The organism is Salmonella sp. 32120201201600049SM, from assembly GCF_017572835.1.
Classification (GTDB): Bacteria; Pseudomonadota; Gammaproteobacteria; order Enterobacterales; family Enterobacteriaceae; genus Salmonella; species Salmonella enterica.
The window spans coordinates 114516-204014 of record NZ_JAGESA010000006.1 but is presented as its reverse complement, the minus strand read 5'-3'; the positions used below and the strand labels follow the sequence as shown (position 1 = coordinate 204014).

At 52.9% G+C, this 89499-nt stretch carries 75 protein-coding genes, 1 tRNA gene, 3 other RNA genes and 4 pseudogenes (1 of these 83 cut by a window edge); 39 read left to right on the top strand and 44 right to left on the bottom strand.

The genetic code is table 11. The annotated features are described in order from the left end of the window. Positions 1-198 precede the first annotated feature (198 nt). Positions 199-306, bottom strand: coding sequence for a type I toxin-antitoxin system toxin Ldr family protein (locus J4650_RS14895; protein ID WP_001537650.1), 108 nt, complete (start codon positions 304-306; stop codon positions 199-201). 372 nt (positions 307-678) lie between these two features. Here J4650_RS14895 and J4650_RS22855 point away from each other — a divergent pair. Then, a pseudogene (locus J4650_RS22855) lies at positions 679-831 on the top strand (PLP-dependent transferase); the annotation flags it as partial. A gap of 117 nt (positions 832-948) precedes the next feature. Next, positions 949-2247, top strand: coding sequence for an aromatic amino acid transport family protein (locus J4650_RS14885; protein ID WP_023993637.1), 1299 nt, complete (start codon positions 949-951; stop codon positions 2245-2247). Positions 2248-2347: 100 nt separating this feature from the next. Here J4650_RS14885 and dppF read toward each other — a convergent pair whose 3' ends face one another. From dppF to J4650_RS14850, 7 genes and pseudogenes are all read right to left on the bottom strand, one after another. After that, positions 2348-3361, bottom strand: coding sequence for a dipeptide ABC transporter ATP-binding subunit DppF (dppF, locus tag J4650_RS14880; RefSeq protein ID WP_000103563.1), 1014 nt, complete (start codon positions 3359-3361; stop codon positions 2348-2350). Next, on the bottom strand, positions 3358-4341 hold the full coding sequence (gene dppD / locus J4650_RS14875) for a dipeptide ABC transporter ATP-binding protein (protein ID WP_001196509.1): 984 nt from the start codon (positions 4339-4341) through the stop codon (positions 3358-3360). Before dppD ends, dppF begins: the two co-directional genes overlap by 4 nt. A 10-nt stretch (positions 4342-4351) precedes the next feature. After that, positions 4352-5254, bottom strand: coding sequence for a dipeptide ABC transporter permease DppC (dppC, locus tag J4650_RS14870; protein ID WP_000084690.1), 903 nt, complete (start codon positions 5252-5254; stop codon positions 4352-4354). A 9-nt stretch (positions 5255-5263) separates the two neighbouring features. Further along, the gene (gene dppB, locus J4650_RS14865; protein ID WP_000938843.1) at positions 5264-6283 is read right to left on the bottom strand and encodes a dipeptide ABC transporter permease DppB; all 1020 of its coding nucleotides are present in this window, start codon (positions 6281-6283) and stop codon (positions 5264-5266) included. Between the two features lie 156 nt (positions 6284-6439). Beyond that, the gene (gene dppA / locus J4650_RS14860; RefSeq protein WP_000028047.1) at positions 6440-8047 is read right to left on the bottom strand and encodes a dipeptide ABC transporter periplasmic-binding protein DppA; all 1608 of its coding nucleotides are present in this window, start codon (positions 8045-8047) and stop codon (positions 6440-6442) included. 554 nt (positions 8048-8601) lie between these two features. After that, positions 8602-9926: pseudogene (locus tag J4650_RS14855) on the bottom strand (uracil-xanthine permease family protein). 57 nt (positions 9927-9983) lie between these two features. Continuing rightward, positions 9984-11108: an aryl-sulfate sulfotransferase gene (locus J4650_RS14850; RefSeq protein WP_000940825.1), complete on the bottom strand. Its 1125-nt coding sequence runs from the start codon at positions 11106-11108 to the stop codon at positions 9984-9986. A 149-nt stretch (positions 11109-11257) separates the two neighbouring features. On the opposite strand from J4650_RS14850, the gene J4650_RS14845 reads away from it, so the two are divergent. Continuing rightward, entirely contained in the window at positions 11258-12265 is a 1008-nt protein-coding gene (locus tag J4650_RS14845) for a substrate-binding domain-containing protein (protein ID WP_023993638.1), read from the top strand. Here J4650_RS14845 and J4650_RS14840 read toward each other — a convergent pair. The 11 genes from J4650_RS14840 to J4650_RS14790 all read right to left on the bottom strand — a co-directional run bounded on the left by J4650_RS14840 (position 12256) and on the right by J4650_RS14790 (position 21532). Further along, a non-coding RNA gene (locus tag J4650_RS14840) (RtT sRNA) lies at positions 12256-12374 on the bottom strand. The genes J4650_RS14845 and J4650_RS14840 overlap by 10 nt on opposite strands. Positions 12375-12408: 34 nt before the next feature. Then, positions 12409-12542: non-coding RNA, RtT sRNA (locus tag J4650_RS14835), on the bottom strand. Positions 12543-12577: 35 nt separating this feature from the next. Continuing rightward, positions 12578-12711, bottom strand: a non-coding RNA gene (locus J4650_RS14830) — RtT sRNA. 34 nt (positions 12712-12745) lie between these two features. After that, positions 12746-12822: transfer RNA gene (locus J4650_RS14825), tRNA-Pro, on the bottom strand. Between the two features lie 90 nt (positions 12823-12912). Beyond that, positions 12913-14604 carry a kdo(2)-lipid A phosphoethanolamine 7''-transferase gene (gene eptB, locus J4650_RS14820; protein WP_001269257.1) on the bottom strand — a complete coding sequence of 564 codons (1692 nt, stop codon included), beginning with the start codon at positions 14602-14604 and terminating at the stop codon, positions 12913-12915. 217 nt (positions 14605-14821) lie between these two features. Then, the gene (gene lpfE, locus J4650_RS14815) at positions 14822-15349 is read right to left on the bottom strand and encodes a long polar fimbrial protein LpfE (protein WP_000792957.1); all 528 of its coding nucleotides are present in this window, start codon (positions 15347-15349) and stop codon (positions 14822-14824) included. Positions 15350-15354: 5 nt separating this feature from the next. Then, complete coding sequence (gene lpfD, locus J4650_RS14810; RefSeq protein ID WP_000914254.1) at positions 15355-16434, bottom strand: long polar fimbrial protein LpfD; 1080 nt, start codon at positions 16432-16434, stop codon at positions 15355-15357. 17 nt (positions 16435-16451) lie between these two features. Further along, positions 16452-18980, bottom strand: a complete 2529-nt coding sequence (gene lpfC / locus J4650_RS14805; RefSeq protein ID WP_000220310.1) for an outer membrane usher protein LpfC — start codon at positions 18978-18980, stop codon at positions 16452-16454. Between the two features lie 22 nt (positions 18981-19002). Then, a complete protein-coding gene (gene lpfB, locus J4650_RS14800) occupies positions 19003-19701 on the bottom strand; it encodes a long polar fimbrial chaperone LpfB (protein ID WP_001082123.1) in 699 nt (232 codons plus the stop codon). A gap of 84 nt (positions 19702-19785) precedes the next feature. Further along, the gene (lpfA, locus tag J4650_RS14795) at positions 19786-20310 is read right to left on the bottom strand and encodes a long polar fimbria major subunit LpfA (protein WP_001519917.1); all 525 of its coding nucleotides are present in this window, start codon (positions 20308-20310) and stop codon (positions 19786-19788) included. A gap of 517 nt (positions 20311-20827) precedes the next feature. Then, entirely contained in the window at positions 20828-21532 is a 705-nt protein-coding gene (locus J4650_RS14790) for an autotransporter outer membrane beta-barrel domain-containing protein (protein ID WP_000637072.1), read from the bottom strand. A 156-nt stretch (positions 21533-21688) separates the two neighbouring features. Between J4650_RS14790 and tag the strand changes: the two genes are divergently transcribed. Together tag and J4650_RS14780 are read left to right on the top strand one after the other, a co-directional pair. Further along, positions 21689-22270, top strand: a complete 582-nt coding sequence (tag, locus tag J4650_RS14785) for a DNA-3-methyladenine glycosylase I (RefSeq protein ID WP_001188418.1) — start codon at positions 21689-21691, stop codon at positions 22268-22270. Next, on the top strand, positions 22248-22688 hold the full coding sequence (locus J4650_RS14780; RefSeq protein WP_000619902.1) for an N-acetyltransferase: 441 nt from the start codon (positions 22248-22250) through the stop codon (positions 22686-22688). The genes tag and J4650_RS14780 overlap by 23 nt, the downstream gene beginning before the upstream one ends. Here J4650_RS14780 and J4650_RS14775 read toward each other — a convergent pair. Further along, complete coding sequence (locus J4650_RS14775; protein WP_023993640.1) at positions 22657-24990, bottom strand: molybdopterin guanine dinucleotide-containing S/N-oxide reductase; 2334 nt, start codon at positions 24988-24990, stop codon at positions 22657-22659. The two genes, J4650_RS14780 and J4650_RS14775, sit on opposite strands and share 32 nt — an antisense overlap. A 152-nt stretch (positions 24991-25142) precedes the next feature. On the opposite strand from J4650_RS14775, the gene J4650_RS14770 reads away from it, so the two are divergent. Both J4650_RS14770 and ghrB read left to right on the top strand, forming a co-directional pair. After that, positions 25143-25805 (top strand): OmpA family lipoprotein, encoded by a 663-nt coding sequence (locus J4650_RS14770; protein WP_000747548.1) that lies wholly within the window; start codon positions 25143-25145, stop codon positions 25803-25805. A gap of 218 nt (positions 25806-26023) precedes the next feature. Further along, a complete protein-coding gene (ghrB, locus tag J4650_RS14765; protein WP_023198076.1) occupies positions 26024-26998 on the top strand; it encodes a glyoxylate/hydroxypyruvate reductase GhrB in 975 nt (324 codons plus the stop codon). A gap of 49 nt (positions 26999-27047) precedes the next feature. Here the strand turns inward: ghrB and J4650_RS14760 are convergent, their stop codons facing one another. Further along, complete coding sequence (locus J4650_RS14760) at positions 27048-27758, bottom strand: DUF3053 domain-containing protein (protein WP_000190524.1); 711 nt, start codon at positions 27756-27758, stop codon at positions 27048-27050. 438 nt (positions 27759-28196) lie between these two features. Here J4650_RS14760 and J4650_RS14755 point away from each other — a divergent pair, with 438 nt between their 5' ends. The 3 genes from J4650_RS14755 to cueP all read left to right on the top strand — a co-directional run bounded on the left by J4650_RS14755 (position 28197) and on the right by cueP (position 29700). Further along, positions 28197-28487 (top strand): HTH-type transcriptional regulator, encoded by a 291-nt coding sequence (locus J4650_RS14755; RefSeq protein WP_000455790.1) that lies wholly within the window; start codon positions 28197-28199, stop codon positions 28485-28487. A gap of 287 nt (positions 28488-28774) precedes the next feature. Then, positions 28775-28987: an RNA chaperone/antiterminator CspA gene (gene cspA, locus J4650_RS14750; protein WP_000014594.1), complete on the top strand. Its 213-nt coding sequence runs from the start codon at positions 28775-28777 to the stop codon at positions 28985-28987. 173 nt (positions 28988-29160) lie between these two features. After that, positions 29161-29700, top strand: coding sequence for a copper-binding periplasmic metallochaperone CueP (gene cueP / locus J4650_RS14745; protein WP_000047148.1), 540 nt, complete (start codon positions 29161-29163; stop codon positions 29698-29700). Between the two features lie 371 nt (positions 29701-30071). Here the strand turns inward: cueP and J4650_RS14740 are convergent, their stop codons facing one another. The 4 genes and pseudogenes from J4650_RS14740 to J4650_RS14725 form a co-directional block, all read right to left on the bottom strand. After that, positions 30072-30557: a GNAT family N-acetyltransferase gene (locus J4650_RS14740; RefSeq protein ID WP_000533909.1), complete on the bottom strand. Its 486-nt coding sequence runs from the start codon at positions 30555-30557 to the stop codon at positions 30072-30074. After that, a complete protein-coding gene (locus tag J4650_RS14735) occupies positions 30545-30832 on the bottom strand; it encodes a DUF1778 domain-containing protein (protein ID WP_000965886.1) in 288 nt (95 codons plus the stop codon). Before J4650_RS14735 ends, J4650_RS14740 begins: the two co-directional genes overlap by 13 nt. 165 nt (positions 30833-30997) lie before the next feature. After that, positions 30998-31556, bottom strand: a pseudogene (locus tag J4650_RS14730) (isochorismatase family cysteine hydrolase). 88 nt (positions 31557-31644) lie between these two features. Further along, the gene (locus J4650_RS14725; RefSeq protein WP_023201740.1) at positions 31645-32847 is read right to left on the bottom strand and encodes an MFS transporter; all 1203 of its coding nucleotides are present in this window, start codon (positions 32845-32847) and stop codon (positions 31645-31647) included. An 84-nt stretch (positions 32848-32931) separates the two neighbouring features. Between J4650_RS14725 and J4650_RS14720 the strand changes: the two genes are divergently transcribed. Then, the gene (locus J4650_RS14720) at positions 32932-33582 is read left to right on the top strand and encodes a GntR family transcriptional regulator (RefSeq protein WP_023993641.1); all 651 of its coding nucleotides are present in this window, start codon (positions 32932-32934) and stop codon (positions 33580-33582) included. 118 nt (positions 33583-33700) lie between these two features. On the opposite strand, the pseudogene J4650_RS14715 reads toward J4650_RS14720, so the two are convergent. From J4650_RS14715 to J4650_RS14700, 4 genes and pseudogenes are all read right to left on the bottom strand, one after another. Then, positions 33701-34129 (bottom strand): annotated as a pseudogene (locus J4650_RS14715) (IS3 family transposase); the annotation flags it as partial. Positions 34130-34595: 466 nt separating this feature from the next. Continuing rightward, a complete protein-coding gene (glyS, locus tag J4650_RS14710) occupies positions 34596-36665 on the bottom strand; it encodes a glycine--tRNA ligase subunit beta (protein WP_001291735.1) in 2070 nt (689 codons plus the stop codon). Positions 36666-36674: 9 nt separating this feature from the next. After that, on the bottom strand, positions 36675-37586 hold the full coding sequence (gene glyQ, locus J4650_RS14705; protein WP_001168551.1) for a glycine--tRNA ligase subunit alpha: 912 nt from the start codon (positions 37584-37586) through the stop codon (positions 36675-36677). Positions 37587-37724: 138 nt separating this feature from the next. Then, positions 37725-38027 carry a YsaB family lipoprotein gene (locus J4650_RS14700; protein ID WP_000605592.1) on the bottom strand — a complete coding sequence of 101 codons (303 nt, stop codon included), beginning with the start codon at positions 38025-38027 and terminating at the stop codon, positions 37725-37727. A gap of 165 nt (positions 38028-38192) precedes the next feature. Between J4650_RS14700 and J4650_RS14695 the strand changes: the two genes are divergently transcribed. Beyond that, complete coding sequence (locus tag J4650_RS14695) at positions 38193-39188, top strand: acyltransferase (protein WP_001182577.1); 996 nt, start codon at positions 38193-38195, stop codon at positions 39186-39188. Positions 39189-39210: 22 nt separating this feature from the next. On the opposite strand, the gene J4650_RS14690 is transcribed toward J4650_RS14695, so the two are convergent. The 3 genes from J4650_RS14690 to xylA form a co-directional block, all read right to left on the bottom strand. Continuing rightward, positions 39211-39564: a YiaA/YiaB family protein gene (locus J4650_RS14690; RefSeq protein WP_000340935.1), complete on the bottom strand. Its 354-nt coding sequence runs from the start codon at positions 39562-39564 to the stop codon at positions 39211-39213. A gap of 174 nt (positions 39565-39738) precedes the next feature. Next, complete coding sequence (xylB, locus tag J4650_RS14685; RefSeq protein ID WP_000275328.1) at positions 39739-41193, bottom strand: xylulokinase; 1455 nt, start codon at positions 41191-41193, stop codon at positions 39739-39741. 99 nt (positions 41194-41292) lie between these two features. Next, the gene (gene xylA / locus J4650_RS14680; protein WP_001149561.1) at positions 41293-42615 is read right to left on the bottom strand and encodes a xylose isomerase; all 1323 of its coding nucleotides are present in this window, start codon (positions 42613-42615) and stop codon (positions 41293-41295) included. A gap of 362 nt (positions 42616-42977) precedes the next feature. Here xylA and xylR point away from each other — a divergent pair, with 362 nt between their 5' ends. Beyond that, the gene (gene xylR / locus J4650_RS14675; RefSeq protein WP_000459824.1) at positions 42978-44156 is read left to right on the top strand and encodes a D-xylose utilization transcriptional activator XylR; all 1179 of its coding nucleotides are present in this window, start codon (positions 42978-42980) and stop codon (positions 44154-44156) included. Between the two features lie 60 nt (positions 44157-44216). Here the strand turns inward: xylR and J4650_RS14670 are convergent, their stop codons facing one another. Then, on the bottom strand, positions 44217-45041 hold the full coding sequence (locus J4650_RS14670; RefSeq protein WP_001575119.1) for a protein bax: 825 nt from the start codon (positions 45039-45041) through the stop codon (positions 44217-44219). A gap of 315 nt (positions 45042-45356) precedes the next feature. On the opposite strand from J4650_RS14670, the gene J4650_RS14665 reads away from it, so the two are divergent. Both J4650_RS14665 and avtA read left to right on the top strand, forming a co-directional pair. Then, complete coding sequence (locus tag J4650_RS14665) at positions 45357-47384, top strand: alpha-amylase (protein ID WP_000761306.1); 2028 nt, start codon at positions 45357-45359, stop codon at positions 47382-47384. Positions 47385-47557: 173 nt separating this feature from the next. Beyond that, complete coding sequence (gene avtA, locus J4650_RS14660; protein WP_000144381.1) at positions 47558-48808, top strand: valine--pyruvate transaminase; 1251 nt, start codon at positions 47558-47560, stop codon at positions 48806-48808. Between the two features lie 36 nt (positions 48809-48844). Here the strand turns inward: avtA and J4650_RS14655 are convergent, their stop codons facing one another. Beyond that, positions 48845-49318, bottom strand: a complete 474-nt coding sequence (locus J4650_RS14655; RefSeq protein WP_001078811.1) for a 4Fe-4S dicluster domain-containing protein — start codon at positions 49316-49318, stop codon at positions 48845-48847. A 116-nt stretch (positions 49319-49434) separates the two neighbouring features. Continuing rightward, positions 49435-50241 (bottom strand): IclR family transcriptional regulator YiaJ, encoded by an 807-nt coding sequence (gene yiaJ / locus J4650_RS14650; protein WP_001748894.1) that lies wholly within the window; start codon positions 50239-50241, stop codon positions 49435-49437. Positions 50242-50470: 229 nt separating this feature from the next. On the opposite strand from yiaJ, the gene yiaK reads away from it, so the two are divergent. From yiaK to araD, 10 genes are all read left to right on the top strand, one after another. After that, on the top strand, positions 50471-51469 hold the full coding sequence (gene yiaK, locus J4650_RS14645; RefSeq protein ID WP_000869012.1) for a 3-dehydro-L-gulonate 2-dehydrogenase: 999 nt from the start codon (positions 50471-50473) through the stop codon (positions 51467-51469). A gap of 11 nt (positions 51470-51480) precedes the next feature. Beyond that, positions 51481-51945, top strand: a complete 465-nt coding sequence (locus J4650_RS14640) for a YhcH/YjgK/YiaL family protein (protein WP_000576102.1) — start codon at positions 51481-51483, stop codon at positions 51943-51945. Between the two features lie 23 nt (positions 51946-51968). After that, a complete protein-coding gene (locus J4650_RS14635; protein WP_001748895.1) occupies positions 51969-52910 on the top strand; it encodes a DUF4862 family protein in 942 nt (313 codons plus the stop codon). Positions 52911-53038: 128 nt separating this feature from the next. Then, entirely contained in the window at positions 53039-53512 is a 474-nt protein-coding gene (gene yiaM, locus J4650_RS14630; RefSeq protein ID WP_000832316.1) for a 2,3-diketo-L-gulonate TRAP transporter small permease YiaM, read from the top strand. A 2-nt stretch (positions 53513-53514) separates the two neighbouring features. After that, the gene (yiaN, locus tag J4650_RS14625) at positions 53515-54792 is read left to right on the top strand and encodes a 2,3-diketo-L-gulonate TRAP transporter large permease YiaN (RefSeq protein ID WP_000301822.1); all 1278 of its coding nucleotides are present in this window, start codon (positions 53515-53517) and stop codon (positions 54790-54792) included. A gap of 11 nt (positions 54793-54803) precedes the next feature. Then, complete coding sequence (gene yiaO, locus J4650_RS14620; protein ID WP_000766337.1) at positions 54804-55790, top strand: 2,3-diketo-L-gulonate TRAP transporter substrate-binding protein YiaO; 987 nt, start codon at positions 54804-54806, stop codon at positions 55788-55790. Between the two features lie 3 nt (positions 55791-55793). Next, positions 55794-57290: an FGGY-family carbohydrate kinase gene (locus J4650_RS14615; RefSeq protein WP_023993479.1), complete on the top strand. Its 1497-nt coding sequence runs from the start codon at positions 55794-55796 to the stop codon at positions 57288-57290. After that, positions 57287-57949, top strand: coding sequence for a 3-keto-L-gulonate-6-phosphate decarboxylase UlaD (gene ulaD / locus J4650_RS14610; protein ID WP_000089527.1), 663 nt, complete (start codon positions 57287-57289; stop codon positions 57947-57949). Before J4650_RS14615 ends, ulaD begins: the two co-directional genes overlap by 4 nt. After that, entirely contained in the window at positions 57942-58802 is an 861-nt protein-coding gene (locus J4650_RS14605; RefSeq protein WP_023993478.1) for an L-ribulose-5-phosphate 3-epimerase, read from the top strand. Before ulaD ends, J4650_RS14605 begins: the two co-directional genes overlap by 8 nt. Continuing rightward, positions 58796-59491, top strand: a complete 696-nt coding sequence (gene araD, locus J4650_RS14600; RefSeq protein ID WP_000893174.1) for an L-ribulose-5-phosphate 4-epimerase — start codon at positions 58796-58798, stop codon at positions 59489-59491. The genes J4650_RS14605 and araD overlap by 7 nt, the downstream gene beginning before the upstream one ends. Positions 59492-59651: 160 nt before the next feature. On the opposite strand, the gene J4650_RS14595 is transcribed toward araD, so the two are convergent. Then, on the bottom strand, positions 59652-60467 hold the full coding sequence (locus J4650_RS14595) for a helix-turn-helix domain-containing protein (protein ID WP_000891808.1): 816 nt from the start codon (positions 60465-60467) through the stop codon (positions 59652-59654). 263 nt (positions 60468-60730) lie between these two features. Here J4650_RS14595 and J4650_RS14590 point away from each other — a divergent pair, with 263 nt between their 5' ends. After that, a complete protein-coding gene (locus tag J4650_RS14590) occupies positions 60731-62686 on the top strand; it encodes a glycoside hydrolase family 127 protein (RefSeq protein ID WP_023993477.1) in 1956 nt (651 codons plus the stop codon). A gap of 117 nt (positions 62687-62803) precedes the next feature. Here J4650_RS14590 and aldB read toward each other — a convergent pair whose 3' ends face one another. Beyond that, positions 62804-64342, bottom strand: coding sequence for an aldehyde dehydrogenase AldB (gene aldB, locus J4650_RS14585; protein ID WP_000183988.1), 1539 nt, complete (start codon positions 64340-64342; stop codon positions 62804-62806). Positions 64343-64510: 168 nt separating this feature from the next. Between aldB and J4650_RS14580 the strand changes: the two genes are divergently transcribed. Further along, positions 64511-65392 carry an ROK family protein gene (locus tag J4650_RS14580; protein ID WP_001188273.1) on the top strand — a complete coding sequence of 294 codons (882 nt, stop codon included), beginning with the start codon at positions 64511-64513 and terminating at the stop codon, positions 65390-65392. Positions 65393-65629: 237 nt separating this feature from the next. Here the strand turns inward: J4650_RS14580 and selB are convergent, their stop codons facing one another. The 5 genes from selB to J4650_RS14555 all read right to left on the bottom strand — a co-directional run bounded on the left by selB (position 65630) and on the right by J4650_RS14555 (position 71174). Further along, positions 65630-67480, bottom strand: coding sequence for a selenocysteine-specific translation elongation factor (gene selB / locus J4650_RS14575; RefSeq protein ID WP_023993476.1), 1851 nt, complete (start codon positions 67478-67480; stop codon positions 65630-65632). Further along, a complete protein-coding gene (gene selA, locus J4650_RS14570; protein ID WP_000200188.1) occupies positions 67477-68868 on the bottom strand; it encodes an L-seryl-tRNA(Sec) selenium transferase in 1392 nt (463 codons plus the stop codon). The genes selB and selA overlap by 4 nt, the downstream gene beginning before the upstream one ends. Positions 68869-68966: 98 nt before the next feature. Next, positions 68967-69575 carry a glutathione S-transferase gene (locus J4650_RS14565; protein ID WP_000766677.1) on the bottom strand — a complete coding sequence of 203 codons (609 nt, stop codon included), beginning with the start codon at positions 69573-69575 and terminating at the stop codon, positions 68967-68969. Positions 69576-69672: 97 nt separating this feature from the next. Further along, positions 69673-70809 (bottom strand): HlyD family secretion protein, encoded by a 1137-nt coding sequence (locus tag J4650_RS14560; RefSeq protein ID WP_000364909.1) that lies wholly within the window; start codon positions 70807-70809, stop codon positions 69673-69675. A gap of 2 nt (positions 70810-70811) precedes the next feature. Continuing rightward, the gene (locus tag J4650_RS14555; RefSeq protein ID WP_000479642.1) at positions 70812-71174 is read right to left on the bottom strand and encodes a DUF3302 domain-containing protein; all 363 of its coding nucleotides are present in this window, start codon (positions 71172-71174) and stop codon (positions 70812-70814) included. A 533-nt stretch (positions 71175-71707) separates the two neighbouring features. Here J4650_RS14555 and mtlA point away from each other — a divergent pair. The 3 genes from mtlA to mtlR all read left to right on the top strand — a co-directional run bounded on the left by mtlA (position 71708) and on the right by mtlR (position 75580). Next, a complete protein-coding gene (mtlA, locus tag J4650_RS14550; RefSeq protein WP_000093287.1) occupies positions 71708-73624 on the top strand; it encodes a PTS mannitol transporter subunit IICBA in 1917 nt (638 codons plus the stop codon). A 220-nt stretch (positions 73625-73844) separates the two neighbouring features. Beyond that, positions 73845-74993 carry a mannitol-1-phosphate 5-dehydrogenase gene (gene mtlD, locus J4650_RS14545; RefSeq protein WP_000645383.1) on the top strand — a complete coding sequence of 383 codons (1149 nt, stop codon included), beginning with the start codon at positions 73845-73847 and terminating at the stop codon, positions 74991-74993. Then, a complete protein-coding gene (mtlR, locus tag J4650_RS14540) occupies positions 74990-75580 on the top strand; it encodes a mannitol operon repressor MtlR (protein ID WP_000193201.1) in 591 nt (196 codons plus the stop codon). Before mtlD ends, mtlR begins: the two co-directional genes overlap by 4 nt. Positions 75581-75589: 9 nt before the next feature. Here the strand turns inward: mtlR and J4650_RS14535 are convergent, their stop codons facing one another. Next, positions 75590-75799, bottom strand: coding sequence for a hypothetical protein (locus J4650_RS14535; protein ID WP_001062558.1), 210 nt, complete (start codon positions 75797-75799; stop codon positions 75590-75592). A 290-nt stretch (positions 75800-76089) separates the two neighbouring features. Here J4650_RS14535 and J4650_RS14530 point away from each other — a divergent pair, with 290 nt between their 5' ends. The 7 genes from J4650_RS14530 (at position 76090) to trmL (ending at position 86505) form a co-directional block, all read left to right on the top strand. Next, positions 76090-76452, top strand: a complete 363-nt coding sequence (locus tag J4650_RS14530; protein WP_000665687.1) for a YibL family ribosome-associated protein — start codon at positions 76090-76092, stop codon at positions 76450-76452. A 488-nt stretch (positions 76453-76940) separates the two neighbouring features. Beyond that, positions 76941-77624, top strand: coding sequence for a DUF3251 domain-containing protein (locus J4650_RS14525; protein ID WP_023993475.1), 684 nt, complete (start codon positions 76941-76943; stop codon positions 77622-77624). A 43-nt stretch (positions 77625-77667) separates the two neighbouring features. Further along, positions 77668-82053, top strand: a complete 4386-nt coding sequence (gene sadA, locus J4650_RS14520) for a trimeric autotransporter adhesin SadA (protein ID WP_023993474.1) — start codon at positions 77668-77670, stop codon at positions 82051-82053. 298 nt (positions 82054-82351) lie between these two features. Continuing rightward, on the top strand, positions 82352-84007 hold the full coding sequence (gene lldP / locus J4650_RS14515; protein ID WP_001055308.1) for an L-lactate permease: 1656 nt from the start codon (positions 82352-82354) through the stop codon (positions 84005-84007). Beyond that, a complete protein-coding gene (gene lldR, locus J4650_RS14510; RefSeq protein WP_000635444.1) occupies positions 84004-84780 on the top strand; it encodes a transcriptional regulator LldR in 777 nt (258 codons plus the stop codon). The genes lldP and lldR overlap by 4 nt, the downstream gene beginning before the upstream one ends. Next, entirely contained in the window at positions 84777-85967 is a 1191-nt protein-coding gene (gene lldD / locus J4650_RS14505) for an FMN-dependent L-lactate dehydrogenase LldD (protein WP_023993473.1), read from the top strand. Before lldR ends, lldD begins: the two co-directional genes overlap by 4 nt. Positions 85968-86031: 64 nt before the next feature. Next, complete coding sequence (gene trmL, locus J4650_RS14500) at positions 86032-86505, top strand: tRNA (uridine(34)/cytosine(34)/5-carboxymethylaminomethyluridine(34)-2'-O)-methyltransferase TrmL (protein ID WP_000932336.1); 474 nt, start codon at positions 86032-86034, stop codon at positions 86503-86505. 67 nt (positions 86506-86572) lie between these two features. On the opposite strand, the gene J4650_RS14495 is transcribed toward trmL, so the two are convergent. Further along, positions 86573-87577, bottom strand: a complete 1005-nt coding sequence (locus tag J4650_RS14495) for a LacI family DNA-binding transcriptional regulator (protein WP_001537635.1) — start codon at positions 87575-87577, stop codon at positions 86573-86575. Between the two features lie 318 nt (positions 87578-87895). Here J4650_RS14495 and J4650_RS14490 point away from each other — a divergent pair, with 318 nt between their 5' ends. Both J4650_RS14490 and J4650_RS14485 read left to right on the top strand, forming a co-directional pair. After that, a complete protein-coding gene (locus tag J4650_RS14490) occupies positions 87896-89092 on the top strand; it encodes an L-talarate/galactarate dehydratase (RefSeq protein ID WP_001218249.1) in 1197 nt (398 codons plus the stop codon). Between the two features lie 73 nt (positions 89093-89165). After that, a protein-coding gene (locus J4650_RS14485) for an MFS transporter (RefSeq protein WP_001092104.1) crosses the window boundary here: on the top strand, positions 89166-89499 show its 5' portion. The gene runs 977 nt beyond the window's last position; only the first 334 of its 1311 coding nucleotides appear in the window; it begins with the start codon at positions 89166-89168; its stop codon lies off the right edge, out of view.

Here is an 89499-nt window from a genome sequence, read left to right as displayed (position 1 = left end):
GTTGAACTTTTGCAGTTGCCAGACCGCAAGATGTTTTAACAAATCAAAAGGGGTTTTAATAACTGGCTTAAAGCTGAAAGCTTTCCGGAACCCCCAGCCTAGCTGGGGGTTTTCCATAGACAAAAAGGCCGCAAGGTTTCCCCTGCGGCCTGGTTCGGGCGCATGTTGCCATTACGGCGGACAAACGCTCAAAACGCGTTACTTCCTGTCACGTAGCCAGTTGACGATCACACTGGCGATAATGCCAGCAATGATCGGTGCCGCCAGATCGTGCCAGAAGGCCACGCCCAACTGCGTAAGCGTCATATAGCCGCCTTGTTGCAATGGCAACCGTTCGCGGCTATCCTTGATGTGTTGAGGTTCAAGTTAGCCCCCGTCAGGTTGCCAGGTTTATACCAGTCAACGTGCGGGGGTTTTCTCTTTCCAGCAACCTATGCCGCCGGGGATCAAGCCCCCGCAACATTGCGCCTCACCGGGTAAACCCGGCTTGCTGCTGATATTACGGCAAAATCCCCGTCCCGGCACGGCGCTAACGTGCAATCTGCGTGACGCTTCGCAGACGACTACTTTTATTTGCCAGAATACATTCAGCATTTCTGAGGCTGGCAGTCAGCCGCTCAATTCTGTAAATTATGCCTCCTCGCGGCCAGTCCCGGTGATACCGAAACCCTCGTTCAGCATCCTGCGTCTATGACATATTCGCCTGTTGCGCCAGAGGAATGGCTAAAAGCAGGTATTACCGACGAACTTATCCGTCTTTCAGCGGGACCTGAAGATCCCGACGATATTATTCATGACCTTGAACGCGCCAGCAGAAAAGCAGCATTCTGACGATTGCTCGGCGAACCGCTGTCACCGGTTTGCCGCATCGGGTATCAAGGCACTATAGCCTGGTTATAGGCAGCATTCTTTATGAGAGAGCTGCCTATATTTTGGGCAGGGGGCTCTATGCAGGACGACACATTACCATTAAATAACAGTAACGCTACGACCACACCGCTTTCAACGAGATTACCGTTTACAAAATATGATTTTGGCTGGGTGCTCTTGTGTATCGGTATGGCGATCGGCGCCGGTACCGTCTTAATGCCAGTGCAAATCGGTCTCAAGGGGATCTGGGTATTTATTACCGCTTTTATCATCGCCTATCCCGCTACCTATATTGTGCAGGATATTTATCTAAAAACGTTATCTGAAAGCGAAACCTGTGACGATTATACGGATATTATCAGTCACTATCTTGGCAAAAACTGGGGCGTTTTTCTCGGTGTAATCTATTTCCTTATGATTATCCACGGGGTGTTTATTTACTCCCTGTCGGTGGTGTTTGATAGCGCCTCCTATATCAAAACCTTCGGCCTTACTGAAGCCGATCTTTCGCAGTCTATTATCTATAAAGTCGTGATTTTCGCCGTGTTGGTGGTGATTGCCTCCGGCGGGGAAAAGTTATTATTTAAAATTTCCGGCCCGATGGTGGTGGTAAAAGTCGGGATCATCCTGATATTCGGTTTTGCGATGATCCCACACTGGAATCTTGATAATATTTCCGCCTTTCCCGCCGCATCGGTTTTCTTTCGCGACGTACTGCTCACTATCCCATTTTGCTTCTTTTCTGCGGTCTTCATTCAGGTGCTAAACCCAATGAATATCGCCTATCGTAAGCGCGAACCTGACCGTGTGCTGGCCACCCGGATGGCGATTCGCACGCATCGCATTAGCTATATTACGCTGATTGCCATTATTCTCTTTTTCTCGTTCTCGTTTACCTTTTCGATTAGCCATGAAGAGGCGGTATCAGCGTTCGAGCAGAATATTTCCGCCCTTGCGCTGGCAGCTCAGGTAATCCCTGGCCATATCATCCACATTACCTCTACCATCCTCAATATTTTTGCCGTACTTACCGCGTTCTTTGGTATTTATTTAGGTTTTCACGAAGCGCTTAAAGGTATTGTGCTGAATGTATTGAGTCGTATTATGGATGTCAAAAACGTCAACCCACTGTTACTGACATCTGGTATCTGTGTCTTTATCGTGGTGACTCTGGTTATCTGGGTTTCGTTTCGCGTCTCAGTATTGGTCTTTTTCCAGTTAGGCAGTCCGCTTTATGGCATTGTCGCGTGTATTATTCCTTTTTTCCTGATTTATAAAGTAGCGCAACTGGAAAAATTACGCGGCCTGAAAACCTGGCTTATTCTGTTATATGGAATATTGTTGTGCCTGTCGCCGTTATTAAAATTGATTGAATAAGTCGTACCGGAGAGCCATGCCCGGTGGCGCTACGCTTACCAGGCCTACAGGTACGGTGTAGGCTTGATAAGGCGCAGCCGCCATCCGGCATAAAACGCAATTAACTCAACGGTTTCTGCGGGTTTTCATCCTGATCGACGGCAAAGCAGGCCACCAACTGGCCGTCGTACTCTTTAAGCTGCGGCTGTAACTGCGTACAGGGTCCGAAGCGACGGCTGCAGCGGGCGTTGAAGGCGCAGCCCGGCGGCGGGTTCAGCGGGCTCGGCAACTCGCCGGTCAGCTTAATCCGCTCACGGCGATCGTCCGGATTCAGCCGTGGCGTGGCGGAGAGCAACGCCTGGGTATAGGGATGACGTGGATTGTTAAAAATCTGCTCTTTGGTCCCTTTCTCCACGCAGCGGCCTAAGTACATGACCATCACTTCATCGGCTATGTGTTCCACCACCGACAGGTCGTGCGAGATAAAGACATAAGACAGCCCCATATCCTGTTGCAAATCCATCATCAGGTTCAGCACCTGGGCGCGCACCGACACGTCGAGCGCGGAGACCGGTTCGTCGGCAATTACTACGTCCGGATCAAGCATCAGACCGCGGGCGATAGCGATACGCTGACGCTGGCCGCCGGAGAACATATGCGGATAGCGGTCGTAGTGCTCGGTTTTCAGCCCCACCTTCGCCATCATCGCCAGCGCTTTTTCACGACGCTGCGCTTTACTCAGGCTGGTATTGATCAGCAACGGCTCTTCCAGAATTTGCCCCACTTTCTTGCGTGGGTTCAGGGAACCGTAGGGGTTCTGAAACACAATCTGAATTTTCTGCCGCCGCAGTTTCTGCGCGTGCGGATCGTGTTTGAGCAGATCCTGCCCCTGGTAATAAAGCTCGCCGCCGGTTGGCGTTTCAATCATCGTCAGCAGGCGACCCAGTGTGGATTTTCCACAACCGGACTCCCCCACTACCGCCAGCGTTTTACCGCGTTCGAGATTAAACGACACGCCATCCAGCGCTTTTACCAGCCGTTCCGGAGAAAAGATCCCCTTCTTCACCGGATAGTGTTTTTTCAGGTCGATAGCCCGCAACAGCGGCTGTTGCAAGGTGGCCTCATGCGTGCTCATAGTGTGGGCCTCCCGGCATCATCGAGTGGGTAATGACATTTTGACTGACGTCCATCGTCCAGTTGGTTGAGAGCAGGTTCTTCCGCACGACATCTGTCCGTGGCGTAGGGGCAACGCGGGTTAAGCAGACAGCCCGTCGGTCGGTCATATTTCCCCGGCACCACGCCCGGCAGCGACGCCAGACGCGCTTTATCTTGCGCAAACTCTGGTAACGCACGTAGCAATGCCTGGGTATACGGATGACGCGGCGCGCGGAAAATATCCTGCGCAGCGCCGGTTTCGACGACCTGCCCGGCGTACATGACGATAATTTTGTGCGCCGCTTCCGCCACCAGCGCCAGGTCATGGGTAATCAGCACCAGCGCCATGTTCTCTTTTTGCTGCAACTCCAGCAGCAGCTCAATGATTTGCGCCTGAATGGTCACATCCAGCGCCGTGGTCGGTTCATCAGCAATTAACAGCTTTGGTCGACAGGCTATGGCCATCGCAATCATCACGCGCTGACTCATGCCGCCAGAAAGCTGGTGCGGATAGACATCCAGACGAGAAGCCGGATCGGGAATACCCACCTGGTTCAACAGGTCAATCGCTCGCTGACGACGGGTTTTCTTGTTCCCGCCCTGATGTACCTTGATGGCTTCCATAATCTGAAAGCCAACGGTATAGCAAGGATTGAGGCTGGTCATCGGGTCCTGGAAAATCATCGCCACTTCAGCGCCCACCAGGTTGCGACGTTCCTTCTCGGAAATGCGCTTCAGATCCTGTCCGTTAAAGAGCAGGTTTTCCGCCATCACGCGGCCTGGGTAATCGATAAGCCCCATAATCGCCAGCGAGCTGACGGATTTGCCGGAACCAGACTCGCCGACAATCCCGACCACCTCACCCTGCTTCACGCTGTAGCTAATGCGGTCGACGGCTTTGAACGGTGTGCCTTCGTCGCCGAAGTGCACCGATAATTGATCTACATTTAATAACGCCATCTCGAACCTCTTACTGCTTCAGTTTGGGATCGAGCGCGTCACGCAGACCGTCACCCATCAGGTTAAATGCCAGTACCGTCAGCAGAATCGCCAGCCCCGGGAAGGTCACGACCCACCAGGCGCTTTGCGCGAACTGCAATACGTCAGAGAGCATGGTGCCCCACTCCGGCGTTGGCGGTTGTGCACCCATGCCAAGAAAGCCGAGGGCAGCCATATCGAGAATGGCGTTAGAGAAACCGAGCGATGCCTGAACAATCAGCGGCGCAAGGCAGTTCGGGAAAATATTGACGAACATCTGACGCATTGCGCCTGCGCCCGCCACGCGGGAGGCAGTCACATAATCGCGGTTCACCTCTACCAGAACCGCCGCGCGGGTTAAGCGGACATAGTGCGGCAGCGCCACAAACGTCAACGCCAGCGCAGCGTTGCCGATGGAGGGGCCGAAGATCGCCACCAGCACCAGCGCCAGCAGCAGGCTCGGCAGGGCCAGCATAATATCGACCACGCGCATGATGATGTTATCGACCAGACCGCCGAAGTAGCCCGCGACCAGGCCGAGAATAATCCCCATTACCAGCGACAGGACGACCACCAGACAGCCGACCAGCAGTGACAAACGCGCGCCATACATCAGGCGCGAGAGGACATCGCGACCAACATCATCCGTTCCCAGAATATGCGCCCAACTGCCGCCTTCCTGCCAGACCGGCGGCGCCAGCAGCGCATCGCGGAACTGCTCTGCCGGGTTGTACGGCGCAATAAAGTTGGCAAACACCGCAATCAGGATCACGATGAGAACATACGCCAGCCCGACGACCGCGCCTTTATTGCGTTTGAAATAGTGCCAGAACTCCCGCAATGGCGTCATGGGCGCCGGTGCGGCATTAACATTATTTTCAGTAACCTGTGACATGATGGCCCCTTACTTCTTATGCCGAATACGCGGGTTCACCACGCCGTACAGCAGGTCTACCAGCAGGTTGACGAGAATAATCATCGTCGCTACCAGTAACACGCCGCCCTGCACTACCGGATAATCGCGGCGTTGCAGCGCATCGATCAGCCAGCGCCCCAGACCGGGCCACGAGAAGATAGTTTCTGTCAGAATCGCGCCCGCCAACAGCGTACCGACCTGCAGGCCGATCACGGTGACGACTGGCAGCATAGCGTTACGCAGAGCATGGACGATAATGACGCGCATCCTGGTCAACCCTTTGGCGCGTGCGGTACGGATGTAATCCTCCCCCAGCACTTCCAGCATCGACGAACGGGTCATACGCACAATGACGGCCAGCGGGATTGTGCCGAGCACCATCGCAGGCAGGATCATATGCGCCAGCGCATCAATAAAGTTACCCTCTTCGCCCCAGATAGCGGTGTCGATCAGCATAAAGCCCGTCAACGGATTGGTATCATCAAGGAACACCATATCGCTCACGCGCCCGGAAACCGGCGTCAGGTTCCAGTGGACGGAGACCAGCATGATCAGCATCATGCCCCACCAGAAGATAGGCATAGAGTAACCGGTCAGCGCCAGGCCAACAGCAGTGTGATCGAAGATAGAACCGCGCTTCACTGCGGCCAGCACGCCCACCGGAATCCCCACGGCGACGGCAAAAATCATGGCGCAGACGCCAAGTTCCAGCGTCGCTTTAAAGCGAGGTACGAACTCGTCCCATACAGGGATTCGGCTTTTCAGCGAGATGCCTAAATCGCCATGCATCACCCCCCAGATATAATGGAGGTACTGCTGCCACATCGGTTTATCAAGACCGAGTTCAGCCAGCAGTTGAGCATGACGCTCAGGGGAAATACCTCGCTCACCCGCCATGATCATCACCGGATCGCCGGGGATCATGTGGACAAAGGCAAAGGTGAGAAGGGTAATACCGATAAACGTCGGGATAACGAGTCCCAAACGTCGGAGAATGAACTGCAACATAACCCGAATTCTCTCTCATGACCCACGGCCTGGAACCGTGAGTCTGTATTGCTCACAAATCTTATCCCACGCAAACTGCATCGCGGATAAAGCATTACGCCGGATGGCGCTGCGCTTATCCGGCCTACACAACACCGGGGCGCAGCGCTCTTTTAATTATTCGACAGAGACGTTTTCGAAGTGATGTTTGCCTAATGGATCAACCACATAGCCTTTAACTTCTTTACGCACTGGCTCATAAACCGTGGAGTGAGCGATGATCAGAGCTGGCGCCTGGTCATGCATCACAACCTGGGCCTGTTTATAGAGCTCAATACGCTTGTTGTGGTCATCGGTCGCACGCGCAGGCTGAATCAGGTCTTCAAACGGCTTGTAGCACCATTTTGAATAGTTGGAGCCTTGCTGGGCGGCATCGCAGCTGAACAGCGTGGCGAAGAAGTTATCCGGATCGCCATTATCGCCGGTCCAGCCCATCATCACCGTCTGGTGCTCGCCATCTTTAGCGCGCTTGAGGTATTCGCCCCATTCATAGGTGACAATTTTGGCCTGAACGCCAATCTTCGCCCAGTCCGCCTGGATCATTTCCGCCATACGACGCGCATTCGGGTTATAGGGACGCTGTACCGGCATCGCCCATAGATCGATGGTGAAGCCTTTTTCCAGACCGGCTTCTTTCAGCAGCGCCTTCGCTTTTTCCGGATCGTAGCCGTAGTCTTTAATATCGTCGTTGTAGCCCCACATTGTCGGCGGGATCAGGTTTTTCGCCGCAACGCCCGCGCCCTGATAAACGGCTTTGATGATGGCCTCTTTATTCACGGCATAGGTCAACGCCTGGCGAACTTTGACATCATCCAGCGGTTTTTTCTGTACGTTATAGGAGAGATAACCCACGTTCAGACCAGCCTGCTCCATCAGGTTGATGTTTTTATCTTCTTTCATGCGCGCAATATCCGCCGGGTTCGGATACGGCATCACCTGACATTCGTTCTTCTGCAGTTTGGCGTAACGCACAGAGGCGTCAGGCGTGATGGAGAAGACCAGACGGTCAATCTGCGGCTTCGTGCCCCAGTAGCCGTCAAAGGCTTTGTAGAGAATGCGGGAGTCTTTCTGATATTGCACCAGTTGGAACGGGCCAGTGCCGACCGGGTTCAGATCCACTTTTTCCGGCGTACCGGCTTTCAGCATGTTGTCAGCATATTCTTTGGAAAGAATAGAGGCGAAGTCCATGGCTAAATCGGCAAGGAACGGCGCTTCCGGACGCGTCAGCACAAACTGCACCGTGTGATCGTCTACCTTCTTCACTTCGCTAATCAGATCCGGCAGCCCCATGCCTTCAAAGTATTCATAGCTGCCGCCAGACACTTTATGGTACGGGTTCTGCTCGTTTTTCTGCCGGTCAAAAGAGAACACGACATCATCGGCGTTCAGCTCGCGCGTGGGTTTGAAATCCTTGCTGGATTGCCATTTCACCCCTTTACGTAGGTGGAACGTATAGGTTTTACCGTCTTCGCTGATATCCCACTTCTCAGCAAGACCCGGGATCACTTCCGTGGTGCCGGTTTTGAATTCAACCAGACGGTTATAGATAGGTACGGAGCTGGCATCATAGGTGGTGCCAGACGTAAAGAGCTGTGGGTTAAAGCCTTCCGGCGAGCCTTCTGAACAATAAACCAGGGTTTTGGCCTGCACGCTTGCTGCAACGGTCATGGCCACCAGGCTCAAACCAAGCTTCAGCATCCCTGACTTCTTCAAGGAAATACTCATTCTTCTGCTCCAATTGTGATGTATGTTGTTTTGCCCTTTGCAAAGGCTTTTACCGCCCGGCCTTTTTTGTTTTTTACCTAGTCAGGTCAGTAGTGAGAGGTGGGGATTCCGTTCGCATAATCGACTGAGTTGCAGTGCGGATTCTCCATAAAATGCCCCTCATTCCCTACAATCTGTCAATAGAATGTCAAAACGTCAATACAGGTAACCAGCTTTTACAACAACGGTGAGAATTAACAAACAAAGATTAAAAAAAGTTCAGAAGGGTATTTTCAGCAGGGAAATTTGTGCTATAGGCAGAAAGGCAGAGTTATTCACTTAATATTTTGCAACAGTTAGTGATTAACAATTAGACATTAATTGAAAAATTTCTTTCGATATGTTGATTATCTGAGCGATTAATACCACTAACGCTAAAACGCACAGGCGAAAATGCTGAGGTTATCCATAAGCCGTGTGCAAAAAAGAGTTATACGGACATTGAAAAACACCATCGAATATGTCACAAAATTGTAAATAAGTAGGCCGTCGTGCGGCCTACCGCGATCACAAAACTAACTTTTGACCCTGGCCTGCGTGCGCTTTTCGCTCCAGTTAAACAACGAGTTCACCAGAATCGCCGTCAACGTCCCCGCTGCCATGCCGTTGCCAAAGACCATCTGTACGCCCGCCGGGAAATTCTGATACAGGCCGGGTACCAGTATAGGTAGCATTCCCATGGCCAGCCCCATCGCCAGCGCATAGGTTTTACCCGGCGTATGCAGTGGCTCACGCGCAATCATATCAATGCCGATGACCCCGATAATGCTGAAGACAATCACCGCCGTACCGCACACCACCGAACCTGGCAGACAGGTCGCCAGACGTACCAGCGGCGCGAATATGGCAATCAGGATTAACAATCCTCCGGCAGCCGCAGTCACGAAACGTGATTTCACATTAGTGGTGCGTACCACCCCAATATTTTCGCCGGAGGTGATAATTAAGGAGGTGCCAAAAATCCCCCCAGCAGCGACATTACCGCATCACCACGAATGGTGCGTGGAATCGCCTGCTGCACATTTTGCGTGGAATTGACTATTTCCGCGGTCGCAATCGTTTGCCCGGTTGCTTCAGCCATAGAGATGACCGCGTAAATCAGTAACGGCAGCGAGGCGGAGAGATCAAAAATCGGCCAGCCGAACGGCAAAAGCTGTGGGAAACTAAACAGCGGCCCGTGACTAACACCGCTAAAATCGGTGCTGCCCAGCGCCATTCCCAGCAGCGTTCCCGCTAAAAGGCCGAACATCACCGCCAGCTGGCGCAAAATACCGCTAAACGCCAGCGCGAAAATCAGCGTTATCAGGATAGTCCCCAGCGATAAAATGATACTGGTTGGATGAGCGAAGTCGGCGCTCCCTGGCTGGCCAATGATCAACCCGCCGTACAGGCGAATAAGGTTAATCGACACCATTAGCAGCATGATGCCGATGATAAAGGGGGGAAAATGGTGCAGGCAGCGGCGGAAAATCGGCAACGCGATAAAGTAGAACAGCGAGGTCAGAATTACGGCGCCAATCGCGGTCTGGATATTGGTCTGTAAAGCGATCGCAACGAAAATCGCAATCGGCGCGCCCCCCGGTACCATAATAAACGGCAAACGCGCGCCCACCCCTTTCACACCCAGGCTTTGCAGAATAGCGCCCAGACCGCACATCAGAAAGGTCGCGCTAAGTACCGAGGCGGTCACCGTATCGGTAAAGTGGAGCGCTTTGGCGATCAGGAAGACGGAGGTAATGGGGGTGGCGGCAACGACCAGCACATGCTGAAGCGCCAAAAGTAAGGTGGTTTGCCAGGGTAATGCATCGTTATCCGGCGTAGTAAGGCCAGGCTGCGGCATGATTAACTCCCATAAAACATCAAAAAAATAACCGCCAGCGCGGGCTGGCGGTCTGCATTATTTCAACCAACTAATGGCATCAGCGGCATAGCGATGCGCACGGAAGGCGCTGTTCTGTTTTCCAGGAATAATGCCTTTACTGAGGTGCTCCGGATATTCATTAAAGAACGGAATGATATATTCCCATACCGTTTCGCCTTCCGGAGTAACTTCAAACAGGCGGCCAAACGCCGATTCACAGATAAAGGTGTTGCCGTTCGCCAGCCGCTGCGCGCTCCCCATATACGGCGAGAAAAACGCCGGCGGGAAGATATCGCGATACTGCCAGGTAATCGCTTTGGTCTGCGGATCGAACTCCAGCACCGTGGAATGCGGCGAGGTGACGCCGGGACGCAGGTTGCCGTTATCGAAAACCAGAATCGACCCGTTCTCCATCTCAACCGGCGTGTGCTGTTGCGCTACCACTTCCGGCCCTGCATGCCAGATAACCTTCCCGCTCTCTTTATCCACGGCAATAACGCCGGAAGTGGTACGCAGGCTCATCAGTACCAGGCCATCGCGGGTGACGGACAGGCCGTTAATCATCGGCCAGTGGCGGCGGTCGAAAATATCATGAATCGGGAAATCTTCCGGATTCAAATGCTCCCAGGCACGCCATTCCCAGACCACTTCACCGTCGCGATTGACCTCTTTGACGACGTCGCTCTGAATCACGCCGTCCGGCGCATCGCGGCGCGGGTCGCCGCCGGTAACACGGGCGGCGATATCGGCAGGTAACGGCGACGCGGCGGTATACAGCAGATTACCGTTCGCCAACCATTGCGCATCATGGTGATGGTAAATATCTTCGTAATGCCAGACGATTTCGTTATCCGGCGTCACTTCGTAGAAGTCGCCGCCGTGCCAGAGATCCCACGCCGGATAGAGGTTCGCTGAAGTGCGGTGGCTGCCGTTATAACCCAGATTACCGTTCGGCAGCAGCACCGCATCACGCCCGGCGCGAACCGGAAGCTGCCACTGATGCGCGACTTCGCCCTGCTCGTCCACCAGGTAAACCCGCCCTTCGGCGGTTTGCGGCGCAAAGAGGGTATAGCCGCCAAAGCTCTTCGCCTTATCAGCGTAGATAAGGCCCGCCGGACGGCGTCCAAGGGTGAAAGTCGAATCCTGAGTTAAGTGTGCCACATCGCCTCCTGAGGAATAAATTTGCGCCAAAATACCCCATTAAAACGTTTTAATGAAGAGTTTTTTACGATCCTCACTGAAAAAAAGCAAACGTTACCGTCTGGTAAATATGCTACCCTGTGCGCAAATTTTCGCAGGTCAGGAAGCAGATGGCTGTTCAAAATAAAAAACGCGCAAAGTTGATTGATGTTGCCCGCCATGCAGGCGTGTCGCCAGGGACGGTATCCAATGCCTTGCACAACACCCGCTTTGTCGAGCCGCAGACGCGACGGCGTATTGAAGAGGCCATTGTTGCGCTCAACTACACGCCGAATATTCGCGCCCGCCAGTTGCGAACCGGCAAAACCAATACCATTGCCTTGCTCTCTTCGGTGCCGCTGGCGATTGCCTCCGGCGCATCACGACTGGGATTTATGATGGAGGTGGCGTTAACGTCCGCGATGATGGCGCTGGAAAAACAGCATGCGCTGATTCTGGTGCCGCCGGGGGCAAATCCACAGGATGCCGTCAGCTTTGACGCGGCGATCCTGATTGAGCCGGCGGAGAATGACCCGCAGCTCCAGGCGCTGGCGCAAGCGGGCATTCCCTGCGTCACCATTGGCCGCACGCCGGGGACCGACACGCCTGTGCCGTGGGTTGAGCTGCACTCGGCGGCAACAGCACAGCTTCTGCTAACGCATCTGGAGGCCTCCGGCGCCAGCAAATGTGCGTTATTTGTCGGTAACACACGGCGAACATCAGTTCTGGAGAGCGAAGCGGCTTACCATCGCTGGTGCGCGGGACGCCAGGCCCCCGTCGTCTACTCTCTCAATGAAAGCGAGGGTGAAAATGCCGGCTACCAGGCCGCGCAGCAGCTATTACAGGCGCATCCCGACGTTGACGGTGTGCTGGTGCTGATCGACACCTTTGCCAGCGGCGCGGTACGCGCTTTCCAGGAACAAGACATCGCCATACCTGAACAAATGCGGGTGGTTACTCGCTATGACGGTATCCGCGCGCGCGAATCGCTGCCGCCGCTGACGGCAGTGAATATGCATCTTGATGAGGTGGCGCGACAGGCAATCACGCTATTATTTGATTTGCTGGCGGGCAAGAAGGTCAACCACAGCGACGGGATCATGCCTGAACTGGTGGTGAGAGCGTCAACCTGCCGGTGATAGAGGGTGGCTCGCCCTGCGGGCCGTTGCTGGCGCAACGTTCTCTCGCTTCGCTCGAGTCGAACCTCTTGCCCCCGGAGGTTCTCATCCTCGTCAGGTTTCAGATACAAAAAACCCTGCTCGTTGAGCAGGGTTTCTGAATTTGGTCGGTGATAGAGGATGACTCGCCACTGCGTGGCTCGCCCTGCGGGCCGTTGCTGACGCAACGTTCTCTCGCTTCGCTCGGGTCGAACCTCTTGCCCCCGGAGGTTCTCATCCTCGTCAGACTTCAGATACAAAAAAACCCTGCTCATTGAGCAGGGTTTCTGAATTTGGTCGGTGATAGAGGATGACTCGCCACTGCGTGGCTCGCCCTGCGGGCCGTTGCTGACGCAACGTTCTCTCGCTTCGCTCGAGTCGAACCTCTTGCCCCCGGAGGTTCTCATCCTCGTCAGACTTCAGATGCAAAAAACCCTGCTCGTTGAGCAGGGTTTCTGAATTTGGTCGGTGATAGAGGATTCGAACCTCCGACCCCTTCGTCCCGAACGAAGTGCGCTACCAGGCTGCGCCAATCACCGAATGCGGGCGCATCTTACTGCTCAGGCGCACGCCCGTCAATCCCTTAGTCGCAAAATACAATTCAATCGGCGAGAAAGTCGGCAGACAGCCTACTTCGCGGCGACTTTCTGCGCATCGGGAATATGGCACCAGTTGTTGTTCTGGTTAATGCCGCCATCCGGCGATGTATACCCCAGGCAGCCCATTATCGTATCGTACAGCTCCACATGACGACGCGGCACTTTGATCTCCGCCTGCTGCTTCAGGTGAGCGAACATCTGCGCATGTTGCGGACTGGCAAGATATTTATCCGACATCCATACCAGCATCGGAACACGGAATTGCTCCGGCGGCGCCATATTGCGCGGCGTACCGTGCAAATGTTCGCGTTCGTTAATCGACTCGCCGTGGTCAGCCGCGTAGAACACAATCGCTTTTTTATCACGTAGCTGATCGAACACACTGGTAATAAAGTGATCAACATAGGTCACGGAGTTATCGTAAGAGTTGATCATCTGCGCTTTCGTGCAGCCGCTATCGACCCCAATACATTCGGGCTTCCACTGAGCGTAGCTGCGCGGATAACGTTGCGTATAGTTAAAATGCGACCCCTTAGTATGCAGGATAATCAGATGCTTACCCTCCGGGTTCTGGGCAAGCGAGTTCTGCATCTCATCAATCAACAGCATGTCATCAACCGTTTTACCACGGTTACGCGGCTCGGCGCCGATCTGCTCGCGGTAGGAGATATTATCCGCCATGGTATTGCTATAGAACCACATCTCGCTCTGCATGGCGTACAGATCGGAACTGAATCCGAGCTGTTTGAGAACGGCAAACACATTCTGCTCTTTTAAGGTACGCTGCGGGTTATTATCCGCCCCGCCTTCCCGTACAAACATACAGCGTAAAGAAAGCTTCGTCGCGGTATCGCAGGAATAGCCGCGGAACGCCGCCAGATTTTTTTCCTGCGCCAGCTTCGGCGTGGTATTACGCTCGTAGCCGAAAATCCCCATGTGATCCCAACGGGTCGTCTCACCGATAATGAAAACGACGTAGGTGTCATCCCCATCCTTCGGCGCAACATAGGTAAATTTCCTGGCCGGGTTTATTAACGAATTATTGTCCGACGATTCATCTACCTGCGCCCAGGCATACAGCCCTAACGCAGATAACCAGTTTGAAGGCAGATAGGAGTTCGCCACCACGCCGCCATAGCTGGGTAAGTCGATGCCTGTCGCCCGTTCAACCTTTTTTTGCTGTATATCCAGCAGGCGGATAGGCGCCCACACCATTACGCCTGCGAGTACCACTACAGCGGCGCTGCGAAAACGCTGCCCCGGCGTACGTAGCTGGCGCAACAACGTGTAGCGACAGTGGTTACTCCAGATAAAGATGAGCGGAAGCACGCTCACGGCAATCAGCCACAATACAAAGTGCAGCCCCACCACCTCTTTCGAGAGATCGATATCGGTGGTCATAACAGACGCAATAATGCCGTAGCCAATCACCACGTTCAGGAAGGTCATGTAATAACTGGCGCCAGCGGAAAACAGCACCACCAGCGTGGCCAGCACACGCCAGACGCGTCGGCCAAACAGTGAAAGAAGACGAAGTAAGAAGAAAGTGACCAGCACCGTGGCGCCCAGTTCGACAACTGCGGAGAGGCCTTTCCAAATGGTAAATTCTTGTGCATAACTGCCGAAACGGCGGTAAAACACGGCGCAATTCATAAACAGACCGATATAGAGCGCAAGCAAGAAACTAAGTTTCTGTTGCGTCATCGATTTAATGTATCTCATGCAAACAAACCCTGGGAATCGGGATAAAAACGACCTGTACAACGATTCTGTAATCAAACAGGTAAATATGCGGCTAACGCAGATGTAAGAAAGTCTACAAGCACGGTTAAGTAGACCACAAGCAGAGGGGAAAGTGGCAACGGAGAGTGTGATCGGAGAAGATTTTTACAAAAAATCACTAAAAATGGAAAAGGGCCAGCGAACTGGCCCTCAGTGATTATTCGTATGTGACGCTAAAATTCACCGTCGCATTCGCTGTGCCAACGGTGGCATCCGGCTTAACAGGCACATAGCTGGCGATATAGTTCAGCTTGTTCGTACCATCAAACCAGACAGTGTGTTCGACAGGCGTAGAGTCGGTACTGGAGGGGTATTGTTGCTCCCCACCAGATGTTTTAATTTTTAACGCCACGCCCGTCGCGCCGCCGCTATCCAGGGCAAAAAGCGAGGGGTCAGTCGGGTCTGGAGAACCGTCCATCGTAACGCTGGCCTTTGTGGCATACGCGCAATCTTTTAAGCCGATGCTAAAGTTTTTCTGGTTCAGCTCTTTACCCACTTTTACCGGGCGCTGAAGCACCACGGTCTCCATATTGACGTCGATACTGTCGTTTTCCAGTTCACAGGTAGCCGCCTTAATAGTAATGGTAAAGTGGATATCACCAGCAGAACCGATATTAGACGGTGCCGCCATCGCGGAAGCGGTAAGCAGTAAACACGCTGGCATCAAAGCATGAAGGTTTTTCATCCTGCTTACTCCACATCAATACGCATGGTGGCAATTCCCTCGAAATCCCCGGCGGCCGGCAATTTGCCGGTGGTACTGATGGGGTAAGCCGAAATGGTCGTTGAGGCGGTACGGTGCGTGTCGTCAACAAGACCCGATACGCTCAGCTCCTGATTAACACTGGCGTCATTTGGCACCAAAATTTTACCGTTAGCGCCCTCAATGACGGCACCGATATCCGGGTTGCCCATGTCGATGGCATTCGAATCATTAGCGTTTGGCATTCCCTCAATACGCAGGAAGATCTTTATGCCATCCGAGATATTGGTGCATTTAAACTGCAGCTCTTTGGTGAATTTCGTGGCGTTCTTTGCAACTTGTCCTTTGCGATCTTTAAAATCAGTGGCCTTAAATTCCCCAAACGGAATTTCCAGCGTGCTGCCGCTGGAGAGTTCACAGCCCTGAGGTACCGTAATTGAACCACTGATATATACAGACGACGCAGGTATACTGCCATATACACTGGGTTTCTTTGTCACAAAAAGGTCCATTATTTTGGTGCTAGGTATAATACTTTCACCCACAAACGGATGGAGAATATAGAGCGATAAGTGACCTTTGCCACCGGATGTCCATATTGCATCTTTACTACTTGCATTTTGCGAACACTGAGAGCGGTTGTTTGTCAGGTTACCTACATTCTCAAACGGTGTGTTAACGTATTCTCCTCGTCCCCCCGAAATCAGTACATCGCTCGCAATGGCAATATTATTATTGATCTGGTAATAGGAGCGACTCTCTATATTCGTAACAAAGGCCAGAGGAACCACAGCCTTAAATAAGGTGTCATTTATAAGAGAGGTATCATCAGGGCATTCACAGGACATCGCATAGGTTCCACCTAAATTCCAGCTATCGAAATCTACGAAGGTCGCACCCGTTGTGTTCTTTGACGTATCTGAAACTGTTTTATTTATGGTGGCACTGAAGATATGTGTTCCACCTTCAGGAGTACATGGTCCAAAATCTGCCGCTGCCAGCGCCTGCCCCGAAAACAGCACCGACCCGCCCAACAGGCCCGTAAACATTATCAACTTTTTCAACATAATCGTTTCCTTCCCTGTTACCGGCAGACGGCATTCGCCATCACCACGCCGGTATTATCCTGTTGTTCCGGCAGCGTAAACGCCACGCGGCATTGCTGTGCCTGGTCTTTACCCCAGTTCACCTGAAGGGCACCTTTCTCCGGCATCCCGCTGATATAAAGCTGACCGTCTTCACCCACAATGCTGCTGGACTCTTTTGTGGTATCCAGCAGCGTGGCGGTAGCACCAAACGGCACCGCTTTGCCATTGGCCTGCGTCAGGTTCATCAGCACGCGATAGCCCACTCGGGTATCGAAGCGGGCACGAACAATCGCGCCGCGCGTCGGCACTACGTTGACGGAGGCGGTATCCAGGTCAACCTGGTTGTTCAGGCTGTCGCTTCGCAGTGAGACTTCCGTTTCACGGTACGGAGTGAGATAAGGCACGACCGCATTACCCATCCAGTCCACTTCCACACCACCGTTGTTGATCACGTGCGCGCCGCGCGCCCCCGGTGCGGAGATAATGGCCATGGATTCACCCAGCGGTTGAGAAAGAGTGATGCCTTCGCTATGGGCTATCACACCGCCGCGCAAACCGTAGTTCACCTGCTGGCCGTCACGGTTGTAGTTGTAACCCAGGCTGGCGCTACCCACGCCGCCCTGGTAATCCAGGTTCACGCTGCCGCTGTTACCCACGCCGTTGCTGCCGTAGCCTTCCTGCACACTATAGTTCAGGTTGTGGTCTTCCAGCGCGGTGCCGCTCACCCCTAACTGCTGGTTGGTTCGGCCATGCTGATCGGTCGTGAGGTGGTAGTTACTCCACACGCGTCCCAGTGGAATCGACATGGAGAATGACAGTAAACGATCGCTCTCATCCCACTCCGGGCTTTTCGTCCAGGTGTAAGCAACGCTGTAGTTCACGCGGCCAATACGGCCGTTATAACCGGCATTCAGCGAACGCTGTTTACCTTCATCGTTCCAGTAGTCCTGCTGCGTGACGTTAAAATAGACCGAGCCCCAGGCGCCCAGTTGCTGCGTCACGTTGCCCTGAATCTGACTACGTTTGTGGTACTGGCTATAAGAGCTGTCCGCATCGCTGCGCACATCCGTCGCTTCCTGGAAGGTGTAATAGCCGCTGGTCGAATACTTGTAACCCAGCAGACGGAAATCTGTACCGCTGTTAAAGCTCTTGGAGTAGAGGAAACGATAAGACTGACCTTCCGAATTATCCTCATTTGCCAGCTTGCTTTTTGCCTGGGTTACATCGATGGAGATCGCGCCGATATAGCCGAAGTTTTTACCTAATCCTCCCGCCAGCGAGTAATAGTCGTCAGAGAAGATCGCACCACCGTAAACGGTAAAGCCATATGGCAGGCCGTACATGGCATCAAGCTGCCCGAATTTCGGCTCGGCGCTGTTATAGTTCCCGGCACGGTATTCCCCGGCGGAAAGGCTGTACTTGAGATGGCCTTCACGCTGGAGGAGCGCCACCGAGGAGAACGGCTGAACGAACTTCTGCTCACTGCCGTCCGATTCTTTAATGGTGACCGTCAGGTCACCGCTGTTTGAGGTTGGATACAGGTCGTTAATTTCAAACGCACCCGGCTGAACAAACGTACGGTAAATAACGTAGTTGTTCTGCTCAACGGTAACTTCGGCGTTACTTTTGGCAATACCCCGGATGACGGGCGCAAACCCGCGCTGGCTGTCAGGCAGCATCTCTTCGTCGGAAGTTAACTGCACACCGCGCATCTGAACGCTGTCAAAAATATCACCGGCAGTGGAGGTATCCCCCAACGTCAGCTGTGATTTCAGCGGTACAATGGCACGGCTTAAGGATGTGCCAATGTTATCCCATGTGTTGTTACCGTCGTTTCGCGTCCAGGTGCTATAGTTACGTAACCGCCATGCCCCCAGGTTCATACCGCTGCGCAGATTCAGATAGTAGCTGTCGCTGTTGTAGCTGGTTTCACTGTCGTGTGCGTCATAGCTGGCGTTGCTGCCGGAAAAGTTATAATCCACCAGCAGGGCATTCACCCCTTCGTCCCACTGCGATTCTGGCACCGTACCGCGCGCTGTCTGCTTCATCGCAGCCTGCGGGAAGCTCATGATCAGGGTCTGGTCTGCAAAGTCGAAATGGCTGGCGGCCTGGGGAATAATGTCGTCAAAAGCAACACAGGCTTCAGGCGGGGCCATTTTCAGCGCCGGGAAGCTATCAATACGCACGCCCATATCTTCAAGCTGCACGCGGCTTAAGCACGGCACCAGGGATTCACCCATTTTTGCGCGCTGCGCCTCTGTCGCTGCCTTAAACTCCAGGGTGCGAGACTCCATTTTTTTTTCGTTGACCACCACCGAGACGCGGTATTTACCAGGCAGGTGTTCAGCTTTATTGGATTCATACATTGAAAGGTCAACGTGCTGATCAATACCCGGCACATCCTCCAGAAAGCGCGGGTTAAATGTTCCCGCATACGCGGGGAGCGTACCCGCTATCATCAGCGCAAGCGCAGACTGCGTGAAACGCGAGGTCTTATTGCCCAGAGGAAGATGCGTCCATGTCATAGTAATAATCCTTTAAAACGTGTTAGTTAACGCGCTGTGTCAACATGTCGCCAGCAGTGCCAAAGTCATTAATAATGTTGTATTTAACTTCGCTTACCTTGCCGGTGCCGGCTGGCAGTTCAATATTCAATGAGCCTTTTGCCGGAACCATTCCCGTTTTTTCAATATCACGGCCGTTGGCATAAAATTTATTAAACGTCAGGTTAAAGGCAGATGGGTTTTCCACTTTGATCTGGTTAGCCCCTGCGCTGGTGAACTGCAGTTTGTTCCAGCCGTCCATGCTATTGCCTTTCAGGCCCGCCGGGCGATAGAACAGTTTTAAGCGGGTACGTACGGCGATCTGCAGTACGTTTTTAGCTTCCGCGTCTTCACTTTTGGCAGGAATAGCTTTTACGTTAATCCAATAAACGGACTCGCGATCCTGCGGTAACGTGTTCGTCGTATTAACAATACGTAAAACGTTATTTTTAGTCGGGCTTAATTTAAATAACGGTGGAGTGATGATAAAGGGCGTCTTTTTATTACCGTTAGCATCATCAATCCATGACTGAATGAGAAATTCATCCGTGGTGCTTTTATTATTTACCGTAAGAGAAGCTTCCTTTCTACTACCGTCATAAATAACACGCGTGCTGCTTAATGCCACGCCTCCGGCAAAACTGTTTTGAGCAATCAACGCCAGCACCAGTGCTGTGCAAGATATCAAACGTGAGCGGTTCATGATTCTCTTCCTGAGCCTCCGCTGGAAAAAATGGCAACGGGATTTCCGTTGCCATTATGATTGTCTGTATTAACGAAAATTCGATTATTCGTAGGACAGGTTGAAGTCCACTTCTGCGTTACCGTAACCAGTGGTTACAGTATCTTTTGTTGCAACGTAGTTAGCGGTGTAGTACAGCACGGTCTGACCAGCAGCCAACGTAGTGGTGGATTTACCGGTGTTCATTTCAACAAGCTTGTTAGCGTTGTCGTAGATACCGATGCCCACGCCAGTTGCCGCACCTGCTTCAGTGTTAACAGAAACCAGTGTCGCATCGTCTGTATCACCAACGCCATTGAAGCTTACGTTAACTTTGGTATTAGAGGTGATGTCACAGTCTTCCAGTTTGATCTGGAAAGGCTTAGAAGAAGACTTGTCGCCAATGGCTTTGAAGATATTTTTCTTAACCTGACCCAGCACAACTTCCTGGTTCTGAGAGTCAGTAGAAACGACGCATGGCGCGTCAACGATTTCACCGGTGAATTTAATGGTGCCGTCACCAGATTCAGCAGCGAAAGCAGAAGTGGAAACTACAGCGAGAGCAGACAGAGCAAAAACAACCTTTTTCATTAAAAACTCCATTTATGACGGTAGATAACAGAACGCATCCTTAGGATTATCTGCATTCTGTGAGGAAATGGAGTGTATAGAGGTGGGTATTGGATACTATAATTAGTATATATAAAAATAATTGTTAGTTAATCTTAAAAAGAATAGAAATCAATATGTTACAAATGCAAGGTACATAAATGTAATTTTTTATTAAGAATAAATTAATATAATTAATATATTATTTCTTCCTATTCATAAATAAGTTAAATGTCTTCCTTATTTATTAGACGTTTTTTTAACTACAATTGATTAGGTATTTGTGCTAAATAAAAAAAAGAGCACCAAATGGGTGCGCTGTACGCCTGGTGTTGCATGTGTTACGCAGACGCTTCGCTAACCCCCTCCCGCTGCGGCTGGCGAATAGTGGTGGAAACTGCCAGCGAGATGATTAACAGCGCAAAGATAACGCAGAAGGTTAGCATCCTACTTCCGCCACAAGAGCTGTTATCACTGCGTTTCGATGGTAATTTTTAAGTTAAAACCTGGCGCTCACCCCCAGGGTATACAAATAATCGCTATCCGTAGCGCTGTTTTCCGCCTGGGAAAACGCCGCATACGCCGCCAGGTGCGGGTTAAGTAACACGTCCGCGCCTACGGTGACATCCAACCAGTTTCCCGCCTGATTTCCTGCGGTCATACGACTCAACCCGGACTGCGCTTTCCAGATATTCTCCCCAAACTGTTGGTTATAGCTGATTTGCGCCCAGGGACGGACATCACCGAACTGCGAGTTTACCCGCCAGCCTAACGTACTGACGCTGGCGTGCCATAACGGATCGGTAAGCGCTAATGTCGTCGCGCTATCGCCATATTCGTTATACATTGATGACGTCGAACCGTCGTAATGCAGCGCCGCGACCGGCCCAGTGGTCACGCGTCGGGAAAGCGGAAAATTCCAGCCCATACTGATACCGCTGGTCGCATCAAGCGGGGTTTCATCCGCCAGGCTAAGCACCGGCCCCACCGTATTTTGCGTAGACTGAATACGTTCGGCCAGTATGTCGTTGTAATTCGGTTGGTGATCGCTGTCCCAGGTATAGCGTTCCGTCGTATGCCCCGGAGCCGCTTCAGCGATATATTCTTGTTGCCAGGCATACGTGGTATTGATAAAAAACGAGCAGGCCATAAGGCCCGCCAGACAACGCAATGTCCGGCGACCACGGCGTTTTCTTACAATCATCAACGCGACTCCAGAGTAGAGCCGAATTCGGCGATATTATTGTCATTGAATGAAGGATGTCGGGCATCAGCCCTGTATTAACTATTGTCCTTTTAGCGGGCCCGTCAAGGCGGGTTGAAGGAAATTTTCGCGGTAACCACAATAACGAGGAAGTCTATGCAGCGTTGCGACTGGGTCAGCCAGGACCCCCTTTATATTGCCTATCATGATAACGAGTGGGGCGTACCGGAGACTGACAGCAGAAAGCTGTTTGAAATGATCTGTCTTGAAGGTCAACAGGCCGGTTTATCCTGGATCACCGTGCTTAAAAAGAGGGAGAACTACCGCGCCTGTTTTCATCAGTTTGACCCGGTACGCATCGCAGCTATGCAGGAGGAGGATGTTGAACGCCTGCTGCAGAACACGGGCATCATACGACATCGCGGTAAAATTCAGGCCATTATCAGTAACGCCCGCGCCTGGCTTGCGATGGAGCAAAACGGCGAGTCTTTCGCCGATTTTGTCTGGTCATTCGTTGATGGCCAGCCGCAGATCACCCAGGCGGCCAGCCTGGATAAGATCCCCACCTCAACACCTGCGTCCGATGCGCTTGCTAAGGCATTGAAAAAACGCGGTTTCAAGTTTGTCGGTACGACTATCTGTTACTCCTTTATGCAGGCGTGCGGACTGGTCAACGACCATATTACCGGCTGTTTTTGCCATCCGGGAGAAAAACATGATTCGCAAATCCCAGAGTGAAGACATGGCGTCTATTCTGGCGCTGTGGATGAAAAGTACCATTTATGCCCATCCCTTTATCGAAGAACGTTACTGGCACGAGAGCGAAGCAATTGTACGCGACGTCTATTTACCCGCCGCGCAAACCTGGGTATGGGAGGAAAATGGACAACTGAAAGGCTTCGTCAGCGTACTGGAAGCCCGTTTTGTCGGGGCGCTGTTTGTCGCCCCCGACGCGTTAAGACACGGCATTGGCAAAGCGCTTCTGGAATATGTCCAGCAACGTTTTCCTCTGCTGAGCCTTGAGGTTTACCAGAAAAATCAATCCGCCGTAAACTTCTACCATGCGCTTGGTTTTCGTATTGAAGATAGCGCCTGGCAGGAGGATACCGCCCACCCCACCTGGATTATGAGTTGGCAGGCGGATCAAACGCCGTAAGCGGTAGCGCCGGGCCGGTATATTTCTCAAACCAGACCAGCGCGGTGTTGCCCGCACAACCGTTCCCCAGCCGGGAACTGGGAAGATCTTTTGTCAGGACGTTTACCGCACCGTTTTTGCATATGCCGCCTGCGGTAGGTTCAGGGTCCGGCCATGCGCCTTCGTGAATACAGATCACGCCAGGCCGAATTCCGTCGGTAACGATCGCGCCCGCCAGAACCTGCCCGCGATGATTCCAGACGCGTACCGTATCGCCATCGACGATTCCGCGCGTTGTCGCATCCTGCGGATGAATCGTCACCGGTTCGCGTCCGGCTACCGCATACCGCTCCCGTAATGAACTGTAGTTGAGCTGGCTATGCAGACGGTGCGCCGGATGCGCGGAAAGTAGCTGAACCTGCCCCGCATCGGCGTTCCCGTGCCACTCATCCGGCACCAGCCACATCGGATGACCGGGACAATCCGCGTAACCATAGCTGGCAATGCGCGCAGAATAGATTTCGATTTTGCCGCTGGCCGTTTTTAGCGGATGGTTATCAGGATCGCGGCGAAAATCCGCAAAGCGCACAAACTGCGCGTTGGCGGGATTTTCCGGCATCTCCAGTAAACGGTTAGCCTGCCAGAATGCGGCAAACGGCGGCAGCATCACCCCCTGGCTGGCGCCACGCTGGGCGGCAATATTGTAGAAAGTCTCCAGCCACGCCAGCTCGCTTTTTCCTTCGGTGAACCGAGCGTAACCGCCGACTTCCCACCGTTCGCTCAGTTCAGCAAAAACGTCAAAATCATTCCGCGCCTCCCACCGGGGCGACACGACCTGCTTCATCGGCGCCAAATGCTGATTGCTATAGTCGCCGGTCATGGTTAAATCGTTACGCTCATAGCCAGTGGTCGCAGGCAGAACAATATCCGCGTGTTTCGCGGCGGCCGTCCAGAAACATTCCGAGATAACGACCAGTTCCGGTTTTTGCCACGCGCGAATCAGACGGTTGGTATCCTGATGATGGGTAAAGTTCGCGCCGCCCGCCCACCAGATAAAACGAATATCCGGGAAGCGGCGATCCATCCCATTGTGTTGGTAAAACCCACCGGGGTTTTCCAGCGCCTCGACAATACGCGCCACCGGTATTTTATCTACCGCATCGACCCCGCCAGGGATGCTCCCCTGCATCGACGCTAACACGGCGGCGCGGCGCGTCGGGTTTCCGCCGTTAGCAAAATGATAAGAAAAACCAAACCCGCCGCCAGGCGTACCAATTTGCCCCAGCATTGCGGCCAGCGTAACGATCATCCAGTGCTTTTGCTCGCCGAACTGCTGACGCTGCATTCCCCAACCAGCCATCAACATGGTGGTGTTATGGTGAAATATTTCCGCCAGTTCGCGGATTTTCACCGCAGAAACGCCGCAAATTTCCGCCGCCCATTCCGCTGTTTTGGCCGTACCGTCGGTCGTGCCCAAAAGATAGTCGGCGAAGCGGTCATAACCCGTTGTGCAGCGGGCAAGGAACGCTTCATCCTGCCAACCGTTTTCCACCAGCGTATGGGCGATTCCCAACATTAACGCCACATCGGTGCCCATATGTAGGGCGATCCACTCCATCTTATCGCCAAAAAAGTCGACGCTTTCCGATCGCATCGGATCGATGCAGATCAGGCGCTTGCCGCTTTGTCGCAACGCCGCAAAATAGTCGAGCCCCTGTTCATCCGAGGCATTCCAGGCAATTTTCAGAGTATTCAGCGGGTTCGCGCTCCAGAGCACCACCACCTCGCTGTGTTCCAGCACCACCGGCCAGCTAGTCTGCTGCTGGTAAACCTCGTTGCCACCCACCACATAAGGCATGATAGCCTGCGCCGCGCCGGTGGAATAATCGCCAAGATGGCCGGTATACCCTCCCGCCAGCGCCATGTAACGCTGCAATAGCGTAGCCGCTTTATGCAATACGCCGTTCGAACGCCAGCCGTAGGAGCCGGCGAAGATGGACGATGGCCCATAACTTTCGCGAATACGTTTGTGCTGAGCGTGGATCAGATCCAGCACGTCATCCCAACTTACGCGAACAAACTCATCCTGCCCGCGTATGCCCTGCGGCTTATCGGGGGAAGCCAGGAACCCTTTACGCACCATCGGGAAGCGAACCCGCGTTTTACTGTGCACCTGGTCATGCACAACGGTTTGCAGGGAATTTTGGTGTGCCGTCGGGAGTTCGCCATACGAGGCAAAAATGCGTTCTCCGTCGGTTTCAACGCGGACTGGCCCCCAGTGTGCGGCGGTCAATACCGAATGACGCGATGGTGCGTGGGTCAAGGTTCGCTCCTGAATTATTGGGATTATTTATTTTGCCGATCAATGTTACTTACAAATTTCAGAGTTTTCCCTGGAATTTTCTTCATGTGCAGACGTCATAATCAACCGCCACGGTCGCTGTGGTAAAAATAAAAAAGTGATAAGGATTTAAGATGAAAAAACGTGTATTTGTGATTGCTGCCATCGTGAGCGGCGCCCTGGCAGTATCTGGCTGCACAACAAACCCTTACACCGGCGAACGCGAAGCAGGTAAATCCGGCATTGGCGCGGGTATTGGATCGCTGGTCGGCGCAGGCATCGGCGCGCTCTCCTCCTCAAAAAAAGATCGCGGTAAAGGCGCGCTGATTGGCGCGGCGGCTGGCGCGGCGCTGGGCGGCGGCGTGGGTTACTACATGGACGTACAGGAAGCGAAACTGCGTGACAAAATGCGGGGCACAGGCGTTAGCGTGACGCGAAGCGGCGATAATATCATTCTGAATATGCCGAATAATGTCACCTTCGACAGCAGCAGCGCGACGCTGAAACCGGCAGGCGCTAACACGCTGACCGGCGTGGCGATGGTGCTGAAAGAGTATCCCAAGACCGCCGTCAATGTGGTGGGCTACACCGACAGCACCGGTAGCCACGATCTGAATATGCGTCTGTCGCAGCAGCGTGCTGACTCCGTCGCCAGTTCGCTGATCACCCAGGGCGTTGACGCCAGCCGTATCCGTACCAGCGGAATGGGTCCGGCGAACCCGATCGCCAGCAACAGTACGGCAGAAGGTAAAGCGCAAAACCGCCGCGTCGAAATTACCTTGAGTCCATTGCAGTAAACTACCGTACCGGGTAAGGCGGCATGCTTTACCCGGCCTGCATTATTCCCTCGCCAGACCGGATACACCTCGCATTATTCGGTATTCATTCACCATTTACCACGATACGGCTGCCGACAACGGGAAAATCGGCTGGTCGATTATTGCTAAGCGGGTTAATAATAAGCCTGTTCCGGTTGGCGCATGCCGCGCTTACCTTTTGATTTACGGAGAGTCGCATGAAGCCGTCCATCATTCTCTACAAAACCCTGCCTGATGATTTGCTGCATCGCCTGGAGGCGCATTTTACCGTCACCCAGGTACCGAACCTGCATCCGGAAACGGTAGCGCGACACGCGCAGGCATTTGCCAGCGCGCAAGGCCTTCTGGGCGCCAGCGAAACCGTTAACCGCGCGCTGCTGGAAAAAATGCCGGCGCTACGCGCGGCGTCAACCATCTCGGTGGGATACGATAATGTCGAGGTGGACGCCCTTACTGCCCGCAAAATAGTCCTGATGCACACGCCTGCCGTTTTGACGGAAACCGTTGCCGATACGGTGATGGCATTGATGCTGGCCACTGCCCGCCGCGTGGTGGACATCGCAGAACGGGTTAAGGCGGGTGAATGGACAGAAAGCATTGGCCCGGCATGGTTTGGCGTCGATGTGCATCACAAAACACTCGGTATCGTTGGGATGGGGCGTATCGGGATGGCGCTGGCGCAGCGAGCGCACTTTGGGTTTACCATGCCGGTTCTCTATCACGCCCGTCGGCGGCATCAGGAGGCAGAAGACCGGTTTAACGCCCGCTACTGCGATCTGGATACGTTGTTGCAGGAGGCTGATTTTGTCTGCGTGATCCTGCCGCTAACGGCAGAAACGCGACATCTGTTTGGCACAACACAGTTTGCCAGAATGAAATCGTCCGCCATTTTTATTAATGCCGGACGCGGCCCGGTGGTCGATGAAAACGCGCTGATTGCCGCGCTGCAAAACGGTGAAATATATGCGGCAGGTCTGGATGTCTTTGAGCATGAACCGCTATCTGTGGATTCCCCCCTGCTGAACATGTCTAATGTCGTCGCGGTGCCGCATATTGGCTCGGCAACGCATGAGACGCGCTACAACATGATGGCCTGTGCGGTGGATAATTTGATTGATGCGCTGCAGGGAAAAATAGAGAAGAACTGCGTCAACCCGCAGGCGGCGGGATAACGCTACAGGCCCGATAAGCGCTGGCTTGCGCTTATCGGGCAGACTGTCATTACTGGGTTGCGTTTACCGCCGCCGTCCAGGCCTGATTAAACGCCTGATGCTGCGAGGCCAACGGCCCAATCAACGCATTATATTGGCTGGCCTGCTGTGAGGTCGGGAACTGAATGCCGTTCGCGACAAAGCTCACCTGCTCGCCCTGTTGCGCAATATAATCGCCCACTTGTACCAACTGCTGCGTAAAGATCTGCGCCGCCGGGATCAGCGGCTGCAAAGCATCTGCCGGCACGGTGACTACTTTTTTGTAGACCTGATCAAACACAGGTTTCAGGTCATCGGCCTGCTTTAACGCGCCATGCGCGGCATCAGCCTGCAGTTTTGCATTCTGCAACTGTTGCGCCAGCACGCCTAACGAACCATTTGCCTGCCGCAGCGGCTCGCGTTGCGTCATATAATCCTGCGGAACGCGGATGGCGTTAACGCTATCGACCACCGGGCGCAGACCGGAATCCATCGCCTGGTTTACCTGCTGCGAGTAGCCATACAGTATCGCGTAATCAGACACGAACGGACCAAACTGTTTTTTCTGATCGGCCGTCAGCGTTGGTAAACGCTCTCCGCTACGCATTGCTGTATTCTGCAGGAAATCGACAAACGCTTTGCGCTGATCGCCTTCTTTATCAAAACACCCGCTCAGGCTAAACACCATTAATAACGCCACAACAGGCGCAAACCAGCGAGAGCAGGACTTACCTGTCGCCATTGTTAATACTCCTTTCACCCAAAAATGCGCACAACGACACCTGCGTGCCTGACGGCTTACAAGGATAGTCCAGGTCAGGCTTGCAGGATACCCTTTCCACGCGATCTTGTAGCGGAAAATTATGTTTATCTGCATCAATGCTTAATTTGTTATTTTATTGTTAATTTTTGACCTAACACTGCGATAAAAAACGCGGCAAGAAAGCTTTCCAGCGGGGGATGTAATATTTTTTTAATCTTTACAATTATTTTCTGAAAGACGGATATACCTTCCTGGATCAAATTGTTAGCGTCCTAAAAGTCGCGTAGCGTAAGGCATCGAAACGAATCGATAGCGCTTCCTGGCGGCGCGTCGCCCCCCACCCGCAAGTTTCCCGACTATTCTTAAGAGGCTTCGATGCACTTCACGATCCCGCTGTGTGATTTACAGGAGTTCTCAATGGAATATAAAGATCCGATGTTTGAGCTGCTGAGCAGCCTGGAACAAATTGTTTTTAAAGATGAAACGCGAAAGATCACCCTGACGCAAAAACCCAATCCTTTTACCGAATTTGAACAGTTACGGAGAGGGACGGGACTAAAAACAGATGAATTCGCCAGAGCGCTGGGCGTAACGGTTGCCATGGTTCAGGAATGGGAATCGAAACGCGAAAAACCCACGCCAGCAGAGCTTAAATTGATGCGCCTGATACAGGCGAACCCACGCTTAAGTAAGCAATTGATGGAGTAATTTTTACCCCTTTCTGTTTTAACGGTCCTGCGCAAGGACCGTTTTCCCCGCCCGATTACTGGCCTGGAGAAATAAAGTAAAATAAAAGTTGCATCGCCCGCCATTACATGAGTTAATGTGCTCAACGGTTTGACGTACAGACCATTAAAGCAGTTTAGTAAGGCAAGTCCCTTCAAGAGTTATCCATTAGATACCCCTCGTAGTGCGCATTTCCTTAACGCTTAAAAAATCTGTAAAGCACGCCATAACGCCGAAAGGCACACTTATTTTTTAAAAGGTAATACACTATGTCCGGTAAAATGACTGGTATCGTAAAATGGTTCAACGCTGATAAAGGCTTCGGCTTTATTACTCCTGATGACGGTTCTAAAGACGTGTTCGTACACTTCTCCGCTATTCAGAACGATGGTTACAAATCTCTGGACGAAGGTCAAAAAGTTTCCTTCACCATCGAAAGCGGCGCTAAAGGCCCGGCAGCTGGCAACGTAACCAGCCTGTAAGCTTAAAAAGCTCAGAATTTTGAATCCCTGCCTGGTGGCGGGGATTTTTTTTATTCCAATTCCCCCTCTCCCCCCAGCATAACTTTGCATTACTTTACCCTGTGTCCCTTTGACCTTTCCCTTAGGGGAACCCCTATAGTAGGCAAGGAGATTGTTCACAAGGAATTGAAGTTATGTCGAAATCATCATGGTTATTACTTTTGGGTTTATGCGCCAGCGGCTCCGCGCTTGCGGCATCCTCAGAATCCGCTTTTCTGGCGCAACATGGGCTGGCGGGAAAAACGGTTGAGCAGATCGTGGATACGATTGATCAGACGCCGCAGAGCCGTCCTTTGCCTTACTCCGCGTCGATTACCAGTACCGAACTCAAATTATCTGACGGGGAGCAGATTTATACGCTGCCGTTAGGCGACAAATTCTATCTCTCTTTTGCGCCCTATGAATGGCGGACACACCCCTGTTTTAACCACAGCCTTTCCGGCTGTCAGGGAGAAATGCCGAATAAACCGTTCACTGTAAAAGTGACAGACAGTAAAGGCGCTGTCATCGTACAAAAAGAGATGCAAAGCTATCGAAACGGATTTATCGGTGTTTGGCTACCGCGCAATATGGAAGGGACGCTCGAAGTAAGCTACAACGGTAAAACGGCGTCACATGCCATTGCCACCAGAGATGACAGCCAGACCTGTCTGACGGAATTACCATTACGTTAAAAAAATGCCCGATAACATAATGGGTTATCGGGCCTATAAAACGCCAACAAGATAAAATTAACAGAGTGCCTTGAGAATGCATAACGCCACAAGAATGGCAGAGGTGGGCTCACTTTGTACTGACCCCAAAAACCTGGACAGATTAACCGAGGCATCAGCGAAAGAGTCCATTTAATACATGGGCTCTTTTTTGTTTCTGGCTATAACTAAATAACATTGTCCGCAATCGGATTATCCATTCCGTTGCTTTCTTGCATCACGCGGATTCCTGTCTCATCAATATTTTGTTCGTCGTATTCTTCCTGAATTTAACCTTAGACGTTCTATCAAATTATCGCTTATAGCGATTTGAACATAACAGTCTTTGCATTCTATTGAGGGAGCCTAAGGAACAATGTTCGCTGCTGAGTTTGTGATGATTTGAAACCATGGTGAATGTAGAAATTTTTGGCTTCTTCGGTAAGTGCATGAACCATGATTGCACGTACACCAATATTCTCGGCAACCCGATAGCAACGAAGCACTGCATCATGAAGTAAATCAGCACCAAGCCCTTTTCCATGGAATGAGAGATCGACAGCAAGACGGGCAAGTATAATGACAGGGATGGGATCTGGCATGTTACGCCGAAGGTTGCCTGTCGCTTCTGTATGGTTGACGCTACCGGTGGCCAGAGAGTAAAAACCGGCTACTTGCTTCGTGTCTTTCTTGCACACCACAAATGTTCTGGCCGCTCCGAGAGCCTGGTTTTTGAGGCCCTTTTGCTTCAACCAGTCATCGAGCACAGCTTCACCGCTGACGAACTCAGCTACCTGATGAAAAGCGGACAAAGGTTCTGGTGCTGTTACACGTCCCACTGAGGTTTCCTTGCCAGCAGTTTTTCGATAACGGGATCATCTGCGACCGGTGCATCAAGCAGATTGATGAACTCCTCATATTGCTCATCGTTAAAGTTAAATACACGGCGGTCAAGGATCACTTTCTCGGCTGCCTGGCAGGCCGTTTCCAGAATGAAATCTGTACGTGACTTGTGAAGGATTTCCGCAGCTGCATCAATGAGCGCCCGCTGCGATTCCTTAGCTCTAAGGTTAAGTTGAACATCTGATTTCATGAGACACCCTTTGTATAGCATTTGCTTTACAAGAATAGCACAACCACCATGTATAGCAAACGATATACATCAAGTCGTCGTTTTTCATTTTTTGAATACTGATGTTCGCTTTGTGCCAGCAACGGGCGTTCATATGACCGGGCATTCCCGGTCATCTCCCCCCAGTACAATACGGTTATTTTGACGTCAGAAATTCATATTTTTATGCCCAGGCTTCTGATATTTCAGATGAACTGGTAACAAAAGCATGTTGGGGTAGAATTTTTTCAAGTAAAAACACATTGGTGTCATGATCTGGATCTGCGCAGCAATCACTCACAACGATGAGGCGGTAATCCAGGTCAAACGCTTGCCCGACTGTAGAAAGCACAACACCACTGGTAGTCACACCGGTAAGGATCAGGTTTTCGATGCCTTGAGCACGAAGGATCATCTCAAGTTCGGTAAACGAGAAAGCTCCGACTCTGCGTTTAACGATGACGACCTCATTTTCTGCCGGAGCGACATCAGGATGAATAGCCGTGCTCTCGTTGTCAGCCATAAAAATTCCATTCTCTTTAATCGAAGAGAAGATAGTGTTGTTTTTGCTGACCTCTGGATACCCCTCGCGAAATCCGACACTGACATAAATGACCGGTACGCCTGCCGTGCGCGCAGCGGCTATCAGTGATGCGGTATTGCGGATAACGTTTCCAGCGCTTTCTTGCGGGAGGAAATTGTTAAGGATGATCGTCTGAAAATCCATAACCAGCAGAGCGCTGTTTTTACTGATGTTACTGGGTTGATTTGACATAAAATTTCCGAAATTTGCAGATGAAGGGTAATGAAGTTCGTCAGCGCGTTGCTGACTGGCGATGTATTTTAAAGTTCCAGGCAGCTCCGGCTAGCAGGATGCAGCTGGTTGCCAGAAAGACGGCTCGCATACCGATGTGCCCGCCGACAAAGCCGCCCATCAGTGGCCCGATGAACTGGCCAGCGAACTGCGCTGCGACGGAATAGCCAAGAATGCTGCCCACCATACCTTCTGGTACACGATGACGTATCACTGCTGCAATACAAGGCAATAAGCCGCCGAGCGCCAGTCCCATAAGGAAACGCAGGGCAACCAGTTGCCACCCGGAGGTGACAAATGCCTGAGGGATCAGCAGTAAACCGGCCGCAGTCAGCGCCAGCGTGATAATGCGTAAATGTCCTATCCTGTCCGCCAGTTTTCCAAGCCATGAGGCGGAAATAATGCTGCCCAGAGCAGCAGCTGCCATCACATATCCCGCCACTTTCGTTATCTGAGAAGCGTCGCTGACCAGAGTACGCACATAGACCGTGATAATGGGTTCTATCGACATATTGGCCAGCATCAGCAGCAGACCGGTGCAAAGCATGCAGATAATGACAGTACGGGCAGGCAACAGCGACCAGCTCACTCCCGTTTTTGCCACTGTATCCGCAGGTTTATGCACTTCTTCGCGAATGAGAGTGAGGGTCATGATAAAGGACAGAAATATCAGCGCACCTGCAAAGAAAAAAGTGGTTCGAATACCGATCAGACCTGGGAGCCATCCTCCGGCAAGTGGACCGATAAGATTGCCAGCCATTACACCGGATGAAACAATCCCCAGCGCCCAGGCAGCACGTTCTCTGGGAGCCTGGACTGCGATAAGAATTGTCGCGCCGGATGAGTAGCCTCCTGCCAGGCCAACTAACAACCTTAGTCCGACAAGTTGCCCTATATTTGTCACCAGCCCCATAAGCGAAACAGTAACCGCCATGCCAAGGCTGGCTCTCACGAGCATCGACTTGCGTCCATATCTGTCACCGAGTTTCCCCCAGACAGGGGCAATCAACCCGGCAGAGATAAACGTTGCGCTGAATGCCACACCAGACCATTGAACGACCGCGGCATGCCCGCTAACACCCAGTTCTTCGACATACAAAGGCAGGAACGGCAGCATAAGAGTCATTGCGAAGACGGTTGAGAACGAGCCAATGAAGCAAACGAGCAGGTTTCGACGCCAGAAGCTGTTATAGAATTGGGTCATAGAAACACTCTTTATGGTATACCAATTTGGTATACCATAAAGATAATGCATTTCACTGTCAATTTTCGGGAGATCATTGCCGTCATGAGCCAGGCATCAGAGGTTGAAAACCAATTAAGAAAACTGATACTCAACATGGAGCTGGGGCCGGGTGAGCGGTTAACGGAGCGCTGGGCTGAAGCGACGTTTAACGCGTCCCGGACACCTGTGCGTGCAGCATTACAAAAGCTAGAGTCAGAAGGACTGGTCTGTCGTGACGGGTTACGCTGGATGGTGGCACCGATCGATGTCGCTGAAATTGAACAGCTGTGTATTTACCGCGAAATACTGGAAGTGTCGGCATTAAAACTTTCAGCCAGCCACATGACTGAGGAACAACTAAACGGTCTGGAAAATCTGCTCAAAGAGAAGAATGCTGATACATCTGAAGGGATTCTGGACGATGCCGGAACACGATTCCATCTTGAGTTAACCCGTCTTTGCCAGAATTTATTTATCATCGAAGGAGTAAGCGATGCCCTGCGGCGACTTTCACGGGCACGATGGCTCGACAAAGCACCGTCAAATCCCGCGTGGGATGATCATCGAGAAATAATTGCTGCGCTTCGGTCACGGGATACTGATAAGGCAGCAGAATTACTCGCCGTTCATCTCTGCGAAAGCCGCCTCCGTCTTCTCGACGCTATCAATTCAAGCAGACGTAGCCTGAGGGCGAGAGGTATTGTTATATCCTGATCATGTGGCGAGTTACACAACAGAATAACAAAGGTCGACTTTTCGCTCATAGCAGACATTTGCGTGAGCGTATCCACCGACGTTCAGGTTTCCTGATAGCATCCCAGTACAGACCTTGTTAATTTCTGCCTGGATAGCTCGTTAGGTGGTATTCAACCGGGCTGAGTCCGTTAAATCTAAGGCTAATTCGTCGGGTATTGTAGTATCGTATGTAATCCTCAACAGCTATCTTAAGTTCATCAATATCCTTAAATTTACTGGTGTAAAAACTTTCTGATTTTAAAGTCCCGAAAAAACATTCTGCACAGGCATTATCAAGGCAGTTGCCTTTGCAGGACATACTTTGGATGATGCCAAACTCTCGTAACTGATACTGGTACCATCGATGACGGCATTGCCAGCCCTGATCTGAATGAAGAACCGGATTGGTACCCGCATCAAGTCTGGCAAATGCCTTCATGAGTATGTCATCGATCATCGGCATGGTTGGACATTCTGAAATACTGCAGGAGATCGCTTCGTTATTGAAGAGATCAATAATGGGCGCAGTGCACTTTTGATTTATATACCCTTCATACTTCAAGTTGCTTATGTGTTGGCTACGGATTACTCGGCCCATCCATGGGCCTCGCCCTGACGGGCCGTCGCACGCGACGTTCAAATCTGCTCCCGGCAGATTTGTCGCTCACCCCAGTCACATAGTTATCTATGCTCCTGGGGACTCACTCCCTTGCCGCCTTTAAGCAACTCGAATTATTTTGGGTATAGTCAGGTGGGGCTTTTCTCTGTCTGCCTTTTGGTGAATACCTGAGACAAACAGTCTCAAGCACCCGCAGCTATTCTAACGCCAATATCCGTACCGCCAGCGTTAATGTATTCCTGAAATATTTCTTGCCAATCAATAGAAATAACCGCGTCTATGAGTTACAGAATTATTAGCGAATCGACTAGCACTCTTTACGTTATAAAAAAAACCTGCCCGAAAGCAGGCTTTTATTTATTTAACTGAACGCTTATTGCAGTAACGAAATATCCGCAACCTGCAGGAACAGTTCGCGTAGTTTCGACAACAGCGTCAGGCGGTTGATACGGATATCTTTCTCTTCCGCGTTCACCATGACATTTTCGAAGAATTCATCCACCGGCGCGCGCAGAGCAGCCAGCTCAATCAACGCTTCCTGATAACGACCATCGGCAAAGTACGGCTGAAGCTTATCACGCAGCACAACCAGATGTCTGGCCAACTCAATTTCCGCCGCTTCTTTCAGTACGGAGGCGTGGACGATATCGTTCAGCGGCTCAGTGGCTTTCGCCAGGATGTTGGAGACGCGCTTGTTCGCCGCCGCCAGCGCAGAGGCTTCTTCCAGGGTACGGAAGTGCGATACCGCTTTCATACGCGCATCGAAATCTGCCGGACGGGTCGGACGACGCGCCAGTACCGCCTGGATAGTGTCGACGGTGTAACCTTCATCCTGATACCAGGCGCGGAAGCGACCCAGCATAAAGTCGATCACATCATCGACTACGTTGGCATTGGTCAGCTTGTCGCCATACAGACGCGCCGCTTCTTCAGTCAGCGTTTGCAGATCAAGGTTGAGGTTCTTCTCAACGATAATACGCAGCACGCCCAGCGCGGCACGACGCAGCGCAAACGGGTCTTTGTCACCTTTCGGATGCTGGCCGATACCGAAGATACCCGCCAGAGTATCCATCTTGTCAGCGATCGCCAACGCACAGGCCACCGGGTTAGACGGCAGGTCATCACCGGCAAAGCGCGGCTGATACTGTTCGTTCAGCGCCACAGCCACATCTTCCGCTTCACCATCGTGACGCGCGTAGTGCATCCCCATCACGCCCTGGGTATCGGTGAACTCGAAGACCATGTTGGTCATCAGGTCGCACTTGGAGAGCAGGCCCGCACGAGTGGCGTGGTTGACGTCAGCGCCAATCTGACCGGCAATCCAGCCCGCCAGCGCCTGAATACGGTCGGTCTTGTCGCGCAGCGTGCCCAGTTGTTGCTGGAACAGCACGGTTTGCAGACGCGGCAGATGGTCTTCCAGACGTTTTTTACGGTCGGTATTGAAGAAGAATTCAGCATCTGCCAGACGCGGACGCACCACTTTCTCGTTACCGGAGATAATTTGTTGCGGATCCTTCGACTCGATGTTGGCGACGAAGATAAAGTTTGGCAGCAGCTTGCCCGCGTTGTCATAAACCGGGAAATACTTCTGGTCGCCCTTCATGGTGTACACCAGCGCTTCGGCAGGCACGGCGAGGAATTTCTCTTCGAATTTCGCCGTCAGTACCACTGGCCATTCCACCAGCGAGGCGACCTCTTCCAGCAGGCTTTCGCTCAGGTCGGCATTACCGCCAATCTTACGTGCTGCTTCTTCGGCGTCCGCTTTGATTTTGGCTTTACGCGCTTCGTAATCGGCAATGACTTTACCGCGCTCCAGCAGAATTTGCGGGTACTGGTCAGCATTGTCGATAGTGAACTCAGGCTCACCCATAAAGCGGTGGCCGCGAATGACGCGGTCAGACTGAATACCCAGAATAGTCGCCGGAATCACTTTATCGCCCAGCAGCAGAGTCACAGTGTGCACCGGACGCACGAAGTGGACGTCAGACGCACCCCAGCGCATCAGTTTCGGGATCGGTAGTTTCGCCAGCGAGGTGGCTACCATGTTCGGCACCAGCGCTTCGGTACTTTCGCCCTTCACGTGGGCGCGATACAGCAGCCATTCGCCTTTGTCGGTCTTCAGACGCTCGGCCTGATCAACGGTGATCCCGCAGCCGCGCGCCCAGCCTTCTGCCGCTTTGCTCGGTTTGCCTTCGGCGTCAAACGCCTGAGCAATCGCCGGACCACGTTTTTCGACTTCGCGATCGGGCTGAGATTCAGCAAGATTCGCCACTTTCAGCGCCAGACGGCGCGGGGCGGCAAACCATTCAACGTTACCGTGCGCGAGGCCGGCGTTATCCAGCTCCGCAGTGAAGTTCGCAGCAAAGGACTCAGCCAAACTGCGCAGTGCTTTTGGTGGCAGCTCTTCAGTGCCGATTTCCACCAGAAAAGTTTTCTCAGACATGGCCGCCTCTTACTTGTCTTTGTTGCACATCGGGAAGCCGAGGGCTTCACGGGAAGCATAATAAGCCTCTGCCACTGCTTTGGTCAGGGTGCGAATACGCAAAATGTAGCGCTGACGTTCGGTGACGGAGATAGCTTTACGCGCATCCAGCAGGTTGAAGCTATGGGCGGCTTTCAGAATACGCTCGTAGGCCGGCAACGGCAGCGGGTTTTCCAGCGCCAGCAGCTGCTGGGCTTCTTTCTCATACTGCTCGAAGCAGGTGAATAAGAAATCCACATCGGCGTATTCAAAGTTATAGGTGGACTGCTCCACTTCGTTTTGATGGAACACGTCGCCGTAGGTGGTTTTACCCAGCGGGCCATCGCTCCAGACCAGGTCGTAAACGCTGTCCACGCCCTGGATATACATCGCCAGACGTTCCAGACCGTAGGTGATTTCACCGGTCACCGGCTTGCACTCCAGGCCGCCGACCTGCTGGAAGTAGGTGAACTGCGTCACTTCCATGCCATTCAGCCACACTTCCCAGCCGAGTCCCCAGGCGCCCAGCGTCGGGTTCTCCCAGTTATCTTCCACGAAACGGATATCGTGAATGGTCGGGTCCATACCCAGCTCTTTCAGAGAACCGAGATACAGCTCCTGAATGTTGTCCGGAGACGGCTTAATCACTACCTGGAACTGATAGTAGTGCTGTAAGCGGTTCGGGTTTTCGCCGTAGCGGCCATCGGTCGGACGACGAGAAGGCTGCACATAGGCAGTCGCCATCGGCTCTGGCCCCAGCGCGCGCAGGCAGGTCATTGGATGAGAAGTTCCCGCGCCGACTTCCATGTCCAATGGTTGAACAATGGTGCAGCCCTGGCGAGCCCAGTAATCCTGTAAGGTCAGGATCAAGCCCTGGAAGGTCCTGGTATCAAACTTTTGCATATTATTTCGTGCTGGATACGTGTGGATTTAAAGGAAGGAGCCAGTATACCCGCTGGATGCGAGATATACAGTATGAAACCGGTTTGTTTAGCGAAAATTGCCGGATTTCGCGGCATCACACCTCACCAGGCGCGGCTTTTACCGCATAGAAAGATGTAAAAACTGCCCATCTGCATCAAAAGAGCAGACAAAACTCTCTTTACGGAAGGTATTACCCCGCATCTCATAGCTCCCCTGAAACTGTTCGAAACCGGTAACAGCAATTTTCTGTGCGCCAGTATTGTAACGCTGCGCCGCCTGAGCTTTACACAATGCTTCCATATCCAGCGTGCGTGTTGGGCTCACTTTACTCTGCTGGGCTTTTTGCGTCGGTGGCGGTGTCGCAGTGCATCCCACCAGAGCGATGGCTATCATCACAGTACAGAAATACTTCATTATCATTTTTATTACCGTCTGGTTTGCTGGTCAGTCTTATTATTAAGGTTTGTGGGTAACAGAAACATTGTGCGAATCTCCTTACGCCATCACAAGATGTAGCGTAGAAAGTCGGATTTTTCCAGTGAGCCACCGCGCTGGAACTCTATTCAAACGGAAGCTGAGGAACTGATGCAGCCTAAAATTAACTGGATTGATAACCTGCGAGGGATCGCCTGTTTAATGGTAGTGATGATCCATACTACAACGTGGTACATCACCAACGCCCACAGCGTCAGCCCGCTAAACTGGGATATTGCGAATGTCCTGAATTCGGCTTCGCGCGTTAGCGTTCCCCTGTTTTTTATGATTTCAGGCTATCTTTTTTTTGGCGAGCGCTGCGCGCAACCGCGGCATTTTTTACGTATCGCCCTGTGCCTTATCTTTTACAGCGTTGTCGCCCTGGCTTACATTTCACTTTTTACTTCGATCAACGTCGAGCTTTCGCTAAAAAATGTGCTGCAAAAACCCGTGTTTTACCACCTGTGGTTTTTCTTTGCGATTGCGGTGATCTACCTGGTATCGCCATTAATCCAGGTAAAAAACGTGAGCGGCAAAATGCTCCTGATGCTGATGGTGATCATTGGTATTATTGCTAACCCAAATACTGTGCCGCAAAAAATCGGCGGCGTTGAATGGTTGCCCATCAATCTGTATATCAACGGCGACACGTTCTACTACATTCTCTACGGTATCCTGGGCCGCGCCATTGGCATGATGGAGACGCAAAAGCCATCGCTGACGCTTATCTGCGCTGCCCTGTTCATCATCGCGGTATTTGTTATTTCTCGCGGCACATTGCATGAATTACGCTGGCGCGGAAATTTTGCCGATACCTGGTATCTGTATTGCGGTCCCATGGTGTTTATTTGCGCCGTCTCACTGTTCACGGTAGTTAAAAATAAGCTGAATGCGCGGACGTTACCTGGACTGGGGCTTATCTCCCGCCACTCGCTGGGTATTTATGGTTTCCACGCGCTGATTATCCATGCGCTACGTACTAATGGTCTGGAGTTAAAACGTTGGCCGCCGTTAGACATCGTGTGGGTTTTTGCCGCGACGGTGACAGGAAGCCTGCTACTTTCCATGCTGTTACAGCGTATTGATAAACGGAAATGGGTTAGCTAAACGACAATGATGGCTCCGGCCATCATTCATCATCACTGTAGGAAGCGTAAAGATCGGTTCCATATATACTGACCCCCAGCGCCACCAGACACAGTATTTTCAGCGCGCCCGCCAGCGCCAGGTTAAATACGCCGACCGCGACCATGCCGATGCCAAGCAACAGCAAAGATTTGCAACGAGAAAGCAAGCGGCCATTTCCCGTGTGCTCCTGGCGAATTAAGACTGGAAAACCACACATGACGATTGCCGCAAAAAAATATCCCTTTTCGCTTAATGTATGACAGCCTGGCCACAGTCCCACCAGGTATACCACTGCACCGACAACTAACATTCCCAGGCCGAATATCCGTTTCCTGCGCGCAACGTGATCGTCCATCTCACTCTCCTTGTGGTTGTGTGAGACACATTAAGCGAAGAAATAGCGATGAAAAAGGCGCCTGCCCAGCAATAATATAAAAATCAGAAAACACACATACTTACTTCGATATAATTCAATAGAATTAATATTTACGGGAAATGCCTTTCGGCCAAAACCGAAAGGCATTCTGACTTAGGACATCAACGGCAACAGCTGCTGATAAAGTCGACGGAAGGTTTCACGACGTTGTTGATAAACCGCATGACGCTGCGCATCAGGATAATGCGCCTGCTCCAGCGGCAACTGCGGCAATACATCGGCAAGCGGGGTCTGTTTATTCACCGCAATTTGCGCCAGACGCGCCGCGCCCAGCGCTGGCCCTACATCGCCGCCAGTACGATAATCAAGCTGTAGCCCGCTAATATCAGATAGCATCTGACGCCAATATTCGCTGCGCGCCCCGCCGCCGATAAGCGTCACGCTGGCGGGTTTGACGCCGCAGGCGTGAACCACATCCATACCGTCCGCCAGAGCATATCCCACGCCCTCCAGTACCGCCCGCGCCAGTTCCGCCGGGCCATGCTGATGGGTTAAACCAAAGAAAACGCCTTTTGCCTGCGGATTATTGTGCGGCGTGCGCTCGCCGGACAGGTACGGCAAAAACCAGATCGAATCGGCATGCTCATCCGCCTGCTGTGCGGCGGCAATCAGCGCCGGGACGTTCTCCTGCCCGGTGAGTTTAGCCGCCCAGTCCAGACAAGAGGCGGCGCTCAACATCACAGACATTAAATGCCAGCGTTCCGGCAGCGCATGGCAAAAACTGTGTACTGCGCTCTCCGGTTTACTCAGAAAGCCGTCGCTGACGGCAAAATAGACGCCCGATGTTCCGAGCGAGAGCATCGCCTGTCCGGCATCGATCATTCCTACGCCGACCGCGCCTGCCGCATTGTCGCCGCCGCCCGCCACCACGGGTACTGTTGGCATTCCCCATGCGCTGGCGACCTCTGGCAGCAACGTTCCGGTAATGTCACTACCTTCAAATAACGCTGGCATCTGCTGTCGGGTTAAATGACAGGCGTTGAGCATAACGTCGCTCCAGTCGCGCTTTTTCACGTCCAGCCACATCGTTCCCGCCGCATCCGACATATCGCTGGCAAAGACGCCTGTCATTCGCAGCCGCAGAAAATCTTTCGGCAGCAGAACCTTGTCTATCTGGTAGAAAATATCCGGTTCGTGGCGCTGCACCCAAACTAATTTGGGCGCGGTAAAACCGGGCATCATCAGATTACCGGTTATCGCTCGCGACTGCGGCACCTGTTTTTCCAGCCAGGCGCACTCTTCGCTACAGCGTCCGTCATTCCATAAAATCGCTGGTCGCAGAACCTGCTGACGGCTATCAAGTAATGTCGCGCCATGCATTTGTCCGGCGATGCCCAACGCCCGGACGCCACTTAACGACTGTTGCCGACCTAAACCTTTAACCGCACGATCCGTCGCCTGCCACCACTGCTCTGGTTCCTGTTCCGACCATAAGGGATGCGGACGCGATACGGTCAGTTTTTCAGTATGCGTAGCCAGCACATCGCCCTGCTCATTCAACAGGATAGCTTTTACACCCGATGTACCAAGATCGATCCCGATATACATAGTGTGGGTTCCTTTACTGAAAGCGCCCGGCAGCGCTACGCTTACCGGGCTAATCACGACTACAGGCCGGGCTAACGCGGAGTCGCCCGGTAGATAGAGTTATTTATCAAACAGATAACGGTTAACCAGATTTTCTAACAGTTCCTGATGACCGCTTTGATGTACTGGCGCCAGATTATGCTGCTCCGCATACTGCGCCAGTTCGCCTAAGGAGAGTTGTCCTTTCAGAATCTGCTGCCCCAGCTCGCCATTCCAGCCGGCATAGCGCTTCGCCACGCGTTTATCCAGCTCGCCGTCTTCAACCATACGCGCGGCAATTTTCAGCGACAACGCCATCGTATCCATCGCGCCGATATGACCGTAGAACAGATCGTATTTATCGGTGCTCTGGCGACGAACTTTGGCGTCGAAGTTGAGACCGCCCGTCGTGAATCCGCCCGCTTTCAGGATTTCGTACATCACCAGCGCGTTCTCTTCAACGCTAATCGGGAACTGATCGGTATCCCAGCCCAGTTGCGCATCACCGCGGTTGGCATCAACGGAGCCAAAAATACCCAGCGCGATAGCGGTCGCGATTTCATGGTGGAACGAATGGCCCGCCAGCGTCGCGTGGTTCGCCTCAATGTTCACTTTGATCTCTTTTTCCAGGCCGAACTGTTTGAGGAAGCCATAGACCGTTGCAACGTCATAATCATACTGATGTTTTGTCGGTTCCTGCGGTTTCGGTTCAATCAGCAGCGTGCCCTGGAAGCCCATTTTATGTTTGTGCTCGACCACCATTTGCATAAAGCGGCCAATCTGTTCGCGTTCCTGGCGCAGATCGGTATTCAGCAACGTTTCATAACCTTCGCGCCCGCCCCACAGGACGTAATTTTCGCCGCCCAGTTTATGCGTGGCGTTCATTGCCGTAACCACTTGCGTCGCTGCCCAGCTAAAGACTTCCGGATCCGGGTTAGTGGCGGCGCCTGCGCCATAGCGCGGGTTGGTAAAGCAGTTCGCCGTTCCCCACAGCAGTTTTACGCCGCTCTGCTCCTGTTTCGCCGCCAGCACATCCACCATCTGCGCGAAGTTGTTTTTATATTCTTTCAACGACGCGCCTTCCGGCGACACATCCACGTCATGGAAGCAATAAAAAGGCACATTCAGTTTGTGGAAAAATTCAAACGCCACGTCCGCTTTGCGTTTCGCCAGCTCCAGCGCTTCGCCCGGTTGCTGCCACGGACGATTAAACGCGCCTACACCAAACATATCCGCGCCGTTCCAGCAGAAGGTATGCCAGTAACAGGCCGCGAAACGCAGGTGATCTTCCATACGTTTACCTAAAACCAGCTCGTCGGGATTGTAATGACGAAATGCCAGCGGGTTAGTCGATTGAGGGCCTTCATAGCGAACACGATCGAGTTGGTCAAAATAAGCCTGCATAGTGAGCTCCATAATCAGATAAGACGGCAAGTAAACGACATAACGTCATACTGGAATTTCCTGATTTATTGCTCAATTACGTTATTTCACACCGCTATTAAGAGAATCCCCAAATGTGCTCTGGCTCTCAAAAAAACGCTGAAAACCACAGAAGAAAAAAGCGATCGCGATCGAATCCTGGCAAATAAACAAAAAACCGTAATATATAGATAAGAAATGACAATTGTCATCCGCCGTTTGCTGTGATGAATTTCGCATAACGTTTCAGGCGCAAAATAATTTGTCATCATTCGCCAGACCGTTATGTCAGCCGTTTTGATAGTATCCATGAGTCCAGGTTCACTTTTGCAGGATATATCCTCATGTTTGATAAACGTCACCGCATCACTCTGTTATTTAACGCGAATAAAGCCTATGACCGTCAGGTAGTGGAGGGGGTGGGTGAATATTTACAAGCCTCGCAATCCGAATGGGATATATTTATTGAGGAAGATTTCCGTGCCCGTATCGATAACATTAAAGAGTGGTTAGGCGACGGCGTTATTGCCGATTACGATGATGACGATATCGCGCAATTATTAGCCGATGTCGACGTACCCATTGTCGGGGTCGGCGGTTCTTACCATCTTGCTGAAAATTATCCCGCCGTTCATTACATCGCCACCGATAATCATGCACTCGTTGAAAGCGCTTTCCTGCATTTAAAAGAAAAAGGCGTTAACCGCTTCGCGTTTTACGGTTTGCCCGACTCCAGCCGCAAACATTGGGCGGCGGAACGGGAATACGCCTTTCGCCAGTTGGTCGCCGAGGAAAAATACCGCGGCGTAGTCTATCAGGGGCTGGAAACCGCGCCGGAAAACTGGCAGCACGCGCAAAATCGCCTCGCCGACTGGCTTCAGACGCTGCCGCCGCAAACCGGCATCATTGCCGTAACGGATGCCCGCGCCCGTCACGTATTGCAGGCCTGTGAACACCTGCATATTCCGGTGCCGGAAAAACTTTGCGTTATCGGTATTGATAACGAAGAGTTAACCCGTTACCTGTCGCGCGTCGCGCTTTCCTCCGTCGCGCAGGGGGCGCGGCAAATGGGCTATCAGGCGGCGAAACTGCTGCACCGTTTGCTGGCGCGCGAAGAGATGCCGTTACAGCGCATTCTGGTGCCGCCGGTGCGCGTCATTGCGCGCCGCTCGACAGACTATCGCTCCCTGACCGATCCGGCGGTTATCCAGGCGATGCACTTTATTCGTAACCATGCCTGTAAGGGCATTAAAGTCGAGCAGGTGCTGGACGCGGTTGGGATTTCACGTTCAAACCTGGAAAAACGTTTTAAGGAAGAAGTTGGCGAGACGATACATGCGCTGATCCACGCCGAAAAGCTGGAAAAAGCGCGTAGTTTGTTGATTTCTACCACGTTGGCGATAAACGAAATTTCGCAAATGTGCGGCTACCCGTCACTGCAATATTTCTATTCGGTGTTTAAAAAGGAGTACGTCACTACGCCTAAGGAGTATCGCGACCAGCATAGTGAAGCGTTGTTGTAGTTTATCCAGCCTACAGACGCCTTGTAAGCCGGATAGCGTAGCGCCATCCGGCACACAGAATTACATATGCGCGGCGATCAGACGCTGGTTGTCCTGGTACATCGCGAACAAGTAGTTGTTATAGCGCGACCCCTGGGTAGAGTAACCCTTCAGCTTATGAATCATCGCCGTGGCGGTGACTTCCTGATCCGCCTTACGCAGTTGGGCGCGCGACTTGCGGAAAGAGGAATAAGCCGGATGCGTGTTCAGGTTGGCGACATACGCGCTCACCGACTCCTCAACCGACGCGAATTGCGAGTAACCTTTCACCTTACCCGGCGTATTGGTACAACGCCCTTTCGTGCACTTCATGCCGAACAGGTTATTGTTACTACGCGCCAGTTTAGAGGTTCCCCAGCCGCTTTCCGCCGCCGCCATCGTCGCCACCATGCTGGTTGGGATAATGTCGACGCGCTCCAGCAACGTATTCCACGGAATACGACGCGTGTTGCCGGACCAGCTCACTTTATAGCGCTTCGCGATATCTTTCATACGCGCGCGTTCAGACGGCGACCAGCGGTTCTGGTACTGTTTTGAGATCAGCCAATTACGGTCCGCGGTAATCGCGGCATTTTGGCTGGTGATGTAAGGCATAACGGTCCGGAGAAACGCTTTTTTTCTGGGGGTTCCGGAAGGGTATTTTCGCAAATCAGGAAGTGAACTGCTCTTTGCACTATTGCGAGAATACTCTTGTTTACTGCTAACCTGTTTATAACTTGTCTCAGTTATGTGGGACTTTTGACTCGTTTGTGTTGCGTGCGTCTTTGCCAGCACCTCACCCGAAAATGCGATGGTGAGTAACATAAGAATCATTGCCCCATATCGTCGCATGGGAGTCAATATCATTAGGTCTCCTGGTCGGATTGATACATTCCAACACCTTTTATTTTTCACGAAGTTAAGGTTTGAACCCCAAATTCTAGCAAAAATAGGCTTAAAAAGCACCTCAGGGAATAGTCTTAATCCGAAACTATGTCAACTATTAACGATAACAGGCAGCAATAATGCCAATAAAATGTGATGCTTATCGCAAATAGAGGCGTTTTTTTGCGCCTCGTCGCTCACCCTCGCGCCTCCTCCTGCGCGACTCTCTGCTGAGGAGGAGTTCATTCGCCTAAAAACCAGGCAAGCTGATGAATATTGCCCACAAAGGATAGCGTGATGAAACTTGCCGCCTTCGCTCTGACGCTGATACCCGGTATCGCGATCGCCTCATCATGGACCTCACCCGGTTTTCCGACGTTCTCGACGCAGGAAACCGGGCGCTTTACCAGCCATGCTGCATTAACAAAAGGTACACGCGCGTTAACGCTCCATATTGACCAGCAGTGCTGGCAGCCCTCCGGCGCCATAAAACTCAACCAGATGTTATCGTTAAAACCCTGCGAAGGCGCGCCGCCGCAATGGCGTTTGTTTAAAGATGGCGACTATACGATAACGGTAGATACCCGCTCCGGTACGCCGACCCTGTTGTTATCGATAAAAACTGAACCTGAACGCACCGCGCAGCTCGCCTACCAGTGTCCCGTCTGGGATGGTTCGCCGCTCACGCTGGATGTTCGCCAAACCTTTCCGGAAGGGACGGTAGTGCGCGATTATTACAGTGGTCAAACCGATACCGTCCAAAACGGGCAAATCACGCTGCAACCTGCCGACAGCCACGGGCTTTTATTGCTGGAACGCGCGGAAACCCATGCATCAGCGCCTTTTAACTGGCGCAACGCCACCGTTTATTTTGTGCTTACGGATCGCTTTCGCAATGGCGATGCAACCAACGACCACAGCTATGGTCGCCATAAGGATGGTATGCAAGAGATTGGCACTTTCCACGGCGGCGATTTGCGCGGGTTGACGAGTCAACTGGACTATCTACAGCAATTAGGCGTGAACGCCTTGTGGATAAGCTCGCCGTTTGAACAGATCCACGGCTGGGTCGGCGGCGGAACAAAAGGCGATTTTCCTCATTACGCCTATCACGGCTATTACACTCAGGACTGGACGACGCTGGATGCCAATATGGGCAGCGAAGCCGATCTCCGCGCGCTGGTCGACGGCGCGCACCAGCGCGGCATCCGTATTTTATTTGACGTAGTAATGAATCATGCCGGTTACGCCACGCTGGCGGATATGCAGGAGTATCAGTTCGGCGCGCTCTATTTATCCGGCGCGGAACGGCAAAAAATTCTCGGCGATCGCTGGACAAACTGGCGACCCGCCGCCGGACAAAGCTGGCACAGCTTTAACGACTACATCAACTTCAGCGACAGCGCCGCCTGGGAAAAATGGTGGGGGAAAAAGTGGATTCGTACCGATATTGGCGACTACGACAGTCCGGGATTTGACGATTTAACCCTGTCGCTGGCCTTCCTGCCGGATATAAAAACGGAATCTACCACGCCTTCCGGCCTACCCGCGTTCTATGCCAACAAACCCGGTACTAAAGCAAAGTTCATTGAAGGCTATACGCCACGGGATTATCTGACTCACTGGTTAAGCCAGTGGGTGCATGATTACGGCATTGACGGGTTCCGGGTCGATACTGCCAAAAATGTTGAGCTTCCTGCCTGGCAACAGCTAAAAGCCCAGGCCAGCGCGGCGTTACATGAATGGAAGCAGGCCAATCCGGACAAAGCGCTGGATGATAGCCCGTTCTGGATGACTGGCGAAGCGTGGGGCCACGGCGTCATGAAAAGTGATTATTATCGCTATGGTTTCGACGCGATGATCAATTTTGATTATCAGGAGCAGGCGGCGAAAGCGGTCGATTGCCTGGCGGAAATGGGACCAGTCTGGCAGCAGATGGCGGATAAAATGCAGGATTTCAACGTATTAAGTTACCTCTCCTCGCATGATACGCGCCTTTTCCGTGAGGGCGGTGATAAGGCGGCGGAACTGCTGCTGCTTTCGCCGGGCGCGGTGCAGATCTTTTACGGCGATGAATCCGCTCGTCCCTTCGGCCCCACCGGCTCCGACCCGCTGCAAGGCACCCGTTCAGATATGAACTGGCAGGACGTGAGCGGAAAGTCAGCCGCAGCCGTCGCGCACTGGCAGCGTATTAGCCAGTTCCGCGCCAGACATCCCGCCATCGGCGCAGGCCAACAAACCACGTTGACGCTAAAACATGGGTACGGTTTTGTACGCCAGTACGGCGACGATACGGTGATGGTCGTCTGGGCGGGCCGCCGCTAATCGTGGCGCTACCGGTCTCCTCGCGTACCGGTAGCCCCTTCAAAATAAAAAACTAACCTGATAAAAATTTGCAGCATAAAACATCAACACTACCGCCTGACCCCCATTTGCGCCCCGCCATTTGTAGCGTTATGGTTATCCACTTTGACAGACAGTTCGATAGATCACCCGTTATGACATTTTCACTTTTCGGCGATAAATTTACCCGCCATTCAGGCATTACCCGCCTGATGGAGGATCTCAACGACGGCTTACGCACGCCAGGAGCCATCATGCTTGGCGGCGGTAACCCGGCACACATCCCTGCAATGCAGGATTATTTCCAGACGCTACTGACAGATATGGTAGAAAGCGGCAAAGCCGCTGATGCGCTTTGTAATTATGACGGTCCCCAGGGAAAAACGGCGCTACTGAATGCACTGGCCGTACTGCTACGTGAAACGCTGGGATGGGATATCGAACCACAGAATATTGCGCTGACAAATGGCAGTCAGAGCGCGTTTTTCTACTTATTTAATCTCTTCGCCGGACGTCGCGCCGACGGCAGTACGAAAAAGGTACTATTCCCGCTTGCGCCGGAATACATCGGCTATGCAGATTCCGGTCTGGAAGACGACCTCTTCGTTTCGGCGCGCCCAAATATTGAACTGCTGCCGGAAGGCCAGTTTAAGTATCACGTCGATTTTGAGCATCTGCACATCGGCGAAGAAACGGGGATGATTTGCGTCTCGCGCCCGACCAACCCAACCGGTAACGTTATCACCGACGAAGAGCTGATGAAGCTGGACAGACTGGCGAATCAGCACAACATCCCACTGGTGATTGATAACGCTTACGGCGTACCGTTTCCGGGCATTATCTTTAGCGAGGCGCGCCCGCTGTGGAACCCCAATATTATCCTATGCATGAGCCTCTCGAAGCTGGGGCTGCCCGGTTCCCGCTGCGGGATTATCATCGCCAATGATAAGACGATTACCGCCATTGCCAACATGAACGGCATTATCAGCCTTGCGCCCGGCGGCATGGGTCCGGCGATGATGTGCGAAATGATTAAGCGTAACGATCTGCTGCGGCTGTCGGAAACGGTTATCAAACCTTTCTACTATCAGCGCGTTCAACAGACTATCGCGATCATTCGTCGCTATTTATCCGAAGAACGCTGCCTGATTCATAAACCGGAAGGCGCAATATTTTTGTGGCTGTGGTTTAAAGATCTGCCGATTACCACCGAGCTACTCTATCAACGCTTGAAAGCGCGCGGCGTGCTGATGGTGCCAGGCCACTATTTCTTTCCCGGACTGGATAAACCCTGGCCGCACACACACCAGTGTATGCGGATGAACTACGTGCCTGAACCGGACAAAATCGAGGCGGGCGTAAAAATTCTGGCAGAAGAGATAGAACGCGCCTGGCGTGAAGGCTGACGGTTATTCCGGCCATCATGCAGGCCGGAACGACGTTCAGAAAGGTTGAGAATAGAGGCGCTGGCGCTGCACGTGTGCTGCGTCAACGCACTGTAACGCACTGGTCGGGCAGGCTTCCACGCACGCCGGCCCCGCTTCCCGATGCCAGCAAAGATCGCATTTAATCGCCTGCGCGCCTGACGCGGACGCCACCACGGTCATCGCACCAAACGGGCAAGCCAGCATACAGCTTTTACAACCAATGCAGCGCGATGGCGTCACGAAGATATGCCCCCGATCACGGCGAATCGCCTGTACCGGGCAGACATTCGCGCACGGCGCGTCCTCACACTGATGGCAGACCGTGGCCGTGGTGAAGCAATCCTCTTTTATCACCCGGATACGCGGCACAAAGTCCGCCGTCGTCACCGCCGCGCTATTCTGCTGTTCCTGGTGCGACACCACGCAGGCGACCTCGCAGGTACGACACCCGATACACGCCGACGCATCCGCCATAATAAACCGGTTCATTGTTCTCCCCCTGCGTTAAAACGCCAGAATGCCAGAGAGCCATTCCCCGCCGCTTTGATCCCACTACGCAAACGGACAAATTTTGTCAGATGCCTGATAAAACCTGGCGAGCTGTCTTATTCGCGAACGGTAAATCCCAGCTCATTAGAGATAGCCTGTGCGGTTTCACGCAACGGTTTGAGCAGATTTTTCTCGCCGATCTGTTTTAGCCGTGACGTCGACAGTGAAATAGAAATGGCGTAAGGCACTCGATGGTGAATATCAAACACAGGCACAGCAATACAGGAAACGCCCAGTTCATTTTCTTCGCGATCCATCGCCATGCTGGTTTCACGAATTTGCGCCAGCTCATCGTACATTGCTGGTAAATCGGTAATGGTATTACGAGTCAGCGGCTGGATCTGTTCTTTATGGCTTTCCCAGTAAGACGCCACATAATCCGGCTGACCAAACGCCATATAAATTTTCCCCATCGCCGAGCAGTACAGCGGCATATGCTGGCCAATGTAGGCACGCGTGCGCAGCATACCGGTGGTCGGTTCCAGCTTATAAATCAGGATAGCGTGGTCATCTTCACGGCTGGAAAAATTCACCGTCTCGCCGGTGGTCAGGTTGAGCGCCTCAAGGTGCGGTGCCGCAACGTGGATGATATTCAGCGATGACAGGGCTTTTTGGCCGACGGCAATAAACTTTGTCGTCAGACGGTAGCTCCCGGCCGCCGGCGCTGGCGTCACATATCCGCAGGATTGAAGCCCCTGCAACAAACGATGGACGGTACTCTTGTTCAGCCCCGCCAGCTCCGACAGGTGCGCCAGCGGGCAACCGTTCGGGTAGTTACTCAAAATTTCTATCAACATCAGGCCACGAAACAGGCTCTGACTCCCCGCAGGCTTCTCTTTATCGTTGTCGTTGTTCTGGCTCATCAGAAAACTCTCTCCTTTCTTGGGCGATCAGATGGTAGCTCAAAGTGTGTTGCAGTTCACGATATCAGCATAAAAAACATAACCCGATGATTTTAATCATTTTTAAAAACCTTCTCTGGCGTTGCCATGTCAATTTTTGATCTATATATTTGGAACTAGATTTCGCATTATGAAATTTATCGACAAAAAAACATACTAAAATTTCTAACAATCGACCAGGAGAACAGGGATGAAAGTAACTTTCGAAGAGTTAAAAGGGGCCTTCTACCGCGTCTTGCGGTCGCGGAATATTGCGGAAGATACCGCCGACGAGTGCGCGGAAATGTTCGCTCGCACCACCGAGTCCGGTGTCTATTCCCACGGCGTGAACCGCTTTCCTCGCTTCATCCAGCAACTGGATAACGGCGACATTATTCCTGATGCTAAACCGCAGCGGGTTACCAGCCTCGGCGCCATCGAACAGTGGGATGCTCAGCGCGCTATCGGCAACCTGACGGCGAAAAAGATGATGGACCGGGCCATCGAGCTGGCTTCCGATCATGGTATTGGCCTGGTGGCGTTACGTAATGCTAACCACTGGATGCGCGGCGGCAGCTACGGCTGGCAGGCGGCGGAAAAAGGCTATATCGGCATTTGCTGGACCAACTCCATCGCCGTCATGCCGCCGTGGGGGGCGAAAGAGTGCCGTATCGGTACCAATCCGCTGATCGTCGCCATCCCGTCTACGCCGATCACGATGGTGGATATGTCGATGTCGATGTTCTCCTACGGAATGTTAGAAGTTAACCGTCTGGCGGGCCGCGAACTGCCGGTGGATGGCGGTTTCGACGATAACGGTCAGTTGACCAAAGAACCGGGCGTTATCGAGAAAAATCGCCGCATTTTACCAATGGGTTACTGGAAAGGATCTGGTCTGTCGATTGTGCTGGACATGATTGCCACCCTGCTTTCTAACGGTTCTTCCGTTGCCGAAGTGACCCAGGAAAACAGCGATGAGTATGGCGTCTCACAGATTTTCATCGCCATAGAAGTGGATAAGCTGATCGATGGCGCAACCCGCGATGCCAAACTGCAGCGGATTATGGATTTCATCACCACTGCTGAACGCGCCGACGACAACGTCGCGATTCGGCTGCCCGGCCACGAATTTACCAAATTGCTGGATGACAACCGCCGTCACGGTATCACCATTGACGACAGCGTCTGGGCCAAAATTCAGGCGCTGTAAGGAGCCACATCATGATTTTTGGACATATTGCGCAGCCTAATCCGTGCCGGCTACCGTCGGCCATAGAGCAGGCGCTCGATTTCCTGCGCAATACGGACTTTCGCACGCTGGAACCTGGCGTAGTGGAAATCGACGGCAAAAATATCTTCGCGCAGATTATCGATATGACCACCCGCGATGCTGCTGAAAATCGTCCGGAAGTCCATCGCCGCTATCTGGATATTCAGTTTCTGGCATGGGGCGAAGAGACAATTGGGGTTGCCATTGATACCGGTAATAATCAAATCAGCGAGTCATTATTAGAACAGCGCGATATTATTTTTTATCACGACAGTGAACATGAATCATTCATTGAAATGATACCGGGAAGTTATGCCCTGTTTTTCCCGCAGGATGTTCATCGTCCCGGTTGTAATAAAAGCATTGCTACGCCGATACGGAAAATAGTCGTAAAAGTCGCCATAGACGTTTTATAAAATAGAGTTTACTGGAGCACAAAATGAAAAATAATACCGGTTATATTATCGGTGCGTACCCTTGTGCACCCTCATTTCACCAGAAGAGTGAAGAGGAAGAGACGGAATTCTGGCGGCAACTCTCTGATACTCCGGATATCCGGGGGCTGGAGCAGCCTTGTCTTGAACATCTTCACCCGCTCGGCGACGAGTGGTTATTGCGCCATACACCAGGGAACTGGCAAATCGTGGTCACCGCGATAATGGAAACCATGCGTCGCCGTAGCGAAAACGGCGGTTTTGGATTAGCGTCCAGTGACGAGGAACAGCGTAAAGCCTGCGTGGAGTACTATCGTCATCTGCATCAGAAGATCAATAAAATCAATGGGAAAAATACCGGCAAAGTCATAGCCCTTGAGCTTCATGCCGCCCCGCTGGGGGGCAATCCGAACGTGGCGCAGGCAACCGACGCCTTTGCGCGCTCATTAAAAGAGATTGCCAACTGGGACTGGTCCTGCGACCTGGTGCTTGAACACTGCGACGCGATGACCGGCCCCGCACCGCGCAAAGGATTCTTACCGTTAGTAAACGTACTGGAAACTATTGCCGACTATGACATAAGCGTCTGCATTAACTGGGCGCGCTCGGCTATTGAAGGGCGGGATACCTCTCTACCGCTGATCCATACGCAGCAGGCCAAACAGGCTGGAAAACTCGGGGCGCTGATGTTCTCCGGTACAACGCTGGATGGAGAATACGGCGAATGGCAGGACCTCCATGCTCCGTTTGCACCTTTCTGTCCACAAAGCCTGATGACGGAGAAACATGTTCAAGAACTCATTACTGCCGCCGCTCCCGATCTGTTGCAGTTTACCGGTATTAAATTGTTGGAAATCAATGCCAGCGCCGATATTAATCACCGCATCAATATATTACGCGATGGTATTAACATGATGAAAAGGCCACACGCAGCTAACCTGAATTAAACATCATCACCTTAATTCTCGGCCTGCAACTCAACGTTGCGCCGACCTAATATAAACCAAACATAAGAAATTAAGTTCCACTATTCAGCATCGAAAGAAATAAGTTTCTATAACCTGATGGAGTCGTTATGAAGCGGGTACTTGAGGGCATACTTGCGGTATTAATTGCCGTACTTTCCTGCATTGTATTTATTAACGTTATTTTACGTTACGGTTTTGAGAGCAGTATTTTGTCGGTAGATGAACTATCACGTTATCTATTTGTATGGCTGACATTTATTGGCGCCATTGTTGCATTTATGGATAACGCTCACGTTCAGGTCACTTTTGTGGTGGAAAAACTTTCGCCAGCGAATCAGCGTCGTCTCTCGCTGCTGACACATTCGCTGATTTTATTGTTATGCCTCGCATTAGGCTGGGGCAGCCTGCAAAAAGCGTTGCAGGACTGGAGCGATCACTCGCCAATCCTCGGTTTACCGATCGGCCTGATGTATATCGCCTGTCTGCCCACAAGCGTTGCCATCGCGTTAATCGAGCTGCGTCGGCTTTATCACTTAATAACGCGTAACGATTCCTTTCAACAACCACAGCAAGGAGCCTAATCATGGCCGTGGTGATATTTCTCTGCTGCCTGCTCGGCGGGATCGCGATAGGTTTACCCATCGCCTGGTCGCTGCTGCTTTGCGGCGCTGCTCTGATGGCATACCTGGATATGTTTGACGTGCAGATTATGGCGCAAACCCTGGTTAACGGCGCGGACAGTTTCTCCCTGCTGGCTATTCCCTTTTTTGTTTTGGCCGGTGAAATCATGAACGCGGGCGGCCTGTCAAAGCGAATTGTCGACCTGCCGATGAAGCTGGTCGGCCATAAGCCCGGCGGCCTGGGCTACGTGGGCGTTATTGCGGCAATGATTATGGCCAGCCTTTCCGGCTCTGCGGTAGCAGATACCGCTGCGGTCGCCGCGCTGCTGGTGCCGATGATGCGCTCCGCAAACTACCCGATCAACCGCTCCGTTGGGTTAATCGCTTCCGGCGGGATCATTGCGCCAATTATTCCCCCCTCGATTCCTTTTATTATCTTCGGCGTTTCCAGCGGCTTGTCGATCAGCAAGCTGTTTATGGCCGGGATCGCACCGGGCATCATGATGGGCGCGGCGCTTATGCTCACCTGGTGGTGGCAGGCCGGGCGATTAAATCTCCCTTCTCAGCCTAAAGCAACACCGCGTGAAATCTGGCAATCATTGGTTTCAGGTATCTGGGCGCTGTTTTTACCGGTGATTATCATCGGCGGCTTCCGTTCCGGACTTTTCACGCCAACGGAGGCAGGGGCGGTCGCCGCGTTTTACGCCCTCTTTGTCGCCGTGGTTATCTATCGGGAATTAACGTTTTCCAGTCTCTACCACGTGCTGGTCAATGCCGCCAAAACGACGTCAGTCGTCATGTTTCTGGTGGCCGCGGCCCAGGTATCCGCCTGGCTGATTACGATCGCGGAATTACCCATGATGGTGTCAGATTTGCTGCAGCCGCTGGTCGACTCTCCGCGACTCTTATTTATCGTCATTATGATCTCAATTATGGTCGTCGGTATGGTGATGGATTTGACGCCAACGGTGTTAATTCTTACCCCTGTATTATTGCCATTAGTTAAAGAAGCCAATATTGACCCGATTTATTTCGGCGTCATGTTCATTATTAACTGCTCTATTGGATTAATCACACCGCCCGTTGGCAACGTCCTCAACGTTATTTCCGGGGTAGCAAAATTGAAATTTGATGACGCGGTAAGAGGCGTATTCCCTTACGTTGTCGTACTGATGTCACTGCTGGTTTTATTTATTTTTATTCCCGAGCTAATTATCACACCGCTTAAATGGATTAATTAAAGGATAATATTATGAAATTACACGTTATTGCTCGTTCATTATTGATAGCTGGTCTGACGGTTTTCAGCGTGTCGTCTCTGGCGGCGCAATCTTTACGTTTTGGTTATGAAACACCGCAAACTGACTCCCAACATATTGCCGCGAAAAAATTTAACGAACTATTAAAAGAAAAAACTAACGGCGAATTAACGCTAAAACTCTTTCCTGACAGCACATTAGGTAACGCCCAGGCAATGATCAGCGGGGTGCGCGGCGGAACCATTGATATGGAAATGTCCGGTTCGAACAATTTCACCGGCCTGGCCCCTGTATTCAACTTACTTGATGTCCCCTTCCTGTTTCGCGATACCGCGCATGCGCATAAAACGCTCGACGGTAAAGTCGGCGATGAACTGAAAAAATCACTCGATTCAAAAGGGTTAAAAGTCCTCGCCTACTGGGAAAACGGCTGGCGCGACGTCACCAACTCCCGCGCGCCGGTAAAAACGCCGGGCGATTTGAAAGGCTTAAAAATCCGCACTAACAACAGCCCAATGAATATCGCGGCCTTTAAAATCTTCGGCGCGAACCCTATTCCGATGCCATTCTCCGAAGTCTATACCGGCCTCGAAACCCGTACGATTGATGCCCAGGAACACCCTATCAACGTCGTGTGGTCAGCGAAATTCTATGAGGTACAGAAATACCTCTCCCTCACTCATCACGCCTATTCGCCTCTTCTGCTGGTGATCAATAAAGCCAAATTCGACGCTTTAAGCCCGCAGTTCCAGGAGGCACTGCTGAGTTCCGCCAAAGAAGCGGGTGACTATCAGCGCAAACTGGTCGCCGAAGATCAGCAAAAAATTATCGATGGCATGAAAGAAGCCGGAGTTGAAGTCCTGACCGATATCGACCGTAAAGCCTTCAGCGATGCGCTGGGCAGCCAGGTGCGCGATATGTTCCTGAAAGACAACCCGCAGGGCGCTGACCTCCTGAAAGCCGTGGACGAGGTGCAATAAGTCATGAGCAATTACTGGCTGGGGTTAGATTGTGGTGGGAGTTGGCTAAAAGCCGGGTTGTACGATGGCGCAGGCCGGGAAGTAGCGGTGCAACGCCTGCCGCTGCACGCTTTAAGCCCGCAGCCAGGCTGGGTTGAACGCGATATGACCGAACTGTGGCAACAGTGCGGCTCGGTCATCAGCAAACTGCTGGCGCACACGGGGGTGAGCGGCTCACAAATCCGCGGTCTGGGTATTTCCGCTCAGGGTAAGGGCCTGTTCCTGTTAGATAAAAGCGATCGGCCATTAGGTAAAGCGATACTCTCTTCCGACCGTCGCGCCATGGAAATTGTCCAGCGCTGGCAAAAAGAAGCGGTTCCGCAAAAACTCTACCCGCTGACCCGACAAACTCTATGGACCGGGCATCCGGTCTCCCTTTTACGCTGGGTAAAAGAGAATGAGCCGCAGCGCTACGCGCAGATAGGCTGCGTCATGATGACGCATGACTATCTGCGCTGGTGCTTAACCGGCGTGAAAGGCTGTGAGGAGAGCAACATCTCCGAGTCCAACCTCTACAACATGGCGACGGGCCAGTACGACCCGCTTCTGACCGAGTGGCTGGGCATCAGTGAAATCGACAGCGCGCTGCCCCCCGTGGTGGGTTCAGCCGAAATATGCGGGGAGATCACCGCTCAGGCAGCCGCCATCACCGGTCTGGCAGTGGGTACCCCCGTCGTCGGCGGCTTGTTTGATGTGGTTTCCACCGCCCTTTGCGCCGGTATTGAGGATGAATCGACCCTCAATGCGGTGATGGGTACCTGGGCCGTCACCAGCGGCATCGCTCACGGTCTGCGCGACCATGAGGCCCATCCTTACGTCTATGGCCGCTACGTCAATGACGGGCAGTATATCGTTCACGAAGCCAGCCCGACCTCCTCCGGCAACCTCGAATGGTTTACCGCCCAGTGGGGCGACCTCTCTTTTGACGAGATCAACCAGGCGGTCGCCAGCCTGCCGAAAGCCGGTAGCGACCTCTTTTTTCTGCCGTTTCTCTACGGCAGCAATGCCGGGCTGGAGATGACCTGCGGCTTTTACGGCATGCAGGCGCTGCACACCCGCGCCCACCTGCTGCAGGCGATTTATGAAGGCGTGGTCTTCAGCCATATGACCCACCTCAACCGCATGCGTGAACGCTTTACCGACGTTTGCGCCCTGCGCGTTACCGGCGGCCCGGCCCACTCCGACGTCTGGATGCAGATGCTGGCGGACGTCAGCGGTTTACGCATTGAGCTGCCGCAGGTGGAGGAGACCGGCTGCTTCGGCGCGGCGCTGGCTGCCCGCGTCGGCACCGGCGTATATCGCGATTTCCGCGAGGCCCAACGCGACCTGCAGCACCCGGTGCGCACGCTGCTGCCGGACATGACCGCGCACGCCCTCTACCAGCGCAAATACCGCCAATACCAAGATTTGATTGCCGCACTACAGGGCTATCACGCCCGTATTAAGGAGCACGCATTATGAGCCGACCATTACTGCAACTGGCGCTCGACCACACCAGTCTGGAAGCAGCCCAACGCGATGTTGCCCTGCTACAGGACCATGTCGATATCGTTGAGGCTGGCACTATCCTCTGTTTAACCGAAGGCCTTAGCGCGGTGAAAGCCCTGCGAGCGCAGTGCCCGGAAAAAATCATCGTCGCCGACTGGAAAGTGGCCGATGCCGGTGAAACCCTGGCGCAGCAGGCTTTTGGCGCTGGCGCCAACTGGATGACTATCATCTGCGCCGCGCCGCTCGCGACCGTCGAGAAAGGCCACGCCGTCGCGCAATCCTGCGGCGGTGAAATTCAAATGGAGCTGTTCGGCAACTGGACGCTGGACGACGCCCGAGACTGGTATCGCACCGGCGTGCGTCAGGCGATTTATCATCGCGGACGCGATGCGCAGGCCAGCGGGCAACAGTGGGGAGAAGCGGACCTGGCACGAATGAAGGCGTTGTCCGACATCGGCCTTGAACTATCGATTACCGGCGGCATTACCCCCGCCGATCTGCCGCTGTTCCGCGACATTAACGTTAAGGCATTTATCGCCGGACGTGCGCTGGCAGGTGCCGCCCATCCGGCGCAGGTCGCCGCCGAATTCCACGCCCAAATTGACGCCATTTGGGGAGAAAAGCATGCGTAATCATCCATTAGGTATTTACGAGAAAGCACTGGCGAAAGACCTCAGTTGGCCAGAGCGGCTGGTGCTGGCAAAAAGCTGCGGTTTTGATTTTGTCGAGATGTCGGTGGATGAAACCGACGAACGCCTTTCTCGCCTGGAGTGGACGCCAGCCCAACGCGCATCGCTGGTGAACGCGATGCTGGAAAGCGGCGTCGCTATCCCGTCAATGTGTCTCTCCGCCCATCGCCGTTTCCCTTTTGGCAGCCGCGACGAAGCGGTACGCCAGCGGGCGCGTGAAATCATGACCAAAGCCATTCGCCTGGCGCGCGACCTGGGGATCCGCACCATCCAGTTGGCAGGTTACGACGTCTATTACGAAGAGCACGACGAAGGCACCCAGCAACGTTTCGCCGAAGGGCTGGCGTGGGCGGTGGAACAGGCCGCAGCGGCGCAGGTGATGCTGGCGGTGGAGATCATGGATACCGCGTTTATGAACTCCATCAGCAAGTGGAAAAAGTGGGACGAGATGCTTTCGTCACCGTGGTTCACCGTTTATCCAGACGTCGGCAACCTCAGCGCCTGGGGGAACGACGTCACCGCCGAGCTGAAGCTGGGTATCGACCGTATCGCCGCTATCCACCTGAAAGACACGCTGCCGGTGACCGGTGACAGCCCCGGCCAGTTCCGCGACGTGCCGTTTGGCGAAGGATGCGTTGATTTTGTCGGCATCTTCAAAACGCTGCATGAGCTGAATTATCGCGGTTCATTTCTGATTGAGATGTGGACAGAGAAATCCAGTGAGCCGGTGCTGGAAATTATCCAGGCCCGCCGCTGGATTGAATCACGGATGCAGGAAGGAGGTTTCACATGTTAGAGCAACTGAAAGCCGAGGTGCTGGCGGCCAACCTGGCGCTTCCGGCGCACGGGCTGGTCACCTTTACCTGGGGCAACGTCAGCGCGGTCGATGAGACGCGCAAGCTGATGGTCATTAAGCCTTCCGGCGTCGAATATGAGGTGATGACCGCCGACGATATGGTGGTGGTAGAGATCGCCAGCGGTAAGGTCGTTGAAGGCAACAAAAAACCGTCGTCCGATACCGCGACCCATCTGGCGCTCTATCGCCGCTATCCGCAGATCGGCGGGATCGTGCATACCCATTCCCGCCATGCGACGATCTGGTCGCAGGCCGGGCTCGATCTGCCCGCCTGGGGCACCACCCACGCCGACTATTTCTATGGCGCAATCCCCTGTACCCGACTGATGACCGTTGAGGAAATTAACGGCGAGTACGAGTATCAGACCGGCGAGGTGATTATTAAAACCTTTGAAGAGCGCGGTCTGGATCCGGCGCAAATCCCGGCGGTATTGGTTCATTCGCACGGCCCGTTTGCCTGGGGTAAAAATGCCGCCGATGCCGTCCACAACGCCGTGGTGCTTGAGGAGTGTGCCTATATGGGGCTGTTCTCGCGCCAGCTGGCCCCGCAGCTACCGGATATGCAGCCGGAATTGCTCGATAAACATTATCTGCGTAAACACGGCGCGAATGCCTATTACGGGCAGTAATGCCGGCAGCCACAGCCTGTGTCAGATGGCGGCTGCGCCTTATCCGACCTACAAGATTTGCAATATCAATACGTTGTGATGAACTCTTGTAGGCCCGATAAGCAAAGCGCCATCGGGCATTCAGTTTGCAACCGCGTTGTCAGAGGGCCAAAGATTATACTCAAGAATTAACGTGTTCCTTACTGTAGCGCCGCTTCCAGGCGGTAGGCGTCAGGCCGGTGTGCTTGCGGAAGATCTGGCGAAAGTAACCAACGTCATTAAAACCGCACCGCTCCGCCACCTCTTTTAACGAACGCGCGTCGCTAATCAGCAACTTTTCCGCCTCGCGCACCCGCTGGCGGTGGATGGCTTCCGTTAGCGTAAGGTGAAATACCCGCCGATAAACACGTCCCAGATAATCCACATTGCAATGCAGTTCTTTCGCCAGAACCGAGCTGGAAAGCGGCAGGTGATAGTGCGTTCGAATCAGCTGCTGCACTTTCCAGGCCAGCGACACGCCAGCGGCCTCGGCGTTTTCATTCTGCCGGGCGTCAACGGTGAGCTGCTGCAAAATCAGCAGCACGATGAACTCCAGCGCCGGGCTGCGCTGGTGCTTTTCCTGCTCGTTCATAAACTGGCGAAAAAGCGCAATCAGCGCCTGCGGATCGGCAACCTGGGTATGCTGCGGCACGGAAAGATGCGTCAGCCAGCGCGGGTCGCTGTCCGGCGCTTTGACCTCAAAATGGAGCCAGTAAAATTTAAGATCGGCGGGAAACTCCTCAACGCCAATATGGCGGCGATGCGGCCAAAGCAACAGGCTTTCCCCGGCTTCGACACAGAAAACACATTCTTCTTCCTGAATTTTCAGGCAGCCTTTTTCCACAAATATAATTTCCCACGATTGCAGACGCCTGGCAGGATGACGCCCAATGCCGCGAGAAATAAATAATCCGCCGTTTTGGACTTTAATCGGTAATGTTATGGATAATTCGAGCATTAATATGTCATTTCCCGCTCATTCAGCACCGTATTTCATATTACCTTTTGATTATTAACTAAAAATAGTCATTTCACTCGATCCATCTCACATTTTTAAATACGGGTCGGAATCGTCATCTTTTTTTACTCTTTTATCGCCTTGTCGCTCACCGCTATCCGGGCAAAATGAATCAGGTCATAACGCGAAAATAAAAATTACTGCCATAAAATACCCCGTCAGCGAGGAATATCTATGACCTCTACAGCCTTAAGGAGCACGAAATGAACGTACTGGAAGTCGATCTGCATAAACTGACGGTCAGCGATCCGTTCCTCGGACAGTATCAACAACTGGTTCGCGATGTGGTTATTCCTTACCAGTGGGATGCGTTAAACGATCGTATTCCAGAGGCTGAACCCAGCCATGCCATTGAAAATTTCCGCATTGCCGCAGGCCAGCAGACGGGCGAATTTTACGGCATGGTCTTTCAGGACAGCGACGTGGCGAAATGGCTGGAAGCGGTTGCCTGGTCACTGTGCCAGAAGCCCGATCCCGCGCTTGAGAAAACCGCCGATGAGGTGATTGAACTGGTGGCCGCCGCGCAGTGTGACGATGGCTATCTCAATACGTACTTTACGGCAAAAGCCCCGCAAGAACGCTGGAGCAACCTGGCGGAGTGCCACGAGCTTTATTGCGCCGGGCATCTGATTGAAGCAGGCGTCGCCTTCTTTCAGGCCACCGGTAAGCGTCGGCTGCTAGACGTCGTTTGTCGCCTGGCCGATCATATCGACAGCACTTTCGGCCCTGGCGAAAATCAGCTGCACGGCTATCCGGGCCACCCGGAAATTGAGCTGGCGCTGATGCGTCTGTATGAGGTAACAGAGCAGCCGCGCTATATGATGCTGGCAAGCTACTTTATCGGACAGCGCGGCACCCAACCGCACTTCTACGACGAAGAGTACGAAAAACGCGGCCAAACCTCTTACTGGCATACCTACGGCCCGGCGTGGATGGTCAAAGACAAAGCCTACAGCCAGGCGCATCTGCCAATTTCGCAGCAGCAGACGGCCATTGGCCACGCGGTACGTTTTGTCTATCTGATGACTGGCGTGGCGCATCTCGCTCGCCTGAGCAACGATGAAGGCAAACGCCAGGACTGCCTGCGCCTGTGGAAAAATATGGCGCAGCGTCAGCTGTATATCACCGGCGGGATTGGCTCGCAGAGCAGCGGCGAAGCCTTTAGCAGCGATTACGATTTACCGAATGATTCGGTCTATGCGGAAAGCTGCGCTTCAATCGGCCTGATGATGTTCGCCCGCCGGATGCTGGAAATAGAAGCCGATAGCCAGTACGCCGACGTGATGGAGCGCGCGCTGTACAACACCGTCCTCGGTGGTATGGCGCTGGATGGCAAGCATTTCTTCTACGTCAACCCGCTGGAAGTGCATCCAAAATCGTTAAAATTCAACCATATTTACGATCACGTTAAGCCCATCCGCCAGCGCTGGTTTGGCTGCGCCTGCTGCCCGCCGAACATCGCCCGCGTGCTCACCTCTCTCGGTCACTACATCTACACGCCGCGTGCGGATGCGCTGTATATCAATATGTACGTGGGTAACAGCCTGGAAGTACCCGTTGAAAATGGCGCGCTCAAACTGCGGATTGGCGGGAACTACCCGTGGCATGAGCAGGTGAAGATTGCCATCGACTCTGTGCAGCCGGTACGTCACACGCTGGCGCTACGCCTGCCGGACTGGTGCCCTGAGGCAAAAGTGACGCTCAACGGGCTGGAAGTGGAACAGGATATTCGCAAAGGTTATCTGCATATCCGTCGGACCTGGCAGGAGGGCGATACGATAACCCTGACGCTGCCGATGCCGGTTCGCCGCGTGTATGGCAATCCGCTGGCGCGTCACGTCGCCGGTAAGGTCGCCATTCAGCGCGGGCCGCTGGTCTATTGCCTTGAGCAGGCCGATAACGGCGAAGAACTGCATAATCTGTGGCTACCGAAAGAGAGTGAGTTCCGGGTCTTTGAGGGCAAAGGGATTTTTGCGCATAAGATGCTGATTCAGGCTGAAGGCGAGAAGCAAAGCGCCCCAGATGCGCAGCATCAGGCGTTGTGGCACTACGATAACGCGCCGTCATCGCGCCAGCCGCAGACGCTAACGTTCATTCCGTGGTTTAGCTGGGCCAACCGTGGCGAGGGCGAAATGCGGATTTGGGTTAACGAGCGGTAATACTGTGCCGGATGGCGGCTGCGCCTTATCCGGCCTACAAGATTTGCAATATCAGTATATTGCGATGAATTTTTGTAGGCCCGATAAGCGCAGCGCCATCGGGCATTACCTCTTACGTCAGAACAGCCCCAGCGGCTTATCGGAATAGCTCACCAGCAGGCACTTGGTTTGCTGGTAGTGTTCCAGCATCATCTTATGGGTTTCGCGCCCGATGCCCGACTGCTTATAGCCGCCGAACGCCGCATGTGCCGGATAGGCGTGATAGCAGTTGGTCCATACGCGCCCGGCCTGAATGCCGCGCCCCATCTTATAGGCCAGATTGCCGTTGCGGCTCCAGACGCCAGCGCCCAGGCCATACTGCGTATCGTTAGCGATTTCCAGCGCCTCCTCCATGGTTTTAAAGGTGGTTACCGCCAGCACCGGGCCAAAGATCTCCTCCTGAAAGACGCGCATATTATTCTTACCAAACAGAATGGTAGGCTCAAGGTAATAGCCCTCTTTAAGTTCGCCATCCAGTTCCTTGCGTCGCCCACCGGTCAGAATATCGGCCCCCTCTTTTTTACCGATATCGATATAATTGAGGATAGTCTCAAGCTGGCCGTGAGAGACCTGCGCCCCCATCTGTGTACCGCTATCTAGCGGGTTCCCGCTGCGAATGCTCTCTACCCGGCGAATAGCGCGCTCCATAAAGCGCTCATAGATGGACTCCTGGACCAGCGCACGGCTTGGACAGGTACACACCTCGCCCTGGTTAAAGGCAAACAGGGCAAATCCCTCCAGCGCTTTATCAAAGAACGCATCTTCCTCATCCATCACGTCAGCAAAGAAGATATTGGGCGACTTGCCGCCTAACTCCAGCGTCACTGGAATAATATTCTGCGTGGCGTACTGCATGATCTGTTGACCCACTTCCGTCGAACCGGTAAACGCCACCTTCGCGATACGTTTCGAGGTCGCCAGATATTCGCCAATCTCGCCGCCCGCGCCGTTCACGACGTTGACGACGCCCGGCGGTAACAGATCGCCAATGACTTCCATTAACAGCAGAACGGAAAGCGGCGTCAGGCGTGCCGGTTTAAGCACCACGCAGTTACCCGCCGCCAGCGCTGGCGCCATTTTCCAGCTTGCCATCAACAACGGAAAGTTCCACGGGATTATCTGCCCCACGACGCCAAGCGGTTCGTGAAAATGGTAGGCCACGGTTTCGCTATCAACTTCGCTAATCCCGCCCTCCTGCGCACGTATACAGGAGGCGAAATAGCGGAAATGATCGATCGCCAGCGGTACGTCGGCGGCACTGGTTTCACGAATCGGTTTACCGTTATCCCAGGTTTCCGCTGTCGCCAACAGTTCGAGGTTTTGTTCCATCCGATCGGCGATCTTAAACAAGATAGCGGCACGGTCTTGTACTGACGTATGCGCCCACTTATCTTTCGCCTTATGCGCGGCGTCGAGCGCTAAATCGATATCTTTTTTACCGGAGGAAGCGACTTCACATAGCGGCTGGCCGGTCACTGGCGTCAGGTTTTGATAATATTCGCCGTCGGCGGGCGCAACCCAGTCACCGCCAATAAAATTGTCATAGCGGGCTTTTAACTTCAGTGGGTACCCGTATTCACCTGGCTGAATACGTGTTGAAGGGGGATTGTTCGTCATGACCAACTCCTTATTGTAAAGGTACTCCACAAGGGTAGACGGTGCTGGTGAATTTTTCGCCAATGATTTCCCGCTTTACGACAGCAATCACGAATTACTTTCCTTTACGTTTCTCCGTCTGGTTTTAGCCATACTAAACAGGTGCCTGTTTAACGTACGGAGAACACTATGCAGCAATATATCGGTATTGATGTGGGAGGAACTCACGTCAAATATGGCGTGATTAACAGTGACGGCGAAGAATTAACCCATCATCAATTCGATACGCCAGAGGACGCCTCCACGTTTACCCGCAAATGGCAGGATGTGGTGGCGCGTTGCCAACAGGACTATGACATTGCGGCAATCGGGGTTAGTTTCCCCGGCCATATTAATCCCCATAACGGTCATGCGGCAAAAGCGGGCGCGCTGGCTTACCTGGATGACGTCAACCTGATGGAGTTGTTCAGCGGGCTGACCGATCTGCCGCTGGTCGTGGAGAACGACGCGAACTGTGCGGCGCTGGGCGAAATGTGGCGAGGCGCCGGGCAGCATTATGAAAACATGGTCTGTATCACCATTGGAACCGGCATTGGCGGCGGTATTATCGTCGGACGAGAACTGTATCGCGGCGCACATTTCCACGCCGGTGAATTCGGCGTCATGCCGGTCGGGAATAATGGCGAAAGTATGCATAAAATCGCGTCAACCAGCGGATTAATGGCGTCGTGCCGCCAGGCGCTGGCGCTGCCTGCCGAAGAGATGCCGCCTGCGGATGTGATCTTCGAACGAATGGCGACCGATGTTCATCTGCGTGAGGCGGTCAATGACTGGGCGCGTTATCTGTCACGCGGCGTTTACAGCGTGATCTCTATGTTTGATCCGGGCGTGGTGCTGATCGGCGGAGGAATAAGCGAACAGGAAAAGCTCTACCCGCTCCTGACGCGGCATCTTGAAACGTTTGAAATGTGGGAGGCGCTCCAGGTGCCGATTCAGCCCTGCCAACTGGGAAATCAGGCGGGCAGGCTGGGCGCCGTCTGGCTGGCGCAGCAAAAGCTCGCCCGAAGCTAACGAGTTACGCCTTATCCGGCCTGCATCGTCTACGCAGGCCCGGTAAGCGTCCGCGCCACCGGGCAAAGGCGTTACATCAAATTTCCACAATCTCATCGTGAGTCGCCTGACTAAGGCGCAAAGAATATGGGCAAAACTATTCTGATAATAGGCTCACGCTGGCTATTTTAAGAAGCCAGAAAAATAAAAAGCAACGCAATAATTGTATTGCTTCATTTGTTATTTAATTTAACCATTTCATTCTTTTTGCGGAAATAATAACGCATCACGTAATAAATGATCATTCCCACGACGTCGTGTAAATCCAATCCGGTCAAAATATTCAAGGATCTGAATGGCCAGCTTCCGCCCTACATTCAGCCTGTCGCGAAAATCCGCCGCACAGGTTGATCCTCTCTCTTGATCCAGCTCGCGGATCATATTGGCGAAAGCGACAATCCGCTCGTTACGATAGTACCGATCTTTTACGATCGCGGTAATGATGCCTTGCTGTGCCGCCTGCCGCAGCACCAGCCGCATCAATTGTTCTTCCGTTCCGGTCTCTTTCGCCAGATCGCGTACCCACCAGGGCTCATCGCCAAATAGCGGTTCGACTTTTTGCCAGACGGCCTGCTGCTCATCGCTAAATCCTGCTTTATGATCCGGCAGATGCAACCAACCGTGATGGCTATGAATCAGGCCGTCGTCGCGCATCCGCTCGATCAGCATCAGGACCAGCGCTTCATCCTCCATTGGCAGGGCCATGCGGCGTAAACGCTCGCGTCCCGGCCCCGGTTCATCGCGGTGCTGTTCGTGGTAGGTCGCCAGCGTATCAAGAATCTTACGCTGCCAGCGGGCGGCGACGGGCGCGCTTAACAGATTGTCTCCGGCTTGGATAAAACCATGTTGCTCAATAAGCTGACGCATACCGAGAGGATTAAGCTGACGCGCCCAACCGAAATCCGGCAGGTTGACGGCGCCGCGTTCCAGATGAATGGCCAACGCCGCGCTATCGTCCTGCGCGGCGGCAAGCGTTGAAAGCCAGTGCAAATAATCTGGCTTACGTTTACCGCGACGCGGCGCCTTAAGCGTCACCACGCGTGCGCCGGCAAGGGTGGCACGTGCGGAAATATCACGCAGCACCAGTCTGTCATTATCGGCCAGCCACAACGGCGTATCAAAGATCAGCTCGGCCAGCCCGCCTTCCAGCAAAGAGACGCGACCGGTCACATGGCTGGCGGCATGGTGAATATGTAGCGGCTGCCATTGGGAAAGCGGCGCATGAAGCGCCAGAGAAACGATCACCCGGGAAAAAGCCTCCCCCACCGGCGCATCCGAAAGCAGCCAGTCGCCGCGGTTAAGCTGCTCCTTCTCCGCATCGCCCGCAATATTGAGCGCAATACGTTGCCCGGCATACGCATGGTCGGTGGGCTGATTTTGCGCGTGTAGACTTCGTACGCGCATCGGCGTATTAACGCCGGTCAACCATAGCGTATCGCCCACGTTTACCTCTCCGCTCAGCGCCGTTCCGGTCACCACCAGTCCCGCCCCTTTCACCGTAAACGCACGGTCGATAGCCAGACGGAAACGATGCTGCGCGGCGTGCAAACGTGCAGGAAGCTGCTGTAAATGAGCGCGAAGTTCTGCAATACCGCGTCCTTCATTGGCGGCGGTGACAAATACAACGGTATCGGCGAAGCCATAGTTGTCGAGCGCCGCCAGTACCTCTTCACGTACTTCACCGATACGCGCCTCATCCACGCGATCGGCTTTGGTCAGCGCGACGGTGAGCTGGAGATTGCCCGTCAGTTGCAGGATCTGTAAATGCTCGCGCGTTTGCGCCATGACGCCGTCATCACAGGCGACCACCAGCAAAGCGTGATCAATACCGCCTACGCCCGCCAGCATGTTAGAGAGGAATTTTTCATGTCCAGGCACATCAATAAAGCCCAGCACACGACCATCCGGCTGCGGCCAATAGGCGTAACCCAGATCGATAGTCATCCCGCGTTTTTTCTCTTCCGGCAGGCGATCGGCATTGACTCCGGTAATCGCCTGGAGCAACGTCGTTTTACCGTGGTCTACGTGTCCGGCAGTTGCAATAATCATTTCAGCATCATCTCCATAAACCGGCTTTCGTCTTCAAGACAGCGCATATCCAGCCATAAACGGCCATCATAAATTCGGCCAATGACCGGTACAGGCAGCGTGCGCCAGCGGGCCGCCAGTGCCTCCAGCCGACTACCGCGCCCGTCGTGCGGGGTAAAGGTCATGGCGGCGCTGGGAAGGCGGTCTACTGGTAATGAACCGCTGCCGATTTGCGACAGGCAGGGTTTAACCTCCAGCGCAAATTCATCGCCGTAACGTGCCGCCAGCCGCGCCTGTAACCGCTGCGCTTGTTCGCGAATCGACGCTTCACTGCGAGTTAATAGACGCAGGGTGGGTAATTTCTCCGCCAACGCTTCCGGGTGCAGATACAGACGTAACGTTGCCTCCAGCGCCGCCAGCGTCATTTTATCAGCGCGCAGAGCGCGTTTCAGCGGATGGCTTTGCAGTTGGGCAATCATCGCTTTTTTGCCGACGATAATCCCGGCCTGCGGCCCGCCCAGCAACTTATCGCCGGAGAAGCTTACCAGGCTGACGCCTGCGGCAATGAGCTGCTGCGGCATCGGCTCTTTGGGTAAGCCATATTGACTTAAATCCACCAGCGAACCGCTGCCCAGATCCGCCACCACCGGAATATCCAGCTCTCGCCCGATTTCCGCCAGTTCCGCTTCCTCTACCGTTTTGGTAAAGCCCTCAATGCTGTAATTACTGGTATGCACCTTCATCAACAGCCCGGTATTTTCATTTACCGCCTGACGGTAATCTTTCGCGTGCGTCCGGTTGGTGGTGCCCACTTCATGCAGCGTACAGCCCGCCTGGCGCATAACATCCGGAATACGAAACGCGCCGCCGATTTCGACCAGCTCGCCACGCGAAACTACCACCTCTTTGCCGCTGGCGGTCGCCGCCAACATCAGCAATACCGCCGCCGCATTGTTATTGACGATACAGGCGTCCTCCGCCCCGGTGATTCGGCATAACAGCGTCGCCAGCGCCCGGTCGCGATGCCCCCGCCCGGCGCCATCCAAATCGTATTCCAGCGTCACCGGCGCGCGCATCGCCTGAGTTACCGCCTCAATCGCTTCTTGCGCCTGCAATGCGCGGCCAAGATTGGTGTGCAGCACTGTCCCCGTCAGGTTAATCACCGGGCGCAGCGCGCTTTGCGCCGCATTTTCCAGCCGGAGTTTCGCCTCTTGCGCCCAGTCTGCGTACCAGTCGGGAAGCGTCTGCGTATTCCGGATGACGTCGCGCGCGTCGTCAAGCATCCGCCTAAGCAGATCAACCACCTGGGTATGGCCATACCGATCGCGCAGAGAAAGAAAAGCGCTATCGTGCAATAAGCGATCGATAGCAGGAAGCTGGCTGTAGAGTGTACGCGTTTCGCTTGTCATGAAAATGCCTGGCTGTTGGTGGCCCTCTCCTGGCGGGAGAGGGATATCGACATAAGGGGGATTGTAACGTGAGTTTGCTCAGGCGGACATAATGCGCGTCAAGCCTTTGGCGCTTCGGTGCGGGCAAAGCTTTCGCGTTGAAAAAGCGTTTCGACCAGTTTGACCAGGTGGGGGCGGCTAACACACCAGCCAGGCGCGACCCGGCGGAAGTTGAGATAGCCTACCGCACAGGCAATCGCGATAGTCGCCAGATTGACCGTATCCGTTTTTAGCGTCCCGTCGCTCAGATAACTTTCGAGCATATCCAGGCTGCGGTTGATTTTTTCCCGCTGGCGCAGCAGTTCCGTTTCCGATTGTTGCGCCGCCGGACGCGCCTGTTCGCGTACAGAAACCAACGCTGCATCCATAATGCCGTCAGCCAACGCTTCAAGCTGGCGAACTTTAAGCGCTGCCATCGGGTCACGCGGGAGCATCGCTGGCGCGATATCCAGCAGTTCAATATATTCCGCGATGATCGGCGAATCGAACCAATACTCGCCCGCATCGGTGACCAACGCGGGTACTTTACCTAACGGGTTATAGCGCGCCACCCCGCTATCCGCGTTGTAGGGAAGTTCATTCACAAATTCGAAGGTGATGCCCTTTTCCAGTAACAGAATCGAAATTTTACGCACAAAAGGGCTGGTATAGCTGCCAATGAGTTTCATGCCGGGTCCTTTTTGCCAACAAAAAAGCGGTGCCCAATGATAGTGGGGCACCGCTTAGTATGGCTCAGGTCACTGAAAATGGCAGGTGATGACGGTCTCAATGATCCAAATAAAGGTAATGCATCCAACTGGTCATGCGCAGCAGTACTTTACGCATTACCGACACGTGGGCGAAATGGTCGGAATAGACTGCGACCTGGGCATAGATACCGTCCGGCAGCGCATCCACATCGGCATTCGGATCCAGCTCAATCGTGGCCAGCACGCCATCGGTACCCGGCACCACCGTTAAGGACTGTAATGCGCCCTGCGCCTGATAAGAACCACCCGGAACGACAGGAAGAATACTGGTCAGCTTGCCGGTGAAAATCTGACCAGGCAGCGCGTTAAACACCACTTCCGCTTCATCGCCTGGTTTAAGGCGCAGCAGCGAGTTCTGGCGGAATTGCGCCACGATTTGCCGTTTTTGTTCAGGAATAAACACCATTACCGGACGCAAAGGTAATGCTGCTGCGTAAGTCCCCGGACGAATTAAAATCTGCGTGGCATAACCGTTGCTAGGGGCACGAACTACCGTCTGTTCAAGATTGTATTTAGCCTCGGCAAGCTGGGCACGTAGGGACGCAACCTGAGATTGCTCACCGTTGACCATACTGTCTAATTGGCTCTGAATCTGCGTCTGTTCTGCAACCGAGCCTTTGACCAGCGCATCCTGTGCCAGATAGTTTTGCCGAGCGTTATCGATATCGCTTTCAGAGAACGGGTTAACCTTCGCCTGACTGCCTTTCAAATAGCGTTGATAATCTTTATACAGACGGTCACGTTCAGCAGATACACGGGTGGTATTGGCGACCGCTTCCGACAACTGTGCTTTCAGGTTGTCGATGTTGTGCGTAGCGGTAACCAGATCAGCCTGCAGCCTGTCGACACGCGCCTGATACCGTACCGGATCGAGCTTAAACAGCACATCACCTTTTTTAATTAGCTGATTATTTTTATCTGTTACCTCACTAACAATTCCCGTGACTTGCGGAGTGACCGGAATTGAAATAACCGCTTTTTGCGCCGTAAAAGTATACGGGTGGTTATAGTTCATTAATAAAATCAATCCCGCAACAATGAACACCCCACCTAATGCAGCGGTAGCAAGCGTCCATTGGTTTACCGGAATACGGAATATTTTAAAGATGGCCCAGGCAAAGGCCACATAGGTCAGGACTATCAACAAATCCATGATTAAATCTCCGGAAAGGTGGAGTTATCGTTTTTTTTCTCCCCATCCAGTCTTTTTTCCAACTGGGTGATTCGCGCTGCCAGCGCGGCAATCTCAGGGTCTGACTCCTTTCCGGTCGGTGTGATGTGTGACTGCATTCCCCATCCCTTTTCAGGCTGGTAGAGCGTGGCCCAGATCCACAGGAACGGCCAAATAACATGAAGAGTGAACAGGCTCACCCATCCCGCAGTATGGATGGCATCGGCATGGGGATGGTTACGTTTTTTAGCCATGTTATAGGGAATATCGTGAATGGCGATGATTCCGTAAAACAGAACCAGAAAAACGAAGATCAGCACGCCCAACGCGAAATAATTTAGAAACATGCCTGCCTCGAATTCACGCTAATTAGAGTTTTTTATGCCGGCAGCCGTATGCACCCTGGCTGATGTTTTGAACATAACTGCAGTTTGGGGTTTTCGCCATACCACAAAATAAATATTTTTTCTGGTGAGAAGTTGCTTTGTTTTGCAATAAAAAATGTCGGGGGTAGAACCTGCCGCAGATCACATCTGCTCAAATCCAGATGAAAATAATTTGCGATCCACATCACAAAAATTCAACAAACAGCAAAACCAAAAATGTGAATCAGTTCACATTTAATCCTCATTTGCAGCGAATTATTGCACTGTGATGTTTTTTTGTACCGTTATTTTGTGATTAAAATCACATTAACTAACGCCATACACCCTATATTTACGTGACGAATATCACATAAAAGACCGTCGACTGGACAGTTGAACGATTCAGTGCCAGATTGCGCAGTATCTACACTACAGGGTCCGGCTACCTCTGCCGCTACATTAACAAACCTCGGGCTTTCAGCCTGCGCGACAGCAACATAAGAAGGGGTGTTTTTATGTCATCCGATATTAAGATCAAAGTGCAAAGCTTTGGTCGATTCCTCAGCAATATGGTGATGCCTAATATCGGCGCGTTTATCGCGTGGGGTATTATCACCGCATTATTTATTCCAACAGGGTGGTTGCCTAACGAAACGCTGGCGAAACTGGTTGGTCCGATGATCACCTACCTGCTGCCGCTGCTCATCGGTTATACCGGCGGTCGTCTGGTTGGCGGCGAACGCGGCGGCGTAGTGGGCGCTATCACTACCATGGGCGTTATTGTCGGCGCGGATATGCCGATGTTCCTCGGCTCGATGATCGCCGGTCCATTAGGCGGCTACTGCATTAAGAAATTCGACAGTTGGGTAGACGGTAAGATCAAATCCGGTTTTGAGATGCTGGTGAACAACTTCTCCGCTGGCATCATCGGTATGATCCTCGCCATCCTGGCGTTCCTCGGTATTGGTCCGGCGGTTGAAGTCCTGTCCAAAATTCTGGCGGCGGGCGTTAACTTCATGGTGGCGCACGATATGCTGCCGCTGGCGTCCATTTTTGTTGAACCGGCGAAAATCCTGTTCCTCAATAACGCGATTAACCACGGCATCTTCTCACCACTGGGTATCCAGCAGTCCCATGAGATGGGTAAATCCATCTTCTTCCTGATTGAAGCTAACCCGGGGCCAGGGATGGGCGTCCTGCTGGCGTACATGTTCTTCGGTCGCGGCAGCGCTAAACAGTCTGCGGGCGGCGCGGCAATTATCCACTTCCTGGGCGGTATCCATGAGATCTACTTCCCGTACGTGCTGATGAACCCACGCCTGATTCTGGCGGTGATTCTCGGCGGTATGACCGGCGTATTCACCCTGACCATCCTGAACGGCGGTCTGGTTTCTCCGGCTTCTCCTGGCTCCATTCTGGCCGTACTGGCGATGACGCCAAAAGGCGCTTACTTCGCTAACATCGCTGCCATCGTGGCGGCAATGGCGGTCTCCTTCGTGGTTTCTGCAATTCTGCTGAAAACCAGCAAAGTGAAAGAAGAAGATGACATTGAGGCGGCCACCCGTCGTATGCATGACATGAAAGCGGAATCTAAAGGCGCCTCTCCGCTGGCGGCTGGCGACGTGACCAACGACCTGAGCCATGTGCGTAAAATCATCGTGGCTTGCGATGCCGGTATGGGTTCCAGCGCGATGGGCGCAGGGGTACTGCGTAAGAAAGTACAGGATGCGGGCCTGAGCCAGATCTCCGTCACCAACAGCGCCATTAACAATCTGCCGCCGGATGTGGATCTGGTCATTACTCACCGTGACCTTACCGAGCGCGCGATGCGTCAGGTACCGCAGGCGCAGCATATTTCGCTAACCAACTTCCTGGATAGCGGCCTGTACACCAGCCTGACCGAACGTCTGGTTGCTGCACAGCGCCACAATACTAATGAAGAGAAAGTACGCGACCATCTGAAAGACAGCTTTGAGGAGGGTGATAACAACCTGTTCAAACTGGGTGCGGAGAATATCTTCCTGGGCCGTAAAGCCGCTAACAAAGAAGAGGCGATTCGCTTTGCCGGTGAACAACTGGTGAAAGGCGGCTATGTTGAGCCGGAATACGTCGAGGCGATGCTGGACCGCGAAAAGCTGACACCGACTTACCTCGGTGAATCCATCGCAGTTCCGCACGGTACGGTAGAAGCGAAAGACCGCGTGCTGAAAACCGGCGTGGTGTTCTGCCAGTATCCGGAAGGCGTACGCTTCGGTGAAGAAGAAGACGATATTGCCCGTCTGGTCATTGGTATCGCCGCACGTAACAATGAGCACATCCAGGTCATCACCAGCCTGACCAACGCGCTGGATGATGAATCCGTGATCGAACGTCTGGCGCACACCACCAGCGTGGATGAAGTGCTGGAACTGCTGGCAGGTAAAAAAGCTTAACAGTTAAGTATCCCCAAAATAGTTCGAGCTGCAGGAAGGCGGCAACGCAGTGAATCCCCAGGAGCGTACATAAGTACGTGACTGGGGTGAGCGAGGAGAGCCAACGCATCTGCAGTTCGAAATATGAAGGCGATATCCTCTCCCTTGTGGAGAGGGTTAGGTTGAGGGAAAAGCCTCACCCCAGCCCTCTCGGGTAAAAACATTAATGAAGGTTAATACTATGAAAGCATTACATTTTGGCGCAGGTAATATCGGTCGTGGCTTTATCGGCAAATTGCTGGCTGACGCGGGGATACAACTGACGTTTGCGGATGTAAACCAGGTCGTACTCGATGCCCTGAATGCCCGTCATAGCTATCAGGTTCATGTTGTGGGTGAAAATGAGCAGGTGGATACCGTTTCCGGCGTCAACGCTGTCAGCAGCATCGGCGATGATGTTGTCGACCTGATTGCCCACGTTGATTTAATCACCACTGCCGTGGGCCCGGTGGTGCTTGAGCGTATCGCTCCGGCTATCGCTAAAGGGCTGGTAAAACGTAAGGCGCAGGGCGTGGATGCCCCGCTGAATATCATCGCCTGCGAAAATATGGTGCGCGGCACCACGCAGCTGAAAGGCCACGTAATGAATGCGCTGGCAGATGGCGATAAAGCCTGGGTTGAACAGCACGTCGGTTTTGTCGATTCCGCCGTTGACCGCATCGTGCCGCCATCTGCTTCTGCGACCCATGACCCGCTGGAAGTGACGGTAGAAACCTTCAGCGAGTGGATCGTCGATAAAACCCAGTTTAAAGGCGCATTGCCGACCATTCCGGGGATGGAGTTAACGGATAACCTGATGGCATTTGTCGAACGTAAACTCTTCACGCTGAACACGGGTCATGCTATAACCGCGTACCTCGGCAAATTAGCCGGTCATCAGACCATTCGCGACGCTATTCTCGATGAGAGTATTCGCGCGGTGGTGAAAGGCGCGATGGAAGAAAGCGGCGCGGTGCTGATCAAACGCTACGGTTTTGATGCCGACAAACATGCGGCATACATTCAGAAAATCCTCGGTCGTTTTGAAAACCCGTATCTGAAAGATGACGTCGAACGCGTAGGTCGTCAGCCGCTACGCAAACTCAGCGCGGGCGACCGTCTGATCAAACCGCTGCTTGGCACCCTGGAATATGGTCTGCCGCATGTGAATCTGGTGAAAGGGATCGCGGCGGCGATGCATTTCCGTAGCGATGAAGATCCGCAGGCGCAGGAGTTGGCGGCTCTGATTACCGAAAAAGGCCCGCAGGCCGCGCTGGCGCAAATTTCCGGGCTGGATGCCAATAGCGATGTGGTGGCGGAGGCGGTTAACGCATATAACGCGACCAAATGACGCAGAACCCGGCGCAGGTTAGCCTGCGCCCAAATAACAGATTGTCAGATATGCAGGCAATAATGGAACAAACCCAGGCCTTTGAAAATCGTGTGCTTGAGCGTCTGAATGCTGGCAAAACCGTACGGAGCTTCCTGATTACCGCCGTCGAGTTATTGACCGAGGCGGTGAACATTCTGGTGCTCCAGGTGTTTCGCAAAGACGACTATGCCGTGAAATACGCTGTGGAACCGTTGCTGGACGGCGACGGGCCGCTGGGCGATCTTTCGGTACGTCTGAAACTTATCTATGGCCTGGGCGTACTCAGCCGCACCGAATATGAAGATGCGGAGCTGTTAATGGCGCTGCGCGAAGAGCTGAATCACGATGGCAATGAGTACGCCTTTACCGACGATGAAATCCTCGGGCCGTTTGGCGAACTGCACTGCGTCATGGCGCTACCGCCGCCGCCGCATTTTGATACGTCCGACGCGGCGCTATACGCCATGCAAATTCAGCGCTACCAGCAGGCGGTGCGTTCGACGATGGTCCTCTCTCTGACCGAGCTGATTTCTAAAATCAGCTTAAAAAAGGCCTTTCAAAAGTAAATCCCGCCGTTAACCTCTTTCTTCTTCTTTTGGTCGGTACAGCCGCCGGTAATATTCCAGACGCTGCAAATAAATGGGCGCGCTCTCCGACGGCACCTCGGAAGGAACATAATCACGCGGCGGCGTTTTATTCAGGTATTCACGGAACGCCTGGCTGGACGCCATAAAATCGACGGCTTTATCAATAAGAAGTGGTACGTTCTCACCTATTTTTGCCATGATAGATCCTCCATGTGGGACCCGCGTCTGACTCCCGCGGTCGCTTATTTGAGTTTAGGATCAATTTAGCGTTGTCATTGAGGAAAATGTGCTTAATCGCTTTTCTTGCCGACAAAAGGGCGCTTCATCTTTTCTTTCGACAAAAAGGATTTTATTCTCAACGAGATAATTAAATAATGAGCAGTGTAATACTTGCCGTAATTGATTATCTTTACGTCATGAGTTGTGAAGAATCACTCACTGCGCGCATACTATAAGGTATCTATCCCATTTCTATCAGAAGCTATCCCATGAAAGAAGTTGAAAAAAACGAAATTAAACGCCTGAGCGATCGTCTTGACGCTATTCGCCACCAGCAGGCAGGTCTCTCTCTGGTTGAATCCGCCGATAAATACGCGGAGCTGGAAAAAGAAAAAGAGACGCTGGAAGCAGAAATTATCCGTCTGCGCGAAGTACACAGCCAGAAACTGAGTAAAGAAGCGCAGAAGCTGATGAACCTGCCGTTTCGCCGCGCGATCACTAAAAAAGAGCAGGCCGATATGGGCAAACTCAAAAAAAGCGTACGCGGCCTGATCGTGGTCCACCCGATGACGGCGCTGGGCCGGGAAATGGGGCTCAAAGAGATGACAGGCTTCGCGAAGAGCGAGTTCTAAACCTTCCGCATCCCAGGCTCTCAGGACACCCGTTGTACGGAGGGTGTCTTGAGAGCATCGGGCTATATTCCGAATTTTTCATGGAAGTATTTACACCGCTTATATACAAGTTCATTTTTAACGGTAGTCCCTGCTTTTTCAGGATGAAAAATTCCACTATCATGCCTGTTTGTATTTATACAATGAATTTTTTTCATCCCCTTTTCTTATACCCCGCAGAATATGATTGACCCGCAAAATTAAATAACATTATCATCCCTGAAAAAAATCCCCATACATAAACATTATAATTATATTTTTATAAAGCATTGCTATGAGCAATTGATAAATAACGTCGGGTTTTTGCGCGCTTCTATAGAAGCGACGAATGTTTTCATTCTAACCATACGTTAATGAGTTATTGGCAATACTCGCTGAATGATGAGCTAGTTGTATAAATAACAGGTTAACTATTTATATTATATAAATTATTAACAAGGATATTTCATATGCACAAAAATGGAAAATTTATCCCCCTGCTTGCGTTGGGATTCACATTCTTTTTATCTGGTTGTGATTACTTCGCAGATAAACACCTTGTTGAAGAAATGAAAGAACAACAAAAAGAACAAGAAACAAAGATAAACCTGTTAGAAAAACAACAAAAAGAACAAGAAGCAAAGATAAATCTGTTAGAAAAACAACAAGCTACGATTATCAACACAACCAAAAAGGTCACCGAAGTCGTTGGCCGCGTTGAACGCAAACAACGGCTATTCGACTATACAGAACTGGATCCATCACAAACGCACTATTTTATTATTAACAACGGCAATATCGGATTAGCCGGGCGTATTCTATCTATTGAGCCAATAGATAATGGAAGTGTTATTCATCTTGATTTAGTTAACTTACTCAGCATTCCGGTATCAAACCTTGCGTTTAATATGACATGGGGTACGAAAAAACCTTCCGAGGCAAAAGATCTGCCTCGCTGGAAACAACTCCTGCTCAACACGAAAATGGACTCGACAATCGAACTCTTACCGGGAGCATGGACAAACGTCACGCTAACATTAAAAGGCGTATCGCCCAATAATCTTAAGTATCTAAAAATAGGTATTAACATGGAGAATGTCATATTCGACAGCATACAACCTATTAATGATACGAAAAAGAAGCCAAAAAAATAATAGCCATTGATACAATTATTTTAGAAAAGGAAAGCACTTACTCATGAACAGAATATTTAAAGTCCTCTGGAATGCCGCTACGGGAACATTTGTTGTCACCAGCGAAACCGCAAAAAGCCGCGGCAAAAAAAGCGGCCGCAGAAAGCTGGCAGTTTCCGCACTCATCGGTCTTAGCAGCATTATGGTTTCTGCGGATGCACTGGCCAACGCAGGAAACGATACAGGCGACGGCGTTACTCCAACGGGTACCCAGACTGGAGGAAAAGGGTGGATTGCAATTGGTACCGATGCCACAGCCAATACTTACACCAACGTTGATGGCGCAAGCGCCGCAATGGGTTATAAAGCCTCCGCGATGGGGAAATGGAGTACCGCCATTGGTTCCTACAGCCAGTCCACCGGCGACTCTTCGTTAGCGCTTGGCGTAAAATCGGTTTCTGCCGGTGACCGGGCCATTGCAATGGGCGCCTCATCCTCAGCCAGTGGAAGTTATTCAATGGCAATGGGTGTGTATGCCAATTCGAGCGGCGCAAAATCGGTTGCATTAGGTTATAGATCTGTCGCGAGCGGAGCAACTTCCTCTGCATTAGGTTATCAAGCTACTGCGAGCGGCGACGACAGCGCTGCTTTTGGTAATGGCGCAAAAGCGGTAGGCACCAACTCAGTTGCCCTTGGCTCGGGCTCTATCGCCCAGGAAGACAATTCCGTCGCCGTGGGTAACAGCACCACTCAGCGGCAGATCACCTACGTTGCTAAAGGCGACATCAATTCCACCAGTACCGATGCCGTTACAGGTGCGCAAATTTATTCTTTAAGTCAATCCGTCGCCGACCGACTCGGCGGAGGGGCTTCCGTTAATTCTGATGGTACAGTGAATGCGCCCCTCTACGAGGTAGGCACAGGCATCTACAATAACGTAGGCAGTGCATTAAGCGCACTTAACACTTCTATCACTAACACAGAGGCCTCTGTCGCAGGATTAGCCGAAGACGCGCTGTTGTGGGATGAAAGCATCAGCGCCTTTAGCGCTAGCCACACGGGAAACGCCAGCAAAATCACCAATCTGGCGGCGGGTACCCTGGCTGCGGACAGCACCGATGCCGTTAACGGCTCTCAGTTGTTTGATACAAATGAGAAAGTGGATCAGAACACTGCTGATATCGCCACCAATACCGACAGCATCAACCAAAACACTGCCGATATTACCGCTAATACCGACAGCATTAACCAGAACACAACCGATATCGCCGCCAATACGACCAGCATCAATCAGAACACTACTGATATCGCCACCAACACCACCAATATCAACAGCCTGAGCGACTCCGTCACCACGCTCACCGATGATGCCCTGCTTTGGGATGCAGCCTCTGGCGCATTCAGCGCTAAGCACAACGGAAGCGACAGTAAAATCACCAATCTGGCGGCGGGTACCCTGGCTGCTGACAGCACCGACGCCGTTAACGGCTCTCAGTTGTTTGCCACCAACGAAAATGTGTCGCAGAACACCACTGACATCGCTGCCAACACCACCAGCATCAATCAGAACACCACTGATATCGCCACCAACACCACCAATATCAACAGTCTGAGCGACTCCGTCACCACGCTCACCGATGATGCCCTGCTTTGGGATGCAGCCTCTGGCGCATTCAGCGCTAAGCACAACGGAAGCGACAGTAAAATCACCAACCTGGCGGCGGGTACCCTGGCTGCGGACAGCACCGATGCCGTTAACGGCTCTCAGCTGTTTGCCACCAACGAAAATGTGTCTCAGAACACCACGGATATCGCTGCCAATACAACCAGCATCAATCAGAACACCACTGATATCGCCACCAACACCACCAGCATCAACAACCTGAGCAATTCCGTCACCACGCTCACCGATGATGCCCTGTTATGGGATGCAGCCTCTGGCACATTCAGCGCCAGCCGTAGCGGAAGCGCCAGCAAGATCACCAATCTGGCGGCGGGCACCCTGGCCGCGGACAGTACAGACGCGGTAAACGGCTCCCAGTTGTATGAAACCAACCAGAGGGTGGATCAAAACACCTCTGCTATCGCAGATATTAATACGTCCATCACCAATCTTAGCTCTGACAACCTGAGCTGGAATGAGACAACGAGTTCGTTCTCTGCCAGCCACGGAAGTAGTACGACAAACAAAATCACCAACGTTGCTGCCGGAGAGCTGTCTGAAGAAAGTACCGACGCCGTTAACGGATCGCAGCTGTTCGAAACCAATGAAAAAGTGGATCAGAACACGACCGATATCGCCGCCAATACCACTAACATCACTCAGAACAGCACCGCGATTGAGAACCTGAATACTTCTGTCTCCGACATTAATACGTCCATTACCGGCCTCACTGATAACGCTCTGTTATGGGACGAAGACATCGGCGCTTTCAGCGCAAACCACGGTGGAAGCACCAGTAAAATAACCAATGTCGCCGCCGGGGCGCTTTCTGAGGACAGTACAGACGCGGTAAACGGCTCACAGTTGTATGAAACCAACCAGAAGGTGGATCAAAACACCTCTGCTATCGCGGATATCAATACGTCCATCACCAATCTTGGTACCGATGCACTGAGCTGGGATGACGAAGAAGGCGCGTTCAGCGCCAGCCACGGTACCAGCGGTACCAATAAGATAACCAATGTAGCAGCAGGTGAAATCGCCAGTGACAGTACTGACGCTGTTAATGGCTCTCAGCTTTATGAAACTAACATGCTGATTTCTCAGTATAATGAATCTATTAGCCAACTAGCCGGCGATACCAGCGAAACCTATATCACGGAAAATGGTACCGGCGTGAAATACATCCGTACGAATGATAACGGGCTTGAAGGCCAGGATGCATACGCAACGGGTAACGGCGCAACGGCAGTAGGTTACGACGCCGTCGCCTCTGGCGCTGGCAGTCTGGCTCTTGGCCAAAACAGCAGCAGCAGCATTGATGGCAGTATCGCTTTGGGCAGTGGCTCCACCTCTAACCGCGCTATTACAACCGGTATACGAGAAACGAGCGTAACAAGCGATGGCGTCGTCATTGGCTACAATACAACAGACAGAGAGTTGCTGGGCGCGTTGTCATTGGGGACGGATGGAGAAAGCTATCGTCAAATTACCAACGTTGCTGACGGCTCTGAAGCGCAAGATGCGGTAACAGTTCGTCAGTTACAAAATGCCATTGGTGCGGTCACTACTACACCGACCAAGTACTACCACGCAAACTCAACGGAAGAAGATTCACTGGCTGTCGGAACTGACTCACTGGCAATGGGTGCGAAGACTATCGTCAATGCTGATGCAGGTATTGGTATTGGTCTGAATACACTGGTGATGGCTGATGCCATCAACGGGATTGCTATCGGTTCTAACGCACGCGCCAACCATGCAAACAGTATTGCAATGGGTAATGGTTCTCAGACCACTCGCGGCGCACAGACTGACTACACCGCCTACAACATGGACACACCGCAGAACTCTGTCGGTGAGTTCTCTGTCGGCAGTGAAGACGGTCAACGTCAGATCACTAACGTCGCGGCGGGTTCGGCAGATACCGATGCCGTTAACGTGAGTCAATTGAAAGTAACGGACGCGCAGGTTTCCAGGAATACCCAGAGCATTACTAACCTGAATACTCAGGTATCGAATCTGGATACCCGCGTCACCAATATCGAAAACGGCATTGGCGATATCGTCACTACCGGTAGCACCAAGTACTTCAAGACCAACACCGATGGCGTAGATGCAAATGCCCAGGGTGCGGACAGCGTCGCGATTGGCTCTGGCTCTATTGCTGCCGCTGAAAACAGCGTAGCGTTAGGCACAAATTCAGTCGCAGATGAAGCTAATACTGTGTCTGTCGGCTCTTCTACTCAACAACGCCGTATTACCAACGTTGCCGCAGGGGTGAACAACACTGACGCGGTTAATGTGGCGCAACTGAAAGCCTCAGAAGCAGGCTCCGTGCGTTATGAAACCAATGCAGATGGCTCGGTTAACTATAGCGTGCTCAACCTGGGAGACGGGAGTGGCGGTACCACTCGGATCGGCAATGTTTCAGCGGCGGTGAATGATACGGATGCGGTTAACTATGCGCAATTGAAACGCAGCGTCGAAGAAGCAAACACCTATACCGACCAGAAAATGGGTGAAATGAACAGCAAAATCAAAGGTGTAGAAAACAAGATGAGCGGCGGTATCGCTTCAGCGATGGCGATGGCCGGTCTGCCACAAGCCTACGCCCCGGGCGCCAACATGACCTCGATTGCTGGCGGTACGTTTAATGGTGAAAGTGCCGTCGCCATTGGTGTCTCCATGGTAAGTGAAAGCGGGGGCTGGGTGTATAAATTGCAAGGAACCAGCAACAGCCAGGGCGATTACTCTGCGGCCATTGGCGCGGGCTTCCAGTGGTAATGAAGTAACAACACTCCCGACATCAAAGGCAATGGCATAATGCCATTGCCTTTTCACTTCCCTTTGCTGTCCTCTCCCCTCAATTGGCCCTACCAATTTTAGCCCGTTACCACAGCCTACTCACATTTCACTAAATTAACTCTACAATACCGTTGCCAATAAATAACATCTGGTTAACTATTTGTTGTCATTATCCATACACAACAATATTGGCAGGACCACTTTTACACATAATGTGACCCCAACGAGATGAGCAAAGATTCATCCCATTATGCGTGTGGTTCTCAGGAGACCTGCAATGAACCTCTGGCAACAAAACTATGACCCGGCGGGTAATATCTGGCTTTCCAGCCTGATCGCATCGCTCCCAATCCTGTTCTTCTTTTTCGCCCTGATTAAACTCAAGCTGAAAGGCTACGTTGCCGCTTCGTGGACGGTGGTTATCGCGCTCGCCGTCGCGCTGCTGTTCTATAAAATGCCGGTCGATCACGCGCTGGCATCGGTCGTGTATGGCTTCTTCTACGGGCTATGGCCGATTGCCTGGATAATCATCGCCGCGGTCTTCGTCTATAAAATTTCGGTCAAGACCGGGCAGTTTGACATTATTCGCTCGTCAATTCTGTCGATTACCCCCGATCAACGTCTGCAAATGCTGATTGTCGGCTTCTGCTTCGGCGCGTTTCTTGAAGGCGCGGCGGGTTTCGGCGCGCCGGTGGCGATAACCGCCGCGCTGCTGGTGGGTCTGGGCTTTAATCCGCTGTATGCGGCAGGGCTGTGCCTGATTGTAAACACCGCGCCTGTCGCCTTTGGCGCGATGGGGATCCCGATTCTGGTTGCCGGACAGGTCACGGGCCTGGACAGCTTTGAAATCGGTCAGATGGTAGGCCGCCAGTTGCCATTCCTGACCATTATCGTGCTGTTCTGGATTATGGCGATTATGGACGGCTGGCGCGGCGTGAAAGAAACCTGGCCTGCGGTGATGGTCTCTGGCGGTTCGTTTGCTATCGCCCAGTATCTCAGCTCCAACTTTATCGGGCCGGAACTGCCGGACATTATCTCTTCGCTGGTGTCTCTGGTGTGCCTGACGCTGTTCCTCAAACGTTGGCAGCCGGTGCGCATCTTCCGCTTCGGCGATATGGGCGCGTCACAGGTCGATCAGACGCTGGCCCGTACCCGCTATACGACAGGGCAAATCGTTCGCGCCTGGTCGCCGTTTCTGTTCCTGACCGCCACGGTCACTCTCTGGAGCATACCGCCGTTCAAAGCGCTGTTTGCCCCCGGCGGCGCGCTGTATGACTGGGTAATTAACGTTCCGGTACCGTATCTCGATAAACTGGTCGCCCGTATGCCGCCGGTTGTACACGAAGCGACCGCTTACGCGGCGGTGTATAAATTTGACTGGTTCTCCGCCACCGGCACGGCGATCCTGTTTGCCGCGCTGTTGTCTATCGTCTGGCTGAAAATGAAACCCTCAGCCGCAATCCAGACCTTTGGCAGCACGCTGAAAGAGCTGGCGTTGCCGATTTACTCCATCGGCATGGTGCTGGCGTTCGCGTTTATCTCGAACTATTCCGGGCTTTCTTCCACGCTGGCGTTAGCGCTGGCGCACACCGGCAGCGCCTTCACGTTCTTCTCGCCGTTCCTCGGCTGGCTGGGGGTATTCCTGACCGGCTCGGATACCTCATCTAACGCGCTGTTTGCCTCTCTACAGGCTACCGCGGCGCAGCAAATCGGCGTCTCTGATGTACTGATGGTGGCGGCGAACACCACTGGAGGCGTAACCGGGAAGATGATCTCGCCGCAGTCTATCGCCATCGCCTGCGCGGCGGTGGGGCTGGTAGGGAAAGAGTCCGATCTGTTCCGTTTTACTGTCAAACACAGCCTGATCTTCACCTGTATGGTGGGCGTGATCACTACGCTTCAGGCCTATGTTTTAACCTGGATGATTCCGTGATTGTGATACCAAAACGCCTGTCAGACGAGATTGCCTCTCGCGTGCGGGCGCTGATTGAAGAACAAAACCTGGAAGCGGGCATGAAATTGCCCGCCGAGCGCCAGTTGGCTCTACAGCTTGGCGTATCACGCAACTCTTTACGCGAAGCGCTGGCGAAGCTGGTCAGCGAAGGCGTGCTGGTGAGTCGTCGCGGCGGCGGGACATTTGTCCGCTGGCAGCACGAAACCTGGTCTGAACAGAATATCGTGCAACCGCTGAAAATGCTGATGGCGAACGATCCGGACTACAGTTTCGACATTCTGGAGGCCCGCCACGCCATTGAAGCCAGTACGGCCTGGCACGCCGCCATGCGTGCCACCGCTGCCGACAAAGAGAAAATCAGACTCTGCTTTGATGCGACGCTCAGCGAAGACCCGGATCTCGCCTCCCAGGCCGACGTGCGCTTTCATCTGGCGATCGCGGAAGCCTCGCACAATGTGGTGCTGTTGCAAACCATGCGCGGTTTCTTCGACGTCCTGCAATCCTCCGTCAAACAGAGTCGCCAGCGTATGTATCTCGTTCCGCCCGTATTCTCAAAGCTGACGGAACAACACCAGGCGGTGATGGACGCCATTCTGGACGGTAACGCCGAGGGCGCGCGTAAAGCGATGATGGCGCACCTCAGTTTTGTCCACACCACGATTAAACGATTTGATGAAGACCAGGCCCGCCAGGCGCGTATTACCCGCCTGCCCGGCGACCATAATGAGATGACCAGGGAGAATAAATCATGATTATTTCAGCAGCCAGCGATTATCGCGCCGCAGCTCAGCGCACGTTGCCTCCTTTCCTCTTCCACTACATCGACGGCGGCGCGTATGCGGAATATACCCTGCGCCGAAATGTGGAAGACCTGTCGCAAGTCGCTCTGCGCCAGCGCGTGCTGAAAAATATGTCCGATTTAAGCCTGGAAACGATCCTGTTTAACGAAACGTTGTCGATGCCGGTGGCATTAGCGCCGGTAGGCCTGTGCGGCATGTACGCCCGTCGCGGCGAAGTACAGGCCGCCGCCGCCGCAGACGCAAAGGGCATTCCGTTCACCCTTTCCACCGTCTCCGTCTGTCCGATAGAAGAAGTTGCACCAACCATTAAGCGCCCGATGTGGTTCCAGCTTTATGTGCTGCGTGACCGGGGCTTTATGCGCAACGCGCTTGAACGTGCAAAAGCGGCGGGCTGCTCCACGCTGGTCTTTACCGTGGATATGCCAACGCCGGGCGCGCGCTACCGTGACGCCCACTCCGGGATGAGCGGCCCAAACGCGGCCATGCGCCGTTACTGGCAGGCGGTGATGCACCCTAAATGGGCGTGGGATGTCGGCCTGAACGGTCGCCCGCATGATTTAGGCAATATTTCCGCCTATCTGGGTAAACCGACCGGCCTTGAGGACTATATCGGCTGGCTGGCAAATAACTTCGATCCGTCCATTTCCTGGAAAGATCTGGAGTGGATACGCGAATTCTGGGACGGCCCAATGGTGATCAAAGGGATCCTCGATCCAGAAGATGCCCGCGATGCGGTACGTTTCGGCGCTGACGGTATCGTGGTGTCGAATCACGGCGGCCGCCAGCTCGATGGCGTGCTCTCTTCCGCCCGCGCCCTGCCCGCCATTGCCGATGCGGTGAAAGGCGATATCGCCATTCTGGCGGACAGCGGGATTCGTAACGGGCTGGATGTCGTGCGTATGATTGCGCTGGGGGCCGATACCGTACTGCTGGGTCGGGCCTATCTCTACGCGCTGGCGACGGCAGGAAAAGCGGGTGTCGCCAACCTGCTGGACCTGATCGAGAAAGAGATGAAAGTCGCCATGACCCTGACCGGCGCGAAATCCATTAGCGAAATCAGTGGCGATTCACTGGTGCAGGAACTGGGGAGAAGTTTGCCCGCCGCGCTGGCGCCAATGAGCAAAGGCGATGCCGCCTGAACGCCTGCCGCGTGAGAGCCCGGTAAATTTCTGCTATTCTGCCCCCCGCATTTAAGGGGGCATCATGCTTAACATCGTACTCTTCGAACCAGAAATCCCGCCGAATACCGGCAACATCATTCGTCTTTGCGCCAATACCGGCTTTCGTCTGCACATCATCGAACCGATGGGGTTTACCTGGGATGATAAGCGCTTACGCCGCGCAGGGCTGGACTATCACGAATTCGCCGCGGTTCAGCGCCATCACGATTATGCCGCCTTTGTCGCCGCCGAAAATCCACAGCGCCTGTTTGCGTTGACGACAAAGGGTACGCCCGCCCATAGCGCCGTAAGCTATCAGGATGGCGATTATTTGATGTTTGGCCCGGAAACGCGCGGCCTGCCCGCCAGCATTCTCGATGCGTTGCCTAAAGAGCAGAAGATTCGCATTCCGATGATGCCGGATAGCCGTAGCATGAACCTGTCGAATGCGGTGTCGGTGGTGGTGTATGAAGCGTGGCGCCAGTTAGGATACTCCGGCGCGGTATTACGGTCGTAATATATTCAATGCCGGATGGCGGCTGACGCCTGATCCGGCCTGGCCGATCCCGATGGCATGTTCCCGTTTATGCGGACTCTCGCTCAATCAAATGAAAGCCAATATCCACAATAGCTTCTGCGCACGGTTTCTGTTCAATACGATCGGCCAACAGCGTAGCGGCGCGCTGGCCAATGGCGCGTCTGTCAACGCTTACGGTAGTAATTGACGGTCGATTGCTGGCGGCAAAATCAAGGTCGCCAAAACCAATAACCGCTAAATCATGCGGGATGCGCAAACCACGGCTTTCCGCCTCCATCATCGCACCCTGTGCCAGGGTATCAGAACTGCAAACAATGACATCAAACGTCCCTTCGTCAAAAAGCTGGCTTAAACCGCTGCGCCCCAGCGAAAGCGATGCCGGAAGGGGGACATCTACCTGCGGTACGGCATGAATAGCGTGGCGTTGAAGAACACTACATAACCCCTGCTTACGTTGCGCGGCTCGGCGATCGGCGGTCCACAACAAGCCGGGACGACGATAGCCCTTACTCAGAAGATACTCCCCCGTCGCCTGCCCGACTTTTTCATGGGAAAAACCGACCAGCATATCAAGCGGCGTGGGCGTTAAGTCCCAAATTTCCACCACCGGAATAGCCGCGTTCAGGATGACCTTTTTCAGTTCTATCGTGTGATGGATCCCGGTAAGCACCACGCCATCGGGGCGGCGGGAAAGCAGTGTCGCCACCAATTCCGCTTCCGTTTGTTCGGTATATCCCGCCACGCACAGCAATATGTGATATCCGCGTCGGGCCAGTTCATCGCTCAGCGACTGGATGGTATCGACAAACATGTTGTTGTTAATTTGCGGCACGACGACAGCGATTAATTTACTCCGTCGCGACGCCAGACCACCGGCTAACGCGTTGGGTATGTAGCCTGTGACGCGAACCGCCTGCATGACTTTCTCAACCGTTTTGGGGCGAACCAGTTGTGGCGAATTCAATGCCCGGCTGACTGTCATCGGAGACAGCCCGGCGCTACGTGCTACATCTTCCAGCGTCGGCGCACGAGGTGATTTGGTTCTCTTCACGTCTGATGCCCCTGCAAAGATTGGCTGATTTATCCGCGCATTATTCATCATGCCTGCGGCTATTGCCAGCTTCGCATCAGGAAAGGCCGTAAATACAGTAGCTTATCAAGCTCAGTCATTACAAAATGATAGCGCCATCATTTTGTATTATGCATTTCCCCAGATATTTTTGGATCGTGATCCATTTTGCAATAAATCCTGCTTTTTATACGACATATGTGATCAAATGTTCAAATCAACATCAACTTTCTGGATCCTGTGTTCGCTTAATAATAAAAATGTTAGCGCAATCATTTTGTGATTATCAGGAGAAAAAAAATGGCTTTAAGCGCGAATTCCGACGCCGTAACGTATGCAAAAGCGGCGAATACCAGAACCGCGGCAGAAACCGGCGATCGTATCGAATGGGTGAAGCTATCACTGGCTTTTCTACCGCTGGCGACGCCAGTGAGTGACGCGAAGGTACTGACCGGTCGCCAGAAACCTTTGACCGAAGTGGCAATCATCATTGCCGAAATCCGCAGTCGCGATGGCTTTGAGGGCGTTGGTTTTAGCTACTCTAAACGTGCTGGCGGCCAGGGTATTTATGCTCACGCCAAAGAGATAGCCGACAATCTACTGGGCGAAGATCCCAATGATATCGACAAAATATACACCAAGCTGCTGTGGGCCGGAGCCTCGGTGGGGCGTAGCGGGATGGCGGTACAGGCTATCTCCCCTATCGATATCGCCTTATGGGATATGAAGGCTAAACGTGCCGGTCTGCCACTGGCAAAACTGTTGGGCGCGCACCGCGACTCCGTTCAGTGTTACAACACCTCAGGGGGGTTCTTGCATACACCGCTCGATCAAGTGCTGAAAAATGTGGTGATTTCCCGCGAAAATGGCATTGGCGGTATTAAGTTGAAAGTCGGACAACCCAACTGCGCTGAGGATATTCGCCGCTTAACCGCAGTACGTGAAGCGCTTGGGGATGAGTTCCCGTTAATGGTTGACGCTAACCAGCAGTGGGATCGCGAAACGGCTATCCGCATGGGGCGTAAAATGGAACAGTTCAACCTTATCTGGATTGAAGAACCATTAGATGCTTACGACATCGAAGGCCACGCCCAGCTTGCTGCCGCGCTGGATACGCCTATCGCCACCGGGGAAATGCTGACCAGTTTCCGGGAACACGAGCAGTTGATTCTGGGCAATGCCAGCGATTTCGTTCAGCCAGATGCGCCGCGTGTCGGCGGTATCTCTCCTTTCCTGAAGATTATGGATCTGGCGGCGAAACACGGGCGTAAGCTGGCGCCGCACTTTGCGATGGAAGTACACCTGCACCTTTCCGCAGCGTATCCCCTGGAGCCGTGGCTGGAACATTTCGAGTGGCTGAACCCATTATTCAACGAGCAACTTGAGCTGCGCGATGGCCGCATGTGGATTTCCGATCGTCATGGTCTGGGTTTCACGCTCAGTGAACAAGCGCGCCGCTGGACACAATTAACATGTGAATTTGGCAAACGCCCTTAACCCGACTGGCGGGAATCCGTCCCGCCTCTCTTACCTTACAGGATGCATTCTGCCCTTATCTGAGGAGTAGATAATGAACACAATAATAAAGCGCACAAAAGTGCGTCATACCATTCTTATATTTTTATTTCTTGCTACCGTATTTAATTATGCGGATCGCGCAACTCTATCCGTAGTTGCCCCAATAATGAGTAAAGAATTAGGTTTTGATCCGGAAGCGATGGGCCTGGCCTTCTCCTCATTTGGTATCGCCTATGTCATTATGCAACTACCCGGTGGTTGGCTATTAGACCGCTACGGTTCACGACTGGTTTACGGTTGCGCATTGATTGGCTGGTCGTTAGTAACCATGTTTCAGGGAACGATCTATCTGTATGGCAGCCCATTAATTGTACTGGTTATTCTAC

Bases quoted from the DNA above. Each gene is read 5' to 3' on its own strand.
- J4650_RS14895 (WP_001537650.1), bottom strand. From the start codon at position 306: ATGACGCTTACGCAGTTGGGCGTGGCCTTCTGGCACGATCTGGCGGCA.
- J4650_RS14885 (WP_023993637.1), top strand. From the start codon at position 949: ATGCAGGACGACACATTACCATTAAATAACAGTAACGCTACGACCACA.
- dppF (WP_000103563.1), bottom strand. From the start codon at position 3,361: ATGAGCACGCATGAGGCCACCTTGCAACAGCCGCTGTTGCGGGCTATC.
- dppD (WP_001196509.1), bottom strand. From the start codon at position 4,341: ATGGCGTTATTAAATGTAGATCAATTATCGGTGCACTTCGGCGACGAA.
- dppC (WP_000084690.1), bottom strand. From the start codon at position 5,254: ATGTCACAGGTTACTGAAAATAATGTTAATGCCGCACCGGCGCCCATG.
- dppB (WP_000938843.1), bottom strand. From the start codon at position 6,283: ATGTTGCAGTTCATTCTCCGACGTTTGGGACTCGTTATCCCGACGTTT.
- dppA (WP_000028047.1), bottom strand. From the start codon at position 8,047: ATGAGTATTTCCTTGAAGAAGTCAGGGATGCTGAAGCTTGGTTTGAGC.
- J4650_RS14845 (WP_023993638.1), top strand. From the start codon at position 11,258: ATGGCTGTTCAAAATAAAAAACGCGCAAAGTTGATTGATGTTGCCCGC.
- eptB (WP_001269257.1), bottom strand. From the start codon at position 14,604: ATGAGATACATTAAATCGATGACGCAACAGAAACTTAGTTTCTTGCTT.
- lpfE (WP_000792957.1), bottom strand. From the start codon at position 15,349: ATGAAAAACCTTCATGCTTTGATGCCAGCGTGTTTACTGCTTACCGCT.
- lpfD (WP_000914254.1), bottom strand. From the start codon at position 16,434: ATGTTGAAAAAGTTGATAATGTTTACGGGCCTGTTGGGCGGGTCGGTG.
- lpfC (WP_000220310.1), bottom strand. From the start codon at position 18,980: ATGACATGGACGCATCTTCCTCTGGGCAATAAGACCTCGCGTTTCACG.
- lpfB (WP_001082123.1), bottom strand. From the start codon at position 19,701: ATGAACCGCTCACGTTTGATATCTTGCACAGCACTGGTGCTGGCGTTG.
- lpfA (WP_001519917.1), bottom strand. From the start codon at position 20,310: ATGAAAAAGGTTGTTTTTGCTCTGTCTGCTCTCGCTGTAGTTTCCACT.
- J4650_RS14790 (WP_000637072.1), bottom strand. From the start codon at position 21,532: ATGATTGTAAGAAAACGCCGTGGTCGCCGGACATTGCGTTGTCTGGCG.
- tag (WP_001188418.1), top strand. From the start codon at position 21,689: ATGCAGCGTTGCGACTGGGTCAGCCAGGACCCCCTTTATATTGCCTAT.
- J4650_RS14780 (WP_000619902.1), top strand. From the start codon at position 22,248: ATGATTCGCAAATCCCAGAGTGAAGACATGGCGTCTATTCTGGCGCTG.
- J4650_RS14770 (WP_000747548.1), top strand. From the start codon at position 25,143: ATGAAAAAACGTGTATTTGTGATTGCTGCCATCGTGAGCGGCGCCCTG.
- ghrB (WP_023198076.1), top strand. From the start codon at position 26,024: ATGAAGCCGTCCATCATTCTCTACAAAACCCTGCCTGATGATTTGCTG.
- J4650_RS14760 (WP_000190524.1), bottom strand. From the start codon at position 27,758: ATGGCGACAGGTAAGTCCTGCTCTCGCTGGTTTGCGCCTGTTGTGGCG.
- J4650_RS14755 (WP_000455790.1), top strand. From the start codon at position 28,197: ATGGAATATAAAGATCCGATGTTTGAGCTGCTGAGCAGCCTGGAACAA.
- cspA (WP_000014594.1), top strand. From the start codon at position 28,775: ATGTCCGGTAAAATGACTGGTATCGTAAAATGGTTCAACGCTGATAAA.
- cueP (WP_000047148.1), top strand. From the start codon at position 29,161: ATGTCGAAATCATCATGGTTATTACTTTTGGGTTTATGCGCCAGCGGC.
- J4650_RS14735 (WP_000965886.1), bottom strand. From the start codon at position 30,832: ATGCTATACAAAGGGTGTCTCATGAAATCAGATGTTCAACTTAACCTT.
- J4650_RS14725 (WP_023201740.1), bottom strand. From the start codon at position 32,847: ATGACCCAATTCTATAACAGCTTCTGGCGTCGAAACCTGCTCGTTTGC.
- J4650_RS14720 (WP_023993641.1), top strand. From the start codon at position 32,932: ATGAGCCAGGCATCAGAGGTTGAAAACCAATTAAGAAAACTGATACTC.
- glyS (WP_001291735.1), bottom strand. From the start codon at position 36,665: ATGTCTGAGAAAACTTTTCTGGTGGAAATCGGCACTGAAGAGCTGCCA.
- glyQ (WP_001168551.1), bottom strand. From the start codon at position 37,586: ATGCAAAAGTTTGATACCAGGACCTTCCAGGGCTTGATCCTGACCTTA.
- J4650_RS14700 (WP_000605592.1), bottom strand. From the start codon at position 38,027: ATGATAATGAAGTATTTCTGTACTGTGATGATAGCCATCGCTCTGGTG.
- J4650_RS14695 (WP_001182577.1), top strand. From the start codon at position 38,193: ATGCAGCCTAAAATTAACTGGATTGATAACCTGCGAGGGATCGCCTGT.
- J4650_RS14690 (WP_000340935.1), bottom strand. From the start codon at position 39,564: ATGGACGATCACGTTGCGCGCAGGAAACGGATATTCGGCCTGGGAATG.
- xylB (WP_000275328.1), bottom strand. From the start codon at position 41,193: ATGTATATCGGGATCGATCTTGGTACATCGGGTGTAAAAGCTATCCTG.
- xylA (WP_001149561.1), bottom strand. From the start codon at position 42,615: ATGCAGGCTTATTTTGACCAACTCGATCGTGTTCGCTATGAAGGCCCT.
- xylR (WP_000459824.1), top strand. From the start codon at position 42,978: ATGTTTGATAAACGTCACCGCATCACTCTGTTATTTAACGCGAATAAA.
- J4650_RS14670 (WP_001575119.1), bottom strand. From the start codon at position 45,041: ATGATATTGACTCCCATGCGACGATATGGGGCAATGATTCTTATGTTA.
- J4650_RS14665 (WP_000761306.1), top strand. From the start codon at position 45,357: ATGAAACTTGCCGCCTTCGCTCTGACGCTGATACCCGGTATCGCGATC.
- avtA (WP_000144381.1), top strand. From the start codon at position 47,558: ATGACATTTTCACTTTTCGGCGATAAATTTACCCGCCATTCAGGCATT.
- J4650_RS14655 (WP_001078811.1), bottom strand. From the start codon at position 49,318: ATGAACCGGTTTATTATGGCGGATGCGTCGGCGTGTATCGGGTGTCGT.
- yiaJ (WP_001748894.1), bottom strand. From the start codon at position 50,241: ATGAGCCAGAACAACGACAACGATAAAGAGAAGCCTGCGGGGAGTCAG.
- yiaK (WP_000869012.1), top strand. From the start codon at position 50,471: ATGAAAGTAACTTTCGAAGAGTTAAAAGGGGCCTTCTACCGCGTCTTG.
- J4650_RS14640 (WP_000576102.1), top strand. From the start codon at position 51,481: ATGATTTTTGGACATATTGCGCAGCCTAATCCGTGCCGGCTACCGTCG.
- J4650_RS14635 (WP_001748895.1), top strand. From the start codon at position 51,969: ATGAAAAATAATACCGGTTATATTATCGGTGCGTACCCTTGTGCACCC.
- yiaM (WP_000832316.1), top strand. From the start codon at position 53,039: ATGAAGCGGGTACTTGAGGGCATACTTGCGGTATTAATTGCCGTACTT.
- yiaN (WP_000301822.1), top strand. From the start codon at position 53,515: ATGGCCGTGGTGATATTTCTCTGCTGCCTGCTCGGCGGGATCGCGATA.
- yiaO (WP_000766337.1), top strand. From the start codon at position 54,804: ATGAAATTACACGTTATTGCTCGTTCATTATTGATAGCTGGTCTGACG.
- J4650_RS14615 (WP_023993479.1), top strand. From the start codon at position 55,794: ATGAGCAATTACTGGCTGGGGTTAGATTGTGGTGGGAGTTGGCTAAAA.
- ulaD (WP_000089527.1), top strand. From the start codon at position 57,287: ATGAGCCGACCATTACTGCAACTGGCGCTCGACCACACCAGTCTGGAA.
- J4650_RS14605 (WP_023993478.1), top strand. From the start codon at position 57,942: ATGCGTAATCATCCATTAGGTATTTACGAGAAAGCACTGGCGAAAGAC.
- araD (WP_000893174.1), top strand. From the start codon at position 58,796: ATGTTAGAGCAACTGAAAGCCGAGGTGCTGGCGGCCAACCTGGCGCTT.
- J4650_RS14595 (WP_000891808.1), bottom strand. From the start codon at position 60,467: ATGCTCGAATTATCCATAACATTACCGATTAAAGTCCAAAACGGCGGA.
- J4650_RS14590 (WP_023993477.1), top strand. From the start codon at position 60,731: ATGAACGTACTGGAAGTCGATCTGCATAAACTGACGGTCAGCGATCCG.
- aldB (WP_000183988.1), bottom strand. From the start codon at position 64,342: ATGACGAACAATCCCCCTTCAACACGTATTCAGCCAGGTGAATACGGG.
- J4650_RS14580 (WP_001188273.1), top strand. From the start codon at position 64,511: ATGCAGCAATATATCGGTATTGATGTGGGAGGAACTCACGTCAAATAT.
- selB (WP_023993476.1), bottom strand. From the start codon at position 67,480: ATGATTATTGCAACTGCCGGACACGTAGACCACGGTAAAACGACGTTG.
- selA (WP_000200188.1), bottom strand. From the start codon at position 68,868: ATGACAAGCGAAACGCGTACACTCTACAGCCAGCTTCCTGCTATCGAT.
- J4650_RS14565 (WP_000766677.1), bottom strand. From the start codon at position 69,575: ATGAAACTCATTGGCAGCTATACCAGCCCTTTTGTGCGTAAAATTTCG.
- J4650_RS14560 (WP_000364909.1), bottom strand. From the start codon at position 70,809: ATGGATTTGTTGATAGTCCTGACCTATGTGGCCTTTGCCTGGGCCATC.
- J4650_RS14555 (WP_000479642.1), bottom strand. From the start codon at position 71,174: ATGTTTCTAAATTATTTCGCGTTGGGCGTGCTGATCTTCGTTTTTCTG.
- mtlA (WP_000093287.1), top strand. From the start codon at position 71,708: ATGTCATCCGATATTAAGATCAAAGTGCAAAGCTTTGGTCGATTCCTC.
- mtlD (WP_000645383.1), top strand. From the start codon at position 73,845: ATGAAAGCATTACATTTTGGCGCAGGTAATATCGGTCGTGGCTTTATC.
- mtlR (WP_000193201.1), top strand. From the start codon at position 74,990: ATGACGCAGAACCCGGCGCAGGTTAGCCTGCGCCCAAATAACAGATTG.
- J4650_RS14535 (WP_001062558.1), bottom strand. From the start codon at position 75,799: ATGGCAAAAATAGGTGAGAACGTACCACTTCTTATTGATAAAGCCGTC.
- J4650_RS14530 (WP_000665687.1), top strand. From the start codon at position 76,090: ATGAAAGAAGTTGAAAAAAACGAAATTAAACGCCTGAGCGATCGTCTT.
- J4650_RS14525 (WP_023993475.1), top strand. From the start codon at position 76,941: ATGCACAAAAATGGAAAATTTATCCCCCTGCTTGCGTTGGGATTCACA.
- sadA (WP_023993474.1), top strand. From the start codon at position 77,668: ATGAACAGAATATTTAAAGTCCTCTGGAATGCCGCTACGGGAACATTT.
- lldP (WP_001055308.1), top strand. From the start codon at position 82,352: ATGAACCTCTGGCAACAAAACTATGACCCGGCGGGTAATATCTGGCTT.
- lldD (WP_023993473.1), top strand. From the start codon at position 84,777: ATGATTATTTCAGCAGCCAGCGATTATCGCGCCGCAGCTCAGCGCACG.
- trmL (WP_000932336.1), top strand. From the start codon at position 86,032: ATGCTTAACATCGTACTCTTCGAACCAGAAATCCCGCCGAATACCGGC.
- J4650_RS14490 (WP_001218249.1), top strand. From the start codon at position 87,896: ATGGCTTTAAGCGCGAATTCCGACGCCGTAACGTATGCAAAAGCGGCG.